Genomic DNA, 115,343 nt, shown 5'->3' with positions numbered 1-115,343 from the left:
GTTCTTGCCTAGTGTGCAGAATAGTTTTTCCTGCAGCGGGCTAATCTTGCCTTTTGGATAAAGGATAACAACATTAATGTCTTCCATGCCGTAAAACGCATGTGCAACCGCCGCACCCGTATCACCTGAAGTCGCAGTAAGGATGGTGATCTTGCCACCATCAGAGACTGCCGCCAAAGACTGAGCCATAAAGCGACCACCGAAGTCTTTAAACGCCAGCGTTGGACCATGGAAAAGCTCAAGCGCGTACACGCCATCTTTAACTTGATTGATAGGCGCTGGGAATTGGAATGCATTGTCGACCAACTCATTGACTTTTTCAGCTGGAAGCTCATCACCGATCAGCGCAGACAAAATCTTTGCGCTTCGCGTGACAAAGTCTTCAGCCAATAGTGCATCTACATCATCGAACTTTGGCAGCTCAGATGGAAAAAATAGACCTTGGTTGCGACCTAAGCCTTGGCGAACGGCTTGGCCAAACGAGACTTGCTCGTCGTTCTCTTTGATGTTGTACAGCTTCATAGCTTACTTCCTGTTACCTTCGAGCCTTGCTTGTCCAGACGACAAACATGGACGAATCCTTCGTTATTTTGTACGTAATTCTCTTCTAGCCAGCGAGCCACTCTGTCCGCAACATCTTTATCTTTACAGATGCTAAAGAGCGTCGGGCCGCTGCCTGAAATTCCTGTTGCTAGTGCACCCGCTGTCGCAGCGTATTCACGAGCTTTGCTAAACCCTGGTAATAGCTTAGCGCGATAAGGTTCGGCGATGACATCTTTGATCATCTTCGCAGCCAACTCAGGTTGATTAGAGTGGCAAGCGTGGATGAACCCAGCTAAGTGGCGACCATGAGCAATGATATCTTGTCTGCGATACTGAGATGGTAGGATCTCACGCGCTTCCGCAGTCGACACCTTGATGCCTGGATAAGCCATAACCCAGTACCATTCGTCGAAACATGGTACTTCTTGGCTGATGATACCTAGCTCTTCGAGCATCAACTGCACGCCACCTAGGTAGCAAGGTGCCACATTGTCATAATGGATGCCACCAGAAATTTGACCTTCCATCTCACCCATTAGCGCAAGAAGCTCAGTTTCATTAAGTGGATTACCGTGGAACTGATTCAAAGCATCGAGCGCAGCAACAATCGAGCAAGCGCTAGAACCCAGTCCAGAACCAATTGGCATATTCTTCTCAAGCGTCATGTAGACTGGCTTGAGTGCCACACCTTTTTTGTCTAGCTCACGAGCGTAAACCTTCCAGCAATCGTAAACGATGTTCTCTTTTGGATCGCTTGGCAGCTTATCAACAAAGCTGCCTTTGGTGGCAAGGTCGAACGGCTTATCGCCCAGTCTTACCTCAACACAATCGCCAAGCAGGGTACCATCAACAGGTGATACCGCTGCGCCCAACACATCAAAGCCAACGCTTACATTGCCAATCGAGGCAGGCGCATAAACGACAACGCTATCACTCATCTTATACTCCTAGTTTCCAGCCTAACGTACGCATCACGTCAGAGAAGACGCCCGCAGCCGTCACTTCTGTACCTGCGCCGTAGCCGCGAAGTACCAGTGGGATTGGCTGATAGTAACGGCTGTAGAAGGCCAGTGCGTTCTCGCCGTCTTTGATCTTAAACATCGGGTCGTTTTCATCGACAGCTGCAATACGAACGCGGCACTTGCCATCGGCGATTTCACCGACATAACGCAGTACTTTGCCCTCTTTCGCTGCGTTTTCTACCAACTCGCTAAAGTATGCGTCTGCTTCTGGCAGACGAGCCATAAACTCATCGATAGAACCAGAATCGTCAAAGCCAGGTGGTAGGGCTTGGTCAACCTCAACATCTTCAAGCTCCAGCGCCATGCCAGCTTCACGAGCGAGAATAAGTAGCTTACGCGCGACATCCATACCAGAGAGATCGTCACGTGGGTCCGGCTCAGTAAAGCCTTTATCTTTGGCTACATTGGTTGCTTGGCTCAGCGTCAGTCCTTCATCCAACTTACCGAAGATGAATGATAGAGAGCCAGACAGGATGCCGTTGAACTTCTCAAGTTCATCACCCGCAGCAATCAGGTTCTGCAAGTTTTCGATAACCGGTAGACCTGCGCCTACTGTTGTTTCATACATCAGCTTACGGCGTGAGCTGCGAGCCACGTCGCGAAGCTGATGATAGTAAGACATGCTTGCTGTATTCGCTTTCTTGTTTGGCGTCACTACGTGGAAGCCAGCTGCTAGGAATTCAGCGTATTGATTCGCGATGTCTTCGCTAGACGTACAATCAACCAACACTGGGTTAATGATGTGATTGCGCTGTACCAGTGCAGCAAGACCCGCAACAGTGAATCGCTCACTCACATCACCCATACGGTCACGCCATTGCTCTAACGGAAGACCATTACCATCAAGCAGTACACCTTTACTGTTTGCTAGGCCACATACGCGGATGACGATGCCTTTTTCAGCCAGTTTCGCTTGCTGTCTTTGGATCTGATCCACCAGCTCACCACCGACGCCGCCAACACCAACCACAAACACATCAAGGAAGTGCTTAGAGTTAAATAGGTTCTCATGACAGGCTTTGATGGCTTCAGAGATTTTATCTTCTGGGATAACGGCTGAAATCGCGCGCTCTGAAGAGCCCTGTGCAATCGCAACGATATTCACATTCACTTCTGCCAGTGATGAGAAGAATTGAGAGGCAACGCCGCGAGAAGTGCGCATACCATCACCGACTAGCGTTACGATAGCAACGTCGTCCATGAACTCTACAGGCTCTAGCAGACCATTTTTAAGCTCAAGTTCGAACGCTTCACTAAGCGCACGTTCAGCCTCTAGCTTGTCTTCTTCTTCGATACAGAAACTGATGCTGTACTCAGATGAAGATTGAGTAATGAGAACAATAGAGACACCTGCCGATGACATCGCGCCAAATACGCGGCTTGCCATACCAACCATGCCCTTCATACCCGGACCTGATACGTTAACCATGATGAGGTTAGAAAGCGTAGTGATACCTTTGATTGGCAGATTGTCTTCGCCTGTGTCCTGACCGATTAGCGTACCGGCACCCTGTGGGTTAAAGGAGTTCTTAATCAGACATGGGATATGGAACTGGGCTATAGGTGCAATGGTTTTCGGGTGAAGAACCGAAGCACCAAAGTAAGAAAGCTCCATCGCTTCTTGATAGCTTAGCGATTTCAGAAGGCGCGCATCATCAACCAATCGGGGGTCACAGTTATAAACACCATCAACGTCAGTCCAAATCTCACAACAATCTGCTCGCAAGCACGCAGCAAGTACAGCGGCAGAGTAGTCTGAACCATTACGACCTAATGTCACCAACTCCCCTTTCGCATTACCTGCTGTAAAGCCAGGCATGATGTGTACAACACCTTCAGCAAGCGGGTTAGCTTGGAAGTTTTGCGTCGAGACCTCAACATCCACCATAGCTTCTAGATGATCGCCGTTGGCAAATAGGTACTTCACAGGATCAATAAGATCAGCGGCTTGGCCTTTCGCGACAAGCACAGCCTTCATAAGCTGAATTGAGATGCGCTCACCTTTAGAGATGATGCGAGCGTTCACATGATCTGGGCATGTGCCCAACAGGCGAATACCATGGACAAACTGATGTAATTGGAACAGCGATGTTTTGACTTGGTTATCAAAATCCGTGCTGTCGATATTCGGGAGGACTTTCTTAATATCCGAGAACAACTCATTGAATGAGGTTTCTAGCTCAGAGATTTGCAGTTCAACTTCATTGTTTTTCAGTGCAGTTTCAATAACTGCCACTAACTTGTTGGTGGTTTTACCCGGTGCCGATAGCACCACAGCTAGATCTTCTTGCTGGGCATTATTAGCGATGATGTCCGCCGCTCTTAAGAAACGGTCTGCATCTGCTAACGATGAGCCTCCAAATTTTAGTACTCGCATCCTTTCCTCCCGAAATACTCAAAACAGGTAAAAAAAAGGCCCGTATCTTGGTGATACAGGCCTTGTTTTTGAATTTCTTTCGTCTACCAGCCTGCCCCAACGATAATGTCGGTAATAATAATGGTGGTGGTCATTACTACGTGCTGGCGATTAAACATAATAGGTTGTGCTTCAATTTCTCTTATGTGCTTACCCATACGTGTACCGCATTTGTTGGCGATTAGTCAATCAAAATTTGTACTTTTGTTGCTTATAGTGCGTTTTTTTCTCAAAAGCATAGAAACGAATAATGTCGCATTTATATGCAGTTAGGATCTTTATACATAACTAAATGCTATATAGTTTTACAACTTTTTGCTTAGATTCTGTGCTTTAATTAGAAATCAATAAACTATAAAAACAACAACCAAGGAGTGGTGCTATGAAAGCAGTGTCTTTATACGCTTTGCCGTTTCTGTTGTTTTGTGGTTCTTCTCTTGCGGTAGAGCTTCCAGCGCTCCCATCTCAACACAACCAATCGCCTCATAATTTCTTTATGTCTTCGGGTAGCAAGTCTAGCAGTGCAGACTCATTTGACGTTTGGAATATAGACAGTGGTTACTCGTATGCGGTATTTGACTCGCTCGACGTTTATATCGGTGCGCGCCTTAACAACTCAGAATTGTCCAATGACAGCGGTTTTTTGAGTGGTGTGAATTATCAGGTTTCAGATCGTATCTCGGTGAAAAGTACGCTGCGTGGTTATCAATATGAAGAGAATAATGAGACTCAAGGCGGCATGGCGGCTGAGATTTCAAGCCGAATGAGATTAACCGAAAACCTAGACGTTCACGCGACCTTTGATTTTGAAAAGGTACAACAGGGCGTAGAGGTCGGTCTAGGTTTCCGTTTTTAATCTAGTGTTACTGCAACACTAAAATTCCAGCTTTTCTTTGCTTACCAGCACACCATTCCAGTCAGAATAGATATAGTGACCAGGTTGAACAATCTGATTGTTCATCGTCAACGTGACATTCACCTGACCCGCGCCACGTTTTTCTGTCTTAAATGGGCAAGCTGCGAGCGCTTTTACGCCAAGATCCATTTCAGACATGGCCGCCACATCGCGAATAGCGCCATTCACGATTACGCCTTCCCAGCCATTTTCAATAGCCATGATCGCCAACTGATCTCCAAGCAGTGCTTTGGCGCAAGAACCATTGCCATCAACAAAGAGTACTTTCCCTTTTCCATCGTGTCCGAGCACTTCACGCACCATTGAGTTGTCGTGATAGCAACGAACCGTCACTATCTCTCCCCAAAAAGCGGCGCGTTGTCCAAAGTTTTGCAGTGGTAAGTTCAGCAGCATCACTTTGTCTTCGTGTTGGTCACAAATATCAGGTGTGATATCTCTCATGTTTCCTCCGTGATATAGCTCAGTAGCCACAAAAAAGTGCCTGTGTCTTTAAAGAGCATGTAAAGTAAAATCCGTTTGCCACCTGCCCAGTCAGGGTGCTAGTCGCACACATACTGACTCAACAAGCCTAAATTCTGTTGTGTTCGGTTCTCATCACAGGAGACCAAAAACAGTACACCATTTTCTACCCAATAGATGGCATTTTGCTCATATTTTTGCGCTAACTCACAGGCTTGCAATAAGGTGATATCAACCGAAAAGCTCGCTTCAACCCAGTCAAAGCTTGGGTCACCGACGTTAACACGCCCATAGTGAAACCCTTGTAAGTCTTGCTCTAGCATTCGGTTTTTTATGCAGTTAGCTTCGTCTGAAAGCTTTTGGCTTCTGGGGTTGCAAGCCGTAATGATGGCGTAACTGCTGCATTCCCACCTACTGAGAAAACGCATCGCAATGTTTGAATAGGCACGCCAGAGTCGTGCATCAATACTCATACTATCCAAATTTTAGCCTCTGCCCAATACTATTAATATTTGTTACAAAGCGGCTATTGATTTAAATCAACAAACTGCAAGGAATTAACATTTGACCATTGTTAGCATGCTGTTAACATTATAGAATTCGCCTCAATGACATAGCAGAATAATAAGAGATTAAAGGGATTTCTCGTTTTTTGGCAACATCATGGATGGCGACGTAACACGTAACTGTTTCGATGATGGTGAGTAAAACCTCCAAGAAACATTACCTATATGTTAACTTTTTGCCTAGAATTTATTCTACTAGCGACAGAATTATCACAAGTTTAATTTAGGTACCGCCGATGCAAAGCCCGCAGATTCTTATTGTTGAAGATGAGCAAGTAACCCGTAACACCCTAAAAAGCATTTTTGAAGCAGAAGGATATGCTGTTTTCGAGGCCAGCGACGGTCAAGAAATGCACCAGGTGCTATCAGAAAACTCTGTAAACCTAGTTATCATGGATATCAACCTTCCTGGTAAGAATGGTCTACTTCTAGCGCGTGAACTACGTGAGCAAGCAAACGTTGCTCTAATGTTCCTAACAGGTCGTGACAACGAAGTAGATAAAATTCTTGGTCTAGAGATTGGTGCTGATGACTACATCACTAAACCATTCAACCCACGCGAACTGACTATCCGCGCTCGCAACCTGCTAACTCGCTCAATGAGCAACAATGCAGCGACTGAAGAGAAGCGTAGCGTAGAGAAGTACGAGTTCAACGGTTGGGTTCTAGACATCAACAGTCGTTCTCTAGTGAGCCCTAGCGGCGACAGCTACAAGCTGCCACGCTCTGAGTTCCGTGCTCTACTGCACTTCTGTGAGAACCCAGGCAAGATCCAAACTCGTGCGGATCTTCTTAAGAAGATGACTGGTCGTGAGCTCAAGCCACATGACCGTACCGTAGACGTAACTATCCGTCGTATTCGTAAGCACTTTGAATCAGTGTCTGGTACGCCAGAAATCATTGCAACGATTCACGGTGAAGGTTACCGCTTCTGTGGTGATCTAGAAGAGTAATTCACTCTTTCTTAGCCAATCAAAAACGGGACGCATCACGCGTCCCTTTTTTCATCTGCGGTGAGACAAATCAGTAAACCGTGTCGATGTTCACCTGTTTGCTCACCAACCAAGTTTTGTTTTCACCATCGATCAGCTGCACGGCCACATCGACAGGTTTGGTGATGTTCACCTCTAGCTGCCAGTTAAAGGCGACTTCCCATTGACTCTCTGAATGGTTACGAAGCTCAAAGTCACTGCCTTCGAATTCCCATGTCATATCGCCTTGCTTAAGCACAACCATAGACACATCCATATCAGCCGGAAGTTGGTTATCCGTACTCAGGTTCAAGGCTCCATAAAGGTTTTGCTCTTTCACCAACGCCGATGTCTCACCAATTTTTGGCATCATATCAATCCATAGGTTCGAATTGAGGCTAACAGTTTGCTGCTCGACCATCGCTGTATTGCTCGACGCCCACATAGCTGAGTCGGTTGCAGGAGATGATGCACAGCCCGCTAACGCAATAGAGAGTGCAAGTGCGGTAACAACTTTTTTCATTATGATTCCTTACTTTCCAACCACGATTTTAGTATCTGAATATCATTTTGATATTCGTTTTTAATCTCTTCAACCCAATCTTCGATATTTTCCCACCATGCAGGCAGTTCTGGGGATTGAGCTTTTTGTGCAATAGACTGAATGCGCTTCAAACCGATAGACCCAGCTGCACCTTTGATCTTGTGCGCCTCAGAGGCAATACCCGGCTGGTCTTTAGCGGTCATGTTTGAGTCTAGGATCTCAATATAGCCTGGCATCATATCTTCGAACATAGTGATGCTATCAAGCACGGGTTTACTGCCAACAATATCGACATACGACTCCAGCATGTCTAAATCTAACAAACGAGTAAATACTTCATTATTGATGTTTGATTCCACTGCAACCTCCTGCGGTGTTTCCTCTGTTTGCTCTTCCTCACCGTGAAACTTATTGATGACTTCCGTCAGTGCTTTCACACTAAGCGGCTTGCTAATGGCATCATCCATTCCCTTAGTAAGATATTCTTGTTTGTCCTTAAGAACATTCGCAGTTAACGCGACTAATGGCGGTAGGGTTTGATAGCGCTCTCTGAAACCTTGGGCAACATCAAATCCTGTCATATCCGGCAGTTGTATATCGAGTAGCGCAAGATCGTAATCACCCGGTTTGAAGTTAGCTAACGCCTCCTCGCCACTCATCGCCACTTCTACCGTATGCCCCAAACTCTCAAGTAGAGAGCGAGCAACGGTAATGTTGAGCTCGATGTCCTCGAGTAAGAAAATACGCAGACTGCCTTGGCGTTTCACTTCAACCGGTGCTAATTGCACCTCGTCCGCGCAAGGCACGTTGATCGTGACGGTAAAGGTGCTCCCAAAGCCTTCTTCACTGTCGACGGTGATATCGCCGTCCATCATTTTGATAAGCTGCTTGGATACCGCGAGGCCGATACCGGTCCCCACGGCGTGTAAGTTGTCTTTGCCCGATTTCACTTGGTAGTACATAGCAAAAATCTTATCGAGCTCTTTTTGCGGGATACCAATACCAGTATCTTCAATCTCTATGGTGATATGGGCGCGATTGTCTTCAACATCTGCGCTGATCGTCATGACTACACCGCCCTGCTTGGTGAACTTCATCGCATTGCTCACCAGGTTCCAGATAACCTGACGCAGTCGAGTAGCATCGACGACTACCCCTTCAGGTAGATCCGTGAGTCGTTCCAGATCAAAGCGCAGCCCTTTTTGCTCGGCCATCAACCCAGAGATACTCTCGAGCTCGGCGACGAAATCTTCGAAGTTTAGTGGTTCGGGGAAGAGCTCAAGCTTGCGCCTATCAAACTTATCCATATCGATAATGTCGTTAAAGATGTGACCAAGGGTAATCGCACTGACATTGATGGTTTGTAGCTGCTTACGCTGCTCGTGGTTAAGCTGTCCATCCAACAGCATACGACTCAAGCCAACAATGCCGTTAAGTGGCGTTCGCAGTTCGTGGCTAATGGTAGAGATAAAGGTTGTCTTATCTCGACTCGCTTTCTCCAGCGACTCTGCGTGACGCTTACGCTCGGTAATGTCACGACCAAAGCCAACCAAGCCTAAGTGGCGGCCATCTTTACTGTAAAACGGCACCTTACGAAGCTCGTAGAAGCATTTTTTACCGTCTGGATACTCAAGCCACTGCTCATAGGTGAGGGCTTGGTTATCACCCATTACCTTATGATCAGTCTCCACGACTTGTTTGGCGATCTCTTCTGAATAGACATCCCAAGGCGTAAGACCAACCAAGTCTTGCTCTTTACGCCCCGTGAGCACTTCCATTGCTTTGTTACAGCCAGAGAACACCCCTTCAGCATTACGATAGTAAATAAGGTCTGGAGAGGCATCGATAAACGAGCGCAGCAAAGCCGTACGCTCTGCAAGCTCAAGTTGAGTACGTTCGCGCTGAAAGACTTCGTTTTCAAGATCTTTCATCGCTTCTTCACGAGCTTCCTCGGCTTTTTGCCTCTCTTCGATCTCTTGGTTGAGCTTGCGGATGTTTTGCTGAAGCTTGTGGTTAAGATCTTGGTCGCGTGAGCGCATTTCTTTGAGTTTGGAAACCATCTTAGCAAGGCGCTGACGAGACTCTTCGAGTTGGTCGACCACTACAGAGAGAAAATACACTGCCCAAGGGGTAATCAATAAACCAAAAAACACTGAACGAACAATGTCGATATCATCGACGCGTCCATTCAAAACAAGGGTGATACCAACCTGAACGACAACGGCCAGTGCGACCAGCGCCAACGCCAATATAATAGAGAAGCGAACAATACCGAGTCTCACCAACAGGTCGACATAGTATTGCGCGAGATTTTTGATGGGTTTCATTCAGCACTCCGTGCGTTACAACTGGGCTAAGTCTATCACTAAGCCCAAGTTTGCACACGGAAGGCGAATTATTTGAGAACAGGTTTGTGATAAATAAACGGATTCTCAGTCAACGCGCCCTGAGCACCTTGTGCCGTCAGAGTTCGACCCAGTTCTGTCATCGCCAGCCAGCGGTTTTCACACCACAATGGAGACAACAAAGTTGGACGTCGCGCAGATGATGAAACTCGGTGATACACAATCTCAGCAGGCGTTCTACGAATCATTTCACTGGCGACATCGAGATAAAACTCCAATGTTGGTGCTTCCAAACGCCCCGCTCGCCACGCCTTCGCCATGGTGCTCCCTTCAACGATATGAAGACCATGCAGCTTGATACCATCGGTACCTGTCGCAAGTACCTTCTCTAAGGTCTCAAGGTTGTCTTGTTTGGTTTCATTCGGAAGGCCGACAATTAAGTGCGTGCATACCTTAATGCCAAGTGCGCGAGCGCGTTTGGTGATCTCGTCGTAAACGGCAAAGTCATGACCACGATTGATGCGCTTAAGTGTTTGATCGTTAGCAGTTTGCAGGCCAAGTTCGAGCCAGATTTCATAGCCCTGCTCTACATAACCCGCTAACAATTCAAGAACGGAATCAGGCACACAGTCAGGGCGCGTGCCCACACACAGACCGACGATGTCGGCGTACTTGAGCGCTTCTTCGTACATGTTCTTCAGTACTTGCACTTCGGCATAGGTGCTGGTGTAAGCCTGAAAATACGCCAGATATTTCTTGGCACGTTTGACCTCACCCGCTCGGTCAGTTAATTGCTCGTGGATAGACTGGATCTGGGTCTCTTCGCTTGCGAAAGAGGCCACATTGCAGAATGTGCATCCGCCACGGCCAATCGTGCCATCGCGGTTTGGGCAGCTAAAGCCGCCGTGCAGGGTTAGTTTGTGAACCTTCTCTCCATATCGACGCTGAAGATCTTGTCCAATGGTGTTCACCAACTCATGTAATTGCATTGCTCAAAAAACCTACTAATAAGAATGAATCTCACTCTAATTCGTGAAACTTAATTACATCCCTGCAAAAGAAAACCATGAATAGTAGCAACGAGCCTGTGAACAGCGCTTAACCAAAATCAATAAATATGCATAAAAACAAGCAAAAAACCGCAAATGTTGCGGTTATGTTATGAAATATATTCAAAACAAGATAAAAAAAATGTGTAACAGACGTAAGTTTCGTTGGAATTACACAGAACAAAATTGTAGCATACTTACACAATTCTGCTGTATTTGCCGTTTTTATTACAGCATGAATTAGTAGATAAAAGGTCGATATTCTACTCCCACCAACAGATTCCACTAGATTGTGGAACGTAGACATTGAATATCACCACGGAATGTTTTTCTCGCAACACATTTCCTGCGAGATGCAGAATGGACTCGAACACTGCCCCCTCTGGCAGTCAAGAATCAAAATTACAAAGGACAAGACGCAATCGCACACTCTAGTTGCGTCTAGATTTAACTGGAAGGAAGTATCTATGGTAGATAGAGAGCAGAATACACAGGGTCTGTATACTCCAGAATTGGAGCATGACGCTTGTGGTATCGGTTTTGTTGCTCACCTAAAAAACCGTAAATCTCACGAAGTAGTGACTCAAGCCCTGGATATGCTAGCGCGTATGGAACACCGTGGCGGTCAAGGTTGTGACCCATGCAGCGGTGATGGTGCAGGTATCCTACTTCAAAAGCCACACGAGTTTTTGTTAGAAGAGAGCGTGAAGCTTGGCATTAAACTGCCATCTTTCGAGAAGTACGGTGTTGGTGTGGTGCTATTCCCTAAAGACGAGCACAAACGCGCGCAATGTCGTGACATCCTAGAGCGCAATGCTAAGCGTCTAGACCTAGAAGTCATTGGCTACCGTGTACTGCCAACCGACAACTCAATGATCGGTGCAGACCCACTCAGCACTGAGCCACAATTTGAGCACGTTTTTGTAACTGGCGGCCCTGGTTGTACGCCAGAAGAGCTTGAGCGCAAACTGTACGTTCTTCGTAACTACACAGTTCGTGTATGTCTAGAAAGCGTGTCAAATATTGGCGATGACTTCTACATCAACTCCATGTCTTACAAGACACTTGTCTACAAGGGTCAGCTAACGACAGAGCAAGTACCTCAGTACTTCTTAGATCTACAAAATCCAACGATGGTGACGGCTCTGGCTCTCGTTCACTCTCGTTTCTCTACCAATACTTTCCCGAAATGGCGCTTAGCGCAGCCTTTCCGTTACATTGCCCACAACGGTGAAATCAACACAGTTCGCGGTAACTTGAACTGGATGAAGGCACGTGAAGCGATCATCGAATCTGACTTGTTCACTCAAGCAGAAATCGACATGCTGCTCCCTATCTGTCAAGAAGGCAGCTCGGATTCATCAAACTTCGATATGGCACTTGAGCTCCTAGTTCTTTCTGGTCGCAGCCTGCCACATGCACTGATGATGATGATCCCTGAAGCATGGCAAGAAAACAAAAACATGGATCCAACACGTCGTGCGTTCTACCAGTACCACGCGAACGTTATGGAACCATGGGATGGCCCAGCATCGGTGTGTTTCACTGACGGTGTTCAGGTAGGTGCAACGCTTGACCGTAACGGTCTGCGCCCATCTCGTTATACTGTGACTAAAGATGACTTCCTAGTGATGGCATCGGAATCGGGTGTTGTCGACATAGAACCAGAGAACGTAGAGTTCCGTGGTCGTCTACAGCCAGGCCGTATCTTCGTTGCTGACCTAGAACAAGGCCGCATCATCTCTGATGAAGAAGTAAAAGATGGCATCGCAAGTGCTCAGCCATACCAGAAATGGGTGGAAGAGAACCTGCTTAGCCTGAAGAAACTTCCAGATGCGAGCAATGAATTCAGCCAACCTTCTCCAGAGAAGCTACTGCACAAACAGCAAGCGTTTGGTGTTAGCTCAGAAGAAGTGAACGAAATCATCGTACCTATGGCAAAAGATGGCAAAGAGCCACTCTCTGCAATGGGTGCTGACTGGCCACTCGCGATCCTTTCGCACCAGTCACAACATCTGTCTAACTACTTTAAGCAGCTGTTTGCTCAGGTTACCAACCCACCAATCGACCCGATTCGTGAGCGTATGGTAATGTCTCTGAACACTTACCTAGGTAAGGATCAGAACCTACTGACTGAATCGCCAGAGCACTGTCAAAAAGTTGAGCTTGAGTCTCCAGTTCTATCTAACTCTGAACTTGAGAAGCTGCGTGCTATCGATAATGAGCACCTACAAGCGAAGACACTGGATATCGTATTCCAAGCAAGCGAAGACGAAGGCAAACTAGAGCGTGCACTGAAACGTATCTGCCAATACGCAGAAGACGCGGTTATCGATGGTTACTCAATCATCTTGCTAACTGACCGTGCTATCAACTCTAACCACGCAGCTATCCCAGCAATGTTGGCGGTCGGAGCCGTTCACCACCACCTAATCCGCAAGGGCTTGCGTGCTAAGTGTGACATCGTGGTAGAAACGGGTGACGCACGTGAAACACACCACTTTGCAACGCTAGTGGGCTACGGCGCGAACGCAGTGAACCCATACCTAGTTATCGAAACTATGGTTGAGCTGCAGCGCACTAAGAAGCTAGACCCTGAAACCAGTATCTCTGAGCTATTTGAGAACTACCGTAAGTCTATCAACGGCGGTCTTCTGAAGATCTTCTCGAAGATGGGTATCTCAACGCTGCAGTCATACCACGGTGCACAGATCTTTGAAGCACTTGGTATCAGCAAATCAGTCGTAGAGAAATACTTCACAGGTACGGTTTCTCGTATCCAAGGTCTAACCATTGACGACATCGCTAAAGAAGTACTGATCCGTCACCGTGTTGGCTTCCCAACGCGTGAGATCCCAGTACAAGTTCTTGATGTTGGTGGTGTTTACCAATGGAAACAGCGTGGTGAGAAGCACCTGTTCAACCCAGAAACTATCTCGCTACTGCAACAGTCAACTCGCAACAAAGACTACGCTCAGTTTAAGCAATACGCGAAAGCGGTTGATGACCAAGGCGACAACGCAGCAACACTGCGCAGCCAGCTAGACTTTGTTAAGAACCCAGCAGGTTCGATTCCTTTAGAAGACGTTGAGCCAATTGAAAGCATCCTTAAGCGTTTCGCAACAGGTGCGATGTCGTTCGGTTCTATCTCATACGAAGCTCACTCTACTCTAGCTGTCGCGATGAACCGCATTGGCGCGAAGTCGAACTCAGGTGAAGGTGGTGAAGACCCAGCTCGTTTCGAACGTAAAGAAAACGGCGATTGGGAACGCTCTGCTATCAAGCAGGTTGCATCAGGTCGCTTTGGTGTGACTTCTTACTACCTAACCAACTCTGAAGAAATTCAGATCAAGATGGCGCAGGGTGCGAAGCCAGGCGAAGGTGGTCAGCTACCAGGTGATAAAGTCGATGACTGGATCGGTGCGACTCGTCACTCCACTCCGGGCGTCGGTCTGATTTCTCCACCGCCACACCATGATATCTACTCAATCGAAGATTTGGCTCAGCTGATCTACGACTTGAAGAATGCGAACCGTGCTGGTCGTGTGAACGTGAAACTGGTATCGGAAGCGGGCGTTGGTACTATCGCCTCAGGTGTAGCGAAAGCGAAAGCGGACGTTGTTCTTATCGCTGGTTTTGATGGTGGTACAGGTGCATCACCAATGTCCTCAATCCGCCACACTGGTCTTCCTTGGGAGCTAGGTTTGGCAGAAACACACCAAACGCTTCTGAAGAACGGTCTACGTAACCGTATCGTGGTTCAATCTGATGGTCAGATGAAAACACCACGTGACCTTGCAGTGGCGACTCTGCTAGGTGCTGAGGAATGGGGTGTGGCAACAGCCGCTCTGGTTGTTGAAGGCTGTATCATGATGCGTAAGTGTCACAAGAACACCTGTCCTGTTGGTATCGCAACGCAAAACAAGACGCTACGTGAGCGCTTTGATGGCCGCGTAGAAGACGTTGTGACCTTCTTCCAATACATGGCTGAAGGCCTACGTGAAGTAATGGCAGAGCTTGGCTTCCGCACTATCGATGAGATGGTGGGTCAGTCTCAGAAACTGAAAATCCGCGACGACATCGCTCACTGGAAATACAAGAACCTCGACCTATCGCCAGTTCTACACATCGAACAAGCGCGTGAAGAAGACGGTGTTTACAACCAGACCGAGCAAAACCATAACCTGGAAGAGGTTCTGGACCGTAAGTTGATTCAAGCGGCTATCCCAGCACTTGAGAAGGGTGAAGCGGTCAACGCTGAGTTCCCAATCATCAACACGGATCGCTCTGCAGGTACCATGCTGTCGAACGAAATATCTAAAGTGTACAAAGACCAAGGTCTACCACAGCCAATGAACGTTAAGTTTAACGGCAGCGCTGGTCAGTCATTCGGTGCTTTCCTTGCTAAGGGCGTGAAGTTCGAAGTGGAAGGTGATGCGAACGATTACTGGGGTAAAGGTCTCTCTGGCGGTACGCTAGTACTGTACCCCGATGCGAAATCAAGCATCGTTGCAGAAGACAACATCGTTGTTGGTAACGTTTGTTTCTATGGTGCAACGTCGGGTGAATCTTACATCCGCGGTATGGCCGGTGAGCGCTTCTGTGTTCGTAACTCTGGCGCGAAAGTTGTGGTTGAAGGCGTGGGTGACCACGGTTGTGAATACATGACTGGCGGTGTGGCGGTTATCCTTGGTTCAACAGGTCGTAACTTTGCTGCTGGTATGAGTGGTGGTGTGGCTTATGTTTGGGATAAAGCCGGTGACTTTGAAACCAAGCTAAACCCAGAATTGGTCGACCTAGATCCAATCGAACAAGAAGATCGCGAACTACTACTAGACATGCTAACTAAGCATGTGGAGTTCACAGGAAGTGAAGTCGCTCAGTCGTTCTTAGACAACTTTGAAGCAAGCATTGCATCGCTGGTTAAAGTCATGCCACGCGACTACAAAGCAGTGCTACTAAAGCGCAAAGCAGAAGCTGAGCAAGCTCAAACGGAAGAAGTGGAGGCAGTATAATGGGTAAGCCTACTGGATTTTTAGAACATGGTCGCGAGCTTCCAGGGAAGCTCGACCCAGCGGTTCGTATTGAAGACAACAAAGAGTTCGTTCTTAACGAAGAGTTTGGCGATAAGATCAACACTCAGGCTTCTCGTTGTATGGATTGTGGCGTACCTTTCTGCCACAACGGTTGCCCAATCGGCAACATCATCCCTGAGTTTAACGATGCTGTGTATCGTGACAGCTGGGAAGAAGCTTGGCGCATCCTAAGCACAACAAACAACTTCCCAGAGTTTACAGGTCGTGTGTGTCCTGCTCCGTGTGAAAGTGCCTGTGTACTTGGTATTAACCAAGACCCAATCACCATCTGTAACATTGAGAAGACCATTGTTGAAACGGCTTACCGTGAAGGCTACGCGAAACCTAAAACGCCGCGCTCTCGCACCGGTAAAACTGTCGCTATCATCGGCTCAGGTCCTGCAGGTCTATCTGCAGCTGAGCAGCTGAACAGCGCAGGTCACTCGGTAACCGTATTCGAGCGTGACGAGAAAGTGGGTGGTCTACTACGCTTTGGTATCCCTGACTTTAAACTGGGCATGGATATCATTGACCGTAAAATCAATCTAATGGCAGAAGCGGGTATTGAGTTCAAAGTAAACCAGCACATTGGTGTTGATGTTAACGCTGCTCAGCTTCGTCAAGAGTTTGATGTTGTACTACTAACAGGTGGCTCTACCGTTCCTCGTGACCTACCTGTTCCTGGACGTGAGCTAAACGGCGTTCACTTTGCAATGGAATTCCTAGCGCAAAACAACCGCCGTGCTAACGACATGGATCTTAAAGGTGAAGAGATTCACGCTAAAGATAAGCATGTTGTGGTTATTGGTGGTGGTGACACAGGCTCTGACTGTGTGGGCACCTCGAACCGTCATAAAGCCGCAAGCGTTACTCAGGTAGAAATCATGCCGATTCCACCAGAAAAACGTCCTGCTAACATGCCATGGCCGCAATACCCGATGATCATGAAGACCACAACTTCTCACGAAGAAGGCTGTGACCGTCATTGGAACATCTTGACCAAAGAGTTTATCGGTAACGATGAGGGTCGAGTAACGGGTCTTCGTATTGCAGATATCGTTTGGAAAGACGCAGCTCCAGGTGAGCGCCCTAGCTTTGAAGAAGTTGCCGGCTCTGAGCGCGTAATCCCATGTGATATGGCGTTCCTAGCAATGGGCTTCCTACATCCAGAACCAACGGGTGTCCTAGCTCAGCTTGATATCAAACTGGATGAGCGTGGTAATGTTGCTGCGGAAAACTTCCAGACTAACCAACAAGGTGTATTTGCTGCAGGTGACATGCGCACAGGCCAATCTCTGGTCGTACGCTGTATCAACGAAGGTCGCGAGTGTGCGCGTGCCATCGATGAGTACCTAATGGGCAACACAAACCTTGAAGCGAAAGCAGATTCATTAATGCTTTCAGCTTAAAGGCAGACTGTCTAGTTACACGGATAAGTAACTAACAGCATTCCTTCCGAATTTGGCCAGCTTATGCTGGCCTTTTTTATATCCGACAAAACCCCTTTATGTAGCGCAAAAGTCTGGTGCTACTGGCGATATCCCTCCTCAAATTTGTTAACTTTCTCACTTTTTTCGAGGCAAGCCTTTGTTCTTCAAGCAGATAATTCGTTTGATTTTCCGCAACATACACAACAAATTCCTGAAAACTTGACCTTTATTGCCATAACCTATACGTTGTGAAGTTCGTGAAAATAAAATAAATGCAAATTGTTAACGATTAACGACTAAAAATTTGACTCAAATAACAACAAAAAGTCATTAAAAAGCATTAATTTACTGTCAGGATGACAGCAAGCTCAAAGGGAGAAAGGCAATGGCTCTTTACGATCCAAGTCTTGTAAAAGACAACTGTGGATTTGGTCTTATTGCGCATATGCAAGGTCAACCAAGCCACAAACTGGTTCGCACCGCAATCTCAGCACTGGACCGCATGACTCACCGCGGCGGCATCAACTCAGATGGGAAAACAGGCGATGGTTGTGGTTTATTACTTCAAAAACCCGATTCTTATTTCCGACTTATTGCAGAAGAAAATGAGTGGAACCTAGGTAAACAATATGCCGTCGGCATGATGTTCCTATCTAAAGACCCGGTAAAAGCCCAATCTGCAAAAGACATCATCAACCAAGAATTGTCTCAAGAAACTCTGACGATAGCTGGCTGGCGCGATGTACCAACCAATGAAGACGTACTCGGTCCTATCGCACTCAGTTCGCTACCAAATATCGTCCAAGTTTTCATCTCTGCACCAGCAGGTTGGCGCGAACAAGATGTAGAAAGACGCCTTTACATCGCCAAGCGCCGTATTGAAAAACGCGTCACTGAAGACGAAGATTTCTACATCTGTAGTTTGTCGACTCAGGTGATCGTCTACAAAGGTCTGTGTATGCCGGCCGATCTGCCGCGATTTTACCTCGATCTTGCTGATCTTCGCATGGAATCATCGATCTGTTTGTTCCACCAGCGCTTTTCTACCAACACGCAACCACGTTGGCCATTAGCACAGCCATTCCGCTACTTAGCGCACAATGGTGAGATTAATACCATCGAAGGCAACCGCCAATGGGCGAAAGCTCGCGCCTACAAATTTGCATCACCGCTGCTCCCTGATCTTCAAACGGCAGCTCCGTTTGTTAACGAGACCGGCTCAGACTCTTCGAGCCTAGATAATATGCTCGACCTATTCCTATCTGGTGGTATGGATATCTTCCGAGCGATGCGAATGCTGGTTCCACCAGCATGGCAAAACCACCCTGACATGGATCCAGACCTTCGTGCCTTCTACGACTTTAACTCCAAACACATGGAGCCTTGGGATGGTCCGGCTGGTATCGTACTCTCAGACGGTCGCTATGCCGCCTGTAACCTTGACCGCAATGGCCTGCGCCCAGCACGTTATGTGATTACCAAAGACAACCTTATTACGCTTGCATCTGAGGTTGGTATCTGGGATTACGCCCCAGATGAAGTGGCAGAGAAAGGGCGCGTCGGCCCAGGTGAGCTGCTCGTCGTCGATACTCAAGAAGGCGAGCTGTGGCACTCCGATGACATCGATAATGATCTCAAAAGCCGCCACCCATATCGTGAGTGGATGGAAAACAACGTACATAAGCTCACGCCATTTAGTGCGCTGACTGACGATCAGGTCGGTGAACGCAGCTTCGATGAGACTCTGCTCAAGACCTACCAAAAACAATTCGCCATGACCAACGAAGAAACCGACCAGGTGCTTCGTGTGCTCGGCGATATGGGCCAAGAAGCCGTTGGCTCTATGGGTGACGATACACCGATGGCGGTACTGTCCTCAAAAGAGCGTTTGGTGACGGACTACTTCCGCCAGAAATTTGCGCAGGTAACGAACCCGCCTATCGACCCACTGCGTGAAAAACACGTGATGTCGCTAGCGACCAGTGTCGGTCAGGAAATGAACGTATTCTGTGAGACCGACGGACACGCCTATCGTGTGACCTTCGATTCACCTGTGCTGCTTTATTCTGACATGCAGCAGTTACTCGAACTGAGCGACAAACACTATCGCAATACGATCCTCGATATTAACTACGATCCAAACGAGAAAGATCTCAAGCAAGCCTTACTCGATCTCTGCGATCAAGCGGAATCCGTCGTTAAAGAAGGGACGGTTCTAGTGGTACTTTCGGATCGCGCGCTTGTGAAAGGCAAGCTGCCTATTCCTGCTGCGATGGCGGTTGGCGCTGTGCAAACACGATTGATTGATGCCAACCTTCGCTGTGATGCCAATATCATTGTCGAGACCGCAACCGCGCGTGACCCACACCAGTTTGCTGTACTAATGGGCTTTGGTGCGACGGCTGTCTACCCTTACCTAGCGTATGAGGCGCTGGGTAAACTGGTCGATGACGGGGCAATTGATAAAAGCTATCGCGACGTGATGCAAAACTATCAATACGGTATCAACAAGGGTCTTTATAAGATCATGTCGAAGATGGGTATCTCGACCATCGCTTCCTATCGATGCTCACAACTGTTTGAAGCCGTTGGTCTACACTCCGACGTGGTCGACTTATGCTTTAAAGGCGTCACCACACGCATCCAGGGCGCAAGCTTTGACGATTTCCAACAAGACTTGTTTAACCTCTCTCGCAAGGCGTGGGCAAAACGTAAAGCCGTTGAACACGGCGGTCTACTCAAATACGTTCATGATGGTGAGTACCATGCGTACAACCCTGATGTGGTGGGTACACTGCAGCAAGCCGTAAAATCCGGTGATGCTGCCGACTATAAATCCTACGCCAAGCAAGTGAACGACCGTCCTACTGCGATGCTGCGTGACTTGATGAAGCTGAAAAAAGCGGACCAAGCACTACAGCTCGAACAGATTGAGCCCAACACTGAGCTATTTAAACGCTTTGACTCAGCGGCGATGTCCATTGGGGCATTGAGCCCAGAAGCGCATGAAGCGCTCGCCATGGCAATGAACAAGCTTGGTGGCTACTCCAACTCTGGTGAAGGTGGTGAAGATCCACGTCGCTTTGGTACCAACCGTAACTCTCGCATTAAGCAGATAGCGTCAGGTCGTTTTGGGGTGACACCACATTACCTCACCAATGCCGACGTCCTGCAAATCAAGGTCGCTCAAGGCGCAAAACCAGGTGAAGGCGGACAGCTTCCTGGGCATAAGGTGACAGCCGAAATTGCTAAGCTGCGTCACTCGGTACAAGGGGTTACACTCATCTCCCCTCCTCCGCATCACGATATCTACTCCATTGAAGATTTAGCTCAGCTTATCTTCGATTTGAAGCAGGTTAACCCAGATGCACTGGTATCGGTAAAACTGGTTTCCGAGCCAGGTGTTGGCACGATTGCTACCGGTGTTGCCAAAGCTTATGCCGACCTCATTACCATCTCTGGTTACGATGGCGGCACGGCGGCAAGCCCACTGACATCGGTCAAGTACGCAGGTTGTCCTTGGGAACTCGGTCTTGCCGAAACCCAGCAGGCACTGGTTGCCAATAACCTTCGTCATAAGATCCGACTCCAAGTCGATGGCGGTCTAAAAACCGGATTAGACGTTGTGAAAGCAGCCATTCTTGGCGCTGAGAGCTTCGGCTTCGGTACTGCGCCTATGGTCGCCATGGGCTGTAAGTTCCTGCGAATCTGTCACCTCAATAACTGCGCAACAGGCGTTGCAACGCAAGACGAAACGCTGCGTAAAGAGTACTTCAAGGGCTTACCTGAAATGGTGGTCAACTACTTCACTGGGCTTGCCGATGAAGTACGCGAACTGCTCGCTGAGTTAAGGGTAGAAAAGCTAACCGACCTAATCGGTCGAACGGATTTATTGGAAGCCGTAGAAGGCTTGACGGCGAAGCAATCCAAGCTTGATCTGTCGAGTATCCTCGAAACGCCAGTATCGCCGCTATCTCATCCACTGTATTGGACTGAGCCCAATCAGCCGTTTGACAAAGCGGAGCTTAACCAAAAGATTATCGAAGAAACCGAAGCTACAGTAGAAAGCAGAGCCGGTGGTAGCTTCTACTTCGATGTAAGAAACACCGACCGCTCTGTGGGTGCAAGACTCTCTGGTAGCGTTGCTAAGCGCTATGGCAACCAAGGTATGGCAACGAGTCCAATCAAGCTGTATCTCGATGGTACTGCAGGCCAATCACTCGGCGTTTGGAATGCTGGCGGCGTAGAAATATACCTAACGGGCGACGCTAATGACTATGTCGGCAAAGGCATGGCAGGCGGTAAGCTGGTTATCAAGCCTCACGTGGGTACCACCTTCGCTTGCAATGACGCCACCATCGTTGGTAACACCTGCCTCTATGGCGCGACAGGCGGTAAGCTCTTTGCTGCAGGTACCGCTGGTGAACGCTTTGGAGTGCGCAACTCCGGCACCATTGCTGTGATTGAAGGGGCTGGTGACAATGCCTGTGAGTATATGACAGGGGGTATCGTCGCGATTCTTGGTGCGACTGGCGTTAACTTTGGCGCAGGTATGACAGGCGGTTTTGCTTACGTTATGGATAGCAACGATGACTTTGAAGGTCGCGTCAACACGGAATCGGTAGAAGCGATTTCGCTGTCTGATTTGTATATCCATCAAGAGCATTTGCGCGGACTTATCGCTGAGCACCTAGAAGAGACAGGCTCAGTGCACGCCGAAAACATTCTGGCGAACTTCGATGAATGGATTCCGAAGTTCTATCTCGTCAAGCCAAAGGCTGCGGATCTTCGCACCTTACTTGGTCACCAAAGCCGAAGCGCTGCAGAGCTGCGCGTTCAAGCACAGTAGTTGGAAGGAGCCAGAATAATGAGCCAAAACGTATACCAATTTATTGATGTGAACCGCGTCGACCCAGCTAAAAAGCCGATTAAGGTTCGCAAAATCGAGTTCGTGGAAATCTACGAACCCTTTACCAAACAGCAAGCGACAGCTCAGGCCGATCGCTGCCTCGACTGCGGTAACCCATACTGTGAATGGAAATGCCCAGTTCACAACTACATCCCACAATGGCTAAAGCTAGCCAATGAGGGACGCATCATAGAAGCCGCTGAACTCTCACATCAAACCAACAGCTTGCCAGAAGTCTGTGGTCGCGTATGTCCGCAAGATCGCTTGTGTGAGGGGTCATGTACGCTAAACGACGACTTCGGTGCGGTCACTATCGGCAATATCGAAAAGTACATCACCGACAAAGCGTTTGAGATGGGCTGGAAGCCAGATATGTCTCACGTGGAATGGACGGATAAGAAAGTCGCCATTATTGGTGCTGGGCCAGCAGGTCTTGCCGCTGCCGATATTCTGGCACGTAATGGTGTTAAGCCCGTCGTCTTTGATCGTTATCCCGAGATTGGAGGTCTACTCACCTTTGGTATTCCCTCTTTCAAACTAGAGAAAGACGTCATGATAAACCGTCGCCGCATCTTTACTGAGATGGGGGTTGAATTCCAGCTCAACACAGAGGTAGGCAAAGACGTTGAGATGGCGACGTTAATTGAAGAGTATGACGCCGTTTTCCTTGGTGTAGGGACCTACAAAAATATGCGAGCGGGCCTCGAGAACGAGAACGCACCCGGCGTCTTTGATGCCCTACCGTTTCTTATCTCAAACACCTACAAGGTCATGGAGCTTGATGGTGAGCAACCGTTCATTGATATGAAAGGTAAGAAGGTCGTAGTACTCGGTGGTGGCGATACGGCGATGGACTGTGTTCGCACCTCTATTCGTCAAAGTGCGAGTAGTGTAGTTTGTGCCTATCGCCGAGACGAAGCCAACATGCCAGGCTCCAGACGTGAGGTGAAAAATGCCCGTGAAGAAGGGGTTAACTTTATGTTTAACCTTCAGCCACTGGGCATTGAGGTTGATGCCAATGGTAATGCCTGCGGCGTTAAAGTTGTAAAAACCGCTCTAGGTGAACCCGATGAAGCCGGTCGCCGCCGTCCAGAACCCGTAGAAGGCAGCGAACATGTACTGGAAGCCGACGCGGTGATCATGGCATTCGGATTCCAGCCACATCAGATGTCTTGGCTAGAACCTTATGGCGTTGACCTTGACCAATGGGGTCGCATTAAAGCGCCTGTATCTCAAGAGTTTATGTATCAAACCACCAATGAGAAGATCTTCGCCGGAGGCGACGCGGTACGTGGCTCTGATTTGGTTGTTACCGCCATTGACGAGGGACGCAAAGCGGCAGAAGGCATACTAGACTTCTTAGATGTATAGAGTGAAAACAACAATACGTTAAGCCCAGCTCTGCTGGGCTTTTGTTTAAGGGAACATCATGACCAAAGCCAAGCTATTAACGCTTTCCTCCATCGTTTTTCTTACGGCCTGCGGAGCTGGCTACAAAACCACAACGGACCGCACTGACGAGCCATGTGGAGACAGTCCTCGCTGCGTCTCTACCCAAGATAGCCGTGAAGAATTTAATCTCGCCCCTTTCAAACTCGCCCCCAATACCAACATCAACCAAATAGAAACCGTCGCTTTAAGCTTCGATAATGCAGAGGTTGCCGCCATTGATGACAACTACCTACGGGTTGAATACACCTCCAGCGTGTTCCGTTATGTTGATGATATGGAGGTAAAAATCCAAGATGGGGAACTGAGAGTTCGCTCTGAGGCACGCATCGGCTACTACGATTTTGATGTCAATCGGAAGCGGGTTGAAGCCTTTCGCGCTAAGCTCATCGAAACTGGATTGATCATCGCAAATCCCTAATTGCTCAATCTCGCAAAGGTTGGGAAGCGAGGCGACTGTTGCTATACTGCACGCCAAAATACGTTTTCCAACTTGAGAGAATCTCTATGAAAATCGGCGTAATCGGCGCAATGGAACAAGAAGTTTCCATCCTAAAAGCAGCACTTACTAACCTAGAAGAAACCAAAAAAGGCGGTTGTACCTTCTTTACGGGTCAACTTCATAATGTTGATATCGTGCTACTTCAATCAGGTATCGGCAAAGTAGCCGCTGCAGTGGGCACGACGATTCTTCTTAGCGATTACCAACCAGATGTTGTGATTAACACAGGCTCAGCAGGTGGCTTTGAGTCTTCTCTGAACCTAGGTGATGTGGTTATCTCGACTGAAGTTCGTCACCATGATGCTGACGTGACTGCATTTGGCTACGAGATTGGTCAGATGGCAGGCCAACCTGCAGCATTCACTGCTGACCAAAAGCTAATGGATGTGGCAGAGCAAGCACTCGCACAAATGGAAGACAAGCATGCGGTACGCGGTTTGATCTGTACTGGTGACGAGTTCGTTTGCCGCCCCGAGCGTCAAGCATTCATCCGTGAGAACTTCCCTGGTGTTATCGCTGTAGAAATGGAGGCGTCTGCTATTGCGCAAACATGTCACCAATTCAACACGCCGTTTGTTGTGGTTCGTGCCATTTCTGATGTTGCCGATAAAGAATCACCAATGAGCTTTGAAGAGTTCCTACCATTAGCGGCGCAAAGCTCGTCTGAAATGGTAGTTAAAATGGTTGAACTGCTTAAATAAGCAGACGTTCTTGCCAAGAACTTAACGTACAAGGACGACGTCAATGAGCTCTTTTTTCGAGAGTTTATATGCCAATGGTGCACTCCTGACTTTATGGGGTGCACTCTTATTTCATCTACTCATTCCTATCCCACCAGCGGCGCACCCAGTGCGATTTTGGCAACTATTGCTCACCAATATCGCCCAAAAAGTGAATCAGCCTAACGCCTCGAGTCAGCAGCAAAGGCTCTCTGGCTCACTTGCTCTGCTTTTATTGCTCTTGCCCACACTCGCTGTACTCATAGCACTGCAATCTTTAGTGTGGAAAGCGGAGTTTTATCAACTGGCGCTTTTGCTGCTTGCCGTTGAGTGGCGTGGTAACGAGTTATTTGCTCGACGCTTTATTGATGCACTCGCCAAGGAAGACAAACACACTGCCCGGCATTTGCTTGCTTCTCGAGTCAATCGAGACACCGCCTCTTTGTCATTGCTAGGACTTGGCAAAGCGGGCGCTGAAAGCGTCATCATGGGATACGCGAGAAACGTCATTGGCGTCCTATTTTGGTACGGAGTCGCAGGGGGTATTGGCGCACTGATATATCGACTATGTGCGGAGATTGCACGCAATTGGAGTCCGCATAAACCCGGCTATGCCAACTTTGGCAAGCCCGCAGCTTGGTTGTTTATGATGGTCGATTACGTGCCGCAAAAGCTGTTCTCTCTCACCGTACTGCTTGGTATGCCAACTAAGGCAGTCCAACAAACACTTAGCCAAGCCAAAGCATGGGCCAACTCAGCGACGAGCTGGCTTATTTGTGGCTATGCTAATCGTTTTGAACTAGCGCTGGGCGGTCCCGCTATTTATGGTGATGAGAAATTACAACGAGCACGCATTGGTGGAAAAATCGCACCTGCGGCCATTCATATCGCTCAAATTCAAAAACACATAGCATGGCGGATCTATGTTTGGCTGATGCTGCAAAGCGCAACGATGTTCATCATCTATCAAGGGTTGTAACTCATGAATAACACGTATGTTGGGCTACTCGCTCTGCTTGCTAGCGGCTCATCGCTCGCCTCACCAATGGCGAGCGCCGACATCGAGCGCATTGTGAGCCTTGCGCCACATACCACCGAGCTTGCCTACGCCGCAGGACTTGGTGATAAGTTGGTGGCGGTAAGCGAATACAGCGACTATCCAGAAGCGGCTCAAAAGCTTGAGCGTGTCGCAAACTATCAAGGCATTAAGCTGGAGCGAATCGTGGCCTTGGAGCCCGATCTTATCTTGGCTTGGCCAACAGGAAACCCTGCCAGAGAGTTAGAGAAACTTGAGCAGCTTGGCTTCAACCTTTATTACTCTAAAGCAAAATCACTCGATGGCATTGCCAATAGTCTCGAGGCGCTTAGCCAATATGCGGATAATTCCAACGTAGGTCTAGTTGCCGCAAAGCAGTTTCGTGAAGAGCTTGACAAACTCAAACAGAAATACGACACCAAGCAGAAAGTTCGCTATTTCTACCAGCTCAGTGAGAAGCCGATTATTACGCTTTCTGATGGTAACTGGCCAAGTGAGGTATTTGAGTTTTGTGGTGGAGAAAACATCTTTGCCAGCAGCAAGGCTCCCTATCCTCAAGTCAGTCCCGAACAGGTGATCGTGCGCCAACCTGAAGCTATCTTCACCTCAGAGCACGCCATGGCAAACGGCAATATGTGGCAAAAATGGCAACAAGAATTACCTGCAGTACAAAACAAACATGTATGGGCTTTAACCTCAGATTGGCTGAATCGCCCCACACCAAGAACTCTACTGGCGGTCACTCAAGTATGTGAACATCTTGATTGGGTACGAACCCAAAAATAATGAGAGCTCGATCACATTCAGGTAAGATTCGCTATCCGCAAACGTTAAATCCCGTAAAATTAGCGCACTTTCCTATTACTTTTCTTCAGTGAGAATATAGCTGTGGATTCCATGCTCTATTTGGTCGACCTATTTGGTACGGCAGTGTTTGCAATATCGGGAGTGATACTTGCAGGAAGACTTAGGATGGATCCTTTTGGTGTCATGGTACTTGGCAGTGTTACCGCCATCGGTGGTGGAACCATTCGCGATATGGCGCTAGGTGCAACACCTGTTTTTTGGATAACGGATACCACCTATATCTGGGTGATTATCGTGACCTGTATTGCCACTATGATGCTGGTCAGGCATCCAAGGCGACTGCCTTGGTATGTATTGCCAGTAAGTGATGCGATAGGTCTCGCGGTATTTGTCGGCATTGGTGTTGAAAAAGCTCTGATGTTCCAGGATTCGTATTTGATCGCCGTTATCATGGGCGTATTAACGGGTTGTGGCGGTGGCATTATTCGTGACGTTCTTGCCCGAGAAGTTCCGATGGTATTAAGACGTGAAGTGTACGCAACCGCTTGTATTATTGGCGGTACCTTTCATGTCGGGGCTCTAATGATGGGCGCATCAACGGGCAGCGCCTTCTTGTGCTGTGTCGTCGCTACGTTGGTGATTCGACTGGGTGCAATTCGCTGGCATCTTTCGCTACCCACCTTTGCACTCGACAAATAGATTCAAGATTTGATGACTGGGGAATGTCATTTCTCCCGTCATCCTCTTCATTTTTCCCTGTTGCTTTAGTATGTTGGTTAAAACCTACTCGCTTATGCATTCGGACAGGGAAACGTCTATGGATATTACATTTGATCATGTCTCATTAAATCACCCACTTTCATTGTCGATTCCAGATTGGACAATCCGTTCTGGTGAGCATTGGGCTGTGTTCGAAACCCATGGCAATGTCGGCAGTTTGCTTGGCGATCTACTGTGTAATGAACTCACTCCTGACTCTGGCACCGTTTGCCAACCGCACACTCGAATCGCACAGGTTTCTCTTGCCGAGCAACAAAGGCTGCTTGAGCTCGAAAACGCTAATGACGACACCGACTTCCTTGACCGTATCGATTATGGTCGCACCGTCTACCAACTAGTCTCTGAGTTTTCAGATAACCCTGAGGTAATTGAACAGCTTATTCAAGAGCTCGACCTACTTCACTTAAAAGATAGAGGCTTCAAACAACTCTCCACTGGCGAGACGCGGCGCGTAATGCTTGCCAGAGCACTTGCTTGTGCACCAAAGGTACTTATCCTTGATGAACCATTTGTCGGTCTTGATAAGTTGCATCGTAAAATGCTCGCCGATTATCTGCGTGATCTGTCACTTCACGTTCAATTGGTGGTCATCACCTCACGTGAAGATGAAGTGCCAACGTGGATGTCTCATGTAGCCATGTTCGAGAATGGCAAACTCAAAGAACAGCTCAGTTACAACCAATGGCGTGAGCACCCAATCATTTCGCAGTTACTTGCACAGTCTTCACAGCAAAGCGAGCAGTGGTTAGCCTTAATTCGCAAGCATCAACACAGTGCAAAATTTGCTGATCCTCTAGTGAAGATCACAGACGGTAAAGTTGAGTATGTCGACCAAAAAATCTTCTCTGGTGTCAACTGGCAAATCAACAATGGCGAGCACTGGCAAGTCCGTGGTCCAAATGGCTGCGGCAAAAGCACCTTGCTTGGGATGATTTTTGGTGATCACCCTCAGTGCTACAGCAATGACATCGAGATTTATGGAATCAAACGAGGCAGCGGAGAAACTATCTGGGATATCAAGCAGCACACAGGCATGGTCTCTTCGTCGCTACATTTACAGTATCGAGTCAACTGCAGTGCTCGTGATGTCTTATTGTCTGGATTCTTTGACTCTATCGGTCTCTATGACAAGCCCAGTCAGAAACAAATTGAGGCAGCAAATGAATGGCTGACGCTACTGCATATGTCCGAGCTGCGAGACACCTCCTTTAAGTCTCTAGAGTATAGCCAGCAGAGGCTGTTGCTTATCGCGCGCGCCATCATCAAGCAGCCAACGATACTTATCTTAGATGAGCCATACCAGGGTTTAGATTTCCTTGGTCGTAAACTGGTGATGAACGCCCTTGAGCTGATTGCCAAAGAAAACCTGAGCCAGCTTCTATACGTCTCACACTACGTCGAAGATGAGCTAAGCAGCATTCAACATTTTGTCGACTTTGTCCCTGCAGAGGGACAAGAAGAGGGTTACAAGGTGGCTATTAGTACGCCTATTCAGCAAACGGCGAGCGATAACAAAACGAATGACAAAGCGGGTGCCGAAGACAATGTGAAAACGAAGTCTCTATGCCAAGAAGAATAGCGTAATGCCTGTCGGCATTTCGTTTGCAGCATGTTAGTCTTTAACTATTGATTCCATTCTTTCATCAAAAGACACATGCTTCTAGAGGGTATTGAAACACTGCTTGTGCTCGCGCAAGAAAAGACAATGGGTAGAGCTGGAAGCCGGCTTTATATCAGCCAGTCAGCGGTGAGCAAGCGTATCGCTAACCTAGAAAAGCGGTTAGGAAAGACCCTGATTGAACCTGAAGGTCGGCAGATTAAACTCACCGCAGAAGCTGAAGCCCTGATTGAACGCGTCGGTCCGAGTTTAAATGAGCTAAGGGGACTTATCGCCGAAGAGCAAAACGTTGAGAAGCAATCTATTTTGCGACTCGATTGCTCTGAGACGCTGGTTGCAGGCTACTTGAGTGAAGTGATGCCGCAACTGTTGGCGCAAGATAGCTTTCTGACCGTCACGACCAATCATACCCCCCGAATAGTCGAGCACGTCAAATCAGGAGAAGCGGCTGTCGGTTTATGTGCCGGACACCTGAACTCACGGCTTGGACTTATCGCCACGCACCTTTTTGACGAGCCCTTTAAGGTCGTCAGCAAGCAGCGGTTAATCCACCCTCCTACTAGTGTGATTACCAATGACTTGAATAATCCCGCTAACACTTATCAAGCAGGGTTATTACAGCAGGCTGGAATTTCACCCAGCATGCAGATGGACTCGTATACTGCCGCCGCTCAACTGGCGATTCGAGGAGTTTCACCAGCACTTGTACCACTGTCTATTATCAAAACACTGCACATCAGCGAGGCTTTATGTTTCGACTTTGAGTTTTTGACTGCACTGACGCGTCCAGTTCACGTTATTTATAGACCGAGTGCGCTTAAACAAGCTCGCCTTAAAACAGTGATTGAAACCATTGAGGATGCTGTTCCCAAAGTAGCTTTAATGCCATCACCATCGACATAATCACCACCAATGGGCGGATGAACTTCTTACCTTTAGAGACCACGACCTTAGCGCCCATCCTTGCCCCTAAGAAGCCACCAGCGGCCATCACCAATCCAATCTCCCATACAGGCAGACCAGCGATAACAAAGAAGATCAAGGCAGCCAGGTTCGAGGTAAAGTTAAGCACCTTGGTACGCGCGGTCGCGTGAACAATCGATAATTGAGCAATAGCCACAAAGCAGATAGTAAAGATAGAGCCCGTACCTGGACCGAAGAAACCATCGTAAAAGCCGACACCGGTGCCAACAGAAAACGCAAACAAGGTTTCTGACATCTTCGGCTTGCCTCCGCCTTCTCCAGCTTGCGGCGCCAATAAGAAATAGAGCGAGATGCCAAGTAGCAGCACAGGAATCAAGCTCGTCAGCACCCCAGCATCAATATACTGAACCAACTCGGCTCCGATAGCCGAGCCCACAAAAGTACAGGCTATCGCGAGACGCATATCTTTAAGATCGACAATACCATTACGAACGAAATACCAAGTCGCAGAGAAACTGCCGAACGAGCTCTGCAGCTTATTCGTCGCGAGTGCCTGTGTCGGTGGCACGCCAGCGGAGAGTAGCGCAGGTAGCGTCAACAGCCCTCCTCCTCCAGCCATAGCATCAATAAAACCAGCCAAGCCAGCGACAAAAAACAGTAAAACAAGAATGTCGTAAGTTACGTCCATGTGGGAAGCTCAAAAGAAGTTTTGTGAAATTGTATCCACCAGCGCCACTAAAACTAGCGAAACCACCGATACAAACCTATTCCAAATTGGAATCGTTTATTGGACAGGTAAAAAAAGTCCGCTCAAATGAGCGGGCAATGAGGTTGTCTAGGAGGTGATAACTCACCTCTCTATTCTTATTGTGTTACGCGATTAAGCGTTTTTGATCTGCTCGTGCAGCTCTTGTACTGACGTTACTGATACTTTCGCATCAGCAGTGTGAGCCATACACGTTGCAAACGCTGCGTTTAGCGTTGTTGTGTAGTTCACTTTCTCAGCCAGAGCGCCGCGACGTAGAACTTTTGAGTCTTCAATCGATTGACGACCTGCAGTCGTGTTCACGATGTAGGTGTACTCGTTGTTCTTGATGCGGTCTAGGATATGTGGACGGCCTTCGTGTACCTTGTTCACAAGACGAGGGTTGATGCCCGCTTCACCTAGGATTACCGCTGTACCGTGTGTTGCATCTAGCTGGTAACCAAGCTTAGTTAGCTTAGAGGCTAGGTCAACAACACGTTGCTTGTCGCCTTCGCGAACAGACAGTAGTGCGCGGCCGCCTTCTGGGTAAACATTGCCACAACCTAGTTCTGCTTTCGAGTAAGCTTCTGCGAACGTTGCGCCAACACCCATAACTTCACCAGTAGAACGCATTTCTGGGCCTAGTAGTGGGTCAACACCAGGGAACTTGTTGAACGGCAATACCACTTCTTTCACAGAGTAGTATGGTGGGATGATCTCTTTGGTAAAGCCTTGAGACTCTAGAGATTGACCTGCCATTACGCGCGCTGCGATTTTCGCAAGCGGTGCACCTGTTGCTTTAGAAACAAACGGTACAGTACGAGCTGCACGTGGGTTTACTTCGATTAGGTAAACCTTGTTGTTCTTAACCGCAAACTGAGTGTTCATCAGACCGCGTACACCCAACTCGAACGCTAGCTTCTCAACTTGCTCACGCATCACATCTTGGATTTCTGCGCTTAGTGTGTAAGCCGGAAGTGAACATGCTGAGTCACCTGAGTGAACACCTGCTTGCTCGATGTGCTCCATGATACCGCCGATAACCACACGCTCGCCGTCACAGATAGCGTCGATATCCACTTCTACTGCATCGTCAAGGAAGCTATCTAGAAGTACTGGCGATTCGTTAGACACGCTTACTGCTTCGTTGAAGTAGCGACGTAGGTCTTGCTCGTCGTATACGATTTCCATCGCACGACCACCGAGTACGTATGAAGGACGTACAACCAGTGGGAAGCCGATTTCACGAGACTTATCAACCGCTTGCTCAAGCGTAGTTACTGTTGCGTTTTCTGGTTGTAGTAGGCCTAGACGGTCTACAGCAACTTGGAAGCGCTCACGGTCTTCTGCACGGTCGATAGCATCTGGGCTAGTACCAATGATTGGCACGCCTGCTGCTTCAAGAGCACGTGCTAGTTTCAGAGGCGTTTGACCACCGTACTGAACGATAACGCCTTTTGGCTTCTCAACGCGTACGATTGATAGTACATCTTCAAGCGTTACAGGTTCGAAGTACAGACGGTCTGACGTGTCGTAGTCCGTTGATACTGTCTCTGGGTTACAGTTAACCATGATGGTTTCGTAACCGTCTTCGCGCAGTGCAAGAGATGCGTGTACACAACAGTAGTCAAATTCGATGCCTTGACCGATACGGTTAGGACCACCGCCCAGAACCATGATCTTGTCTTTGTCTGTTGGCTGCGCTTCACACTCTTCATCGTAAGATGAGTACATGTAAGCCGTGTCAGATGAGAATTCAGCAGCACACGTATCAACACGCTTGTAAACAGGGTGAATGTCGTACTGGTCGCGTAGACGACGGATTTCGCTTTCCGATACACCTAGAATCGAAGACAGACGAGCATCGGCGAAGCCTTTGCGCTTCATCTTGCGAAGTACGTCTTCAGTAAGACCGGCAAAACCGCCTGCTTTAACTTCGTTCTCTAGTTTCACAAGCTCTTCGATTTGAACTAGGAACCAACGGTCAATTTGCGTTAGGTTGAATACACCGTCTACAGACAAACCTGCACGGAATGCGTCTGCGATGTACCAGATACGCTCCGCACCCGCTTCTTTCAGCTCGTGACGGATTTTAGATAGTGCGTCTGGAGAGTCTAGGTCAACCATCTCGTCAAAGCCGTTCGCGCCAACTTCTAGGCCACGAAGTGCTTTTTGTAGAGATTCTTGTTGGTTACGACCAATCGCCATTACCTCACCAACTGACTTCATCTGAGTCGTTAGACGGTCGTTAGCGCCCGCGAACTTCTCGAAGTTAAAGCGAGGGATCTTAGTCACAACGTAGTCGATTGTTGGTTCGAACGATGCTGGTGTTGCGCCGCCCGTGATGTCGTTCATTAGCTCGTCTAGAGTAAAGCCAACTGCTAGCTTCGCAGCAATCTTCGCGATTGGGAAACCTGTTGCTTTAGACGCTAGAGCAGAAGAGCGAGATACACGTGGGTTCATCTCGATGATAACCATACGGCCATCTTTCGGGTTGATACCAAACTGAACGTTTGAACCACCTGTTTCTACACCGATTTCACGCAGTACCGCTAGAGAAGCGTTACGCATTAACTGGTATTCTTTGTCCGTCAGCGTTTGCGCTGGCGCCACTGTGATTGAGTCACCAGTGTGAATGCCCATTGGGTCGAAGTTTTCAATCGCACAAACGATGATACAGTTGTCCGCTTTGTCACGAACCACTTCCATCTCGTACTCTTTCCAACCGATTAGCGACTCATCGATAAGAAGCTCATTGGTTGGAGACAGGTCTAGACCGCGGCGACAAATCTCTTCGAACTCTTCTTTGTTGTACGCAATACCACCACCGGTACCACCCATAGTGAAAGAAGGACGAATGATACAAGGGAAGCCAACCATATCAAGAACCGCGTACGCTTCTTCCATAGTCTTAGCCGTGTCTGCACGTGGACACTCTAGGCCAATTGACTTCATCGCTTTATCGAATCGAGAACGGTCTTCTGCTTTATCGATAGCGTCAGCCGTTGCACCGATCATCTCTACACCAAACTCAGCTAGTACGCCGTGTTTTTCTAGGTCTAGAGCACAGTTAAGTGCAGTCTGACCACCCATAGTAGGCAGTACTGCATCTGGACGCTCTTTCTCGATGATGTTACGAACCACTTCCCATTGGATAGGCTCGATGTAAGTTGCATCTGCCATGTCAGGGTCAGTCATGATAGTTGCAGGGTTCGAGTTCACAAGGATAACTCGGTAACCTTCTTCGCGCAGTGCTTTACACGCTTGAGCACCTGAGTAGTCAAACTCACAAGCCTGACCGATAACGATTGGGCCAGCACCAAGAATTAGAATACTTTTTAAGTCAGTACGTTTTGGCATTCTCAACTACTCCGAATTACGCTTTGTGTTCTTTAATTAGGTCGATGAAGTGGTCAAACAATGGCGCTGCATCGTGTGGACCTGGGCTCGCTTCAGGGTGACCCTGGAAGCTGAACGCTGGCTTATCTGTACGGTGGATACCTTGAAGTGTTCCGTCGAACAGAGATTTGTGCGTTGCACGTAGGTTCTCTGGAAGCGTCTCTTCATCCGCAGCAAAGCCGTGGTTCTGTGAAGTAATCATTACTACATCACGGTCTAGGTCTTTAACTGGGTGGTTCGCACCGTGGTGGCCAAACTTCATCTTCACTGTTTGCGCACCAGACGCTAGAGCCAAGATTTGGTGACCAAGGCAGATACCAAAGATTGGTAGGCCTTTGTCTAGGAATACTTTTGTTGCCTCGATCGCGTAAGTACATGGCGCCGGGTCACCAGGGCCGTTTGATAGGAATACGCCATCTGGGTTAAGTGCAAGCACGTCTTCAGCAGAAGTTTGCGCTGGAACCACTGTTAGGCGGCAGCCGCGGTCTACAAGCATGCGTAGGATGTTGCGTTTTGCACCGAAGTCGTAAGCAACAACGTGATATGGCAGCTCGCTGTCGTCTTTCGCTTCAGGAAGGCCACCCTCGAGTGTCCACGAACCCTGTTTCCATTGATACGTTTCTTGCGTTGTTACTTCTTTCGCAAGGTCCATACCTTTCAAGCCAGGGAACTCTTTCGCTTTCGCCAGTGCTAGCGCTTCGTCTAGGTTATCACCAGCAACGATACAACCGTTCTGAGCGCCTTTCTCACGTAGAAGACGAGTCAGCTTACGCGTATCGATATCTGCGATACCAACGATGTTTTGAGACTTAAGGTAGTCTGAAAGCGACTGTTCATTACGGAAGTTAGAAGCGATAAGAGGAAGATCGCGGATCACAAGGCCTTGTGCGTGGATTGCTGAAGACTCTTCGTCTTCTTTATTAGTACCAGTATTGCCAATATGAGGATAAGTAAGAGTGACAATCTGTTGAGAATAGGAAGGATCAGTGAGGATTTCTTGGTACCCCGTCATCGAGGTATTAAAAACAACTTCACCAACGGATAAACCATCTGCTCCAATGGAAACACCGCGGAACACTGTCCCATCTTCTAGGACTAACAGTGCTGATTTACTCAAGACAACCTCCAGAATAAAAATGCATAAATTTTAAATTAAATTGCAGATTTGCCTTCCTCTTCGCTATAAATAAGCGGTTTTAGGTAGTTCAGACAAATTGGCGGTATTCTAATGATGCCGACGTTTTGTGTCAACAAGCACGGAAAAATAAATCCAAACTTTATAGTCACTAACGAATTTTTCGTTTTAAACCGCCAAAAACAGACATTTAATGAGAAAAATTCAATCAGTTAACGGCAAGCATAGTTTTTCGACGCAGAAACTCACCGTCATACTTCAAAATTTGCAACAACTATTTGCGCAAACGATCGCCAAACAGACAAAACATATAAAAATAGAGCTTTAAGTTAAAAAACCACAAAAAGGCTTCATAAAAACAGGCAAAAAACCCAATAACTGCACACTTTGCATCCATTTGTGAAATTTAGGACACGCAGTGTTTGTACTCACTCAGACTATCGTTACCAGAATATTTATGTAGTTGCTGTCTTTAGTACTCACACCGAATTGGGATATAAAAAAAGCGCCATACTGGCGCTTTTTTTAAATGCTGTCTAAACCGAGCACTTCGGTCATGGTATAGAAACCGGCAGGCTTATCATTGAGCCACACAGCAGCTTTGACTGCACCATTAGCAAAGGTCATACGATCGGTCGCTTTGTGAGTGATCTCAACACGCTCGCCGATATCCGCAAACATCGCCGTGTGCTCACCGATAATGTCACCGGCGCGTATTGTCGCAAAGCCAATTTCATCACGAGTTCGCTCACCAGTAATGCCTTCACGAGCGTAGACTGCCACATCATTAAGCTCATTACCCATCGCGCCCGCGATCGCCTCACCCATACCAATTGCTGTGCCAGAAGGCGCATCAACTTTATGGCGGTGGTGTGCTTCTACGATTTCGATATCACAGTAATCACCCATGACCTTCGCTGCTTTCTCTAGCAGTTTAAATACTAGGTTTACACCAACGCTGTAGTTTGGTGCCATGACAACCGGAACCACCTTAGCCGCTTCATCGATGAGCTCTTTCTCTTCTTCGCTGAAACCTGTGGTACCAATGACCATTTTTTTACCATGCTGTTTGCACAGCTCTAGATTCGCAAGGGTACTTTTCGGTGCAGTAAAGTCGATAATCACATCAAAGTCGGCAATTGACTTCGCCAAATCATCAACCAGCGCGACATCAAAGCGCCCTTCACCACATAGCTCACCAACATCAACGCCAACGAGTGAAGACTCAGGACGCTCAGAGCCCGCTCCCACGGTCGCTTGTTTGTTGTGAAATGTTGCTTTTACTAGGTTGCGACCCATGCGGCCCGCTGCTCCTGCAATCGCAATTCTTACCATTGCGCTATTCTCCGTTGTTTTGTGTTGCTACCAATGTAACGTAAAGCAATTAGGGCTGCTAGCACAGTTACCAATTTTAACGGTATTTTTCGATGACTTTGTTCAAGATAGGCACGTTGGCTTCAGGGAAGCGGTAGTCTGCCAATTCACTGATACTGACCCAGCGTCCTTCCTGCCCTTCTTTACCAAAAGGCACACCTTCAAAACCTGTTACTGAGATGAAATCGAACTCCAACGACTTCTCAGGGTAATCATGCAGAAGATGTTCGAAAAGCACCTGCTCGGTCACTTTAATATCAATCTCTTCATACAGTTCACGAGCAATGGCTTGTTGAATCGTTTCACCTGCTTCAACCTTGCCACCAGGGAACTCCCAGAAGCCGCCTTTGTGTAGGTTATCGGGTCTCTTGGTAATGTAGATTTGAGACTTATCTTGGTTAAAGATAATGGCGGCGACAATATGAACTCGCTTCACTTCCTTTCCTCACTGTTATTGTTGTTTTCACTATTCTAATCAAGCTCACGCTATCTGCGCGGACTTATAACGTTAGCATAAAAAAAGAGCCGCTTAATGCGACTCTTTTCTTCAATACCTTGGTTTAGTTGATTTTACCGTGGCATTGCTTGTACTTCTTACCGCTACCACATGGGCAAGGCTCGTTACGACCAACCTTACGCTCTTCGCGTACCATAGGTTGTGCTGAACCTTCTTGCTCTTGTTCAGAGTTATCCGCCAACTGGTTCTCTGCATTCGCGTGTTGAGCCTGCGCTTTTGCTGCTGCAGCTTCAGCTTGTGCTTGACGCTGAGCTTCCATACGCTCCACTTCTTCTTGCTGCTGTACGCGTACTTTAGAAAGAATGGTGATGACATCAATCTTCAAAGAATCTAGCAATTGCTCGAACAGCTCAAACGACTCACGCTTGTACTCTTGTTTCGGGTTCTTCTGTGCGTAGCCACGAAGGTGGATACCTTGACGTAGGTGATCCATCGCCGCTAGGTGCTCTTTCCAAAGCGTATCTAGCGTTTGTAGCATCACTGATTTTTCGAAGTTACGCAGTACTTGAGCACCAACGGTCTCTTCTTTCTCTTTGTAGATAGTGACAGCAGTATCAAGGATCTTCTCGCGAAGTGCTTCTTCATAAAGCTTGTCGTCTTCTTCCAACCAAGATTTGATCGCCAGATCAAGGTCAAAGTCATTCTTAAGACGCTCTTGAAGACCTTCGATGTCCCACATATCTTCAAGCGACTGTGGCGGGATGTATTCATCGATAACAGAAGTAAAGACGTCAGCGCGGTTTTGCTCTAGCATCTCACTAATGTCATCAGCGGTCATTAGTTCATCACGCAGCTCGTAGACCACCTTACGCTGATCGTTCGCCACGTCATCGAACTCAAGAAGCTGTTTACGGATGTCGAAGTTGCGACCTTCCACTTTACGCTGTGCTTTCTCGATTGAGCGAGACAGCATCTTACTCTCAATCGCTTCGCCTTCTTCCATACCGCTCTGGATAAGACTCGCCATACGATCAGAAGTAAAGATACGAAGTAGTTGGTCTTCCATTGATAGGTAGAAGCGAGAAGAACCCGCGTCACCCTGACGACCAGAACGACCACGAAGCTGGTTATCGATACGACGAGATTCATGACGCTCAGTACCGATGATGTGTAGACCACCGGCTTCTAGCACTTGATCATGAATCACTTTCCACTCAGCTTTGATTGAGTCAATCTGCTCTTGTGAAGGGTTGTCGAGTTGCTCAACCTTTGCTTGCCAGCTACCACCCAACACGATATCGGTACCACGACCTGCCATGTTAGTTGCGATGGTCACCGCGCCTGGCGTACCCGCTTCAGCAACGATTTCCGCCTCACGCTCGTGGAATTTCGCGTTAAGTACGTTGTGTTTGATCTTCGCTTGCTTCAGAGCGTTTGATAGCAGCTCTGATTTCTCAATCGATACCGTACCAACCAGAATAGGCTGACCATTTGCCGCGCGCTCTTTGATATCTTCGATGATGGCGTTGAATTTCTCCATCTCTGTGCGATAAACCACATCCGGCATATCGTTACGAACCATAGGTTTGTTGGTTGGGATAACCACTGTCTCTAGACCGTAGATAGATTGGAATTCGAATGCTTCTGTATCAGCAGTACCGGTCATGCCCGACAGTTTGTCGTATAGACGGAAGTAATTCTGGAAGGTAATCGATGCCAGCGTCTGGTTTTCATTCTGGATCTTAACGCCTTCTTTAGCTTCAACCGCTTGGTGAAGACCTTCAGACCAACGACGACCAGGCATAGTACGACCGGTGTGCTCATCAACGATAACCACTTCGCCTTGCTCGTTAACAATGTAGTCAACGTTCTTCTCAAACAACACGTGAGCACGCAATGCAGCGTTAACGTGGTGCAATAGGCTAATGTTAGTTGGTGAGTACAATGTATCGCCTTCTTCCATCAGACCGTTTTTGATTAGCAATTCTTCAACGTACTCTTGACCGGTCTCTGTTAGGTGAACCTGCTTAGATTTCTCATCAACCGTATAGTGACCATCACCGCGGTACTCTTCCGAATCTTCTTGCTCTTGCTGTTCAAGATTCGGGATTAGGGTGTTGATGCGAGTGTAAAGATCAGAGCTGTCTTCTGCTGGACCAGAGATAATGAGCGGGGTACGTGCTTCATCGATAAGGATGGAGTCAACTTCATCGACAACAGCGAAGAAGCGTTCACGCTGAACTCGGTCTTCAACACGAAAGGCCATGTTGTCACGAAGATAGTCGAAGCCGAACTCGTTGTTCGTACCGTATAGGATATCCGCTTGATAAGCTTCTTTCTTCTCTTGAGGGTGCATGTTTGGTACGTTGATACCCACCGTCATGCCTAGGAATTCGAATAGCGCGCGGTTAGTTTCCGCATCACGCTTAGCAAGATAGTCGTTCACCGTTACGATATGAACACCTTTGCCTGGTAGAGCGTTCAAGTAGGCTGGAAGTGTTGCAGTCAGCGTTTTACCTTCACCGGTACGCATCTCTGCAATTTGGCCTGAGTTAAGAACCATACCACCGATAAGCTGAACATCGAAGTGACGCATGCCGAACACACGCTTAGATGCTTCACGAACAGTTGCAAACGCTTCTGGTAGGATTTGGTCTAGATTTTCACCTTTGTCCAAACGCTCACGAAACTCAACCGTCTTTGCTTTTAGTTCTTCATCAGACAACGCTTCGAACTGCGGCTCGTAGTTATTGATCTGTTTTACGATTTTTCTTAGTCGACGCAGTGTTCTGTCGTTGCGACTACCAATGACCTTTGTCAGTAGGTTAGTAATCATTGTGTTTTTGTTCTCTCTACCATTAGATCATTTCGACCTATTAAAATTGCCTTCCGTCTCTACTAAGGCCAAGCGACCTAACTGAGATAAAATCTATACCAACTGATATTGAGTTCAAGCGGCTAGAATTCAAGGCAGACATGCTAATTAATGGCACATAGTTTAAGGAATTTTTGACCCAACAACCAAGCATCTATCGAAACTAACCGCAATTAGTTTGATGTGTTTGGAAGTTTTGGGGTATTGAAGGGATGAAAGTACACCATTCTTGCTAAAAAGTATGACAGCAATACGAGATAAGAGGGCTAAAAGTGAAAACTTATACTCCACGAAACAAGGGCTGTGGTGGTATTAGGGAAAACAGAAAGCAAAAAGGATCGAAAAGATCGGCAGATGATCGTCCACTCAAGAAATAAGATCTTTTTTGAGTTGGCAACTTTTTGCCACCGTGCCAGTGATGCTGAAAACGACAGAAACAAAAAAGTCAGGCATGAAGCCTGACTTTTTCTAAATTCTGTATTGACGTTATTACGCCATTACCATGCTTGGGTCTGCAAACGCGACTGGAGAACCTGCTTGCTCTTCAAACGTTGCCCATTCCCACGCTTCTTGGTCTGCCAGTACCGCGCGAAGCAGTTGGTTGTTTAGACCATGACCTGACTTATAAGCTGCAAACTCACCAATAATGGCATGACCGGCCATATACAAGTCACCGATTGCATCCAATACTTTGTGTGTTACAAATTCATTTTCGAATCGTAGACCTTCTTCGTTAAGGATACGGTAATCATCCAAAACGATAGCGTTGTCGAAGCTACCACCCAAAACTAGGTTTTGTGATTGTAAGTATTCGATATCGCGCATGAAGCCGAAAGTACGAGCTCGAGAGATTTCTTTTACAAAACCTTGTGATGAGAAATCAAACAGAAGACGCTGTTCGTCAGCATCGATGGCTGGGTGATTAAACTCAATCTCGAAGTCCATTCTGAAACCATTGTAAGGGCGAAGTTCAGCCCACTTATCGCCATCTTCGAAGCGAACAGGTTTCTTGATGCGAATGAATCGTTTTGGTGCATTCTGAGTTTCAATGCCCGCTTGTTGTAGCAGGTATACGAATGGGCTTGCGCTACCATCCATGATTGGAATCTCAGGTGCATCAACCTCTACGATGATGTTATCGATGCCCATGCCAGCTAGTGCAGCATTAAGGTGCTCAACCGTAGAAATACGGATGCCTTCATCGTTAACAAGCGCAGTACAAAGCATAGTGTCACGTACAGAAAGAGGATCCGCAGGAAAATCCACAGGCGGATTCACGTCAGTACGACGGTATACAACACCAGTATTCGCAGCCGCAGGACGCAAAGTTAGTGTTACTTTACGACCAGAGTGAAGGCCCACTCCTACAGTAGTCACTATTTCTTTAAGCGTACGTTGTCTGATCATCTACAAACCTCTTAATCTACGCTACATATCACGGTTGATTATGTAACCAACCGCGAATCCTACCAGAAATTTGAGCTATGTCAAATTCACACAGATTATCAATCTGCTTGACGACGCAAAAATGCTGGAATGTCTAAGTAGCCACTTTCCTTCTCAGGCTTAGGTGCAGCGCTGGTATTGCCGCTCGACACAGGTGCAGAGCTTGCAGTATTCGGCGTATTTACCTCAACCTTTTCCTGATTATTTACAGGCAAAGATTGTGCCACTTTGTCCTCTACTTTCGCAGCTGGCGCTTGAGTTGGCTGTTGAGGCTGACTTGCAGTCACTGGCGTTTTGCCACCTGCGACTAGCGTAATATCTGGCTTACGCTCATTACCGATACCCGTTGCAACCACAGTCACACGAATTTCGTCGCTCATGTCTGGGTCTAGAGATGTACCAATAACAACCGTTGCATTGTCAGAAGCAAAAGCTTTTACTGTGTTACCCACGGTCTCGAATTCGTCTAGACGCATATCAAGACCCGCAGTGATGTTAACAAGTACACCACGCGCACCGGCAAGATCGATGTCTTCTAGAAGTGGACTAGAGATTGCCATCTCTGCCGCTTCTTCTGCACGATCTTCACCTTTAGCAACACCGCTACCCATCATTGCATGCCCCATCTCCGACATCACGGTACGAACGTCTGCAAAGTCGACGTTAATCATGCCAGGGCGAGTAATCAGCTCTGCGATACCTTGAACCGCATTCTTAAGTACGTCATTTGCGCTTGCAAACGCTTCTAGAAGCGTTACACCACGACCAAGTACTTTAAGAAGCTTTTCATTTGGAATCGTGATCAAAGAGTCAACATGCTTTGAAAGCTCTTCGATACCTTGCTCAGCGAACAACAGGCGCTTCTTACCTTCAAAGCTAAATGGCTTAGTCACCACCGCTACAGTAAGAATACCAAGCTCTTTCGCTACTTCAGCAATGACTGGAGCTGCACCGGTTCCGGTACCGCCGCCCATACCAGCTGCGATAAACACCATATCGGCACCAGTAATGCTTTCTTTAATTCTTTCTTTGTCTTCAAGAGCTGCATCACGTCCAACTTGAGGGTTTGCACCTGCACCCAAGCCTTTTGTGATATCGCCGCCAATTTGAATAACGTGGTTGATGCTCGTTTTGCGCAATGCTTGAGCATCGGTGTTAACACTAATGAAATCAACCCCTTCGATTGATTCACGAACCATGTGTTCTACAGCGTTACCACCGCCACCGCCTACGCCTACTACTTTAATGACAGCTTCGTCAGACATTTCCATCATCGGTTCAAACATTTGTTATCTCCGTTTTCCTGCAACTCAGGTTAAAACTCTTTTTGTATCCAATTACGCAACTTTCCAAAGATTGTCGACACCGATTGACGCTTTGGTTCGTTATAATCATTGTCGTCATTAATCTGACTGTCTCTTGCGTAATGAAGTAATCCAACGGCCGTAGAATGATACGGCTCTTTTACATAGTCCGTTAGGCCACTCACCTCTAAAGGCTTACCTACCCGAACCTGATTGCGGAATACGCGCTCTGCACACTCCACAACCCCTTCAATTTGTGCTGCACCGCCGGTTAAGACAACGCCTGCTGCGAGATGGTGTTTTACACCGCTCTCTCTTAGTTTAGCTTGAACATTATCAATGGTTTGATTTACAAGTCCCATTAATTCTGTATAGCGCGGTTCTATTACTTCTGCCAGTGTTTGACGCTGAAGACTGCGCGATGGACGACCACCAACGCTCGGCACATTGACCGTATCGTCTTTGCTTACTAGTTCGCTTAACGCACAACCATACTTTACTTTTATCTCTTCTGCATCACTTAGTGGTGTGCCAAATGCAAATGCGATATCGCTCGTCACAGCATTACCTGCATAAGAGAAGACTTCAGTATGTCTCAGTGCGCCACCAGTCCAAATGGAGATATCCATCGTGCCTGCACCAATATCGACCACACAGACACCAAGCTCACGCTCGTCTTCTGTAATAACCGCATTGCTTGAGGCAAGACCAGAGAACACTAGCTGTTCCACTTTCAAGCCGCAGCGCTCTACCGCTTTAATGATGTTTCTTGCCATATCATTGTGACAAGAGATCAAGTGGACACTGACTTCCATACGAACCCCAGACAGACCAAGCGGGTTTTTTATCCCTTCTTGATAGTCTATGGTAAATTCCTGAGGAATCACATGCAGTATGCGCTGTTCATCACCGATTTTTATGGATTTCGCGGTATGAATCGCCCGATCCATATCATCCTGTGACACTTCCTCTTCAGAAATGGTTCCCATGCCTTTTTCAATTCGGCTTGCAATATGCTTACCAGAAAGAGAGATAAAGACGTTGCTGATTTGGCATTCCGCCATGAGCTCAGCTTGATCGACAGCACGTTGCACGGACTTGACCACTGACTCAAGGTCGTTAACGCCACCTTTGTCCATTCCGCGAGAAGGACTAGAACCTGCACCAATGATATTTACCTGCCCGTCTGGTAATACTTCACCGACTAAAGCAGATACGGTCGCAGTGCCAATATCAAGACCGACAATAATATTGTCATCCGTGGTCTTCGTCATCTGTACTCTCTTATGTTTCGCTATCTCAATTCCCAGAGAACAACTCGCTTGGGTTGTCCAATTCCTAACTGAACTTAAGTATCGATACGCAAGGCTTATCGATACATAAAACCAGTCACCCTGTTGTATTCGCTTTTGAAGCTTCGCTGCTAGGTGCTTCTTCGACTGGGAACCAGCCAACCGCTGCCCCGGTGTCATAGCGCAAATCAATGTAGCTAATCTGCGATACTTTCTCGCCTAGTTCGCGATACAGAGACATAAATCGCTGTAAACGTTCGTCTAAGGCGTCTTTACCCAGCTCCAAGCGGATTCCATTATCAAGAATCACTTGCCAAGCACGGCGCTCGTTCAATACCAGAGAAGAGATCGCCAATCCTAGCTCAGCCAATTTCGCGTTACTATCGCGGTAGGTATCAAGAACGTAACGCTCGGTCCCTTCAGGGCCATAGAGTTTTACTTTCTGTTCTTCGATAACCGACACATCGCCACTAAACACAACGCCATGAATATCTAGCATATCAATGCCATTCCAGATAGCACTTGCCTGATATTCAGTAAGAAATACCTTCACGGTATCCGGCCACTGTTTACGAACCGATGCTTGCGATACCCATGGGATTTGCTCAACACTTTGTTGGAGCACATCAATGTCCTGCGACATGAATGTGCCAATATGCTCAAGACCCGCAAACGCGTGCTGAACATCTTTGGCTGTCACATGGGTTAGATCACCCTGAAGCACTATTTTCGATAAGGGAAGGCGCTGGTCGTCCCACATCCAGCTAATGGTGGAATAAAGTGTTGAACCGATGACTGCGATCACTGCAAATAAAAAAATCGCCCCGATCCCGTGTTTTGAAAACAAGGAAGCTCGACGCGTTAGCTCTACACTGCTGTCTGAAGTTTCAGTCAAACTCTTTGGTCCCTTATTAACTTCTCTTCGCCTTTCCTTAAGATAGTGGAATAAGAGTCTAATCTAATGGTGTTAACCTTAGGATTATACTAATCAATATCAAACTATCAAACACTCAACCCAAGAAAACTGGGCTTTTGCGCACTGAAACAACAAAAAAGTTCGAATGGGCGATCAATTCTCTATATCGCTCAATCGAACTCATAAATTATCAGTCAATCTCGAAAATCGACGTATCAGCTATTTTTCATCATTTGGATGTTCAGTTTCATCTGCTCCAGCTGCTTGGCCACTTTACCAATATCACCCGCCCCTTGCGTCAAGACAAGGTCGCCGTCTTGCAAGAGATTGGATAAAACTGATGGTAAACCACTCATTTCTGGAACAAAAACTGGATCTAGCTTACCACGAGTACGAATAGTACGACACAGTGAGCGTCCATCTGCACCCGCTATTGGGGCTTCGCCTGCGGAGTAAACATCCAGCATCACTAACACATCAACCTGCTCAAGCACATTCGCAAAGTCATCATACAGGTCACGGGTGCGGCTATAACGGTGCGGCTGGAATACCATCACTAAGCGCTTATCTGACCAACCATTACGTGCTGCTTTGATTGTGACATCGACTTCGGTTGGGTGATGACCATAATCATCGACCAACATGACGTTACCATTACCAGTTTCAAACTCACCGAGGTGCTCGAAGCGACGTCCAGTACCCTCAGTACCGAGCATGGCTTTCACAATCGCTTCATCACTGATGTTGTCTTCTGTCGCCACCGCTATCGCAGCGGATGCATTCAGCGCATTGTGTTTACCCGGAATATTCAGGGTAATCTCAAGGTTTTCTCGGCCTTTTCTGACAACGGTAAACTTACCTTGCTGTCCTTCTTGGCGATAATTCTCGATGCGAACGTCCGCATCATCGGAGAAACCGTAGGTGATAACTTGACGACTCACACTTGGAATCAGCTCACGTACCACAGGATCATCAACACACATTACCGCCTGACCGTAGAATGGTAGGTTATGTAAGAAGTCGATAAAGGTCTGCTTAAGCGTATCGAAATCACCGCCATAGGTATCCATATGATCGGCTTCGATATTGGTGACAATGCTGACCATTGGCTGAAGATGCAAGAATGATGCATCACTTTCATCAGCCTCGGCGATGAGAATACGGCTTGAACCTAGACGCGCATTGGTACCTGCGCTTTTCACTAGACCACCATTCACGAACGTCGGATCCATGCCCGCTTCTGAGTAAATTTGTGTCACTAGAGCTGTGGTTGTGGTTTTGCCATGTGTACCTGCAACGGCAATACCATGTCTAAAACGCATCAGCTCAGCAAGCATCTCAGCACGACGAACCACTGGAATGCGTGATTCTTTTGCAGCTACTAACTCTGGGTTTTCAGGGTCAATTGCCGTAGAGACAACAACAACGCTCGCCAGATCAATGTTACTTGCAGCGTGGCCAATGAAAATCGTTGCGCCTTTTTGCTGCAGGCGTGCAGTCACAGCGTTTTCAGCCAGATCGGAACCTGTGATCTGGTAGCCTTCATTAAGAAGTACTTCAGCAATACCGCTCATGCCGGCGCCACCGATACCAACAAAGTGAATGCACTTGACTCGTCTCATCTCTGGTATCAAGGCACGGATCTGCGCTAAATCTGGAGTTTGTTGCTGTGTCATGGGTTCGTCTCGTTAATCTATTTCGTTAATTCAATAATTTCATTTGCGACGCGCGTATCGGCGTCTAACTTGGCTGCACCTCGTGCATTGATTGCCAAGTCTTTTAGCTGAGCTCTGTCTAATGTGCGTATCTGCTCGGTCAGTTTTTCTACCGTGAGCTCTGGCTGTTCAATCATGTAGGCGGCATTGCAATCGACAAGGTGGTCACCATTGAGTGCTTGCTGACGATCTTTGTGCATAAATGGAATAAAAATCGCGCCCACTCCCACCGCAGCTAATTCAGAAACGGTAAGCGCTCCTGAACGACAGACAACCAGGTCTGCCCACTGATATGCCTCAGACACGTCATCGATAAACTCCGTTACCTCAGCGCTATCGACCTGATGTTGCTGATAGAGCGCTGAGACCTCTTGCTGACTTCCTTTACCCGCCTGATGGCGAATGGTGTAGCCACTTCCTAGCGCTGCCATCACAGGTGGTAATGTGTGATTAAGGATGCGAGCCCCTTGGCTGCCCCCCATGACAAGGATTCGAATATCGCCTTCGCGACCATCGAGTCTTGTATCTGGCGACTCAATATCCACCAAGTCTTGGCGTACTGGGTTTCCGACCACCTCTGCATTAGGAAAAGCGCCTGGGAAGGCTTGGAATACCTTTTTGGCAATCTTAGATAGCCACTGATTGGTCAGCCCCGCGACCCCGTTTTGCTCATGAAGTACAACAGGAATACCCATTGTCCAAGCTGCCACGCCACCTGGGCCACTGACGTACCCTCCCATGCCCAATACCGCATCGGGTTTCCAGCGTTTTAGGTGCTGACGAGCCTGCAAGATAGCACTGAAGATCTGAAATGGTGCCTTGATAAGCTTAGCAATGCCTTGGCCTCTAAGGCCCTTTACCTTGATGAAATCAATCTCTATGCCGTGTTTAGGCACTAGATCGGCTTCCATTCGGTCTGCCGTGCCAAGCCAGCGGATTTCCCACCCTTGCTCTTGTAAGCGTTTTGCTACGGCAAGACCTGGAAAAACGTGACCGCCAGTACCACCAGCCATCACCATTAAACGTTTATTCTTTGTCATTTTGAGTCTGTTTTTTATCTGTTTCGGGCTTACTTTTCTGAGGTGGCTCTGGAGCAACGTCAGGAAGCAAACGGCATTCATGATCGACACGCAGCAATATAGAAACGGCGACCGACATAATAATCAAACTGGAGCCACCGTAACTGATCAATGGCAGGGTCAAACCCTTGGTTGGCACCATACCCGCTGCAGCACCAACGTTAACTAAGGTTTGAAACGCAAACCAGATACCGATAGCGAAGCATAAATAGCCGCCAAAGAACTGCTGCTTTTCAAACGCTCGCTTACCGATGTAGAGTGCCTTTATCACCAGAGCAAATACCAGCATTAGCACCAAGACAACGCCAATAAACCCGAGCTCTTCCGCCAATACCGCGAATACAAAGTCAGTATGCGCCTCAGGGAGGTACTCAAGTTTTTGAACTGAGTTACCAAGCCCTTGCCCCATCCAGTTACCACGCCCGAACGCCATCAAGGATTGAGTCAACTGATAGCCACTGCCGAACGGGTCTTCCCAAGGGTCGAGAAACGAGGTTACACGCCTAACACGATAGGGCTCAACCAGAATCAAAGCAATCACCGCGCTGACACCAGCGACAAAGAGAGCGATGAACTGGGATAGCTTAGCTCCTGCGATGAACAGCAGTCCAAACAGGGTGACCAGCATAACCACAACCGTACCTAGATCGGGTTGTCCAAGCAGCAGAATTGCAAACGTGGTAAACACCATAATAGGTTTAATAAAGCCGCCAAAAAACGACTGACGCACCTCATCTTGCTTTCTGACCAAATAGCCGGACATAAAGATAAACAGCGATAGCTTAGCGACTTCGGCGGGCTGCAGGTTAAACAACCCTAGAGGGATCCAGCGAGAGGCACCATTCACCGATTTACCGACGACGAGCACGACAATCAATAGGAAAATGGATAGTGCGAGCAGATAACTGCTGTATTTAAACCATTTGGCGATCGGAACTTGCAGCACCACTGAAGAAGTTCCAAGCGCGAGAACTAAAAAGATCGCATGACGGAACATAAAATGGAATGGTTGGTCGGTGAGTCTCGAACTGATCGGAAACGATGCCGATGTCACCATCACAAGCCCTGTCACCATCAACGCAAACGCCAGCCAAACCAATTGACGGTCATAGAGCGCTTCAGGTGCGCTGTGGGTCATCCAACCCACGGTGCGTTGTCGAAGTTGATGAAACATAGTGACAGGTCCGTGTTAACTAACTTGTGTCGAGTATTGCTGAGCTAATTGAGTGAAATGATCGCCACGAGCCATAAAATTGGCAAACTGATCGAAGCTAGCACAAGCCGGCGATAGCATGACCATATCACCCTGCTGTAACTGTGGCGTGATCTCAGCCAAGATATCGTCTATCGAGGCATATTGCACCGCGCTATCGTGAAGTGGCCCAAACTCATGCCCATCGCGACCAAAACAGCACAGCTTCACGTTGAGTGCTGCTAACGGTGCCGCTAACTCAGAAAAATCGGCCCCTTTACCGACGCCACCGACCAACAGGTATAGAGTGCCGTCCAGTGAGAGCCCTGACAACGCAGCGAGCGTGCTTGCTACATTGGTCGCTTTTGAGTCATTCACCCATTTCACGCCACTATTGTCAGCAACAACCTGACAGCGATGGCTCAAGCCACGGTACGCTTTTAAGCACTCTAACGCTTGTTGATAGTCTACGCCCGCGAGCTTAAGTAATCCGCACGCCACCAATGCATTAGACCAGTTATGCTTGCCCACAATGCTAAGCTCGTCAGTAGCAATGATGAGCTCACCGTTATCAACAAGCCATGTGCGCCCGTCAACCTCTTGCATGCCAAATTGCGTCGAGTCAAAGCCGAACGTCGTTACAGTAGTATTAGACTGTAGAGGGTAGGTGTCCGGTTCATCTCGGTTGACTAATGCATTATCAGCATGCATGAAGATCCTGCGCTTAGCCTCCGCGTAATCGTCCATCCCCTCGTATCTATCCATATGGTCTTCAGACAGATTCAAGAAGGTTGATACTGTAGTATTGAGCGACGAGGTCGTTTCCAACTGAAAGCTCGAAAGCTCAAGGACGTAAAGGTCCGCATCTAGCTCTAACAAATCGAGAGCAGGAACACCAATGTTGCCGCCGACACCAACGCTTAAGCCAGCCGCCTTAGCCATCTCACCGGTGAGGTCAGTAACCGTACTTTTGCCGTTAGACCCTGTTATGGCGATAACGGGTTTGGAATTCGCCCACGCAAACAGCTCGATATCCCCAACGACACGTACACCACCTTGCAGTGCTTGATCAATTTCTGGCGTCGCCAGCGCAATGCCTGGATTGCATACCACTAAATCAGCGCTCAATAGCCACTCAGATTCAAAGCTTCCAGTATGCAAGGCTACGTCAGTCGGCAGCTGCTCCGCTCCAGGTGGATTATCGCGACTATCCATCACTTTGATAGCGATGTTTGAGTGATGTTTTCGAATGTGATTAACGACTGAGAGCCCGGTAATACCGAGCCCTACTACGACGACATTGTTAATATCTTGCCAGCGTTCCATCAACGGGGTCCCTATCTGAGATTAACGTACTTTCAGTGTGGCTAGACCAATCAGAACCAGCACAATAGAGATAATCCAGAAGCGAACGATAACACGCGGCTCTGGCCAACCTTTGAGTTCATAGTGGTGATGGATAGGAGCCATACGGAAGATGCGCTGACCACGAAGTTTGTATGAACCAACCTGAAGGATTACCGACAGTGTTTCCATCACGAACACGCCGCCCATGATGACCAACACAAACTCTTGACGCACAAGAACCGCGATCACACCCAGTGCACCACCAAGCGCCAATGAGCCCACATCACCCATAAACACTTGTGCTGGGTAGGTGTTAAACCATAGGAAACCTAGACCTGCACCAACCATTGCTGTACAAACCACAACTAGCTCAGAGGTGTACGGGATATACGGAATATGCAGATAGTTGGCAAAGTTCACGTTACCGGTTGCCCAAGCAATGACAGCGAAACCTGCCGCAACCAATACAGTTGGCATGATCGCTAGACCATCGAGACCATCGGTGAGGTTTACCGCATTACTGGTACCTACGATAACGAAATAGGTAAAGACAATGTAAAACAGTCCCATTTGTGGCATGACGTCTTTAAAGAATGGCACCACAAGTTGTGTCGCTGCTGTATCTTGGCCGTGAGCGTAAAGTGCAAAGGCAACAACCAAAGCAATCAAAGACTGCCAGAAGTACTTCCAACGAGCGATCAGACCATCGGTGTTCTTGCGCACTACTTTGCGATAATCATCAACAAAGCCGACGGCACCATAACCTAGCAGTACCGCTAGAACGGCCCAAACATATGGGTTACTCAGATCAGACCAAAGCAGCACGGTGACAGAAATCGCAAATAGGATCATCACACCACCCATGGTTGGCGTGCCACGTTTACTAAAGTGCGACTCTGGACCTTCGTTACGAACAACTTGTCCAATTTGCAGCATTTGCAGACGGGCAATCATTTTTGGTCCCATCCACAAAGAAATTCCAAGAGCAGTTAATACACTGACAATGGCTCTGAATGACAAATATTCAAACAGACGAAAAAAAGAAAAGTATGGCTGTAGTAACTCTGCAAGCCAAATGATCATGTGTATTTCTCCTTCAGTGCATTGGCGATATTGAACATGCCTGCACTTAGCGCCCCTTTAACTAACAAAGTATGAGGGGTCTGGTTTAACTGTACTAATGTTCGCTCGATATATTCGAGCATGCTGTCGTGACTTTCAAAATGCTGTCCACTGCATAAGTCACTAATCACTTTTGCATCCTCACCATAGGTCAAAACGTGCTCAAAAGCGAAAGGAGCAGCATGTTCACCGACTTCTTTGTGAAGTGCAAGGCTTTCATGCCCTAATTCGGCCATGTTACCCAAAATCAACCAACGCTGCGTTTGGGTAAACTGCCCGAGAAGATCGACGGCGGCTTTCATCGCAGGCACGCTGGCATTGTAGCTGTCGTCAATCAAGGTAATGGAGTCGTTAAGTTTTTCAACGTCAACGCGACGTTTCACTTTACTCAGTGATTGCAAACCGCTCTGGATCTGCTCATGCGTAGCGCCAACTTGCGTTGCTAACGCGGCTGCGGCAACCGCATTAGCCACGTTATGCTCACCAATCATGGTTAACTCTACTGAAACCGAACCCGTTGGTGTATGAAGTGTAAACAGCGGACTTCCGAGCGATGACATGGTGATGTCAGAGGCATAATAGTCTGCGTTAACATTCTGTTTGGAAAAAGTAACCACACGTTTGTCAGCAAGCACCTCATTCCAATAGTCACCACCATTACTGTCAAGGTTGACCAAGGCAATACCACCCTTAGAAAGTCCTTGATAGATTTCACCTTTGGCTTGCTTTACGCCATCAATAGAACCAAAGCCTTCAAGGTGTGCCTCGGCAACATTATTGACAATAGCGACATCCGGTTGAGTCAGCGCCGTCGTGTAAGCAATTTCACCGATGTGGTTTGCACCGAGCTCGATAACCGAGAACTCATCTTGAGGTGTATTGCGAAGTAAGGTGAGTGGCACTCCGATGTCGTTGTTAAAGTTACCTGCCGTGTAGAGCACCTGCCCTTTACTCGACAAGATGCTGGCAATCATTTCTTTGACCGTGGTTTTGCCACAACTTCCCGTAATGGCAAGGGTCTTGGTTTGGCAACGCTTGTGAACTTCTGCGCCAAGCTGCCCTAATGCTCGCTTACTGTCGGTGACCACGATTTGCGCCACCGAGACATCGAGCTCTCTTTCAACTATCAGTGCCGCCGCACCTTTATCCACGGCTTGCTCAGCAAAATCATGAGCATCAAAGCGTTCACCAACCAGCGCGATGAATAGCGCGCCGGCTTCGATCGCTCGCGTGTCTGTGGTGACATCCGTGATATGGACAGATTCACCGACTAGCTGACCATCGACGATGGCTGCAATATCCGTTAACGAAAGTTCAATCATAATGTGAGTCCTAGTAACTGCGCTGCGGTTTCTCTGTCTGAGTAGTGAACGGAATCAGTGCCAATCACCTGATAGTCTTCGTGACCTTTACCAGCAAGCAGAATAATGTCTGAGGCGGTCGCATTTCGCACCGCCAACTGCGCGGCCTCAAAACGAGAATGTTCAACGTAAGCACGACTTGGTTCACGCATTCCGGCCAGCATGTCCTCAACAATCGCTTTAGGATCTTCGCTGCGGGGATTGTCATCACTTAAAATCACTTTATCCGCTAATTGCTCTGCGATAGACGCCATCATGGGGCGTTTACCTTTATCTCGGTCACCGCCACATCCAGCGATCACCCAAAGCTGTCCTTCACAATGCACTCTTAGCGCCTGCAATGCCTTTTCGAGTGCATCTGGTGTATGCGCATAATCCACTACAATTTTGGGCTTATCTAACGCTTGGAAAAGCTCCATGCGACCCAAAACAGGCTGAAGTTTACAGGCAGTTTCGGTAAGCGCTTGTTTATCAAAGCCAAGGACCAGGAGCGCTGCGAACGCCAGTAACACATTACTAGCATTAAACTGACCAATAAGCGGCGCATCAAGTTTACCGCTGCCAAAGTAGCCATCAAATTCTATCGAGATGCCGCCATCACTGTAATGCACCGATGTCGCCCATAACCCTTTTTCGCTGAGCTGATGACCTTCGACAGAAACGGCAATCGCATCACTGCGATCAGAAAGCCAGCGACGGCCAACCTCATCATCGACGTTCAGCACGGCGTGCTCGCAATGATGCCCCGTAAACAGTAGCTTTTTCGCCTCTTCATAGCCTTGCATCGTGCCATGGTAATCCAGATGGTCGCGACTAAGGTTAGTAAAAATACCCAGAGAGAAAGGAACCGCCGCTACGCGCCCTTGAACCAAACCATGGGACGAGACCTCCATTGCCGTGTATTGCGCACCTTGGCTATCCAACTGGGATAGAGTGCGCTGGACGTCAATCGCGCTGCCAGTGGTATTTTTCGCTTCTTGCAGATCGCTTAAGAAACCATTGCCCGTGGTGCCCATGATGGCGGCTTTCTCGCCAAGCAGTTCAATCCACTGCGCAATAAGCTGAGTGATCGTCGTCTTACCATTGGTGCCCGTAACACCAATGACTCGCTGCTGGTACTGATAAAGACGCGCTGCGATCACCGATAGCAAAGTGTCGAGCTGATAGATATGAACAACAGGTACATCGTGAACGTAACTGATTTCGCCATGTTTGTGCTCAGCATCTGCCTGCGCAATAACAGACTTAGCGCCAGATTGAACTGCACGCTCGATAAACAAACGACCATCGACAGTGTGACCGATAATCGCCACAAAGGTGTCACCTTGTTCAATCGCACGACTATCAAGTTCCAAGTTAGACACCTTGATTGTGCCCAGAGAACTATCTGTCATCAGCTTATTGCTGTCATCAAGCCATGGTTTAAATAGCTTTGCCAATGTCAAAGAGGTCAACATTGCTTCTCACCTATTGCTGAAATTGGTTTTCGTCGGGAGCGACATTCAGTATCTGTAGCGCTCCTTTCATGATTTCGGAAAATACCGGCCCCGCTACGGCACCGCCATAATATTGGTCACCTTGTGGTTCATTGATGACCACAACCAAGGCAATGCGTGGGTCGCTCACTGGGGCAACACCTGAGGTGATCGCTACATACTCATCGCTATAGCCACCCGCAGCCGCCTTTCTTGATGTACCGGTTTTTGCAGCAACTCGATAGCCAGGCACGGCTGCTCTCGTTGCCGTACCTCCCGGCTGCGTTACCGCTTCGAGCATATGCAAAACCGACATCGCGTAGTCGTGATCAATGACCTGCTTTGACAGGTCTTGCTGGTTATTTTCAATAATATGTACAGGCTGGTATAAGCCACCATTGCCCAGCGTCGCATAAGCATGAGCGAGCTGAAGAGGCGTAATGGAGATGCCGTAGCCAAACGCTAGAGTCGCGATTTCAAACTGCGACCAGCGGCGTCGATTCGGGAAGATACCAGTGGTTTCACCGACGAGGTTAAGACCAGAGAGTTGACCGTAGCCGATAGAGCTATACATGCCGAGTAGCGCCTCTAGTGGCATGTCTAACGCCAGTTTAGCGACACCGATGTTACTCGACTTTTGCAGAATCTTAGCGAGGTTCGCTTTGCCAACCTTTGAGGTATCGCGTACGCGACTGCCACCAATTTGCATGATGCCATTGCCGGTATCGATAATGGTATTTTCATCGGCAATCCCAGCTTCTAAAGCCGCTAGCACCACAAACGGCTTAACAGTAGAACCTGGCTCCATAGCGTCGGTGATCACTCGGTTACGCATGGTAAATGATTGGCGAGAAGAGCGGTTATTCGGGTTGTACGATGGGGCATTGACCATGGCTAGCACGCCACCCGTTTTCACGTCTATGATGACGGCGCTGCCAGACGTCGCACGATAATCTGCTACCGCTTGCTTAACAGCACGATAAGCGATCGCCTGAAGTCTTTGGTCGACAGTCAGTTCGAGCGGCTTGCCTTCCTCTCTATTTTCCAGAGATATATTTTCTACCACACGCCCGTAACGGTCTTTACGAATAATGCGCTTGCCAGCTTCACCCGTCAGCCACTTGTCGTAACTTCGCTCCACCCCTTCAAGGCCATGCCCATCAATACCTGTTACGCCGACTAAGTGAGCACTAACCTCACCCGCTGGGTAGTAACGTCTTGATTCGGCTTTCAGTCCAACACCTGAGAGTTTTAGCTCTTTAATGTACTTTGCCATTGCAGGGCTTACTTGGCGTTGCAGGTAGATAAATCGGCGGGATTTGTTTTTATTGATTTTAGCGATCAAGTCATCTCGGTCGAGACCGAGAACATCAGCAAGGGCATGCCAGCGGTCAAGCTGTTTTAGACCATCGTCTTTGAAAATGGTAGCGGGATCGGCCCACACGGCCTGCACAGGTACACTCACCGCCAGTGGCTCACCGTTTCTGTCTGAGATGATACCGCGCGCAGACGGCAGCGCTTTAACACGCACAGAGCGTAAATCGCCCTGCTTAATCAGGTTGTCAGGCTCGATAACTTGGATGTAGCCGATACGCACGATAAGCGCAGCAAAGATAAGAAGCACGCCACCCATAATAAGGCGAAAACGCCAGGCAATGAGCTCTGGCTGGGTAGCTGCTTGCTGAGATTGTTTCTTGTTGGAAGACTTAACGACTTTTTTGCCTTTCATTTCAGGGAAACCACTACTTCCTTGTCTGCGTCTGGGCGCGTCATATCTAACTCTTGTTTCGCCATAGCCTGCACTCGGCTATGTTCTGAAAGCGCATTTTCTTCAAGTAAGAGGTTGCGCCACTCGTTATCAAGCCGCTCACGCTCCTGAAGCGCAAGATCTTTTTCATTAATGGCTTCACGCGTGTGATGGGTTGCAAATACCACCCCCATCGCTGTTGCGAATATCATCAAGAAGACCATGAGCGGTATACGCCCTACCGTGATGATATCTGAGGCAATCAGTTTCGCGAGATTATGAGTCGGCTGGTTAGACATCCCGTCATCCGTTACAGTTTTTCCGCCACACGAAGTACAGAACTGCGTGAGCGAGTGTTCATTTCCACTTCTTGATCAGAAGGCTTGAGCGCCTTACCGATTGTTTTAAGGTTAGCGCTGCCAAGAGCACGAATTTGGTCTTCCGTCATTGGGATACCATGTGGCACCTGTGGGCCCTTACTCTCTTTGCGCATAAAGTGCTTAACCATGCGATCTTCTAGCGAGTGAAAGCTGATCACTGACAGTCGCCCCTGTGGAGCAAGAATGCTTGCCGCCCCTTTAAGCGCGGTGTCGATCTCTTCAAGTTCGCTATTGATATAAATGCGAAATGCTTGGAATGCACGCGTTGCCGGATGCTTCTTCTCTTTGAAGCTCTTTGGCGCAGCTTCTGAAATCAACTTCGCTAGCTGACTCGTGCGCGTCAGCGGCTCTTTCTCTTCGTCTTCACGATGAGCAACAATCGCTTTTGCGATGCGGCGAGCGTGCTTGTCTTCACCAAACTCACGAATCACCCAAGTAATGTCATCAAGGTCAGCTTGCGCCAACCATTCAGAAACGGGTATGCCGGACGTTGGATCCATACGCATATCCAATGGGCCATCTTTCATAAAGCTAAAGCCGCGCTCTGCGTCATCAAGCTGAGGAGAAGAGACGCCAAGGTCGAGCAACACACCATCGACTTTCCCTACTAGGTCATAGCGCTCTGCGTATTCAGCCATGCCTGAGAACGGACCATGGATAATGGTAAAGCGAGGATCGTCGATCTTTTTTGCTTCTTCGATAGCCGTCGGATCGCGGTCAATACTGAATAGGCGACCGTTGTCACCCAATTGTGAAAGAATCTGACGACTGTGACCACCGCGACCAAACGTTCCATCAATGTAAGTTCCATCCGGTTTGATCGCTAGACCATCAATGGATTCGTGAAGTAGTACCGAAATGTGTTGAAAGGATTCGCTCATGGGTGATCTCGAGAGTTGCTTGGGCAAAGATGACAAGTTTACTGATTTACTGCAGTAACGTCATCTGGTTAAGTTCAGCCTATCGTAAAGATAGGTGATAAAAAAGCAAAAAACCCATCACAAAATCAATTTGTAATGGGTTTTTCTATAATAGGTGAAGTTGACCTGTAAGCCGGGTTCTGTATCCGCCGAAGCGGTGATAGCCATTCGTCTAGGCCAGCAATCGCTCACTGGCTCGAGCAACCTACCCGCCCCCTTACGCGAGCCACGCAATGTGGGGGCCTATTTGGTCTTGCTCCGGGTGGAGTTTACCTTGCAACGAACTATTGCTAGTCGCCCGGTGCGCTCTTACCGCACCCTTTCACCCTTACCTGTGCTCCTTCCGAAGAAATGGAGCCATCGGCGGTCTTCTCTCTGCTGCACTTGTCGTAGGCTTTCGCCCCCCAGGCGTTACCTGGCACCCTGCTCTGTGGAGCCCGGACTTTCCTCCCCTCCGTCAGTCTCCCCCAAGACAAGCTCAAGGGGACGTCAACGAAGCAGCGACTATCCGGTCAACTTCAGGGCGCGGATTGTAGCGAAGCGAGCAAGATTACTCAATGTTTTTCTAGGATAAGTTTTCCAAACCCCATTTATAGAGGGCGTTCTTCTTGAGGTTATAGATCTCAGCCGTCGCAGCAGCGGCTTTCTTTAACGGCAGTTCTTTGACCAAAATTGCCAAGGTACGCGTCGCGTCATCAGGCAGTTCTTCGTTCACTGGCTCTCTGTGTCCATGAATCAGCAGCACCATCTCGCCGCGCTTACGGTTTTCATCTTCTTCAATCCATTCAATCAGCTCACCTAATGGCAAACCTTGAATCGTTTCGTAAGTTTTTGTGAGTTCTCTAGCCAGTACTACCTCGCGCTCAGGACCGAGCACGTCCAACATATCAGCGAGGGACTCGGTGATTCGGTGCGGTGATTCATAGAAGATGCAAGTACGCTCAGCCTTGGCGATCTCCATAAATTTATCTTTGCGCCCCTTGCTCTTCGCTGGCAAAAAGCCTTCAAAACTAAAGCGATCAGATGGCAGACCAGAGGCACTCAACGCCGTGATCACCGCACATGCACCAGGTAATGGCACAACTTTAACGCCTGCTTGACGACATTGAGAGACCAAATGATACCCTGGGTCACTAATTAGCGGAGTCCCTGCATCAGAAACCAATGCAATAGATTCCCCCGCTAGAAGTTTATCGACTAAAACTTGCGCTTTTTGCTGCTCATTGTGATCATGCAGCGCAAATGTTCTAGTTTGAATATTGAAGTGAGACAGAAGCTTGCCTGTGTGGCGCGTATCTTCAGCAGCAATAATGTCGACGCTATTAAGCACATCTAGCGCTCTTTGTGTGATATCACCGAGATTTCCGATCGGTGTCGGTACAATAAAGAGCGTTGGTTGCTCAATATAAGTAGTTTTGTTGCTTGTCATTTGTTTACCAGCACTTCAACGATTAATATAATGATTTTACACGAATAGTGATTAAAGAGCTCATGGCAATGATGAACCCAAAGAGAAATAGTGTAACACGCCTACTGACTCCAATTGCATTGGCTTTGACCATTGCCGCTTGTTCTTCCCAGCCAAGCGCCCCTGCGAGCGTAGACATCACCCTTGCACCGACAGCCTCATCAGAGACTTATCTGATGCGCGCGGACGCCGATCAAGGTGGATTTGCCAATGAGTGGTTAATTTTAGCGCTTAAGGCTTCTATCCAAGAAGGTAACTACGAGCAAGCTCAAAGGCTCTCTAATCGCTTAGCGAAACAAAATCTAACAACGATTCAGCAAGCTGAATGGCAACTTGCTCGAGCTGAGCTAAACCTTGCTCAAGGTAAAGCGCAAGATGCTTACCTACAGCTTAACTTCCCTGTTGAGTGGCCACTGGCCCAGCAACAGTGGCAGCGCTACTACCAACTTCGCGCGCAAAGCCTAGCGGCGATGGGCGACTACTTCGAGGCAAGCCGTGAGCTGATCGCGATGTCAGGCTTCGCTCCACGTGACCAGCAAGAAGCCATTAATGCCGCTATCTGGAACAACCTAAACCAGTACTCTGCTCAAGACCTTTCAACATTGGTTGCTGAGCCGAAAGAAGAAGTGCTTGATGGGTGGCTACAATTAGCGACCTACATGAAAGCAATGGGCGGCTCTCTGCCTCAGCTTCAAAACACCTTGCAGAACTGGCTGACGGAAAACCCAACCCACCCAGCAGCTGTCTACACACCGCAAAGCATCTACGACATACTAAACCTCGAGATTTCTTCACCGCACAGTACTGCGCTTCTGTTGCCACTATCTGGCAAGTACGCAAAACAAGCTGCGCTGGTTCGTGATGGATTTATGATGGCGATGATGGACGACGAAGTGCGCGATCCCGAAGCCATCTTCACTGTCATCGATACTAACGAAGCAACACCGAGTGATATCAAAGCGAAACTTGTCGCCAATGGCGTCGATTTCATCGTTGGCCCACTTGTAAAAGAGAATGTTGAAAAGCTTCAGCAGGCTCAACAGAACTCAGAAACACCGATTCCGGCACTTGCGCTCAATATCCCAAACGATATCGAACCATCGCAAATGATGTGTTACCTAACACTGTCACCCGAGCAAGAAGTTGCACAGGCAGCACAACATTTAGCAAAGAATGACTATTCATTCCCGCTAATCATTGCGCCTCAAGGCAATCTAGGTAACCGGGTCGCGAAAGCATTTGAGGAAGAATGGTCCAAAGTGAGTGACAACAAGGTTGCGGTCGCACAATATGCGAACCGTGCTCAGCTCCAGAAAACCATTAACAATGTGTTTGGTCTTCAAGAGAGTCAGCAGCGTATCGCACAGATGGAAGCGCTAACAGGGATGAAGCTTGAGAATCAACCGCGTAGCCGCCGTGATGTCGATTCAGTCTACATTGTCGCGAATAACGCCGATCTTACTTTGATCAAACCGTTTATCGAAGTGGCGATTAACCCAGATGCACCACAGCCTAAGCTGTTTGCAGACTCTCACAGCCACAGCGAGAAGCGCCAATACGAAGACCTCACTGGTGTGGTATACAGTGATATTCCGCTGCTCGTTAATGAAGATTCTGAGCTTGATGCTCAAATGAACAAGTTCTGGCCTAAGAGCTCAAATGCAGAGAAGCGCCTCCAAGCACTTGGCATGGACGCGTACACGCTAACGAAAGAGCTACCGCAACTAAAAGCGGTTGAGGGCTACTCAGTAGATGGTCAAACTGGCGTGCTTACGCTTGACCAAAGCTGTATCGTACAGCGCCAAATTTCATGGGGCGTATACGGCGAAACCAAACCAGCTGCTGAGCAAGAAGCGACAGCAGAACCCGCTCAGGATGAGAGTACCGATGACATTGCTGCCCTGGAACAAACCGTCAGCGAGTAAGCGTGCCGTCGGCAAAAACTATGAGGAACTCGCCAAAGACTACCTTGGTCGACAAGGTTTAGTTCCTCTTACTGACAACTTCACGGTAAAATGTGGCGAAGTCGACCTCATCATGCGCGACAAGTCGAGCATTGTCTTCATTGAAGTTAAGTATCGACGCAATCAAAACTATGGCACGGCCCAAGAGATGGTGACACGTGCCAAAGCCAAAAAGATTGAGAAAGCAGCGACGCTGTGGCTACTCAAAAATGGCTTATCACCCTATGACACCGAATTTCGATTTGATGTGGTTGCCATCCACGAACAAGGCAATGATATCAACTGGATAAAAAACGCGATCACTCAAGGATAACCATGCGCGATAGCATCAAAGAAAGTTTTACTGAAAGTATTCAAATTCAAATAGCAGCGGCAGAAGCCCTGCCAGACGTCATCACTCACGCAGCCCAGGCCATGGTTGCAACTCTGCTGAATGGCAACAAGATCCTATGCTGCGGCAATGGCGGGTCGGCCTCCAACGCTCAGCAGTTCGTATCATGCCTACTTAACCGCTTCGAAACAGAGCGTCCGAGCCTACCAGCAATGACACTGACGGCAGACAACACCACCATGACAGCGGTTGCCAACGACTATAACTTTGAGGATATCTTTGCTAAGCAAGTGCGCGCATTTGGACAGACTGACGATATCCTGCTTGCTATCTCTACCAGTGGAAACAGCAAGAATGTCATCAAAGCGATGGAAGCGGCGGTTACGCGTGGGATGACCATCATCGCCTTCACAGGTAAAGATGGCGGCGAAATGGCAGGTCTGCTCGGCGAGAACGATGTGGAAATTCGAATTCCTTCACACCGCACGGCGCGCATTCATGAGGTTCACATGGTGACTTTGCACTGCTTGTGTGACCTTATTGACCAAGTTCTATTCCCGTCTCACGAAGAGTAATAGCATGAAGATGTATAAAGCGATCACGCTCCTAATGGTGAGTGTCATGATGTCAGGCTGTGCTGGATTATTTGTCGCTGGCGCAGCAACAACGGTTAACCTAGTCACCGACACACGCAGCGCAAAAGAGATCTGGAATGACAGCGCCCTTGAGTCCGAAGTGGCTGGCATGGGCAATAAAGCCCCTTACGTGGGCAATGTTCGAGTCGTTGCTAGCTCACAGCGCGGCACGGTTGTGCTAATGGGTCAGGCGAACACCGAGGCTCTGAGCAGTCAACTTGAGAGCCAAGTGAAGGGATTGAGCGGTGTCAAACGTGTCTACAACCAGATTCGCATCAAACAACCACTGAGCTTCACCCAAATCAGCAATGACAGCTGGCTAACGACCAAGGTCAAGTCGGCACTGCTTACTGATCAAAGACTTAACGGCGTAAAAGTCAAAGTCATTACCGAAGACAGCGAAGTTTTCTTGCTAGGCTATGTATCTAAAGAGCACGCCGATATTGCTACTGAACTTGCTCGCAACGTATCGGGTGTAAAGCAGGTTATTCGAGCATTCCAATTCAGTGAGCAACAAGAGAAGCTCAATACAGAAGCGGAGGCTGAGCCGGCACAAGTTGAAGAAGCGCCTCAACCTCAAGAAGAGGAAGAAGAGATGCGACCAATCATCGAAGAGCCAGCGCCATTTGTTGAGATTGAAGGCTAATCGATAACCCCCGAGCTAGATAACAAGTTAGATAACAAAAAAGCCAGTCCTGAGACTGGCTTTTTTCATGCTTCTAGAAGCGTTATGGCTTCAGCGCTCGTTCACCGCGAGCAATACCGACAATACCGCTTCGAGCCACCTCAACCACGTCAGTGACCTCAGACAAAGCTGAAACAAACGCATCGAGTTTTTCCGCCGTACCAGCAAGCTGCACCGTGTACTGAGATGCCGTAACATCAACGATCTGACCACGGAAGATGTCTGCTGTGCGTTTCACTTCTGCACGAGCAAAGCCACTTGCTTTAACCTTCACCATCATCAGTTCACGCTCGATGTGGTCAAACTCCGTCACTTCTTGCACTTTCAAAACATCAATAAGCTTATGAAGCTGCTTCTGGATCTGCTCAAGCTCCATTTCATCCGACTCAGTGGTGATATTGAGTCGCGATAGTGTCTCGTCATCGGTCGGCGACACGTTCAAAGATTCGATGTTGTAACCACGCTGAGAGAATAAGCCAACAACGCGAGACAGTGCGCCAGGTTGGTTTTCCATTAGTAGCGAAATGATATGTCTCATATTAGGTTCTCTCCGTCTTGCTTAGCCACATCTTGTGCATGCCTTCCCCTTTGATTTGCATAGGGTAAACGTGCTCGGTCTCGTCAACATTGATATCAACGAAGACTAGGCGGTCTTTCATTTCTAATGCTTTTTTCAGACCTGATTCCAGTTCACTTGGGTTCGAGATTCGAATACCAACGTGACCATACGCTTCTGCAATCGCAGCGAAATCAGGAACAGAGTCCATATATGAGTTAGAGTGACGCCCTTGATAAATAATATCTTGCCACTGTTTCACCATCCCTAAGAAACGGTTGTTCAGGTTGATGATCTTAACTGGAACGTCGTATTGCATTGCCGTAGATAGCTCTTGAATATTCATCTGAATACTGCCATCACCTGTCACGCACACGACCTCTTCATCTGGGTAGGCAAATTTAACCCCCATGGCCGCAGGGAAGCCAAAGCCCATCGTGCCCAGACCACCAGAATTAATCCAGCGACGTGGCTTGTTAAACGGATAGTAGAGCGCTGCAAACATCTGGTGTTGACCGACATCGGAAGCAACAAACGCGTCTCCACCCGTCAGCTTGTGAAGCACTTCAATAACTTGTTGTGGCTTGATGCGCTCTTCTGAGGTTTCATAGCCAAGACAGTTTCGCTCTTTCCATCCCGCAATATCATCCCACCACGAGTTGAGTGCCGCTTCATCGTTCGTGCCACCCTGCTCGACAAGCAGTTTGAGCATGGTCTCTAGTACCACATCTGCAGAGCCTACGATAGGTAAGTCTGCGCGCACGTTTTTCGAGATAGACGATGGGTCGATATCAATGTGAACAACCTTAGCGTCAGGGCAGTACTTATCTAGATTGTTGGTGGTTCGGTCATCAAAACGAACCCCCACGCCGAAGATAAGGTCGGCATTATGCATTGCTAGGTTTGCTTCGTATGTACCGTGCATACCTAGCATGCCTAAAGAATTCTTATGTGTACCAGGGAAGGCGCCCAGCCCCATCAAAGTACTCACTACTGGCAGGTTCAAGGTTTCTGCCAGCTTGACGATATGTTGGTCCGCTTCAGACATAATGGCACCGCCACCCACGTAAAGAACCGGCTTTTTCGCCTCTAAGATCGCCTTAAGTGCTTTTTTGATCTGCCCTTTATGCCCAGATAGTGTCGGGTTATAAGAGCGCATCTTAATGGCTTCTGGATACTCGTAAGGGAACTTAATCTGCGGATTCATTACATCCTTTGGAATATCCACAACAACCGGTCCTGGACGACCTGTTGAGGCGATATAAAAGGCTTTTTTCAGTGTCTCTGGAATATCTTCCGCACGCTGCAATAGGAAGCTGTGCTTAACCACAGGGCGTGATACACCAACCATGTCACACTCTTGGAACGCATCGTTACCAATAAGGTTGTTTGGTACGTTACCAGATAGCACAACCATAGGGATCGAGTCCATATAGGCGGTTGCGATACCTGTGATGGTATTGGTCGCTCCTGGGCCTGAACAAACCAGTACTACACCTGGTTTACCTGTGGCGCGCGCATAGCCATCGGCCATATGTGTTGCAGCTTGTTCATGACGTACGAGAACGTGTTGGATGTTTTCGCGCTTTTCGTGCAGCGCATCGTAGATATCGAGAACGGAACCACCTGGGTAGCCAAAGATCTGTTGTACACCCTCGTCAATCAAAGATTGCACGATCATCTCTGCGCCAGATAGCATTTCTGGGGTTGAATCTGCCATATTGTCTCCTTACCAGTTACCTCAACAATTAGGTCCTTGCTGAGCTGGCATTACATAGTTAGGTCTTATTCGTAGCCTAAATCGAAATTACTCACTTTCGGCTATGTCACATAGCTTGTCATAACAAGCAGTATGTTTACGCAACAACTTTAACGCTTTATTTGCATCAGGTCTAACCCGACAAACATCGCAAAAAACACACTTCCCTCTGAAATAGCCTAATCGCCAACATTTGTTACAGAGCGAAGCCAAGACACAACCAAACCATCGACATAACCTCGTAAATTCAGAGTAAAATTCTAGATAACAAATCAAAATATGGCACAAACCTATCAGCTGTCCTGATTATTTACTTGAAACGACTCTTGCAAGCCAATAAAAAAGCCCCATCTCAAAAATCGAAAATGGGGCTTTGGAAGCTTAGGCAGCCTTAACGGGCTTTTTTTCAGGTTTTGACCTCAACTTTCGCAGTGTTCGCCTGAGTATTGAGGGCTTCTTTTCCTGCTGCTCTGTTCGACCTAGCATCAGCAAACACGGCGTCAGAACCAGTGTCAGTACTGTCGCAAATGCCAATCCACCAGCAACCGCCGTTGCAAGCTGAGACCACCACTGGGTGCTCGGTGCGCCAAACTCTATCTTTTGATTGATCAAGTCAACGTTCATCTCTAGAACCATAGGCATCAAACCGAGTATGGTGGTCACAGTGGTCAAAAGCACCGGACGCAAACGCTGCACCCCTGTACGTAGAATCGCATCGCGCTTCTCAAGACCACGCTTAATAAGCTGGTTATAGGTATCAATCAAAACAATGTTGTTGTTGACCACAATCCCCGCCAGAGCGATCACACCAATACCAGACATGATGATGCCAAATGGACGCTGGAACACCAACAGGCCTGCAAACACCCCGACCGTTGAGAAGATAACCGCACTCAAAATAAGCAAGGCTTGGTAGAAGCTGTTGAACTGAGTTATCAAGATAAGCGCCATCACAGCTAACGCGACCATAAAGGCACTTTGCAAAAACTCAGAAGAATTCTTCTGCTCTTCATTTTGCCCTTTGATCTTGAACTCAACACCGCTTGGTAGCGCAATACCATTAAGCTGTTCAATAAACCCTGGCAGCTCAACCGCAAGGTTATAGCCTTCTGCCATATCCGCTTGAACACTAATGATACGAATACCATCGAGACGATTAATCGTATCTTGTTTCGGCTCTGACGTGATCTGGGCGAAGTTGGTAATAGGTACCAATCCAGCTGGTGTTTTCACTCTCAGCTCATCAAACCGCCCTATGTCTCGATGCTCTTCTGGGAAGCGCACCAAGATATCCACTTCTTCTGTGGAGTCATCAGGAAGGTAATCGCCAATCTTTAGACCATTAGTCACAAACTGAACCGTGTTACCCACCAAGGTAGCATCGGCTGCAAAGCGCGCAGCATCATCGCGGCTTATGTCTATCTGCCAATCAATCCCCGGTTTATTAGAGGTATCGCTGATATTGGTCAGCTTGTCATTACCATCAGCCCAGCGGCGAACGGTTTTAGCGGCTTCATCTAGACCTTCTGGGAATCGAGCGGACAGCTCAATCACCAGATCATGTTCAACCGGAGGACCCGCGTCAGGGAACTTATATTCAATCTCGACCCCAGCAAATTGATCGGTGGTCTGTTTGAGCTCCTCAATAATGGCATTCACTTTACGGCGATATTGCCAATCCACTGGCGTTATCTGAATGACACCAATCTCATCCTTGCCGCCTGTTTTGGTATAGACACTTTCAAACTCATCATGCCCAAGCATCACCTTCTCAACCACACGCATCACTTCGTCTTTCTCATTGATAGACAAATCACCGTGTGAGCGCACTTTAACGTTAAAGTACGGAGGGTCCACTTCTGGGAAGAACTCTGCCCCTAGACCCGCCTTGTTGTAGGCAAAGCCCACGCCAATCGCCATGGCAATTGCCAACAACAGGATTTTTAATGGATGACCCAGAGCGATATTCAGTGTGTGGTAATAGAGTTTGGTGATCCCGGTAGCTTTATCAAACTGTCCCTCATGCAGTGCCACCATCTTGGTTTGCTGAGCTTTAGAGACATATTGAGGCTTACCAATAAGACCGCCCAGCACTGGCACAAACAGCAGCGCCATAACAAGGGATGCCGTTAGCGTGGCAATCAAGGTCATTGGTAGGTACTTCATGAACTCGCCGGTAATATCAGGCCAGAATAGCAATGGGGCAAACGCTGCCAACGTCGTTGCTGTCGAGGCGGTGATCGGCCACGCCATTCGCTTAGCCGCATCTCGATATGCCTCTTTTCGTGGTGTGCCCTCTTGCATTCGCCTATCGGCAAACTCGGTAACCACGATCGCGCCGTCCACCAACATACCAACAGCCATAATAAGAGAGAACAGCACTATGATGTTGACGGTGAGCCCAAATACCGAGAGCACTAATAGGCCTGTTAAGAAGGAACCCGGAATCGAGATCCCAACCAATAGAGCAGTTCGAACGCCAAGGATCGCGATAATCACGATAACAACGAGGATAATGGCGGAAAGGATGTTGTTTTGCAGATCATTGAGCATGATCTTTACATCTTTTGATTCATCTTTGGTGAACTTCACCTGCAGGTTATTCGGCCACTCATCTCTCAGTTGAGCCTGTCTCAACACCTCTTTGACCAAAGTCACCGTTTCGATGATGTTCTCGCCCGCTCGCTTTTTCACATCCAGTACAACAGCTGAGCGGCCATCAAGACGGGCAAAGCTGTCTGGGTCACGAAAGGCTCTACGCACAGTTGCCACGTCACCAAAGGTAATAACCTGCTTGCCATCAACCTTAACAGGCAGCTCCAACACATCTTTTAAGCTATTGAAGACTGAGGGAACTTTCACTGAGAAGCGCCCATAACCAGTATCAACAAAGCCCGCTGCTACAACACGGTTGTTTAGCGCAATCAGGTTATAAATATCACCTTGATCGAGCCCGTAGCTCTCTATCAACAGCGGATCGACCACGATCTCAACGATGTCTTCACGATCACCGGCAATATCGACCTCAAGGACTTGTCTGTAGCTTTCTAATTTGTCACGAAGCTGTCTCGCTAACTGCACTATGGTCCTCTCGGGAACCGTGCCGTATAGCACGACAGACAGCACTGGCTGTTGAGAGGCAAAGGTCACTTCGTTAACCGTTGGCTCGTCGCTGTCTTCTGGTAGCTTAGGTTTGGCCAAATCAACCGCATCTCTGACGTCAGCCATAGCCTTGGTAAGATCAACACCAACGTTGAACTCTAGAGTGACAGAGCCATGCCCCTCAGATGCCACCGCCGTCATCTCCTTTACGCCTTCAATAGAACGAAGCTCTTTTTCTAGCGGCCTGACAAGAAGTCGCTCAGCATCATCAGGCGATATTCCTTGATGCCCTACAGAGACGTAGATGATCGGTATCGTAATATCCGGACTCGACTCTTTAGGAATCGTGTTATAGGTCACCACACCGGCAATCAGGATCATGACCAAGAGTGTAAGCATAGTTCGGGCGCGAGACAGCGCCGCATCAATCAATGAATACATGCTGCCCCCTACTGCTGCTCAGCGATTTGATTCGCCTCGTCCACACTAATGGCATCCACTTCATCACCGTGCCTAACAAATCCCTGCCCGAGAACGATGATATCGCTGCTATCGCCAAGACCGGTGAGCCAAACACCATCTTGCTCAGCTTTAACGAGCTGGATTGGCACAAAATCAACGCGATTGTTCTTGAGGGTTTTCACGCCCAAATTGCCCGTCTCATCAAGCGCAAGCATGGCTGGGGTGATCTTGATCGCCATTTGCTGGTCAAGTGCCAGTTCCACCTCAGCACTCACCCCAGCAGGGATACGTTGATTTGGATTCGGCACAGCGATTTCGATAGGGAAGGTATTGGTCGAGACGGAAGAAACACGCGATATGTAGCGCAAAGTACCCGTCACCTCTTCACCGCCGATAAATCGGATCTTAGAGCTTTGATTAGTACTTAACTTTTGAATGTGACGTTCGCTCACATCCGCTTCAATGACCAAGGTTTCCAAATCAATGAGTGTCGCAACCGGATCGCCGATGCCGACGAAATCTCCGAGCTCAATCGATAAGTGATCAACGATACCGGTAAACGGCGCGGTCACCGTGGTGTTTCTTAATGCTAATCGAGCGGCACTGACCATTGCTTTTGCTTCGGTCAGATTTGCTGCTGCGGTTGAGTAGGCAACCTCTCCTTGAAGGCCTCGGCTCTTTAGCGATTTAGACGCGTTAAACTCTTGTTGTCTAACGTTTAGCATCGCTTGAGCACGCTCAAGCTGAATGTTCAAATCACCCTTGTCTATTTGGGCAATGGCTTGTCCCGCTTTTACACTATCGCCTTTTTTCACATTAAGCTTGATGATTTTTCCCGCAATTTCAGCACCCAGTTTAGCGGTGCGATCGGGAGCCGTTCGACCGTACAAATCGATCTTCTTTTCTATGTTTTCAGCAGTAAATTCTTGATAGACCACACGGGCTAGCGGAATGGTTTGTTCTTTTTTCTGAGGAGGTGCTTCTTCCGCCTTTAGCACACCAAGGCCAAGCCAAATAGACAAAGCGATCACGCAGACCAAAGAGATTAGCCAAGGACGTCTTGATAAAAAGCTGCCACTTTGAGTGGTTGCCATAGTAATTTCCTTATTATTGTATTCCGACACTAACGTTGTTTAGTTAAATCAGTGACTTTGTACGTATAAAGGTCACTGTTGGTTCTAAAAAACAATTAGCAATCAATCGTTAAACGATACCCTACTGTTTAACGCGCTAAGCTGACTACTGTCGCAATTTTAACAAAACGAGAAGCGGCAGTTGCAGACAGTTTTGCTACGAGTCTCGCATTTTTTATCCGATTGACGATTTGTAGAGACAAAAAAAGGCGAACCTAAAGTTCGCCTTTCTAACCACACTAATTAGACACTGAAGGATGCACCGCATCCACACGTCGTTGTGGCATTTGGGTTATTCACGAAGAAACGTGACCCCTCAAGACCTTCTGTATAGTCCACAGTGCCACCAACAAGGTATTGTAGACTCATTGGGTCAACGACTAGCGTTACACCACATTTTTCGATGGTAGTATCACCATCGTTAACGCTTTCATCAAACGTGAAACCGTATTGAAAACCACTACAGCCACCACCGGTGATGTAAACACGAAGCTTAAGCTCTGGGTTTTCTTCTTCTGCGATCAGCGCTTGTACGCGCGTTGCCGCGGCATCAGAAAAATTTAATGGAATAGCTACATCACTCACGGGAACCTCTCTTGCTACTCAATCGCAACAGCCCTTCACTTATAGTGATCTAAAACGAACACTACTGGCAAACCAGCCTTGCGACGACTCAACAGCACTCGATACTTAGTCGAGCATCATTGTCTTTTGTAAAGTTATTGGTTTCGATTATCTAATACCTGAGTGCTTCGTTCAAGTATTAGACAAACTCAAATTAATAGAGATGTACCCAAAACTCGTATCAATATAAGAAAATGTGCTCAAAACACTTCTCGATTCCGCTTGGAGATGTACAATGCTGCACACTTGGTCCGAACAAGCAAAGAGGAACTTTCCATGACCAAATCAGCTGAGCTGTATGAAAAAGCGCAACAGACCATCCCTGGTGGTGTTAACTCTCCGGTTCGTGCCTTTAACGGCGTAGGTGGTTCACCTATCTTCGTTGAACGTGCCGATGGTCCATTGATTTTTGATGCTGATGGTAAAGCGTATATCGACTACGTAGGTTCATGGGGTCCAATGATCCTTGGTCACAACCATGCTGTGATTCGCGATGCGGTTATTGATGCAGCTCAACGTGGCCTTAGCTTCGGTGCCCCAACTGAAATGGAAATCAATATGGCGGAGCTCGTTCGCAAGCTAGTACCTTCAATGGAACAGCTTCGTATGGTGAGCTCGGGTACAGAAGCAACAATGAGTGCTATCCGCCTAGCTCGTGGCTACACAGGTCGCGACAAAATCATGAAGTTTGAAGGTTGTTATCATGGCCACGCAGATAGCTTGTTGGTAAAAGCGGGCTCTGGTGCGTTAACACTTGGTCAACCTAGCTCTCCAGGTGTGCCTGCCGATTTTGCAAAATACACCCTGACAGCTCGCTTCAACGATCTTGAATCAGTAAAAGCACTGTTTGAAGCAAACAAGGGCGAGATTGCCTGCATCATCGTTGAACCAGTTGCGGGCAACATGAACTGCATCCCACCAGTTGAAGGCTTCCACGAAGGCCTGCGTCAGATCTGTGACGAAGAAGGCGCACTGCTTATCTTTGATGAGGTAATGACAGGCTTCCGAGTTGCTCAAGGCGGCGCTCAAGCTTACTACAACATCAAACCGGATCTAACGACGCTTGGCAAAGTAATCGGCGGTGGTATGCCGGTAGGTGCGTTTGGTGGTCGTAAAGAAGTAATGCAACACATTGCGCCAACGGGCCCTGTTTACCAAGCGGGTACGCTATCTGGCAACCCAATCGCTATGGCGGCGGGTTACGCTTGTTTGACGCTATTGTCTGAAGAAGGCAACGAAAAGCGTCTGGCTCAAAAGACCAAACAACTTGCTGACGGTTTCAAATCACTGGCAGACAAACACGGTATCCCGTTGGTCGTAAACCAGGTGGGCGGCATGTTTGGCTTCTTCTTTACTGAGCAAGAGACTATTACTTGCTACGAAGATGTCGCGAAATGCGATATCGAACGCTTCAAGCGCTTCTTCCACCTAATGTTGGACCATGGTGTTTATCTAGCACCTTCAGCGTTTGAAGCCAGCTTCACCTCATTAGCTCATGGTTCAAAAGAGATCGATGCAACGCTGGAAGCCGCTGACCGCTGCTTCGCTATGCTGGCGCAAGAAGCATAATCTCAAGCTGGACGCTAATTGATTAATGGAAAGGGCTGAACAATTCAGCCCTTTTTTATCCCTGCCAGTTGAGAACCGCCAATAATACCAACAGCCCAATTGTGATTGTAAACCATGGTAAAGGGCGTCTTTTTTTCTTACTCTGTTCACAGTTTTTTTCACCGCTACAACAGCCCATAACCCACTCCTTTCTCGTCAATTCTGACACTATTTTAAATTGATCACTCAAAGATTTACGTCCATTATATGACCAACACTGCGTATGTCTGTCGGCTTTTGTCGAACGCAGAACGACATAACGCTAAACACGTCCAGTGAAAAGGAAACTCTGTGAACAACAAAATGAACGTGACCGCCAGCCACTGGGTGCTCGTCGTAGCCCTGCTATTTGCCGCGTTTGCCTGCTATCTTTTGGTGGAGCCTTACATCAACTCCATTGTCATGGCCTTTATCTTGTCACTGTTGATGTTTCCAATCCATGAGTGGATCGAGCGTAAGCTGCCGAAACACAAAAACATCGTTGCCTTGCTCTCCTGTATCGTATTGACCTTTATTATCGTCATGCCGCTCATGCTGGTATTTAGCGCTATCGTTCAACAAGGCTCCGTGTTCTCCCAGAACATGTATCAATGGGTGACTGGCGGGGGTATTCAGGAGGTCATCGCCCACCCTTGGGTTGTGACTGGTCTTGATTTTGTTAACGAGTACCTGCCTTTTGATGCTATCAATCCGCAAGATATTGCTCAGAAAGCCGCTGAGTTTGCGACTTCACTAGGCTCAAATTTAGTCGCGATGAGCGCCAAGATCTTAGGGGACGCAACCAACTTCCTGATGAACTTCTTCTTGATGTTGTTTGTTTTGTTCTTCCTTTTGCGCGATCACGACAAGATCATCGCCGCGATTCGTCATATTTTGCCATTTTCTCGCAGTCAAGAAGATCGCCTACTCAACGAGATCGAAAAAGTGTCAAAGTCTGCGGTTATGGGCTCATTCTTAACCGCAATTGCTCAAGGTGCGGCTGGCGGATTTGGTATGTGGATGGCCGGTTTCCCAGGTCTGTTCTGGGGCACTATGATGGGCTTTGCATCATTCATTCCGGTCGTAGGTACCGCGCTTATCTGGATCCCGGCGACGGCGTATTTGCTGATTACCGGTGAAACTGGTTGGGGGCTATTCTTAGCTATCTGGAGTATCGCCGTTGTTGGCTCTATCGATAATGTGCTGCGCCCACTGCTCATGCAAGGCAGTGCTGGCATGAACACCCTAATGATTTTCTTCTCACTGCTGGGTGGTATCCATTTATTTGGTCTTATCGGTCTGATATACGGACCGCTTATCTTTGCGATTACCATGGTACTGTTCAACATGTACGAAGAGGAGTTTAAAGAATTCCTCGACGGGCAAGATAGAAGCTAGAGTCTTTTTTCAGGGAGGGGTTTGTGAGAGAATCGCCTCCCTTTTTATTTCGAGAGAAACATCGCCATGGCAAGCTACATCGCACCCAGTCAAATCGCAGAACGACAACTAGAGTATTTTGCAGACAAACGTGTATTGGTCATTGGCGAGATTGAGGACAGCTTTCCAATTGAACTGAGTCGCCACTGCAACAAGGTGACGGTTTTTACCAGCAACTACATTACCTATCGCTCCCTACAATCATCATCGAAGATTCGCACTCTATTCGGTGCATCACTTCCTGATGATATTGATGCAGATATGATCTTGCTGTACTGGCCAAAAGCAAAAGCTGAGGCACAAATGCTGCTGCACATGTCGCTGGCTGCGCTCGGCAAAGAGACAGAGATCGTCGTCGTTGGTGAAAATCGCTCAGGGGTAAAAAGCATTGAAAAGATGTTTGCCTCTTATGGCCCTATCAACAAGTACGACTCTGCAAGACGCTGCTCCTTCTATTGGGGTGTATGCCACGAAACGCCAGAAGCGTTTGATCTAAATAGCCAAATTAAGACTTATGATGTGGAACTTAACGGTGTTGAGATAAAGGTCAAAAGCCTACCCGGTGTATTTAGCCATGGTGAATTTGATCACGGTACCCAGTTACTGCTCAATAACCTACCAGAGCTAAAGGGTAAGGTGCTCGACTTTGGTTGCGGTGCGGGCATTATCGGTGCTTACATGGGAATTAAAAACCCAGACATCAAGCTAAACCTATGTGATATCAATGCCTTTGCTATTGAATCAAGCAAACAAACCTTAGAGGCGAATGGCTTGTCTGGCGAGGTGTTCGCCTCTGACGTCTACTCCGACACAGGCAAGGGCTATGACTTCATCGTCAGTAACCCACCTTTTCATGCGGGCCTAGACACCAGCTACTCAGCTACCGAAACCCTCTTGGCTGACGCACCTAACCAGCTAAATAATCAAGGCCAGCTTTGGATTGTTGCCAACAGTTTCCTAAAGTATCCACCTATCATTGAGCAGCATTTTGGCAACTGTGAAACCGTCGACAAAAATCGCAAGTTCGCCATTTATCACGCAGCAAAATAAGCACTTTACAGCATATTGTCTTCTACCACTTGGTGACATCTTTTGGATCCAAGTGGTGCATTAAATACGCGTTTCATCACCACAAACCTCCATTTTTCCTACAACCTTAACCACCCATACACATTTTTGTGTGCCTCAACACGCTTTGCCCGTCACTTACTTGCCAACAAAAATTAAGTCGATAAATTGGTTAGGTTAAGAGTATCTTATTGATAATGTGAGAGTGCATAGCCCCTATGTTGAAGTTGCGTCGCAAACAGAAGTTCAAACGGTTGCAAAATACCTTGATGATGGCGTTTTTGGTGTTAAGTATTACGCCGCTGACGATCATCGCTTTGTTCTTTCTAAACGCACACAGCCAAGATCTCCGCGATCAAAGCACCTCTCATCTCGTTTCACTGCGCGACACCAAACAACAACAGCTACTCAACTATTTCCAAGCGCAAGAATCTGAAGCCATGGGGTTTGTTCGCTCTGAGCTTGCCTACGCAAGTGGTGGACGCTTCTATGGCCTGGTCAATGCATTTCAACGTCTTGGTGACGATGTAGAGCAAGCGAGAAAGCATGCCCAGGAGCGCTATATTCAAGGCTCTGGTGATAAGATCAAAACCGCGATTCTCCCTGATTCCAGCAGTTTTGTTGGCAGTGAGCGCTACCGACTATTGCACAAACGTTATCATCGAGCTTTTATGGAGCACCTAAAGCGCTCCGATTTTGACGACATCATTTTAGTGGATCTATCGGGTAACGTGACCTACTCGGTATACAAATACGACTACTTTGGTACCAATCTAGAAACCGGTGATTTTTCGACGCAGGTATTAGGCGAAACCTTTAAGCGCCTCAAGTCAGAGGTCAGCAGCAAACGCAAAGAAAATGAAGAGTACACGCCTGTCATTGTCTCGGATTTTGCTCGCTACAATGACAAACAGTACGCTTGGATCGGCGCACCCATCATACAGCAAGGCTATCTTCACAGTTATGCCATGTTCCGCTTGCCGATAAGTGGCATCACCAAACTTGTCACTGACGGCACACCAGCAGACATTGATATTCTTTTAGTTGGTAGCGATCACTCGGCGAAATTACTCGGACTCACGCCAGAAACTATCGCCAACAGTGACAAAGTCATCGCCATGGCGCTATCAGGTATCTCGGATGTCAGCAGCTATCAAAGTGCCCTAGGTAAAGATTACTTTGCCGCGTTCACTCCTATTGCGCTAGGCACGACACACTGGGCGTTAGTTGTCGAAACGCCAGAAGCCATCGCGTTTGCTAGCGTAGAACAGCTTGAAACCTTATTTGTGATCGCCATGCTCACCGCCATCGTTGTGGTAGTTGCTGCCTCGCATTACCTGTCTAACTTCATTACCTCACCACTTCTCAAGCTAACATGGGCAGCGGAGCGTGCCTCTGGTGGCGATCTCGAACCTTCCATTATTAGCCTAGAGCGCGGTGACGAAATTGGTCGCTTGGCATTGAGCTTTGAGAGAATGAGACGCTCAATTAAAGACAAGATTGAGCTGATTAAGAGTCAAAACCAAGAGCTCGAACAGAGCCTTGCCATCATCAAGAAACAAAATGAGGAGTTGCAGGTTGCTGACAAACTCAAAGATGAGTTCCTAGCCACCACCTCTCATGAACTTCGAACCCCACTGCACGGCATGATAGGCATCGCTGAGGCAATGATCTCTGGTGCGAATGGACCTATCGGGGCGAATCACAAGTACCAGCTAGACATTATCGTCAACAGTGGACAGCGCCTCGCAAGCTTAGTCGACGACCTTCTCGATTATCACAAAATGCGTTATGGCAGCCTGGATATAGAACGCTCTGCACTTAGCTTAACCAGCACCACGCAACTGGTCATCGAGCTTTCTAATCACCTGATCGGTGATAAAAAAATTCGCATAATCAATCAGGTACTTGAGCCTCTTCCTTATGTATCGGCAGATCCGCAACGTTTGGAACAGGTACTGTATAACCTACTCGGCAATGCCATTAAATACACCAACGAGGGTAAGATCGTTCTCTCTGCCACGGCCATGAACGACCACATTCGCGTTCAGGTCGTCGATACAGGTCAAGGCATTCCTGCCCAGCAACTTGAACACATTTTTGAGCCACTCGTTCAAGCTGGGCACGATTCAGGTCACTATCGTCAAGGCGCAGGCCTAGGGCTCTCTATCAGTCGTCAATTAATTGAACTGATGGGCGGCTCACTCTACGTCAGTAGTCAACCGCATGTTGGCACGACTTTTAGCTTCACGCTTCCTCTTGCGACCCAAGAAGAAATTGAAAAACAATCTCAAACCAACAGCGTCAGTCACTTTCAGATCGCGGAATCCACAGAGTTGCAGCTCGAAGAGGAAGAAGTACTGCCAGAGAACCCTGATGGTCCTGTGCTGTTGATCGCCGATGATGAGCCGGTTAACCTTCGAATCCTCGAGAGCTTCTTAAGACTTGAAGGTTATCAAGTCAGGCTTGCAAAAGACGGCATAGAGGCCTTAGAGCAGATTGAAAAAGAGAAACCAGAGCTACTGCTTCTCGATATTATGATGCCAGGAATGAGTGGCTTTGAAGTGTGTGAAGCCGTGCGAGAGAAATATGATCATGCCGCCCTGCCCGTTATTATGCTGACCGCACTTAACCAACCAGAGGATAGAGTGCGCGGTTTCGAGCTCGGCGCCAATGACTATTTAGCGAAACCGTTCAGCAAGCCAGAGCTCGCAGCCCGTATCGCGGCGCATCTGCAAGCCAGTAAAGCCGAGGAGCGTCGCGCCGAAAACCAAACCCTTAAGTACGAACTCAAACAGCGAGCATTAGTGGAGGCAAGTCTACTCGAGACACAAGGCCGTTTAATAGAACAGCTTGATAATGCGCCTGAAGCCATCTTGTGTATTCGCGAAGATTTAAAGGTACAGTTTGCTAACCAAAGCGCGGCTCGATTATTCAAGCGTACCATCGAGCAACTGAAACGAGCCAGCATCGAAGAGTTGATTGCACCTAAGTTTATCCACCTCAATCAAGAACATTACTTTGGCGAAATCGACGCCTTCGTCGACGATGTACGTCAGCATATCAATGCCGATGTTCTTACTCTACCGCAAGGTTCAGGTCTGAAAAGTATCTATATCTTCGAGCAGGGACAATCCCTTGATGCAAGCAGAGTGAAGAACCTAGAGACCGCCATCGATGCACTTTCTACTTACGCTATTGAGGGCGATAAAGCCAAACTCAGAGAGCTCAAAGAGCTTGGTGGCGAGTTTACTCGCTTGGCAGATAAGGCTGAAGGCGAAGAAAAATCTCGACCAGAAATCATGCGTGAAGTCCTCGTTGAGACTATGACAAGCTCACTAAGTTACTGGGAAGAGGTGACTGGACAGTCCAAGTTTGCTTTTGCAGAGCAAAGTGGTCTTTGGCGCGTCTATCTTGATAGAAGCACACTGCAAACCAGAACACTCGACAAGTATTTAAGGCTAGAAACCTTGCCGAAGACACCGAGGTGGCGCACGGTACTCAGCTCGGTAGAGTACATTCTAGAGCACTGCCACAAGCAAGGGCCTGAGCGAGATTACATCATTAGCCTACGAGATAAGCTGCAGCGATTACTCACCAGCTAGTGAAACTCCCCAATTGCCATAAGGCAGACAATAAAAAACCACGGTTAGTACCGTGGTTTTTTGTGCCTAAACAAGGCTCACTGAAGAGCCTTATTGGCCGTTATGCAGGCTCTTGGAAAATCACAGTGTCTGCTTTTTCCGTGTACTCAGCCATACGGTGGAAGTTTAGGTAACGGTAAGTATCCGCTGCCGTCGGGTCAATCTGCTTCATGTACTCTAGGTATTCTTCCTTCGTTGGGATCTTACCAAGAATCGCACCCACTGAAGAAAGCTCAGCCGACGCTAGATAGACATTGGCACCAGTACCCAAACGGTTCGGGAAGTTACGTGTCGAAGTCGACATTACCGTCGCTTCGTCCGCTACGCGAGCCTGGTTACCCATACATAGTGAACAGCCCGGAGTTTCAATACGAACCCCAGCACGGCCAAAGATACCGTAGTAGCCTTCTGCTGTGAGCTGGTCACGGTCCATCTTAGTTGGTGGCGCAACCCATAGGCGCGTATCAAGCTGACCGTTGTACTTCTCTAGAAGCTTACCAGCGGCACGGAAGTGACCTATGTTCGTCATACATGAACCAATGAATACTTCACTGATTTCAGTACCTTGAACTTCAGATAGTAGACGAGCGTCATCTGGGTCGTTTGGCGCACACAGAATTGGTTCTGTCACGTCAGCCAAGTCTATTTCAATCACGTGAGCGTATTCTGCATCGCCATCAGCTGTCATTAGCTCTGGGTTTGCTAGCCACTCTTCCATGCCAGTGATACGACGCTCAATCGTACGGCGGTCGCCATAGCCTTCAGCAATCATCCACTTAAGCATAGTGATGTTCGAGTTCAGGTACTCAGAGATAGAGTCTTGAGATAGCTTAACGGTACAACCCGCGGCACTACGCTCAGCTGATGCGTCAGAAAGCTCAAATGCTTGCTCAACAGTTAGGTGCTCAACACCTTCAATCTCTAGAATACGACCAGAGAATTCGTTGATCTTACCCGCCTTCTCAACCGTCAACAGGCCTTGCTTGATGCCGTAGTAAGGGATGGCATGAACAAGGTCACGTAGCGTGATACCCGGCTGCATCTCACCTTTAAAGCGAACCAAGATAGACTCAGGCATATCCAGTGGCATAACGCCTGTCGCCGCAGCAAACGCAACTAGGCCAGAGCCTGCAGGGAAAGAGATACCTAGAGGGAAACGCGTATGAGAGTCACCACCTGTACCTACTGTATCTGGCAGTAGCATGCGGTTTAGCCATGAGTGGATAACACCATCACCTGGACGAAGCGATACACCCGCACGGTTCATAATGAAATCAGGCAACGTATGGTGCGTGTTCACATCAACCGGTTTTGGATACGCAGACGTGTGACAGAATGACTGCATGACAAGGTCAGCTGAGAAGCCAAGACACGCAAGGTCTTTAAGCTCATCTCGCGTCATTGGGCCGGTTGTGTCTTGAGAGCCAACCGTTGTCATCTTAGGCTCACAGTATGTGCCCGGACGAATGCCTTCAACGCCACATGCTTTACCCACCATCTTCTGAGCAAGCGTATAGCCTTTACCTGTATCTTCAGCAGCCACAGGAAGACGGAACACCTCAGAAGGAGCAAGGCCTAGAGATTGACGCGCTTTGTCTGTTAGACCGCGGCCGATGATAAGTGGAATACGACCACCAGCACGGACTTCATCAATCAGTACGTCTGTTTTTAGACCGAACTCAGCCAGTGTTTCACCAGTTGCGTGGTCGCAAACTTTGCCTTCGTATGGGTAAACATCAATCACATCACCCATGTTCAGTTTCGTCACGTCAACTTCGATAGGTAGCGCGCCTGCGTCTTCCATTGTGTTGAAGAAGATAGGTGCAATCTTACCGCCAAGTACGTAACCGCCAGCGCGTTTGTTTGGTACGTTAGGGATATCATCACCCATGAACCAAAGCACAGAGTTGGTCGCTGATTTACGAGATGAGCCGGTACCCACAACGTCACCGACATAAACTAGCTGGTGACCTTTCTCTTTCAGCGCTTCGATCTGTTTGATTGGACCAATTGAGCCTGGTTGATCCGGTTCAATACCATCACGAGCGTTCTTAAGCATTGCTAACGCGTGCACAGGGATATCTGGGCGCGACCAAGCATCTGGTGCTGGAGATAGGTCATCGGTGTTTGTCTCACCCGTTACCTTGAAAACAGTGAGCGTGATCTTTTCTTGAAGCTCAGGTTTCGATAGGAACCATTCCGCTTCAGCCCAAGACGTTAGCACCTGCTTCGCATAAGCATTGCCAGCTTTTGCTTTCTCTTCGACATCGTAGAAGGCATCAAACATGAGCAGTGTGTGTGATAGGGCTTTAACCGCGATAGGGGCGAGCTCTGCATCATCAAGCAATGACACAAGAGATTCGATATTATAACCGCCTTGCATTGTACCCAGCAGTTCAGCTGCTTTTTCACGGCTCACGAGAGGTGATTCCACTTCACCTTTGGTAATGGCCGTCAGAAAGCCGGCTTTAACGTAAGCAGCTTCATCAACACCTGGTGGGATACGATTCTCTAGGAGGTCGAGGATAAACTCTTCTTCACCTTGAGGCGGGTTCTTTAGTAATTCAACAAGTCCTGCAACTTGTTCAGCGTCTAAGGGTCTAGGAACAACTCCTTCGGCAGCACGCTCTTCGACGTGTTTACGGTAGGCTTCAAGCACGACTTTTTTCCTCTCATTGCGGTCCCTCCTTATAATTAGAATTCGGAGTGGACATCCTTGGAAACTTGGCTCTCCCTTGCCATTGGTCGTCTTCAACTAATTGAATCAACAGCGCCAGAGAGGCCAAACTGTGGGGCGAAGGATATCAAATTTAACGTTAAATTAAAATCTTCCCATTTTGACCAACATTGCAAGTTTGAGTAAAAATCAACGATTTCTGACTAAACTAGCAGCGAGTTAGCGTCAAGATGACCCTTCATTTTTAGCATTTATATTCAAAATAATCCTGAGTGATGACGAACTCTAGAATCATAAAAATTAGTAAGCAGCACCAATAATCAAGTAGAAGGAGCGCAGTCCTGTCTCAACCTGTCCATAAGAGAGCATGATTGGACCAACAGGTGAGTCAATCCCTGCAAACAGTGAACCAGCCAAGTACAATGGCGCATTAGATAGGTTTCTATCGCCATCCCACACCCCGCCATATTCCGCTGATGCACCCAAATATACCGGTGATTGGAACATGCCAAAGTCGTTATCAAACCAACGATATCGATAGACGACACTGCCAAACACCTTGTTTTGACCAATCAAGCTGTTGCGTGGAATACCCGACATGTTCAAGAAGCCGCCTAACTCTCGAGGACTCACCGGTAACGAGTCATTCTCCGTTTCAATCATACCCGCGTCAAACGAGCCAACAAAGGTATTACGCCCTGTGGTATGAGCATATTTCGTTTGGATGCTAATTTCTTGAGCGTGGTCTGAAAACTCTGATATTCCAGCATTTATGTTTTGTTCGCCACTATCGCGAGAGTGCAGATACTCAAGGTCTACATACCAACCTTTTGTCGGCAAACTAAAGTCATCAAGCGTATCAAGGCGGTAGTTTACAAATAAGCCACGACGGTCAAAATCAAACTTGCCAGCCGATGGTAATGGAGAAACAAAAGACTCCCCTTTAGTGAACCGCGCACCAACCTTAAACTCTTGCCACAAAGTAGGTTGATAGCCGGCGGCTACCTCTCCTTGCCACTCTCGATAAGTAACAGGAATGAAATCTGCACTGCCTTCTAGCGCCGGAGTCACGCACTCCTCTTCCGTTTCATTCACCTGACAAAGCACGCTTCGCTTATCACTGTTGTACTTAACACCTGCTAACCAAAAGAAATCTTGATTGAGCATAAACGGAGAATAAAGCTCTGCTTCAACGCGTTTATCGGTGCCGAAGTCGGCATTGACGCGCAACTCTGCGCCACGATCATTCAGGTCGGTAAAGTTGGTAGACACACCGATAGAGTAGAAACTGTTGGCGTTAAAGTCCTCTTCTAGGTAGAAACGGAAGTCCATGTAGTTTGGTCCCCAAGACTTCTCTTTGACGTTAACGATTAGGTTGGTTTCCCCTTCCACCTCTTTGTACTGATAGGTAATGAGTTCAAAACGATCCAGCGCATAGAGGTCTTCGATTCGTTGTTCAATTTCGTCGGTTTCCAACTGCTCGCCAGCGGCAAGCCCCAAGCGCGTGGTAATGAGCTCGTCGCTATAATGGCTTTGGTTATTTATCACTATCTTGTCGACGACGTTCTCGTCACCGTAAACCAGCTCTCTTCGTGCCGCTTGCTTGTCATCAATATAACGTTGATAGTTAGCACCATTGACAGACAAAGCTCTGAGTTGCTGTTCATTTTGATAAGCAGCTTGATAACCCAGCTCATAAGCGTCTGGCATTGAAGAGAAGTCCGTTGTGGCAATCTGACCCACCGTTGGGTGTAGATAGATATCTCCCTCCTCCAGAGCCTGCATCTGCTCTTCAGTACTTCGACGCACTAAATAGTTCGATAGCTGCTCACCTACAGTAAAGAAACTGCTGAAGTCTTCTCGCGTTTTGTAGTCACTGCTGATATCGACGGCAATGATAATATCGGCGCCCATCTCTTTAGCGAGTTCGACCGGCATGTTATTGGTCACGCCGCCATCGACCAAGAGATAATCACCAAGTTCATAGGGTGGTAACGCGCCAGGGACGGACATACTCGCCATCATGGCATCGACAAGGTAACCATCGCCCAACACAACAGGCTCTAGTTTTAGAATATCCGTCGCGACGGAACGGTAAGGAATAGCCAGCTCATCAAAGGATTCAAATGCAGGAAGGTTGCCGGTGGTCTTACGCAAGATACGCAGCATATTTTGGCCTTGCACCACGCCTTTCGGTGCTTCGATAGAGCCAAAGTGTAACCCTAAATCGGTGCGGATTTGGTATCGGTCTTCCGCTTCTTTATCACGAACCCGACGCTGGCTTCGACTCACTCGATCTCGATAGCCATTGTTCCAATCGACAGTGTAAATAAAGCTCTCGATCTCTTCAGCACTCATCCCTGTGGCGTAGAGTCCGCCTACATAAGCACCCATGCTGGTACCCGTGAGGATATCGACAGGGATTTGCATCTCTTCAAGCGCTTTTAAGACGCCAATATGTGCCGCGCCTTTGGCACCTCCGCCAGCGAGCACGACACCTATCTTAGGTCTATCCTGAGAGTTCAATGCAGACTCTGTTGAGTCTTGAGCTGCGACCATTCCACTGCAAGAAAAGGCCACGACGGCTACCAGCCAATGAGTTAGGCGTTTCACATTCATCCCTAAAAGCGCTTTGTTATTATGGTTAATATATCAATATATTAGCCGTTCTCAGAATAATTAACACTAGTCCAATTTACCAATCAAATAGATTTTTGATCCACTGTTTGGGCTGATTATCACAAGAGGCCTTGAGCTGTCCGCCTTCATCCCATACAGGCAATTGGTATTCATTGTGACAATCGAGCTGCAAAGCCCCATCACTCTGCTTAGCGAAGCCGATCATGCTAATATCCTTGGGCCAAGGCAGGACCAGCTTTTCTGGAATACGCGCAGCAAGATAATCGGAGTACACTCGTAGCGCGCCACTCGAACCGGTAAGCTTGGTCGACTTGTTATCGTCGCGCCCAACCCAGATCGTCGTCACTTCACGCCCATCGACACCCACAAACCAGCTATCACGCGTGTCATTACTGGTGCCCGTTTTACCTGCAAGGGCAGCCCATGCAAACTGGCTATTAAGGTAGCGGCCAGTCCCTTCTGCAACCCCTTTTTTCATCGCAAAAGTAGTCAGCCAAGCCGCTTGCTGAGGCACCTTCTGTTGCGCCTTTGGTAGCGAGCGATAGATGACATCACCCTCAACCGAAACAACAGAACGTAAGGTGGATAGCTCAGCCTGTCGACCCGAGTTAGACAGCGTTTGGAACATCTGCGCTACTTGGTAAGGCGTCAGCGATAGGGACCCTAAGAACATTGAAGGAACAGGGCGAATTTCATTCGCATCGACACCCAAGCGAACAAGGGTGTCCGATACATTTTTGATGCCCAGCGCCATACCTAAGCGCACCGTCGGCACGTTGAGTGATTTTGCTAACGCTTCGTAAAGCGGTACATCGCCTCGGAACTTACGGTCGTAGTTTCTTGGCTGCCAAACGTTGCCTTTGCTTCCTTTTAGGGTGATTGGCGTGTCCTGAAGGGTACTCGCGAGATCATAGGCCTCTGGCTGCTCTAGAGCTGTGAGATAAACAGCGGGTTTGACTAGGGAACCAATCGGCCTGCTGGCATTAAGCGCTCGGTTAAATCCGCTGTAACCCGTACGTTTACCGCCCACCATAGCTCGGATTTCACCTGTGTTACGATCAACCGCAACCGCCGCCGCTTCGAGCCCTTTGCCCGATGTCTTTTCAAGCTGCGGGATACGTTTAGCGATGGCTTTTTCAAGTTTGTCTTGCGATACGGGATCAAGTGACGTGTATATACGAACGCCTTTCGACGACGTCATCTTGTCACCCACTTTACTACGCAGTTCACGCTTTAGCTGTTGGAAGTACGCAGGCTGACGACTGGCAATTTGTGGGTTCTTTTGCAAATCAAGATCGCGCGAGGCGGCCATTTCAAACTCACGCCCCGTAAGCATGCCTTGGTCCATCATCAGTCGTAGCACTAGGTCACGACGCTGTTTGGCACGCTCTGGGTGACGAATTGGGTTGTAATAAGATGGTCCTTTGACCATACCCACCAGCATAGCAAGCTGGTCAATACGTAGGTCTTGCAATGGCTGACCAAAATAGAGACGCGAGGCGAGACCAAAACCATGAATCGCTTCACCGCGACTTTGACCAAGGTACACCTCATTGAGATAGGCTTCTAAGATCCGGTCTTTGCTGTAGCGGTAGTCCAAAATCAGCGCAATCAGCACCTCACGGACCTTACGCCATAATGTACGCTCACTGGTCAAAAATAAGTTCTTGGCTAACTGCTGGGTTAGCGTACTGCCACCTTGAACGGTTCTGCCTGCACGAATATTGGCAAAGAAAGCACGGGCGATTGCCGTCGGTGAAACACCATCGTGCTGATAAAAGTCTCTATCTTCGGTGGCAATTAATGCATCGATCATGACCTCAGGAAACTGATCTCGTCTCAAGAAAAGTCGCTGCTCATCCGCTTGTTTCTCGAGCATGCCCAGCATCTTAGGTTCGATACGCAGAAAGCCAAGATCACCCTTTTTCTCTAGTGATTGGATGCGCGTCAGCGTGCCATCATTAAAGTAAAGCATGACATGGCGATCAGGCTCAGGGCCATCAGCAAACTCAAAGGGGCGACGAATGAGTTCGACTTTACTGGAAGACGACGAGTACTCTCCGGGATGACGCGGCTGAGACACTTTTCGATAACTGAGGACATCCAACTCATTACGCAGTTGTTGGACTGTGATCTCATCACCCACCGATAGATTGAGCACTCGGGCATAGACTACCGTTGGCAGCTCGAACAGCTCACCCTCGAAGCGCTCTTTCACCACTTGGTCCAGATAGTAAAGCACCGCCCCCATAGCGACGACACCGACTAACGCAAGCTTCCAGCCGATAGAGAACAGACGCTTACCCCAGCCGACCTTACGTTTGCCACGCGTCGATTTACGCTTGGGACGTCGTGTGCTCGTTTTACGTTTGGTCGCTGGCTTAGCCGCGCTCTTTTTAGGCGCTGGTTTCTTTCCCGCTGCTGCTAACTTATTTCTTGTTATCATGAATCTAATTGTCTTTTGGTTTTACTGGTGGCTTGATGATTCATTGGGTCATCTGGCCATGGGTGCTTGGGATAGCGCCCCTTCATTTCTTTCTGTACTTGCTTATAAGCACCTTGCCAAAACGCGGCAAGATCTCGAGTAATTTGCAGTGGTCTTTGTGCTGGAGAAAGCAGCTCCAATACAATGGCTTGCGTCCCTTTTGCTATCGTTGGTGACACTTTTTCACCAAACATCTCTTGAAGCTTCACGGACAACGTTGGCGCCTCACCAACCCGATAGCGGATCTTCTTACGATTTCCGGACGCCACAGTTAGATGTGTCGGTAACCATTCATCGAGTTGCTTCGCTTTCTCCCAGCCGAGTAAGGCTTCTAAGGCGGCGACAACATCCACTTTTTTTAGCTGCTTGGCATTTGTTACGCCATGCATAAAGGGCAGTAACCATTCATCCAGATTCGCCAACAAATCTTTTGAAGACATGGCTGGCCATTCGTCATTCTCTAGCCATAGTGCGGCGCATTGCACACGTTGAGTTAGCTCCTCGGCTTTGTCAGTCCAACTCAACACACCTAACCCTTTACGTTGAACGTAACCAAGCAATGCCTGTGAAATATCCGCATCTTCAGGAACTGTGGTTTCTCTACTTTCCACCACGAGAGCCCCGATGCGACGCTGCTCACTGGCGACAACGCGTCCTTTGTTATCGTCCCAATCCACTAGGGTTGCCTCATCGACCATCTCAGGCAACAGAGTATTGATCTGCTCAAAAGTGACCGGAGCCGCTTTGAAGATGGCGCTACTGCCCTGCCCTGTTCTCATCAAATCCACTGCCACCAGCATAGTTTCATCCGACAAACGATGCTGTTGATCCACAGAAGCACCATGACCATTGGCAAGCACGTAGAAGCCTGACTGCTTACGAGCTAAGGCTATTCTATCTGGGAATGCCAACGCTGCGACAACGCCAAGTAAAGATTCGTCAACTTCATTAACATTAAAGCGACAAGAAAAGCGTGATGATAAGGTTTTCGCTCGCTGTTTCAGAGCGTTGTTTCGTGGGTGTCTCGCTTGTTGCCAGCGGTGCAAAGATTGACGAAGGTCGACTTCATTACGCTCTGGCTCTTCAATCAAAGCGCATAATGCAACCGCACTCTTCAAGGCTTGCTCACCAATGAGGTTCGCTTGTAGCAGCATACTTGCCATTCGAGGCTCAACGCCTAACTGATAGGCTTCATTGCCAAGCGCTGTGGCTTTCCCCGTGTCATCGATAAGCTTTAGCGCAATCAGTAGCGACTTTGCTTGCTCAAGATGAGTAAATTTAGGTTCATCGATCCACGCGAGATCACTTGCCTCATGACAACCCCAGCGGATCAGTTCGAGCTGAAGCGAAGCGAGATCACTTCGCAATATCTCTGGCGTGCTCTGTTCAGGCTGTGCCTGAAACTGGCTCTCACTGTAAAGACGGACACACAAACCTGGCTCAGTCCTTCCCGCACGACCCGCTCGCTGAATAGCGGACGATTGTGCGATACGTCCTTGCTCTAGCTTTGATATTCCGGTCTTTAGATCGAACCAAGCCTGATTTTCTAAACCAGAGTCCACCACAAGGCGGATACCTTCAATGGTCAACGAGGTCTCGGCGATATTGGTCGCGAGTACGACTTTGCGCTCTCCTGCCTTGGCTGGCTGTATCGCAGCCTGCTGCGTTGCAAAGTCTAACTGACCGTAAAGTGGGCAAACTGTGGCATCTAGGTTGGCAATTTGCAGCAGTTCTTGTACGCGCTTTATTGCCCCGACTCCGGGAAGAAACGCCAGCAAGGATCCAGACTCACGAATAAGTAGCCTCTCTATCTGCTTGGCCATAAAATCGGGCAGATAATCATTTTGCGACATGGGCTGATAATCTATGTCGACCGGATACGTGCGCCCCTCTGATTGAATAAACTGAGCGGTTGGTAACACCCGAATAAGGTCATCTGGATCCAGCGTGGCTGACATGACGACGATCTTAAGATCTTCTCGCAGTGCCTCTTGGCTCTCTAGAGCAAAGGCTAACGCGGTATCAGCATGTAAACTGCGCTCATGAAACTCATCAAAAATGATCATATCGATGCCAGTCAGCTCAGGATCATCTTGCAGCATTCGCGTCAATATGCCTTCGGTGACCACTTCAAGCTTGGTGCTTTCACTCACTTTAGACTCACCACGGACTCGATAACCCACCTGCTTACCGACGGGCTCTCCCAGTTGGGCTGCGACATACATTGCGATGTTTCGCGCCGCTATCCGACGAGGCTCAAGCATAACGATCTTACCCGGGATAATACCCGACTGAACCAGCTTGAGGGGAAAGTGTGTCGACTTACCCGCACCTGTGGCCGCTTTTAAGATGATTTGATCCGATGTGCGAATAGCTTCAAAGAGCTCTGGCAGCACGTGTTCGATGGGCAATTGTGACAACGCAATGACCTTATGATGTAATGAGGCTCATCATTCTAATAAAAAACGGCCTCAAAATGCACTTCGAACCACCTTTAGAATCGGGGAAGTTAGTTCAGCGCTATAAACGCTTCCTCGCGGACATTACTTTAGCTGATAACAAAGAAATCACGATTCACTGTGCCAATACAGGCGCGATGACAGGCTGTGCGGAGCCTGACTCAACCGTCTGGTACTCCACCTCAGATAACCCCAAACGAAAATATCCCAACAGTTGGGAGCTTACCGAGACCAAAGCTGGGCACACCATTTGTGTGAATACCGCCCGCGCCAACACATTAGTTGTCGAAGCAATACAAAAAAACGTTGTAAAAGAGCTAATTGGTTACCAAACTTTACGAACAGAGGTGAAATACGGTCAAGAAAACAGCAGAGTCGATATTTTATTGCAAGATAGTGATCGCGCAGATTGCTACATCGAAGTAAAAAGTGTCACACTGCTGGACGAAGGCAATACGGGACAAGGGTATTTTCCAGATGCTAAGACCACTCGCGGTCAAAAGCACTTGAGAGAGCTCACAGAAATGGTTCAATCAGGACATCGAGCCGTATTATTTTTCGCTGTTTTGCATTCAGGGATTGAAAAAGTGTCGGCGGCACACCATATAGATGCGAAATATTCACAATTACTTGAGCAAGCAAGACAAGCTGGGGTTGAAGTGATTTGTTATAAGGCGGCTTTTTCTGACAATGAAATGGCGCTGACATCGGCGTTGGATTTCATTCAAAAGTGATGTCACTTCACATAGAGAAGAACTTTAACAAACTTCGTTTGCCACCAGCATTTGTTTTTGCTATAGATACCCGCCTTAAAATTAACTGTTCGCACAGTTGACTAGGTGTAAGTAGGAGATGCTGCATGCCAGAAACTAAGAAAAAAGCGCTAGGCATCCTAGCCATTGCAGGTGTTGATCCATACCAAGAAAAAGCTGGTGAAGAATACATGTCACAAGCTCAGTTGGATCACTTTACAAAAATTTTGAGCGCTTGGCGCAACCAACTTAGGGAAGAAGTTGATCGAACTGTGCACCACATGCAAGACGAAGCAGCTAACTTTCCTGATCCAGTTGATAGAGCTTCTCAAGAAGAAGAATTCAGCTTAGAGCTACGCAACCGTGACCGTGAGCGTCGTTTGATCAAGAAGATTGAAAAGACGCTAAACAAGATTGAAGAAGACGATTTTGGTTTCTGTGAATCTTGTGGTATCGAAATCGGTATCCGTCGCTTAGAAGCCCGTCCTACTGCCGATTTATGTATCGACTGTAAGACACTTGCAGAAATCAAAGAAAGACAGATGCAAGGCTAACAAGCGAGAAAAAGGGAGCAAACGCTCCCTTTTTTGATCCACCCTTCAGACACGAAAAGCACTATGTATATTGGTCGATTCGCGCCCTCTCCTTCGGGTCCCCTACACTTTGGTTCCTTAATTGCCGCACTGGGTAGCTATTTTCAAGCTCGATCTCAGAATGGTCGATGGCTGGTCAGAATTGAAGATATCGATCCGCCGCGAGAAGTGAAAGGTGCAGCAGAGCTGATCCTAAAAACACTGCAAGCCTATCAGCTGAATTGGGATGGTGAGGTGCTATACCAAAGTCAGCGCTTGAATGCCTACCAAGAACAAATCGATCATTGGCTAGCCAGTGGACAAGCTTATTTGTGTGAGTGTACGAGAAAACAGATCAAAGCAGCGGGCGGCTTTTATCAAGGAACATGTCGTGATAAGCAGCTAAACGCCTCCGACAGTTGTGCCGTTCGCCTTACCATGGACTACCCTGTATCCTCTTTTATCGATGAGAAGCATGGTCAGCTGGATATCCCAGAGCAGCTTGCTCAAGAAGATTTCATTATCAAACGTCGAGATGGCTTATTTGCGTACAATCTCGCAGTGGTATTAGATGACATCTACCAAGGGGTCACAGAGGTCGTTCGCGGCGCAGACCTTATTGAGCCAACAGGGCGTCAAATCAGCCTATACAAAACCCTAGGTGTGGAGCCTGTGACCTATCTTCATCTACCGCTCGCGATCGATGACAACGGTAATAAGCTATCAAAACAGAACCACGCAACGGCTATCGATTTGGATAACCCCAAACCGACACTTCTCAATGCGATGCGCTTTCTTGGTTTCGATGTGGAGACTGAAATAGCCACGAAAGAAATCGCCGATATCATCCAATGGGGCGTGGAAAATTGGCGACTATCTCAGCTTCCTAAGCAGCTCAAAATCAAACCGCCATTCTCAAATGACGCTCTCTAGGCTAGAATAAGCGGCAAATTTCATGCGTCAGGCACGAAACAGGGCTAAAAAGCACTCTATTTCGCGAACCTTAATTGCGTTAAAACTATGAATAAAAAAGAAAATTCTCAAAAAGCTCATCATGTATATAGTGACATCTCATTACACGTCCATACACGTGATGAACACAACATCTCGCGCAAGCAGATCAGCGATAATGCGTTAAAAGTCCTATACCGCTTAAACGGTGCAGGCTATGACGCATATTTAGTTGGCGGTGGCGTGCGCGATCTACTGCTTGGAGAACAACCTAAAGATTTCGATATAGCCACTAACGCGACGCCAGAGCAAATTAAAAAACTGTTCAGAAACTGTCGACTGATTGGTCGCCGTTTTCGACTCGCTCACATCATGTTTGGGCGTGATATTATCGAGGTTGCTACCTTCCGAGGTCACCACCAAGAGCAAGAAAAGAACGTTTCTCAGCAGAGCAAAGAAGGCATGCTGCTGCGCGACAATGTCTATGGCAGCATTGATGAAGACGCAGAACGTCGTGACTTCACCATCAACGCTATGTACTACAACATCGGTGACTACTCGATCCACGATTACGCAGGTGGTGTCGAAGATCTCAATGACCGACTTGTTCGCCTCATTGGCGACCCAGATGTGCGCTATCGCGAAGACCCAGTCCGTATGCTTCGTGCAATTCGTTTCGCCGCTAAGCTGGATTTCGACATTGAAGAAGATACCGCAGCGCCAATCGAAGATTTGGCGCCGCTGCTGCGCGATATTCCTTCTGCGCGCTTGTACGAAGAAGCACTTAAACTGCTGCAATCGGGTTATGGTCTAGAAACCTACCACCTAATGCGCGAGTACAACCTGTTCCAGCAGTTGTTCCCTCTTATCGCTCCTCACTTCACAGAAGACTACTCGTCACAAACCGAGCAAGTTCTTGATCTCGTGTTGGATGCAACCGACGAGCGTATCGAAGAAGGCAAACGCGTTAATCCAGCCTTCATGTTTGCCGCCATGCTGTGGTATCCAATGATGGAAAGTGCCAAAGAGCTAATGTCGCGCGGCCTATCAGAGTACGACGCAATGATGGAAGCGAGCAATATCATACTGGATGAACAGGTGAAATCGACTGCCATTCCGCGCCGCCACACCGCGACTATTCGCGAAATCTGGCAGCTACAGCTGCGTCTTCCACGTCGCTCAGGCAAACGCGCTTACCGATTGATGGAGCTAAACAAGTTCCGTGCTGGCTTCGATTTCCTTGAAATGCGCGGAGAAATTGAAGGTGGCGAAGTGGCACTGCTGGCAAAATGGTGGGGCACATTCCAATCTGCGGGACGTAATATGCGTCAAGCGATGGTGAATGATATCGGTGGCTCTAGCTCACGCTCCGGTTCGCGTCGCAGACGCACGCCAAAGGCGAAAAACGCCAAGAGTGCTGAATAATGACCATCTGCTACATCGCTATCGGCAGTAATCTGTCCGACCCAGTCTCACAAGCCAAAGTGGCGATTGAGGCACTTAAAACACTTCCTAAGAGCGAGCTTCTGGCTTGCTCTTCACTTTACAGCAGCACTCCGATGGGGCCGCAAGACCAGCCTGATTACATCAATGCTGTTGCAAAGATTTCAACCGAATTAACGCCACTGGAACTGCTTGATTGCACCCAAACGATCGAACTGGAACAGGGGCGTGTCCGTAAAGATGAAAGATGGGGCCCAAGAACCCTAGATCTCGACATCATTCTTTATGGCAATGAGGTGATCGATTCCGAGCGCTTAACCGTTCCTCATTACGGGATGAAACAACGCGAGTTTGTTCTCTATCCGCTTATGGAAATCGCACCAAATTTACAACTCCCTGATGGGACTGAGCTCACTACCCTCATCGATAGTGTTGACCGTAATGGACTCAGAGTTTGGCAATCCTAGCCAATCCCCTAATAAGGATTAAAAATGAAAAAAATCAACATTAACGACCTCGTTAAGTGGAAAAGCGAAGGTCGCAAATTTGCAACTTCAACGGCATACGATGCCAGTTTTGCAGCTTTGTTTGAAAGCCAAGAAATGCCTGTAATTTTGGTCGGCGATTCACTCGGCATGGTACTGCAAGGTCACAACGACACCTTGCCTGTTACTGTCGATGATATCGCTTACCACACGCGCGCTGTACGCGCAGGCAGCCCGAATTGCCTATTGATGGCTGACATGCCATTCATGAGCTATGCGACACCACAGCAAGCGTGTGAAAGCGCTGCAGCGCTGATGCGCGCAGGTGCGAACATGGTGAAGCTAGAGGGTGGTGACTGGCTAGTTGATACGGTAAAAATGTTGACTGAACGCGCAGTACCCGTCTGTGCTCACCTGGGTCTTACGCCTCAGAGCGTCAATATCTTTGGTGGCTATAAGGTACAAGGTCGCGATCAGAAAAATGCGGATAAGATGGTTCGTGACGCACTCGCTCTACAAGAAGCGGGTGCACAAATTATCCTTCTTGAATGCGTACCGGCTGAGCTAGCGGCGCGCATCACTGAAGTACTAGATGTTCCAGTCATCGGTATTGGTGCTGGTAATGGTACCGATGGTCAAATCCTTGTGATGCACGACATGTTTGGCATTTCGGCTAATTACATGCCTAAATTCTCAAAGAACTTTTTGGCAGAAACAGGCGATATGCGCAGCGCCGTTGCTAAATATATCGCGGATGTGGAGAGCGGCGCTTTCCCAGACGACGCTCATACGATTGCCTAGGGGGAATCATGCAAACTTTCGCTGATATTGCTGAACTTAGAGAGCAGATTGCACAGCTAAAACGTGAACAACGCCGTATCGCGTTTGTTCCGACCATGGGTAACCTTCATGAAGGTCACTTAACGCTGATGCGCAAAGCTCGAGAGAACGCAGATGTGGTTGTGGCGAGTATTTTTGTTAACCCAATGCAGTTTGAACGCGCAGATGACCTCAACAACTATCCGCGCACGCTGGAAGATGACCTGAGTAAGCTGACCGCTGAAGGGGTTGATTTGGTATTCACGCCAACACCAGAAATCATGTACCCGAACGGTCTTGATAAGCAAACCTTCGTTGAGGTACCTGGCATCTCGCACATGCTTGAAGGGGCATCTCGCCCAGGACACTTTAGAGGCGTTGCCACTATCGTCACTAAGCTGTTCAATATTGTGCAGCCAGATGTCGCGTGTTTTGGTGAAAAAGACTACCAGCAGCTCGCACTGATTCGTCAGATGGTGAACGACCTCGCCATGAATATCGAGATCATTGGCGTACCAACAGTACGCGAAATGGATGGTCTTGCTATGAGCTCTCGCAATGGCTACCTCACAATGGATGAGCGTCAACGTGCACCAGTGCTTGCGAGAACCATGCGTTGGATGAACAGTGCCATTCGTGGTGGTCGTGACGACTATGCATCCATCATCGAAGATGCCAGTGACCAGCTTCGCGCCGCGGGTTTGCAACCCGATGAGATCTTCATCCGTGATGCACACACCCTTCAGGCTATCAGCGACAGTTCTACCCACGCGGTCATTTTGATGTCTGCTTTCTTGGGTAAAGCTCGCCTTATTGACAATCAAGTACTCGAACTGGCTCAAACGCAGGTTGAACCAGAGACGAGTAGCGAAGAGAATCAATAAACACTCAGCTAAAAAAAGCGGCTCACTTATACCAAGTGAGCCGCTTTTATATTGAAGCGTCTACAGAAATCTAACGTCGTTTAAACGTTGAAAGACTGGATCTTGCTATCAAGCTCAGCCGCGTTGTTTTGCATCATCTCAGACGTTTCCAGTAGCTCAGTGACCACCACAACCGATGCCTCTACCAACTCACGTACGTTAGTTAGGTTTTGGTTCATCTCTTCGGCAACACTGCTCTGCTGACCCGCTGCAGTCGCGATTTGGAAATTCATATCATTAATCTGGTTAACCTGGCTTACGATGCCATCAAGCTCTGTGCCCGCATTCGTCACAAGCTCTACGCCATCCGCGGCTTCAACCACACTCTTCTCCATCAGCTCTACCGCAGAGTTAGCACTCGATTGTAGCTGAGAGATCATCTCTTGAATTTCGACTGTTGCTTGCTGGGTACGCTGTGCAAGGTTACGTACCTCATCCGCTACCACAGCAAAACCACGTCCAGCTTCACCTGCTCGAGCGGCCTCAATCGCTGCATTCAGTGCAAGCAAGTTGGTCTGCTCTGAAATGCCTTGAATGGTGCCAACTACGCTTCCAATCGACTCCACGCGCTCTTCAACCTGATTCACCGCTGCTGCAGAAGCTGAGATGTCGTTCGATAGCTCGCTCATCTTAGTTACAGTGCCCTGTACAAAGCGCTGACCCGTCTCTGCTTGACCCGAAGCCTGCTCGGTTAATTGCGAAGCGTTATTCGCGTGGTCGGCAACGGTTTGAACCGTAGAGCTCATTTCGCTCATTGCAGTAGCCAGCTGATCGATCTCTTGGAACTCTTCTTGCGATGACTCTTTGGTCTCAGACATGCTCAGCGTCATTACTTCAGTGAGTGTCGCTAGCTCTTGAGAGGTAGCTACTTGAGTTTTGATGATGTCTTGAAGCTGTGCACGCGTTCGTTCTAACTCACGAGCCACATCGCCGTACTCATCTTTACAGTCCATAATAATCGGAACAGTGAGATCTTTATCTGCCATTCGCTTGATGGCGTCACTTAGGTAGTTAGTCTGCTTAAGCATGGTTTTTGCTGCAAACATCAGCAGTGCCACAAACAGAACAATCATCAAGGCAGTTTGCCATACGACCTGAACTAGATAAGCTTCGTAGTGCTGCTGGGCAATCGCTTCGTTCTGGGTTGCGGCAAGAAGAGAGTCGTAAAATGTGCTTGCATCCCACAACTGCTTACCAACAAGCAGTACGGTACTAAAAATCATCAACATCAACATCTTAGGAACTAAGCGAACATCGGTGATGAGTCGCTCCCAAGGTTTAAATGCCAGTGTGGTCATTATCCGTTCTCCATTAATTATTATATAGTTAGGGAATCTTTCTCTAACTGAATGCCATTTTCACTTGCCTGCATGCCAAAAGCCGTAGGGGGGAATGTGAATCATGAGACCAAGTTATTTATTTCGAGCCTCGTATGAAAGCAAATGATACCAAAACTGAAACTAAGCCTCTGAGCTTATTGTCACTGTTCCTCTCTTTTATGGCGCTATTTGTGATCTCAGCCTTATTGTTTGCTCCCATCAACGAGGATGAGCGTACTGTTCTTATCGGCCTCGACTTTATAATCTGTAGCTTATTTATTCTGCAACTTGTTGTGGATCTGATCCGCTCCACAGATCGAGTGCAATTTTTGAAAACCCACTGGATCGACTTTCTAGCCAGCCTGCCGATGATCGAGCCACTAAGATATGCCCGCGTCTTTCATATTTTCCGTGTGGTACTGGTGATTCGCTCTGGTGAGGCCTTATTAAGACAACTCGCTCGTAATAAACATGAAACGACGATCGCATCGATCCTTTTGCTACTCGTGCTGCTCATTACCGTTGGGGCTGGGCTGATTATGTGGGCTGAGAGCGGCGATCCCGATGCCAACATTCAACATATTGGCGACGCCGTTTGGTGGGCTTTTGTCACGGTATCAACGGTTGGTTATGGCGACCATTACCCGGTTACAATCGTAGGTAAGTTCTTGGCAGGTATCATTATTATCTGTGGTGTGGGTATGTTTGGTATGACGTCGGGCTTGATTACCTCACTGCTCTCTTCACCCAGTTCTATGGATGAGAGACGCTCCAAACACAAAGAGGTCATGCTACAGAAGGTGCTTAACCAACAAGAAGTGATTTTGCATAAGCTTGAGAAGATGGAGCAAAAAATCGAATCACTCGAGCAAGATAAAAAATAGAGAGGCGTACTGCCTCCCTACTCTGAACCGAATTAATTTTGCCAGTATGGCTCAGCCTCAATACTGATCTGCCTGGTTTGCTCCATAGCGTGTAAGATTGAGCTCTCTTGACGACGCAACCAGCGCTCTAGCTGCTCGCGCTCTTCGCCCTCAAGTTTATCAACAAGCTTCTCTAACAATTCCAGCATCTGTAAATCATCGATACCCTGCAGCAAATCTGCCCACGGCAAACGGAAATTATTGCGCTCTTCCATGCTGTACAGGCTTGCAAAACCAACGCCGGTATATAAGTTGCGCATTAAACGATACTGCTGGTCGATGTACTCTTGACGAGACAGTAGCTTCTCTGGTGGAAACGCTTCAATGAGCTCAGCCCAAGTACGAGCGAGCTGTTTCACTGAGAATGGCTTAATGTCTTGAGACATTTTTTCACGCGCCTTGTCATCCAAGAATGGCTGCCAGCCTCTCGAAAGGATCCAGCGGCTAAGATCGAGCAACAAGCCTGCGTAACGCCCTGAGTGAATGAGCTTTAGCATCTCTTCACGCTCAGGCAACTCTTGCTCCATCTCTTTAAGCTCAGCAACAAGAAACTTTCTTGCGTCTAGCTTTCTCAAAATGTGGCCTTTGTCTTCCAGCAAGGTCTCAAAGTGATCGTAGCTTTTTAGCCACTGCAACTCTTGCTCTAGCCATTTCAATTCTTGTCTCAAAATGGCGCTTGCGCGTCGCGGTACAATTCCACCGTAAACAGTCAGGACCTGGCGAATAAAGCTGAGCGCATGGCTGATCTCTTGCAAGGCCTCAATCGACTCATGCTCAACATAAATCTGCTCGTGATAATGCCAATGTGCCAGCGCATGCTCTAAGGAGTGAACAAAGCAGCTTTCAACACTATCTGTCGCCACAGTATCCACTAAATCCATGGTCTTGACTGGGTCGCCATCATAGTTAGCTGCGAGTCTATAACCGCGGGCTGCTTTGCTTAGGTTACCGAGTCGAATGCCACCACTTTCACACAGTTCACGAGCCAGAGTGAACAAGGCATCCGTTTGCCCAGATTTTAGCTCGAGCTCGACTTCACAAATTGGGTACGTTCTATCACCCGAAGAGACAACACCCTGATCAAATGCAACCTCAACCTGACTGCCATCAGTCATACCGATTAACCACTGTTCACGAGTGAAGTCAGTAGCAAATATTGGTAACAATTCTGATTGTAGCGTCGCGACATCTTTCCCTTCTGGGTAGATATCGGTAGGGTGAAGCGTTAAGTCTGGGATGTTAGAGCTGTGTTCAGCGTTATATTCTGGACGTTGGTGCAGACCAGCCACAACGCGTCCTGCTGTCTTTACAGTCTGTACAAAAACATCGTCAAAGCGACGAATTCTGAGACCAATATCGTGTTGGCGCAGCCAGTTATCTGGCGTGTCGAAGTAAGTGTTTCCTAACTCACGACAACTGTGCTGAAGTACTTTTGTTTCAGCAATCTTGCTAAGCAAAGTTTCTGAAAATTCTGGAGAAACAAAAAACTTCAGTTCTATCTCGGTTTCCATAGTTTTACCTTTCGGGGGTACTGACAACAGGATATGAGCAATCGTACTAATCAGCAAGTGACAAATATCACCCAAATGATGATCTAAAACAGTTTAAATCGGCGTTTTAATGGGTTACCATGCGCGCCTTTATAGCCATCGCTCAACATTTCACCATGATATTGGTGTATGTTTATTTCAGGTTATATTAATTAGGTTGAACAACCATGCCAGTAAATACAATTATGGGGTTATTTGCAAAGTCCCCTATTAAGCCTTTGCAGCGCCACGTTGTGTGCGTAACAGAATGTTGCTCTCACCTTATCAACTTCTTTGAGACAAGCTCAAAGGGTGATTGGGAAAAAGCAGCTGAGATCCGTGCGCAGATTTCTCACTTAGAGAAAGAAGCCGACGTTTTGAAGCGTGAGATCCGTCTTAAACTACCACGCGGCCTGTTCTTGCCAGTAGACCGTAGCGATATGCTAGAGCTACTGACACAGCAAGATAAGCTTGCCAACCTTGCCAAAGACATTGCCGGTCGTGTTTACGGTCGCCAACTTGTCATTCCTGCGCCACTTCAAGAAAACTTCATCGCTTACGTGAAGCGTTGTCTTGATGCAGCCAACCAAGCTCAGAACGTTATCAATGAGCTGGATGAACTGCTAGAGACAGGCTTTAAAGGCCGTGAGGTGACTCTGGTTGCAGAGATGATTCACCAACTCGATGTCATCGAAGATGATACCGATGCCATGCAAATCCAGCTTCGTCAGCAACTGATGGCGATTGAGCAAGACATGAACCCTATCGACGTTATGTTCTTGTACAAAATTCTTGAATGGGTCGGCGGTATTGCAGATCAAGCTCAGCGCGTAGGCGCTCGTCTTGAACTCATGCTGTCTAGGTCTTAAACACACGTTAACTAAGTAACAAAGAGCGAAGAAGTATTAGGCGTTGAGCACAGACAATGCTTAAGAGATTGCCCTGCGCCCGACTTTTGCTCCGCTTGTTATGAAACAAAACTAGGTTATTACAATGGATATTCTTGCAAACTACGGCACTATCCTGATTCTTGTTGCGGCGATGTTCGGTTTCCTTATGGCGATCGGTATCGGTGCAAACGATGTTGCCAATGCAATGGGTACTTCTGTTGGCTCTAAAGCTCTAACAGTTAAGCAAGCTATCATCATCGCGATGATCTTCGAATTCGCCGGCGCATACCTTGCTGGCGGTGAGGTAACAGACACTATCCGTAAGGGTGTGATTGAGACCTCTCTGTTTGCTCACCAGCCAGACGTTCTTGTGTTCGGTATGATGTCGTCACTATTGGCGGCAGGCACATGGCTATTGCTCGCGTCATACATGGGCTGGCCGGTATCTACGACTCACTCTATCATCGGTGCGATCATCGGTTTCGCTTGTGTGTCTGTCGGTACTGAAGCCGTAGACTGGGGTTCAGTAAAAGGCATCGTGGGTAGCTGGGTTATCACGCCTGTGATTTCTGGTTTCTTCGCTTACGTTATCTTCGTCAGTGCACAGCGACTGATTTTCGATACTGAGAAGCCACTGTTTAATGCTAAGCGCTTTGTGCCAGTGTACATGTTCATCACAACCATGGTGATTGCGCTGGTCACTATCAAGAAAGGTCTAAAGCACGTTGGCTTGCACCTTGAAGGTATGGAAGCATGGGCGTGGGCTGCAGGCGTTTCGGCTCTAGTTATGATTGGCGGTTACATCTACATTCAGCGTAAGTTTGCTGACCGTGAAGAAGACCATGGCTTTAGCGGTGTAGAAGGTATCTTCAGCGTACTTATGGTTATCACAGCTTGTGCGATGGCATTTGCACATGGTTCAAACGATGTGGCGAACGCGATTGGTCCACTGTCTGCTGTTGTTTCAACGGTTGAGCACATGGGTGAAATCACAGCGAAGAGCACCATCGCATGGTGGATTCTACCTCTAGGTGGTATCGGTATTGTTGTGGGTCTTGCGACTATGGGTCACAAAGTAATGGCTACTGTAGGTACCGGCATCACTGAGCTAACTCCAAGCCGCGGTTTCGCAGCACAGCTCGCAACAGCGTGTACTGTAGTATTAGCCTCTGGTACTGGTCTGCCAATCTCTACAACACAAACTCTAGTTGGTGCGGTATTGGGTGTTGGTTTCGCTCGTGGTATCGCAGCACTTAACCTAGGCGTTGTACGTAACATCGTGGCTTCGTGGGTCGTGACTCTGCCTGCTGGTGCACTGCTAGCAGTCGTATTCTACTACATGATGCAAGCGGTATTTGGCGCATAAGCCAAAGCAAAACAAAAGTCAGGGAGATGTGAAGCTCACGTCATATTTGACTCAAATTCAAATAAAGGGAGGCTAAGCCTCCCTTCTTTGTTGCACCCACTTAAGAAACTTCATACTATTTGGGCATTCTTAAAAGTTTACAATTTGAGAGTGCGTAACAGCCCTGCTGCTAGCGCTACTTTCTTCATCATTCCCCATTGATACACTTAAGGGACTTACTGTGAAAAAACTGATCTGCATGATCATGGTGTCGTTGCTCGCTGCTCCTGCGGCGTTGGCTCAAGATCGTTATATTGCCGACAAGCTATTTACCTACCTACATTCTGGACCAAGCGCTCAGTACCGTATTATTGGTAGCATCAACGCAGGTGACAAGGTTCAGCTGCTATCGTCTAACCGTGAGACAGGTTACTCACAGGTTCAAGACAGCCGTGGCCGTAAAGGCTGGGTAGAATCTAAATTTGTGACGACTCAAGAAAGTATGGCGGTTAGACTGCCTCGTCTTGAGAAAGAACTGACGCAAGTGAAATCTCAGCTATCGAGTGCACGCGAAACAGCAGACAGTGAGAAAGGCGGCCTAGTCAGCTCGCTAGAAGCACGCAACAAGCAGATCGCTGAGCTTGAGCAAAACTACTCAGATATCAGTGAACAGCTGACTTCTTCTCAAACAGAAATCCGTGAGCTACGCGCTAAGCTAGACACACAAAAAGAAGACTTACTGCTTCGCTACTTCATGTACGGCGGCGGTGTAGCCGGTGCTGGTCTTCTATTCGGTCTGATTCTTCCGCATCTGATTCCGCGTCGTAAGAAAAGCCCGAATGGCTGGGCGTAATACGCTAACGCCATCAACACATAAAAAAACCGCCTTATAGGCGGTTTTTTTATGTCGTTTGAATCGATTCTAATCGTCATCGAAGTTGAACAGCGACTCCATATTCAACCCCTGTTTCACTAGGATGTCGCGCAACCTGCGAAGCCCTTCAACTTGGATCTGACGAACACGTTCACGAGTGAGGTTAATCTCTCTGCCGACCTCTTCAAGTGTCGATGGCTCGTAACCAAGAAGACCAAACCTTCGAGCCAGCACCTCTTTTTGTTTCGGGTTCAGCTCATCTAACCAATGAATAAGTGATGACTTGATGTCATCGTCTTGTGTTGATACTTCTGGATCAGAATGGGTTGAATCAGGAATGATATCCAGTAGCGCCTTTTCACCATCTCCACCAATTGGCGTATCGACTGAGCTGATGCGTTCATTAAGGCGAAGCATTTTAGATACATCGCTGACCGGCTTATCCAGTTTCTGCGCAATCTCTTCAGCCGTCGGCTCATGGTCAAGCTTTTGCGACAGCTCACGAGCCGTACGAAGGTAAATATTCAGCTCTTTGACGACGTGAATTGGCAAACGAATGGTGCGCGTCTGATTCATCAAAGCACGTTCAATAGTTTGGCGGATCCACCAGGTCGCATAGGTTGAGAATCGGAAACCACGTTCAGGGTCAAACTTCTCTACAGCACGGATCAAACCTAGGTTGCCCTCTTCGATTAAATCAAGGAGTGCAAGGCCACGGTTGCTGTAGCGTCGAGAGATTTTCACAACGAGACGAAGGTTACTTTCGATCATACGTTTACGTGCAGCTTCATCTCCTTTGAGTGCACGTCTTGCATAAAGAACTTCTTCTTCAGCGGTAAGTAGTGGTGAGAAGCCAATTTCCCCTAGATAGAGCTGGGTCGCATCCAAGCTTTTGGCCGAGGCATCGTACAGGTCTTTCTCTTCGGCTTCTGAGTTGGAATCATCATTGGTCAATGTTGACTGCACAACATCAACGGATTCGTTTTCAATGTCGAAGTTTTCGTTCTTGGTTACTGCATTGCTGATACTCATAGCGCCTCCCCCTGGCGAGCTAGCAAGACATGACAACTCAACTATGTCGCTAACTTTCTCTGATTACGTCAATCAAATTGCAAGTAGCTTTTCGTACGTTGTAAACGTTATACGGCAGTTACGGCAAGTAGCGTTTAGGGTTTACCGATTTGCCTTGATATCGAATTTCAAAGTGCAGTCTTACGCTGTTGGTTCCGGAGCTTCCCATCGTAGCGATTTTTTGTCCGGCTTTGACACTTTGTCCTTCAGAGACCAATAGCCTATCGTTGTGTGCATATGCGCTTAAGTAGCTGTCGTTATGTTTGACGATAACGAGGTTTCCATAACCACGAAGTGCATTGCCCGAGTAAACCACAGTTCCTTTTGCAGTGGCGACAATGTCTTGGCCACGCTGGCCAGCAATGTCTATCCCTTTGTTTCCTTGGTCCCCTGCAGAAAAGTTCTTTATTACACGTCCCTTTGTTGGCCAAACCCAGCTGGAGACTTTCGCATTGGAGCTAGGCGGAGGTGTCGGCTTAGCTTTTGCTGTCTGCTGTGGCTTTGCTTGCGGCTTAGCGGTCTGTTTTGCCGTATTGGGTTTCGTGTTATTAACATTTTGTTTACCTTTAGACTCACCATACTCCTTTGTTTTGCTTTGATCAACCTTCTTTGCAGCCGTTTTTTGACTATTTTGTGTTGATGAGCTACTCGCTTTTGGAGCCGGGGTTGAGGCTGCTTTTGTGCTGCTTGAACTCGCTGCAGCCGTTGCTGCAGAAGCGGTCGCGACCTCGCCAGCCCCCGAACCACCAAATGCAGGTGGCGCATAGGCTTGACGCCACAAGTTGAGGCGTTGCCCCGGATGAATAGTATAAGGTGATTGAAGATTATTGAGTCTAATCAGGTCTTTAACATCTTTATCGGTAACGTAGGAGATAAAATAGAGGGTGTCACCTTTCTGGACTTCGTAGTAGCTACCTCGATAGCTGCCACGGGAGACATTATCGTACTTGCCTCCCAAATTTGAGACAGGCGCAGGCGAATGCCCAGCACACCCAATGAGTGCACTAGACAGAAAAACAACGGAAACCACTGCTTTCATTCGGCTTTGCATTTACGCCAATTCACCTGCTACGAGAGGAACAAACCTCACCAATTCAACAACTTCGGTACTAAAACTATCACCTTTACGGGTGATTTTTAATAATTGTTGCTCATTATCGCCGACTGGGATCACTAAACGTCCACCATCATTGAGCTGCGACAACAAGGCTTGGGGAACTTCGGAAGCAGCCGCGGTAACGATAATGGCATCGAATGGACCTTTTGCTTGCCAGCCCTGCCAACCATCACCATGCTTGGTGGAAACATTGTATATATCAAGGCGCTTCAATCGGCGTTTGGCTTCCCATTGCAGCGCTTTAATTCTTTCCACCGAGTAAACATGATCCACAAGCTGTGCGAGTACAGCAGTCTGATAGCCAGATCCCGTGCCGATTTCGAGTACGCGTGTCTCTCTTTCAAGATCCAGTAGTTCTGTCATCTTAGCAACAATATAAGGCTGCGAAATCGTCTGACCGGCACCGATAGGTAAGGCATTATTGTCGTAAGCTTGGTGAAGCATAGCCTGAGAAACGAACTGTTCTCTAGGTACAGCTAAAATGGCATCGAGCACCGATACGCTGTTCACGCCATGAGATCGGATAAACTCCACTAATTTTGCTGCTTGTGGGTTCATTAGTTACTCTCTCCCTGATACCCAACGTTCCATTGCGCCAATTGACTCATGGGCAGTTAAATCGACCTGTAAAGGTGTGATTGAGATATGCCCCTGTTCAATTGCATAAAAGTCAGTGCCTACTCCAGCGTCTTGCTCCTTGCCAGGAGGTCCCAACCAATAGATATCATGACCACGCGGGTCTTGTTGTTTGATCATGCTCTCTGCATGATGTCGAGCGCCCAATCGTGTCACAGACACCTCACCAAGATCTGCAAGGGCACGATCTGGGATATTAATGTTCAGTAGTCGATTAGTAGGAACGCGCGTCGCTAAATGCCTTTCGACAAATTGTCGAGCGATGATCGCTGCCGCTTTAAAATGCTGCTTACCAACCAAACTGAATGCGATGGATTGTACACCTAAAAAGTGACCTTCCATTGCTGCAGCAACAGTTCCAGAGTAGAGCACATCATCACCTAGGTTCGCACCATGGTTGATCCCAGATAACACCAAGTCAGGCATATCATCTTTCATCAACTCATTAAGGGCAAAGTGCACACAATCTGTCGGTGTGCCCTGCACTGAGTAGACTTTGGGCTCGATCTGATTAACACGCAGAGGCTGCTCAAGAGTCAAAGAGTTTGAGGCGCCGGAACGATTACGATCTGGCGCTACAATAGTGACATCAGCGATCTGAGCCAGTTCCGCTGCTAAGGTGCGAATACCCTCTGCATGCACACCATCATCATTACTGATGAGAACTTTTATTCTTTTACTATCCATGAAACCTAGAATTGCCTTTCTACTTCTTCTACGTTTGCCAACTCTCTCAAGATTGATGTCGCAAAGCTTCCTGAATCAAGGAAGAAAGAGAGCGTTACGGCTTGTCCATCTGAGTCACTGTTTAGTGCCTCTGGTTTGAGCACAATCGCTCGTCGGTCGTGACGCATGCGATTACCGCGGATCAGAGCCATCAGATCGGGTTCGCCGTCAACAATGCTTTGCTCAAGCGCCATCGCCGCATCTTGTGTTGGTAGCGCATTATCGCCTGCCAACGCTGCTGTGATCAGCCCGGTTTCATCCAGAATGTCACCAGGTAACTCTGAGTTAAAACAGCCTTGCTCAAGTCGCATAGAAACGATTTGGTTAAAGATCCAAGAACGAGCGGCTGACAGATACAAGCTACGCTTGTTCTGATTACGGGTGCGAACATTCTCACGCCCCCAGCGCTTTGCTTCCGTAACGTTGTTGCCATCGCGACCAAAACGCTGTTGACCAAAATAGTTTGGCACGCCTGCCTCAGACACTTTGGCGACTCTTTCCATTAAGCCTTCAACGTCAGACACTTCTGTAAGGCGAATTTCAAACTCGTTGCCAGCAAGGTCACCAGGGCGCAGCTTTTTGTTGTGCCAATCTGTTGCCACTATTTCAATACTAGGATATTGAGCAAGGAACGCTGTAAAGTCAGGAACATTCTTCTTAGGCAAATGGACACTGAGCCACTGCTCGGTAATCGCATGACGATCTTTTAAACCTGCCCAGCCGATATCTTTAGACTTAACGCCACATACCTTAGCAAGTTCATTGGCGACAAAGCTGGTGTTTTCACCATTTTTGCGTACGCGAAGCATTAAGTGTTCACCTTCGCCAGCGAACTCAAAACCAAGTACTTCTTTAACAATAAAGTCTTCGTTGCTGGCTTTGAATTTAGCGCTAATCGCTGGTTTCCCGTGTAGATAGTTCAGTTCGTTGAGAACATCCGTCATGATATCTGCCTTTTAAGACGTTACTTTGTTAATCAGTACCACAGCTTCTGTGGCAATACCTTCTTTACGTCCTGTAAAACCAAGTCTTTCCGTAGTGGTCGCCTTAACATTGACGTTACCAATATCTGTATCTAGATCTTGAGCGATGACCTGACACATGGATTCAATATGTGGTGCCATTTTCGGCGCTTGTGCCATGATGGTGATGTCCGCATTGACTAACTCGTAGCCTTTCGCTTTCACCTTACTGTAAACATCACGCAGCAGCGCGCGACTGTCCGCGCCTTTCCACTCTTCATCAGTATCTGGAAAGTGACGACCAATATCACCCGCAGCGATAGCGCCCAGCAAGGCATCACACAATGCGTGTAATGCCACATCGCCATCTGAGTGAGCAATCAAGCCTTGCTCATAAGGAATCGAAACACCACCAATGATGACAGGTCCTTCACCACCAAACTTATGTACATCAAAGCCATGACCTATTCTCATTGTTCTGGTTCCTTATTTTTAAGATAGAACTCCGCCAGAGCGAGATCCTCTGGTCGAGTAATTTTAATGTTGTCACTGCGACCTTCCACCAGCAATGGCGCTAACCCTGTCCACTCAACAGCAGACGCTTCATCGGTAATGGTGACCCCTTCCGATAGTGCATCACTCAGTGCACTGTGCAGCAGTTCCACTTTAAACATCTGTGGCGTAAGTGCATGCCAAAGACCCGCTCTATCCACCGTATGATCAATGCCTTTGGCACCGTTTGCGCGTTTCATCGTGTCTTTCACTGGCGCAGCAAGAATTCCCCCAACTGGGTGAGTGCTCACTTCATAAATGAGTTTGCTGATATCTTCGTGAGTGATACAAGGTCTCGCCGCATCGTGCACAAGACACCAAGCATTAGGCACACGCTGCTTCACATAGTCTATTGCAGATAAAACTGAATCAGCACGCTCACCACCGCCCGGCACTCTGATGACGGGTTTCTCTGAGATAAACGACAGTCCTTCAAAGTAAGGGTCATTATCACTGATTGCGACAATCACACTCTCGATACTTTGATGCGACAATAGGCGCTCAATAGTATGCTCAAGAATGGTCTGCTCGTGGATTTTTAGATATTGCTTGGGAATATCCGCTTGCATTCGACTACCAACACCTGCTGCAGGCACGATAGCAATGATTGGATGATGCTCAGGGATCATTGGTTGTCCTCACCTATGATTCGGTAGAAAGTCTCTCCTTGCTGAATCATTCCGAGTTCATGCCTAGCGCGCTCTTCGATAGCATCCAGTCCCTGTCTGAGATCGTCTATTTCAGCAAACATCTCGTCGTTGCGGGTTTGAAGGTTACCATTTACTTGCTGCTGGACATGAATTTCTGCGTCTACTTGGTTAAAGTCAACGATGCCATTTTTTCCAAACCAAAGAGTGTACTGAAGCCAAGAAAACACCACAAACAACACAAGTGTAAAGATACGCATAAGTCGGAACATTCCATTGAGAAATTCTGCTCTTTATATAGCACAGTTTACACTTTGAAATAAGCGAAGAAAAAGCATTGTTGTTATGTAGAAGTCAAAGTAAGCACACACTCGCTTTTTAACTCACATTCAATGACAACTCCGCGAGTGTGGTTTTTAAGCGATTAGACATTAAGACTTGTTGATTGAACTGAATGCCAAGTAGCGTGCCTTTGCCTTGCTTCTTCACCGTAACCACCTCAAAGCTTATTCCAGCCGGTAGGAACTGGTTTAATGGACACTCGACTTTGAGAGCTAATCCTTTACAGAAATCATGTGGCCCTTCGATATACACACCACAACCTGCCAATGAGAAATCAACCATTTTGCCCTCTACAGCAGACTGCCCAAAAGAGAGATTACATGGCACGGACAACCTGTAGCGAGAGTGCTCCCTGATGGGCTTAGAAACAAAATCAGAAGGCGCCGCCAAGAACAGATGCTGACACGGTTCATCCGCTCGCGAAATAAAGCGTGAACGAAAAGCGATAACATGACCAAAGCTTGAGTCTGAGAGTCCCCGAATGACAAGATCGCCGTCAGTCAGCTCTCCGAGAGCCTCTGAACCAACCTGAGTGACATCAACAATTAGAAAGGCGGAAGGTTTGAAGCCGATAAGGGTTGCGGCGATCCCTTTAATCTGCTGATTATCTGCGGATGAAAGACTCAATTTCATCCCTGGTTTCAAGAAACGGTAACACTTATTTTGTTCTTCTAGTCCCCACTCCATTGATAGAACTCCTTTCACTAACAACAAGTTAATTACACTCCATTTACCATTGTTATGCAATCACTCCCTTGTATAAACAGGCGATACAATTGCTTACAATTATATTTATTGCAAATGATAATAAATAGCATTAGCATTCATCTCGCCATTTCAACTAATGGCATAACTCTCTAATAATAAAACCGTTTGTCTCGGATACTCGAGCAAGGAAAGCCCAGAATGAAATTCAAAGTGACCACACTTTGTAGTGCAGTGGTACTCGCACTCCATACCGCCCCAACCTTCGCTGATGACGCACCTAATACAGTAGATGAAACGCTTGTTGTTCACGCTCAAGCCTTCGATGACTACAAAGTGGATAGTGCAACCGGCGCGATGCGAACCGACACCACTATGTTGGAAACGCCTCAATCCGTTAACGTTATTCCTGAGATAGTGCTTGATGAGCAGCTTGCAACCACGCTAGGTGAAGCACTACAGAATGATGCAAGCGTCAATGCAGGTTCTCAGAAGTGGAATCGCGAAGAGTTCTATATTCGTGGCTTTGAGCTTTCATCAACCAACGGCTACCTTCGAAACGGGCATTCATTGTTTACACACTACATGCTGCCTATCGAGACACTGGATCGCATCGAAGTGATCAAAGGACCATCAAGTCTACTTTATGGTAACTCAGCACCTGGCGGCATGATCAACATGGTTTCAAAGAAACCGACGGCGAAGCCTATGGTGAATGTAGGAACAGACTTCGATCACCTAGGTAGTACTCGCTATCACATTGATGCATCGGGCAAGTTAAATGAATCTGGTACGTTGCGTGGGCGAACCGTTCTTGTAAAGCAAGATGCAGTGGAGACGCGTCGCTATTCCAATGGCGAGCAAAGAGAGCGCGATCGCTTCTTGGGATACGGCGTGATTGAGGCCGATCTTGCGGATTGGGGCTTGCTGTCTGTTAACTATGAAAAGACTAACGACCGTGCACCTATCGACTCTGGATCATGGTTAGATATGCAAGGCAATCGCCTTGGTGATCGTGACATGATCCGTGATGCACACTGGTCATTTATCGATAATGATGTGGAGAACTGGGGCGCGGACTTAGACCTATACATCAACTCTCAATGGCGCGCTAATCTGAGCTATAACTCACAGCACATGAAGCGCCACCGCTACGATTCTCTGCCAACGCCGACTGCGGATACCATCGTTGACGGCAGTTACATACTAAAACCGTTTGATCGTCACGATACATGGAAAACTCAAGCATTCCACGCAGACCTTCACGGTGAGTTCACAGCATTAAGTGTCGATCACCAAGTGCTTCTTGGCGTTAATGGTCAGTTTTATGATTACGCCCAGCTTCGAGTATCAGGCGAGGCTATCGACGTGAATCCTGGTGATATCCCGAGCAACCCAGGGTTGGATTACAACAACGACAAAACGGTCTATGAGAGCAGCAACCATTTCTATGGTTTCTATGCTCAAGATTTAATTACCTTTAACGACCAGTGGCAGGCACTTGTTGGTGGACGTTATGATCAATATTTTGCTGATGGCACCAACCCAGCAACCGGTGACATTGTCAAAGGCGCCAATGATAGCCAAGCGTTTTCGCCAAAAGTCGGCGTTATCTATCACCCAAGTTACTCAGGCAGTATCTATGCAAACTACTCTGAGAGCTTCAACCCGGTGAGCAACGTTGTAAATGACGATGGTTCGGTCACCGAACGTACCCCGGAAAAGAGCCGACAGTATGAATTAGGCACAAAGTGGGAACTGATGGATAACCGCTTGCTTCTAACGGGCGCTGTATTCGATATAGAAAAACGAAACATCAGCATCGAAGAAAACGGCATTACTACCCAAAATGGTAATCAACTTCATCGCGGCGCAGAAGCTGGAGCGCAAGGTCAACTGTCGGAGCAATGGTTTGTAATGGCGTCAGGTATGTATCTAGATGCGAAATACAACAATCACGACTTGTACCAAGACAAAACGCCAGCCAACGTTCCTGAATGGTCAGGTTCAGTATGGACGCGTTATGCATGGACTGAAGCGACCGCATTCAATATTGGTCTTTTCTACCAAGGTGAACGCTGGGCTGACAATGCGAATACCGTTCAATTAGATGGTTATGCTCGTGTTGATACCGGCGCATCACATAAGATCGCCAGCGATTACGTCACTTGGGACTTCCGCTTTAATATCGAAAACTTGTTCGACACTGAATACGTGTCTGGCACCGGCGGCAGCACCAGCAACAATGTTGTCACAGATGTGCACTACGGCAACGAGCGTCGCTTCAAGTTATCGGTTAATGCAACCTTCTAGCCCGCATTAACCTCAACACCTCTAAGAGCGCTTCGGCGCTCTTTTTTATTGCCAGCTGTCTATTTCGTCACCAATCTGACATCAATACGTCATCCATCCTCCATCTCTCTTACGCAATTTTGACACATGGGCGTCATACCCTTTTAACGACAATAAATGGAATTCGCCCAGAGGATGTTATGGAAACCACCAGCCCTTTTCGCTTGCCAAGAAAGACCCCTTTAGGAATTGCAGAGAACGTTGCCGAGTGGGCCACTGGTCTATCGGTGCTTGACCAATTATATGCTCAGCGCCCTGTAGGTTGTGATACCGAGTCCTTCTTGCGATTTTCATTAGAGATTTTGGGGATCGACTACCACGTTGTGTCGGGCAGTCGTGGCAACATTCCACATACAGGCTCAACCCTTATCGTCGCAAATCACCCGCTCGGCTGCGTTGAAGGCGTCATACTCGCGGAGTTACTGCTACAAATTCGCAAAGACGTAAAAATACTGGCGAACGAGTTTCTCAAACTCGTCCCGGAACTCGAGCCATTATTTATTGGTGTCGATGTCTTTGATGGTGCTAACGCTCACCGCTCCAACACCCGTGCGCTAAGACAAGCTAACCAACACCTTGAACAGGGCGGAGCCTTGCTGGTCTTTCCCGCTGGAGAGGTGTCTCAACTGGTTGATAGCAAAGCACTTCGCTTAGAAGATAAAGAGTGGAGTCGTTCTGTCAGTACCCTGATAAAGAAAAACAAGGCGCTCACCGTACCTGTTCATATAGGCGGGCTGAACTCAAAGCGTTTCTATCTAGCAGGAAAGGTACATCCTATGCTGCGCACTGCCATGTTGGGTCGAGAGTTGCTAAACAAAAAAAATCGCCCTATTGGTATCTCTATTGGTGAAGCCATCAAATACAAAGAGGTAAACACCCTCGATAACCGACAGTTAGTTAACTACCTGAGACTCAATACCTACCTATTGGGCAGGGATCAGACCGAGCGAAACGTCTCTGATTCAGACACCTCCAACTACCAAGCCATCGCTCTTGCTGTTCATGTCAGTGATCTACTCGAAGATATAGAGCAGCTGCCAGCGGAGCATCATTTACTGTCCAGTGGTGAGTTTGAGGTTTACTGTACGACCATCGACTATATCCCATCGGTGATGCACGAGATTGGACGCATGCGCGAGAGCAATTTCCGCCAAGTCGGGGAAGGTACTGGGCTGTCACTCGATATCGACCAGTTTGATAAAGACTATCATCACCTGTTTGTGTGGGATAGAGAGAAGCACAAACTCGTGGGCGCCTACCGACTTGGTTTGGTAGATAAGCTGCTCGAACAACACGGAATCCAAGGCTTGTATTCAAGAACCTTGTTCCAATACGACCAACCTTTTCTTGATACCATGGGCAAGTCTATTGAGATGGGTCGAAGCGTCATTGCCTTTGAATATCAAAAGAGCATGAGCGCACTGCTATTGCTTTGGAAAGGCATTGCTGAGTTCGTACATCGACATTCGGAATACACTCACCTGTTTGGTCCGGTCAGTATCAGCAGTGACTACAGTGAGGTAGCAAGACAGCTTCTAGCGGATACCATGACACTGCATCACTACGACAGCGAGAGTGCAAAACATGTCATTGCTCCAAATCCTCCAAAATTAGAAGATGCACCAAGTTGGAATACCCACCTGCTTTCTGCCCTGGCTGACATGCAACTTCTATCGCGCGTAATTTCTCGACTGGATGAAGGCAAAGGGGTGCCCGTGCTGCTAAGGCAATATCTAAGCCTTAATGGCAAGCTCGTCAGTTTTAACGTCGACCCTGATTTCAACAATGCGCTCGATGGACTTATTGTGGTGGATCTAAGACGCGTGCCTCTCAAGTCTTTGTCTCGTTATATGGGTAGTGAACATGCCAAACAGTATCTCGCACTTCACAATAACTAATAGGTAAGTAATTGATAAGTTAACTATTTAAAAAGCAGCTTCGGCTGCTTTTTGTGGTTTCACTTGTCTCACACCTGAGAAAAAAGGCAAACACTGTCAGCAAAATCCTACAAATTGATATGCATCACAGTCCTTATGCATGACGCGTGATAGAAACAGCAAAAATGATAACTACCTCAACCACTTCCATTCGTAAGCCACGATTTGGTCTTGTGGGCTATAGTGGGATTTTTGCAGTGACAGATTTGACGTATCAGCAAGCGACGGCGCTTTTTCGCCATTTCCCTGGTTTTCTTTCTATCAGGAATGAGCAACATCAATATGTGTATATCAATGATAAGTTCACTGTTTGGCTACGCCAGTACTCTGATGTTGACCCAATTGGTCTTAACGCTGAGCAGCTTTCTGAACGGGTCCCGAGTAATGTTGGAGAGATGCTCAGAGAGTGTCACGACGCCAGTTTGGAATATCTAGGAGCAGGACAATGTGCACCCAAGATCATCAAGTTCACCAGTTTAGATAAGGTGTCTTACTTCAACGTCCTAAAATTTAAGGTCCTCATTGATGGTGAGCCTTATATCTACACCACTAGCTTCGATGTCACCGATTTGCATCACGAAGCCAAGTTCTTCGAGAAAAAAGCCTATACCGACCCCTTAACCAAGCTCCACAATCTCGCTTATCTGAGCTCAGTGCATTGGCAATTCGGTTACTGCGTGGTGATAGATCTAGATAACTTCAAGCAGGTAAACGACTCCTCTGGCCATAGCGAGGGGGATATTGTACTGATGCGCTTTGCGCGCTGCCTGAAACAGGCTTTTGCCGCTCAGGACATCTTGGTGCGCTATGGTGGCGATGAATTTGTAGTACTAACCCACCATCAAGACGAAGTCATATTGCACTTAGCGCTTGAGAAGTTATCTGCCTTGTTTGAAAAGAACTTCGTAAACTATCCGATGCTATGCCACAGTGTGGGCTATACCCCTTTTCGAACCAGCTTGCGAGGAACCCTCAAGAAAGCGGATCTCGCCATGTACAAAGCAAAACACAACAAACGAAGTACGCTTGAACAGTCATAAAAAACGGAGCCACTTGGCTCCGTTTTCAGTTGTATCGCTCTGTCGTCAGGTTCTGTACAGGACACTAAGAAGAGTAGCGCGCTTTCATCTTTAAGGTGAAGTTGACCAAGGCTATCAATACCGGCACTTCAATCAGAGGCCCAATAACCCCCGCAAACGCCTCTGGCGAGTTCAAACCAAATACGGCAATAGCAACGGCGATGGCTAACTCAAAGTTATTACCTGTTGCGGTGTACGCAATTGAAGCATTCTTATCAAATGGCACGCCCATCTTTTTCGCAACAAAGAAGCTCACGAAGAACATCAAGAAGAAATAAATAGTCAAAGGTATGGCCACACGAACCACCTGCATTGGCAGCTCAACAATCATCTCACCTTTTAAGCTAAACATAAGTACAATCGTCGCCAGCAACGCAATCAAAGTGATAGGCGAAACCGCCGGGATAAACGTCTCGTTGTACCACTGCTCACCTTTCTTAGCGACTAAGATCTTGCGGCTCAAGAATCCTGCCAAAAACGGAATACCAAGATAAATCATGACACTCTCAGCGATCTCTCCCATTGAGATATCAACAACTTGACCTTGAAAGCCAAACTTAGGTGGCAGGACAGTAATGAATAGCCATGCCAAGAAGCTGTACGTCACGATTTGAAATACACTGTTGAGCGCGACAAGCGCTGCCCCGTACTCTTTGTTACCACCGCCGATATCATTCCACACTAATACCATAGCGATACAACGCGCGAGACCAATCAGAATAACGCCAGTCATCAAGCTAGGCTCATCACCCAAGAAAGTCAGTGCCAGCACAAACATCAAGATTGGGCCCACTAACCAGTTCATGACCAAAGAGAGAGTAACGGCCTGCTTATCTTGCAGCACTTTGCCCATCAAACCATAGTTGACCTTGGCAAGAGGTGGATACATCATCAAAATCAGGCCAATCGCTAGAGGAACATTGGTGCTACCCACTGTCATTGACTCATTCAAGCCTTCGATTTGGCTTGGAAACGCGACACCCAATAGAACACCAACGCCCATGGCTAAAAAGATCCACAGGGTCAGAAATCTATCTAAAAAGCCCAGTTTTTTCGGTTGCTCAATCGCTAACTCAGACATGTTAACTCTCCAATATCGTTAATCGTCGAATAACGATAAATAAGTGGTAATAAAAGCCGGCATCGCCGACTTAATGATAATCAGGGTTCTTAGCCAGCTTAATCAAATGTGGATAAGCTCAGCGAAGAAAACTCATTTAATGCTTCGCGCTGTATGCGATAGCAGACTTTAGGTGGCGTTGATTCTGCACTAATAAATCCTGCGACCTTCAAAATACGCAAGTGTTCAGAGACCGTTGACTGAGCAAGACCTAACTGCGACACAAGATCGCTATTCAAACACCCACCAGCGCGCTCCAAGTCAGACAGAATACGTAAAATCCGAATACGTGCAGGGTGTGACAACGCTTTTGCTTGTGTAGCTAACCTCTTTTCTTGAGATAACTGCTGCTCAGAGGCGACAAACATTTCAGGATTTTCAACGCTACAACTGGTCACACTCTTTCCCCATCGTCTTTTGACGATAAATGTACGCCTGAAACAAAAAAGAGTCAATCGTCTTTTAACGATTGACTCTTTTTAATGAATATTCACTTTATCCTGCGACGGCTTTTGGCGCACCAGGCAAACGAATTGAGATGATGGTCGTTAGCACTAAGAACGCAAACGACACCCACATACAAGCTGCGAGACCCGCCACTTGGAACACCCAACCAGACAACACAGTACCGATCAAACGCCCCATCGCGTTAGCCATGTAATAGAAGCCAACGTCCATCGACACGCCATCGCCTTTTGCATAGCTCACAATCAGATAGCTGTGCAGAGATGAGTTTACCGCAAAGATAGCGCCAAAAATCAACAGCCCGACAACAATGACCGCTTGTGGGTACCATTGCATCTGAACACAGTAAGCGATGATGCCTGTCACCACGGCTAATGCCAGTGCCCACCACATGGCAGCACTACCATCTGGTACTTTACCCTGCGCTTTACCGGTAATTTTTGGAGCTATGCCTTGAACGAAGCCATAAGCGATGACCCATAGCGCTAGGAATCCCCCAACCAAGGTATGATCCCAACCAAAAATAGAGCCAAGATAAATTGGTAAGGCAACCACGAACCAAACATCTCGCGCACCAAATAGGAACATACGCGCAGCCGACAAGATATTGATACTCTCTGACTTCGAGAAAATCTGCTTAAACTTAGGCTTAGCTTTTGCTTTACCCATATCGCTTTCTAAGCTGATAACGCTACCAATAAACACCAGTGTCAGCACCGCCGCCATTGCT

87 protein-coding genes and 1 other RNA gene (2 of these 88 only partly in view) are annotated in these 115,343 nt (G+C 47.9%); 35 read left to right on the top strand and 53 right to left on the bottom strand.

Annotation, left to right across the window (positions count from 1 at the left end; all coding sequences use genetic code 11):
* The 3 genes in view from thrC to thrA are tightly spaced (at most 1 nt apart) and all read right to left on the bottom strand, a layout consistent with a single transcriptional unit that may run on beyond the window.
* Nucleotides 1–522 carry the 5' portion of a threonine synthase gene (gene thrC, locus J4N45_RS02825; protein ID WP_252013522.1) on the bottom strand. Its footprint begins 759 nt before the window's first position, so 522 of the gene's 1,281 nt are visible here — the first part of the coding sequence; it begins with the start codon at nucleotides 520–522; its stop codon lies off the left edge, out of view.
* Nucleotides 519–1,481: a homoserine kinase gene (gene thrB / locus J4N45_RS02820; RefSeq protein ID WP_112459843.1), complete on the bottom strand. Its 963-nt coding sequence runs from the start codon at nucleotides 1,479–1,481 to the stop codon at nucleotides 519–521. Before thrB ends, thrC begins: the two co-directional genes overlap by 4 nt.
* Nucleotide 1,482: 1 nt before the next feature.
* Entirely contained in the window at nucleotides 1,483–3,942 is a 2,460-nt protein-coding gene (gene thrA, locus J4N45_RS02815; protein ID WP_234494486.1) for a bifunctional aspartate kinase/homoserine dehydrogenase I, read from the bottom strand.
* A 421-nt stretch (nucleotides 3,943–4,363) separates the two neighbouring features.
* On the opposite strand from thrA, the gene J4N45_RS02810 reads away from it, so the two are divergent.
* Nucleotides 4,364–4,837 (top strand): ribonuclease regulator, encoded by a 474-nt coding sequence (locus J4N45_RS02810; protein WP_252013521.1) that lies wholly within the window; start codon nucleotides 4,364–4,366, stop codon nucleotides 4,835–4,837.
* A gap of 18 nt (nucleotides 4,838–4,855) precedes the next feature.
* On the opposite strand, the gene J4N45_RS02805 is transcribed toward J4N45_RS02810, so the two are convergent.
* Complete coding sequence (locus J4N45_RS02805) at nucleotides 4,856–5,338, bottom strand: putative 4-hydroxy-4-methyl-2-oxoglutarate aldolase (protein WP_128647987.1); 483 nt, start codon at nucleotides 5,336–5,338, stop codon at nucleotides 4,856–4,858.
* A 98-nt stretch (nucleotides 5,339–5,436) separates the two neighbouring features.
* Nucleotides 5,437–5,829, bottom strand: coding sequence for a DUF3293 domain-containing protein (locus J4N45_RS02800; RefSeq protein ID WP_252013520.1), 393 nt, complete (start codon nucleotides 5,827–5,829; stop codon nucleotides 5,437–5,439).
* A 329-nt stretch (nucleotides 5,830–6,158) separates the two neighbouring features.
* Here J4N45_RS02800 and arcA point away from each other — a divergent pair, with 329 nt between their 5' ends.
* Nucleotides 6,159–6,875 carry a two-component system response regulator ArcA gene (arcA, locus tag J4N45_RS02795; RefSeq protein WP_234494490.1) on the top strand — a complete coding sequence of 239 codons (717 nt, stop codon included), beginning with the start codon at nucleotides 6,159–6,161 and terminating at the stop codon, nucleotides 6,873–6,875.
* Between the two features lie 70 nt (nucleotides 6,876–6,945).
* On the opposite strand, the gene J4N45_RS02790 is transcribed toward arcA, so the two are convergent.
* The 3 genes from J4N45_RS02790 to mnmL form a co-directional block, all read right to left on the bottom strand.
* The gene (locus tag J4N45_RS02790) at nucleotides 6,946–7,416 is read right to left on the bottom strand and encodes a hypothetical protein (RefSeq protein ID WP_234494491.1); all 471 of its coding nucleotides are present in this window, start codon (nucleotides 7,414–7,416) and stop codon (nucleotides 6,946–6,948) included.
* The gene (arcB, locus tag J4N45_RS02785) at nucleotides 7,416–9,764 is read right to left on the bottom strand and encodes an aerobic respiration two-component sensor histidine kinase ArcB (protein WP_252013519.1); all 2,349 of its coding nucleotides are present in this window, start codon (nucleotides 9,762–9,764) and stop codon (nucleotides 7,416–7,418) included. Before arcB ends, J4N45_RS02790 begins: the two co-directional genes overlap by 1 nt.
* A 68-nt stretch (nucleotides 9,765–9,832) precedes the next feature.
* Nucleotides 9,833–10,771 (bottom strand): tRNA modification radical SAM protein MnmL/YtqA, encoded by a 939-nt coding sequence (gene mnmL / locus J4N45_RS02780; RefSeq protein ID WP_252013518.1) that lies wholly within the window; start codon nucleotides 10,769–10,771, stop codon nucleotides 9,833–9,835.
* Nucleotides 10,772–11,298: 527 nt separating this feature from the next.
* On the opposite strand from mnmL, the gene gltB (J4N45_RS02775) reads away from it, so the two are divergent.
* The 11 genes from gltB (J4N45_RS02775) to J4N45_RS02725 all read left to right on the top strand — a co-directional run bounded on the left by gltB (J4N45_RS02775) (nucleotide 11,299) and on the right by J4N45_RS02725 (nucleotide 30,059).
* Nucleotides 11,299–15,846: a glutamate synthase large subunit gene (gene gltB, locus J4N45_RS02775; protein WP_252013516.1), complete on the top strand. Its 4,548-nt coding sequence runs from the start codon at nucleotides 11,299–11,301 to the stop codon at nucleotides 15,844–15,846.
* Nucleotides 15,846–17,315, top strand: a complete 1,470-nt coding sequence (locus J4N45_RS02770) for a glutamate synthase subunit beta (protein WP_252013514.1) — start codon at nucleotides 15,846–15,848, stop codon at nucleotides 17,313–17,315. The genes gltB (J4N45_RS02775) and J4N45_RS02770 overlap by 1 nt, the downstream gene beginning before the upstream one ends.
* 406 nt (nucleotides 17,316–17,721) lie before the next feature.
* Nucleotides 17,722–22,185 carry a glutamate synthase large subunit gene (gene gltB, locus J4N45_RS02765; protein WP_252013512.1) on the top strand — a complete coding sequence of 1,488 codons (4,464 nt, stop codon included), beginning with the start codon at nucleotides 17,722–17,724 and terminating at the stop codon, nucleotides 22,183–22,185.
* A gap of 18 nt (nucleotides 22,186–22,203) precedes the next feature.
* Nucleotides 22,204–23,616 carry a glutamate synthase small subunit GltD family protein gene (locus J4N45_RS02760; protein ID WP_234494496.1) on the top strand — a complete coding sequence of 471 codons (1,413 nt, stop codon included), beginning with the start codon at nucleotides 22,204–22,206 and terminating at the stop codon, nucleotides 23,614–23,616.
* 58 nt (nucleotides 23,617–23,674) lie between these two features.
* Complete coding sequence (locus J4N45_RS02755) at nucleotides 23,675–24,115, top strand: DUF1499 domain-containing protein (RefSeq protein WP_234496121.1); 441 nt, start codon at nucleotides 23,675–23,677, stop codon at nucleotides 24,113–24,115.
* An 86-nt stretch (nucleotides 24,116–24,201) separates the two neighbouring features.
* On the top strand, nucleotides 24,202–24,897 hold the full coding sequence (gene mtnN, locus J4N45_RS02750; protein WP_252013489.1) for a 5'-methylthioadenosine/S-adenosylhomocysteine nucleosidase: 696 nt from the start codon (nucleotides 24,202–24,204) through the stop codon (nucleotides 24,895–24,897).
* A gap of 43 nt (nucleotides 24,898–24,940) precedes the next feature.
* On the top strand, nucleotides 24,941–25,894 hold the full coding sequence (locus J4N45_RS02745) for a cobalamin biosynthesis family protein (RefSeq protein WP_252013487.1): 954 nt from the start codon (nucleotides 24,941–24,943) through the stop codon (nucleotides 25,892–25,894).
* A gap of 3 nt (nucleotides 25,895–25,897) precedes the next feature.
* On the top strand, nucleotides 25,898–26,737 hold the full coding sequence (gene btuF, locus J4N45_RS02740) for a vitamin B12 ABC transporter substrate-binding protein BtuF (RefSeq protein WP_503055690.1): 840 nt from the start codon (nucleotides 25,898–25,900) through the stop codon (nucleotides 26,735–26,737).
* A 102-nt stretch (nucleotides 26,738–26,839) separates the two neighbouring features.
* Nucleotides 26,840–27,457 (top strand): TRIC cation channel family protein, encoded by a 618-nt coding sequence (locus J4N45_RS02735; RefSeq protein WP_252013485.1) that lies wholly within the window; start codon nucleotides 26,840–26,842, stop codon nucleotides 27,455–27,457.
* A gap of 118 nt (nucleotides 27,458–27,575) precedes the next feature.
* Nucleotides 27,576–29,117 (top strand): molybdate ABC transporter ATP-binding protein ModF, encoded by a 1,542-nt coding sequence (modF, locus tag J4N45_RS02730; protein ID WP_252013483.1) that lies wholly within the window; start codon nucleotides 27,576–27,578, stop codon nucleotides 29,115–29,117.
* A 75-nt stretch (nucleotides 29,118–29,192) separates the two neighbouring features.
* A complete protein-coding gene (locus J4N45_RS02725) occupies nucleotides 29,193–30,059 on the top strand; it encodes a LysR family transcriptional regulator (RefSeq protein ID WP_252013481.1) in 867 nt (288 codons plus the stop codon).
* On the opposite strand, the gene J4N45_RS02720 is transcribed toward J4N45_RS02725, so the two are convergent.
* From J4N45_RS02720 to rsmI, 22 genes are all read right to left on the bottom strand, one after another.
* Nucleotides 29,989–30,768, bottom strand: coding sequence for a TSUP family transporter (locus J4N45_RS02720; protein WP_252013479.1), 780 nt, complete (start codon nucleotides 30,766–30,768; stop codon nucleotides 29,989–29,991). The genes J4N45_RS02725 and J4N45_RS02720 overlap by 71 nt on opposite strands.
* Before the next feature lie 192 nt (nucleotides 30,769–30,960).
* A complete protein-coding gene (gene carB, locus J4N45_RS02715; protein WP_252013476.1) occupies nucleotides 30,961–34,185 on the bottom strand; it encodes a carbamoyl-phosphate synthase large subunit in 3,225 nt (1,074 codons plus the stop codon).
* A gap of 16 nt (nucleotides 34,186–34,201) precedes the next feature.
* Nucleotides 34,202–35,341 (bottom strand): glutamine-hydrolyzing carbamoyl-phosphate synthase small subunit, encoded by a 1,140-nt coding sequence (carA, locus tag J4N45_RS02710; RefSeq protein ID WP_112459856.1) that lies wholly within the window; start codon nucleotides 35,339–35,341, stop codon nucleotides 34,202–34,204.
* 543 nt (nucleotides 35,342–35,884) lie between these two features.
* The gene (gene dapB / locus J4N45_RS02705) at nucleotides 35,885–36,694 is read right to left on the bottom strand and encodes a 4-hydroxy-tetrahydrodipicolinate reductase (protein ID WP_252013465.1); all 810 of its coding nucleotides are present in this window, start codon (nucleotides 36,692–36,694) and stop codon (nucleotides 35,885–35,887) included.
* Nucleotides 36,695–36,770: 76 nt separating this feature from the next.
* Nucleotides 36,771–37,169, bottom strand: a complete 399-nt coding sequence (gene mutT, locus J4N45_RS02700; protein ID WP_042476027.1) for an 8-oxo-dGTP diphosphatase MutT — start codon at nucleotides 37,167–37,169, stop codon at nucleotides 36,771–36,773.
* Nucleotides 37,170–37,293: 124 nt separating this feature from the next.
* Complete coding sequence (gene secA, locus J4N45_RS02695; protein WP_252013463.1) at nucleotides 37,294–40,026, bottom strand: preprotein translocase subunit SecA; 2,733 nt, start codon at nucleotides 40,024–40,026, stop codon at nucleotides 37,294–37,296.
* A gap of 528 nt (nucleotides 40,027–40,554) precedes the next feature.
* Nucleotides 40,555–41,472, bottom strand: a complete 918-nt coding sequence (gene lpxC, locus J4N45_RS02690; RefSeq protein WP_042476021.1) for a UDP-3-O-acyl-N-acetylglucosamine deacetylase — start codon at nucleotides 41,470–41,472, stop codon at nucleotides 40,555–40,557.
* Nucleotides 41,473–41,570: 98 nt separating this feature from the next.
* Complete coding sequence (gene ftsZ, locus J4N45_RS02685; RefSeq protein WP_042476019.1) at nucleotides 41,571–42,797, bottom strand: cell division protein FtsZ; 1,227 nt, start codon at nucleotides 42,795–42,797, stop codon at nucleotides 41,571–41,573.
* A gap of 29 nt (nucleotides 42,798–42,826) precedes the next feature.
* Nucleotides 42,827–44,089, bottom strand: a complete 1,263-nt coding sequence (ftsA, locus tag J4N45_RS02680; RefSeq protein ID WP_042476016.1) for a cell division protein FtsA — start codon at nucleotides 44,087–44,089, stop codon at nucleotides 42,827–42,829.
* A 115-nt stretch (nucleotides 44,090–44,204) separates the two neighbouring features.
* Nucleotides 44,205–44,954 (bottom strand): cell division protein FtsQ/DivIB, encoded by a 750-nt coding sequence (locus J4N45_RS02675; protein ID WP_234496123.1) that lies wholly within the window; start codon nucleotides 44,952–44,954, stop codon nucleotides 44,205–44,207.
* 284 nt (nucleotides 44,955–45,238) lie between these two features.
* The gene (gene murC, locus J4N45_RS02670; RefSeq protein WP_252013461.1) at nucleotides 45,239–46,699 is read right to left on the bottom strand and encodes a UDP-N-acetylmuramate--L-alanine ligase; all 1,461 of its coding nucleotides are present in this window, start codon (nucleotides 46,697–46,699) and stop codon (nucleotides 45,239–45,241) included.
* 17 nt (nucleotides 46,700–46,716) lie between these two features.
* Nucleotides 46,717–47,778, bottom strand: a complete 1,062-nt coding sequence (murG, locus tag J4N45_RS02665) for an undecaprenyldiphospho-muramoylpentapeptide beta-N-acetylglucosaminyltransferase (RefSeq protein WP_252013459.1) — start codon at nucleotides 47,776–47,778, stop codon at nucleotides 46,717–46,719.
* The gene (gene ftsW, locus J4N45_RS02660; protein ID WP_286036896.1) at nucleotides 47,765–48,991 is read right to left on the bottom strand and encodes a cell division protein FtsW; all 1,227 of its coding nucleotides are present in this window, start codon (nucleotides 48,989–48,991) and stop codon (nucleotides 47,765–47,767) included. Before ftsW ends, murG begins: the two co-directional genes overlap by 14 nt.
* A 15-nt stretch (nucleotides 48,992–49,006) precedes the next feature.
* Nucleotides 49,007–50,335: a UDP-N-acetylmuramoyl-L-alanine--D-glutamate ligase gene (murD, locus tag J4N45_RS02655; protein WP_252013457.1), complete on the bottom strand. Its 1,329-nt coding sequence runs from the start codon at nucleotides 50,333–50,335 to the stop codon at nucleotides 49,007–49,009.
* Nucleotides 50,336–50,356: 21 nt separating this feature from the next.
* Nucleotides 50,357–51,439, bottom strand: coding sequence for a phospho-N-acetylmuramoyl-pentapeptide-transferase (gene mraY / locus J4N45_RS02650; protein WP_128647974.1), 1,083 nt, complete (start codon nucleotides 51,437–51,439; stop codon nucleotides 50,357–50,359).
* Complete coding sequence (locus J4N45_RS02645) at nucleotides 51,436–52,800, bottom strand: UDP-N-acetylmuramoyl-tripeptide--D-alanyl-D-alanine ligase (protein ID WP_252013455.1); 1,365 nt, start codon at nucleotides 52,798–52,800, stop codon at nucleotides 51,436–51,438. Before J4N45_RS02645 ends, mraY begins: the two co-directional genes overlap by 4 nt.
* A complete protein-coding gene (gene murE, locus J4N45_RS02640) occupies nucleotides 52,797–54,296 on the bottom strand; it encodes a UDP-N-acetylmuramoyl-L-alanyl-D-glutamate--2,6-diaminopimelate ligase (protein WP_252013453.1) in 1,500 nt (499 codons plus the stop codon). Before murE ends, J4N45_RS02645 begins: the two co-directional genes overlap by 4 nt.
* A 10-nt stretch (nucleotides 54,297–54,306) precedes the next feature.
* Entirely contained in the window at nucleotides 54,307–56,043 is a 1,737-nt protein-coding gene (locus tag J4N45_RS02635) for a penicillin-binding transpeptidase domain-containing protein (protein WP_252013451.1), read from the bottom strand.
* Nucleotides 56,040–56,360: a cell division protein FtsL gene (gene ftsL / locus J4N45_RS02630; RefSeq protein ID WP_252013449.1), complete on the bottom strand. Its 321-nt coding sequence runs from the start codon at nucleotides 56,358–56,360 to the stop codon at nucleotides 56,040–56,042. The genes J4N45_RS02635 and ftsL overlap by 4 nt, the downstream gene beginning before the upstream one ends.
* 11 nt (nucleotides 56,361–56,371) lie before the next feature.
* Nucleotides 56,372–57,322, bottom strand: coding sequence for a 16S rRNA (cytosine(1402)-N(4))-methyltransferase RsmH (gene rsmH, locus J4N45_RS02625; RefSeq protein WP_252013447.1), 951 nt, complete (start codon nucleotides 57,320–57,322; stop codon nucleotides 56,372–56,374).
* Nucleotides 57,323–57,474: 152 nt separating this feature from the next.
* Nucleotides 57,475–57,881: RNase P RNA component class A (rnpB, locus tag J4N45_RS02620), an RNA gene on the bottom strand.
* A gap of 45 nt (nucleotides 57,882–57,926) precedes the next feature.
* Nucleotides 57,927–58,790, bottom strand: a complete 864-nt coding sequence (rsmI, locus tag J4N45_RS02615; RefSeq protein ID WP_252013444.1) for a 16S rRNA (cytidine(1402)-2'-O)-methyltransferase — start codon at nucleotides 58,788–58,790, stop codon at nucleotides 57,927–57,929.
* 62 nt (nucleotides 58,791–58,852) lie between these two features.
* Here rsmI and J4N45_RS02610 point away from each other — a divergent pair, with 62 nt between their 5' ends.
* Genes J4N45_RS02610 through J4N45_RS02595 form a run of 4 tightly spaced genes read left to right on the top strand, consistent with a single transcriptional unit; the run spans nucleotide 58,853 to nucleotide 62,405 of the window.
* Nucleotides 58,853–60,754: a penicillin-binding protein activator gene (locus tag J4N45_RS02610; RefSeq protein WP_252013442.1), complete on the top strand. Its 1,902-nt coding sequence runs from the start codon at nucleotides 58,853–58,855 to the stop codon at nucleotides 60,752–60,754.
* Entirely contained in the window at nucleotides 60,717–61,106 is a 390-nt protein-coding gene (locus J4N45_RS02605; protein WP_042475983.1) for a YraN family protein, read from the top strand. The genes J4N45_RS02610 and J4N45_RS02605 overlap by 38 nt, the downstream gene beginning before the upstream one ends.
* A 2-nt stretch (nucleotides 61,107–61,108) precedes the next feature.
* On the top strand, nucleotides 61,109–61,699 hold the full coding sequence (locus J4N45_RS02600) for a phosphoheptose isomerase (RefSeq protein ID WP_234494514.1): 591 nt from the start codon (nucleotides 61,109–61,111) through the stop codon (nucleotides 61,697–61,699).
* 10 nt (nucleotides 61,700–61,709) lie between these two features.
* Nucleotides 61,710–62,405, top strand: a complete 696-nt coding sequence (locus J4N45_RS02595; RefSeq protein ID WP_252014641.1) for a BON domain-containing protein — start codon at nucleotides 61,710–61,712, stop codon at nucleotides 62,403–62,405.
* 82 nt (nucleotides 62,406–62,487) lie between these two features.
* On the opposite strand, the gene ilvN is transcribed toward J4N45_RS02595, so the two are convergent.
* The 5 genes from ilvN to erpA all read right to left on the bottom strand — a co-directional run bounded on the left by ilvN (nucleotide 62,488) and on the right by erpA (nucleotide 70,041).
* Complete coding sequence (ilvN, locus tag J4N45_RS02590; RefSeq protein ID WP_006072691.1) at nucleotides 62,488–62,982, bottom strand: acetolactate synthase small subunit; 495 nt, start codon at nucleotides 62,980–62,982, stop codon at nucleotides 62,488–62,490.
* 1 nt (nucleotide 62,983) lies between these two features.
* Entirely contained in the window at nucleotides 62,984–64,720 is a 1,737-nt protein-coding gene (locus J4N45_RS02585) for an acetolactate synthase 3 large subunit (RefSeq protein WP_252013440.1), read from the bottom strand.
* 420 nt (nucleotides 64,721–65,140) lie between these two features.
* Nucleotides 65,141–68,302, bottom strand: coding sequence for an efflux RND transporter permease subunit (locus J4N45_RS02580; RefSeq protein ID WP_252013438.1), 3,162 nt, complete (start codon nucleotides 68,300–68,302; stop codon nucleotides 65,141–65,143).
* A gap of 8 nt (nucleotides 68,303–68,310) precedes the next feature.
* On the bottom strand, nucleotides 68,311–69,417 hold the full coding sequence (locus J4N45_RS02575) for an efflux RND transporter periplasmic adaptor subunit (protein ID WP_252013436.1): 1,107 nt from the start codon (nucleotides 69,415–69,417) through the stop codon (nucleotides 68,311–68,313).
* A gap of 282 nt (nucleotides 69,418–69,699) precedes the next feature.
* Nucleotides 69,700–70,041, bottom strand: a complete 342-nt coding sequence (gene erpA / locus J4N45_RS02570) for an iron-sulfur cluster insertion protein ErpA (RefSeq protein ID WP_042475971.1) — start codon at nucleotides 70,039–70,041, stop codon at nucleotides 69,700–69,702.
* A 315-nt stretch (nucleotides 70,042–70,356) separates the two neighbouring features.
* Between erpA and hemL the strand changes: the two genes are divergently transcribed.
* The 4 genes from hemL (at nucleotide 70,357) to J4N45_RS02550 (ending at nucleotide 77,777) form a co-directional block, all read left to right on the top strand.
* Entirely contained in the window at nucleotides 70,357–71,649 is a 1,293-nt protein-coding gene (hemL, locus tag J4N45_RS02565) for a glutamate-1-semialdehyde 2,1-aminomutase (RefSeq protein WP_128648001.1), read from the top strand.
* A 342-nt stretch (nucleotides 71,650–71,991) separates the two neighbouring features.
* Entirely contained in the window at nucleotides 71,992–73,065 is a 1,074-nt protein-coding gene (locus J4N45_RS02560) for an AI-2E family transporter (RefSeq protein ID WP_419153449.1), read from the top strand.
* A 66-nt stretch (nucleotides 73,066–73,131) separates the two neighbouring features.
* Nucleotides 73,132–74,154, top strand: coding sequence for a 16S rRNA (guanine(1207)-N(2))-methyltransferase RsmC (rsmC, locus tag J4N45_RS02555; protein ID WP_252013433.1), 1,023 nt, complete (start codon nucleotides 73,132–73,134; stop codon nucleotides 74,152–74,154).
* A gap of 236 nt (nucleotides 74,155–74,390) precedes the next feature.
* Nucleotides 74,391–77,777, top strand: a complete 3,387-nt coding sequence (locus J4N45_RS02550) for a hybrid sensor histidine kinase/response regulator (protein WP_252013431.1) — start codon at nucleotides 74,391–74,393, stop codon at nucleotides 77,775–77,777.
* Between the two features lie 100 nt (nucleotides 77,778–77,877).
* On the opposite strand, the gene acnB is transcribed toward J4N45_RS02550, so the two are convergent.
* The 4 genes from acnB to hrpB form a co-directional block, all read right to left on the bottom strand.
* Complete coding sequence (gene acnB / locus J4N45_RS02545; RefSeq protein WP_252013414.1) at nucleotides 77,878–80,475, bottom strand: bifunctional aconitate hydratase 2/2-methylisocitrate dehydratase; 2,598 nt, start codon at nucleotides 80,473–80,475, stop codon at nucleotides 77,878–77,880.
* Between the two features lie 318 nt (nucleotides 80,476–80,793).
* A complete protein-coding gene (locus J4N45_RS02540) occupies nucleotides 80,794–83,112 on the bottom strand; it encodes a patatin-like phospholipase family protein (protein WP_503055689.1) in 2,319 nt (772 codons plus the stop codon).
* Between the two features lie 76 nt (nucleotides 83,113–83,188).
* Nucleotides 83,189–85,579 carry a penicillin-binding protein 1B gene (mrcB, locus tag J4N45_RS02535; protein ID WP_252013413.1) on the bottom strand — a complete coding sequence of 797 codons (2,391 nt, stop codon included), beginning with the start codon at nucleotides 85,577–85,579 and terminating at the stop codon, nucleotides 83,189–83,191.
* A complete protein-coding gene (gene hrpB, locus J4N45_RS02530; RefSeq protein ID WP_252013412.1) occupies nucleotides 85,576–88,038 on the bottom strand; it encodes an ATP-dependent helicase HrpB in 2,463 nt (820 codons plus the stop codon). Before hrpB ends, mrcB begins: the two co-directional genes overlap by 4 nt.
* 56 nt (nucleotides 88,039–88,094) lie before the next feature.
* Between hrpB and sfsA the strand changes: the two genes are divergently transcribed.
* The 7 genes from sfsA (at nucleotide 88,095) to panC (ending at nucleotide 93,983) form a co-directional block, all read left to right on the top strand.
* A complete protein-coding gene (gene sfsA / locus J4N45_RS02525; protein WP_252014639.1) occupies nucleotides 88,095–88,811 on the top strand; it encodes a DNA/RNA nuclease SfsA in 717 nt (238 codons plus the stop codon).
* Between the two features lie 125 nt (nucleotides 88,812–88,936).
* Nucleotides 88,937–89,383 (top strand): RNA polymerase-binding protein DksA, encoded by a 447-nt coding sequence (gene dksA, locus J4N45_RS02520; RefSeq protein ID WP_042475961.1) that lies wholly within the window; start codon nucleotides 88,937–88,939, stop codon nucleotides 89,381–89,383.
* A 63-nt stretch (nucleotides 89,384–89,446) separates the two neighbouring features.
* Nucleotides 89,447–90,334, top strand: coding sequence for a tRNA glutamyl-Q(34) synthetase GluQRS (gene gluQRS, locus J4N45_RS02515; RefSeq protein WP_252013411.1), 888 nt, complete (start codon nucleotides 89,447–89,449; stop codon nucleotides 90,332–90,334).
* Between the two features lie 87 nt (nucleotides 90,335–90,421).
* Nucleotides 90,422–91,777, top strand: coding sequence for a polynucleotide adenylyltransferase PcnB (gene pcnB, locus J4N45_RS02510; protein WP_252013410.1), 1,356 nt, complete (start codon nucleotides 90,422–90,424; stop codon nucleotides 91,775–91,777).
* On the top strand, nucleotides 91,777–92,262 hold the full coding sequence (gene folK / locus J4N45_RS02505) for a 2-amino-4-hydroxy-6-hydroxymethyldihydropteridine diphosphokinase (RefSeq protein WP_042475955.1): 486 nt from the start codon (nucleotides 91,777–91,779) through the stop codon (nucleotides 92,260–92,262). The genes pcnB and folK overlap by 1 nt, the downstream gene beginning before the upstream one ends.
* A gap of 24 nt (nucleotides 92,263–92,286) precedes the next feature.
* Nucleotides 92,287–93,081 (top strand): 3-methyl-2-oxobutanoate hydroxymethyltransferase, encoded by a 795-nt coding sequence (gene panB, locus J4N45_RS02500; RefSeq protein WP_252013409.1) that lies wholly within the window; start codon nucleotides 92,287–92,289, stop codon nucleotides 93,079–93,081.
* A gap of 8 nt (nucleotides 93,082–93,089) precedes the next feature.
* Nucleotides 93,090–93,983 (top strand): pantoate--beta-alanine ligase, encoded by an 894-nt coding sequence (gene panC / locus J4N45_RS02495; protein WP_252013407.1) that lies wholly within the window; start codon nucleotides 93,090–93,092, stop codon nucleotides 93,981–93,983.
* Between the two features lie 80 nt (nucleotides 93,984–94,063).
* Here the strand turns inward: panC and J4N45_RS02490 are convergent, their stop codons facing one another.
* Nucleotides 94,064–95,320, bottom strand: a complete 1,257-nt coding sequence (locus tag J4N45_RS02490) for a methyl-accepting chemotaxis protein (protein ID WP_252013405.1) — start codon at nucleotides 95,318–95,320, stop codon at nucleotides 94,064–94,066.
* Between the two features lie 134 nt (nucleotides 95,321–95,454).
* Between J4N45_RS02490 and J4N45_RS02485 the strand changes: the two genes are divergently transcribed.
* Nucleotides 95,455–96,225 (top strand): potassium channel family protein, encoded by a 771-nt coding sequence (locus tag J4N45_RS02485; protein WP_234494529.1) that lies wholly within the window; start codon nucleotides 95,455–95,457, stop codon nucleotides 96,223–96,225.
* A gap of 32 nt (nucleotides 96,226–96,257) precedes the next feature.
* Here J4N45_RS02485 and J4N45_RS02480 read toward each other — a convergent pair whose 3' ends face one another.
* Nucleotides 96,258–97,775 carry a CYTH and CHAD domain-containing protein gene (locus tag J4N45_RS02480; protein ID WP_252013403.1) on the bottom strand — a complete coding sequence of 506 codons (1,518 nt, stop codon included), beginning with the start codon at nucleotides 97,773–97,775 and terminating at the stop codon, nucleotides 96,258–96,260.
* Between the two features lie 206 nt (nucleotides 97,776–97,981).
* On the opposite strand from J4N45_RS02480, the gene J4N45_RS02475 reads away from it, so the two are divergent.
* The 3 genes from J4N45_RS02475 to J4N45_RS02465 all read left to right on the top strand — a co-directional run bounded on the left by J4N45_RS02475 (nucleotide 97,982) and on the right by J4N45_RS02465 (nucleotide 100,881).
* A complete protein-coding gene (locus J4N45_RS02475; protein WP_042475951.1) occupies nucleotides 97,982–98,662 on the top strand; it encodes a TIGR00153 family protein in 681 nt (226 codons plus the stop codon).
* Between the two features lie 124 nt (nucleotides 98,663–98,786).
* Nucleotides 98,787–100,049 (top strand): inorganic phosphate transporter, encoded by a 1,263-nt coding sequence (locus tag J4N45_RS02470; RefSeq protein WP_252013401.1) that lies wholly within the window; start codon nucleotides 98,787–98,789, stop codon nucleotides 100,047–100,049.
* 220 nt (nucleotides 100,050–100,269) lie between these two features.
* Entirely contained in the window at nucleotides 100,270–100,881 is a 612-nt protein-coding gene (locus tag J4N45_RS02465) for a TIGR04211 family SH3 domain-containing protein (protein WP_042475948.1), read from the top strand.
* 69 nt (nucleotides 100,882–100,950) lie between these two features.
* On the opposite strand, the gene rpoS is transcribed toward J4N45_RS02465, so the two are convergent.
* From rpoS to J4N45_RS02420, 9 genes are all read right to left on the bottom strand, one after another.
* Entirely contained in the window at nucleotides 100,951–101,934 is a 984-nt protein-coding gene (gene rpoS / locus J4N45_RS02460; protein ID WP_042475947.1) for an RNA polymerase sigma factor RpoS, read from the bottom strand.
* 118 nt (nucleotides 101,935–102,052) lie between these two features.
* Entirely contained in the window at nucleotides 102,053–103,012 is a 960-nt protein-coding gene (gene nlpD / locus J4N45_RS02455; protein WP_503055688.1) for a murein hydrolase activator NlpD, read from the bottom strand.
* 12 nt (nucleotides 103,013–103,024) lie between these two features.
* Nucleotides 103,025–103,648, bottom strand: a complete 624-nt coding sequence (locus tag J4N45_RS02450; protein WP_128647967.1) for a protein-L-isoaspartate(D-aspartate) O-methyltransferase — start codon at nucleotides 103,646–103,648, stop codon at nucleotides 103,025–103,027.
* Nucleotides 103,649–103,651: 3 nt separating this feature from the next.
* Nucleotides 103,652–104,413, bottom strand: coding sequence for a 5'/3'-nucleotidase SurE (surE, locus tag J4N45_RS02445; protein ID WP_252013398.1), 762 nt, complete (start codon nucleotides 104,411–104,413; stop codon nucleotides 103,652–103,654).
* A 5-nt stretch (nucleotides 104,414–104,418) separates the two neighbouring features.
* The gene (truD, locus tag J4N45_RS02440; protein WP_252013395.1) at nucleotides 104,419–105,396 is read right to left on the bottom strand and encodes a tRNA pseudouridine(13) synthase TruD; all 978 of its coding nucleotides are present in this window, start codon (nucleotides 105,394–105,396) and stop codon (nucleotides 104,419–104,421) included.
* 12 nt (nucleotides 105,397–105,408) lie between these two features.
* A complete protein-coding gene (ispF, locus tag J4N45_RS02435; protein WP_128647964.1) occupies nucleotides 105,409–105,888 on the bottom strand; it encodes a 2-C-methyl-D-erythritol 2,4-cyclodiphosphate synthase in 480 nt (159 codons plus the stop codon).
* Nucleotides 105,885–106,595, bottom strand: a complete 711-nt coding sequence (ispD, locus tag J4N45_RS02430) for a 2-C-methyl-D-erythritol 4-phosphate cytidylyltransferase (protein ID WP_128647963.1) — start codon at nucleotides 106,593–106,595, stop codon at nucleotides 105,885–105,887. Before ispD ends, ispF begins: the two co-directional genes overlap by 4 nt.
* On the bottom strand, nucleotides 106,592–106,873 hold the full coding sequence (ftsB, locus tag J4N45_RS02425) for a cell division protein FtsB (RefSeq protein WP_128647962.1): 282 nt from the start codon (nucleotides 106,871–106,873) through the stop codon (nucleotides 106,592–106,594). The genes ispD and ftsB overlap by 4 nt, the downstream gene beginning before the upstream one ends.
* A 118-nt stretch (nucleotides 106,874–106,991) precedes the next feature.
* On the bottom strand, nucleotides 106,992–107,642 hold the full coding sequence (locus tag J4N45_RS02420) for a PilZ domain-containing protein (protein ID WP_252013393.1): 651 nt from the start codon (nucleotides 107,640–107,642) through the stop codon (nucleotides 106,992–106,994).
* 219 nt (nucleotides 107,643–107,861) lie between these two features.
* On the opposite strand from J4N45_RS02420, the gene J4N45_RS02415 reads away from it, so the two are divergent.
* From J4N45_RS02415 to J4N45_RS02405, 3 genes are all read left to right on the top strand, one after another.
* On the top strand, nucleotides 107,862–109,973 hold the full coding sequence (locus J4N45_RS02415) for a TonB-dependent siderophore receptor (RefSeq protein WP_252013391.1): 2,112 nt from the start codon (nucleotides 107,862–107,864) through the stop codon (nucleotides 109,971–109,973).
* A 179-nt stretch (nucleotides 109,974–110,152) separates the two neighbouring features.
* The gene (locus J4N45_RS02410) at nucleotides 110,153–111,910 is read left to right on the top strand and encodes a bifunctional lysophospholipid acyltransferase family protein/GNAT family N-acetyltransferase (protein WP_252013388.1); all 1,758 of its coding nucleotides are present in this window, start codon (nucleotides 110,153–110,155) and stop codon (nucleotides 111,908–111,910) included.
* A gap of 164 nt (nucleotides 111,911–112,074) precedes the next feature.
* Nucleotides 112,075–112,989 carry a GGDEF domain-containing protein gene (locus J4N45_RS02405; RefSeq protein ID WP_252013386.1) on the top strand — a complete coding sequence of 305 codons (915 nt, stop codon included), beginning with the start codon at nucleotides 112,075–112,077 and terminating at the stop codon, nucleotides 112,987–112,989.
* A 64-nt stretch (nucleotides 112,990–113,053) separates the two neighbouring features.
* Here the strand turns inward: J4N45_RS02405 and arsB are convergent, their stop codons facing one another.
* From arsB to arsJ, 3 genes are all read right to left on the bottom strand, one after another.
* The gene (gene arsB, locus J4N45_RS02400) at nucleotides 113,054–114,109 is read right to left on the bottom strand and encodes an ACR3 family arsenite efflux transporter (protein WP_252013384.1); all 1,056 of its coding nucleotides are present in this window, start codon (nucleotides 114,107–114,109) and stop codon (nucleotides 113,054–113,056) included.
* Nucleotides 114,110–114,207: 98 nt separating this feature from the next.
* Entirely contained in the window at nucleotides 114,208–114,516 is a 309-nt protein-coding gene (locus tag J4N45_RS02395; protein ID WP_252014638.1) for an ArsR/SmtB family transcription factor, read from the bottom strand.
* A gap of 127 nt (nucleotides 114,517–114,643) precedes the next feature.
* A protein-coding gene (gene arsJ, locus J4N45_RS02390; protein ID WP_252013382.1) for an organoarsenical effux MFS transporter ArsJ crosses the window boundary here: on the bottom strand, nucleotides 114,644–115,343 show its 3' portion. The gene runs 521 nt beyond the window's last position; only the last 700 of its 1,221 coding nucleotides appear in the window; its start codon lies off the right edge, out of view — the gene reads right to left on this strand; the stop codon is at nucleotides 114,644–114,646.

It is taken from the genome of Vibrio sp. SCSIO 43140 (assembly GCF_023716585.1).
GTDB classification, from domain to species: Bacteria; Pseudomonadota; Gammaproteobacteria; order Enterobacterales; family Vibrionaceae; genus Vibrio; species Vibrio maritimus_B.
Note: the sequence above shows the minus strand (reverse complement) of the source record. Positions and strands in the feature narration are given on the sequence as shown.

What these genes read in the sequence shown, in the direction of transcription:
- thrB (WP_112459843.1), bottom strand. Translation starts at nt 1,481, where the DNA reads ATGAGTGATAGCGTTGTCGTTTATGCGCCTGCCTCGATTGGCAATGTA.
- thrA (WP_234494486.1), bottom strand. Translation starts at nt 3,942, where the DNA reads ATGCGAGTACTAAAATTTGGAGGCTCATCGTTAGCAGATGCAGACCGT.
- J4N45_RS02810 (WP_252013521.1), top strand. Translation starts at nt 4,364, where the DNA reads ATGAAAGCAGTGTCTTTATACGCTTTGCCGTTTCTGTTGTTTTGTGGT.
- J4N45_RS02805 (WP_128647987.1), bottom strand. Translation starts at nt 5,338, where the DNA reads ATGAGAGATATCACACCTGATATTTGTGACCAACACGAAGACAAAGTG.
- J4N45_RS02800 (WP_252013520.1), bottom strand. Translation starts at nt 5,829, where the DNA reads ATGAGTATTGATGCACGACTCTGGCGTGCCTATTCAAACATTGCGATG.
- arcA (WP_234494490.1), top strand. Translation starts at nt 6,159, where the DNA reads ATGCAAAGCCCGCAGATTCTTATTGTTGAAGATGAGCAAGTAACCCGT.
- J4N45_RS02790 (WP_234494491.1), bottom strand. Translation starts at nt 7,416, where the DNA reads ATGAAAAAAGTTGTTACCGCACTTGCACTCTCTATTGCGTTAGCGGGC.
- arcB (WP_252013519.1), bottom strand. Translation starts at nt 9,764, where the DNA reads ATGAAACCCATCAAAAATCTCGCGCAATACTATGTCGACCTGTTGGTG.
- mnmL (WP_252013518.1), bottom strand. Translation starts at nt 10,771, where the DNA reads ATGCAATTACATGAGTTGGTGAACACCATTGGACAAGATCTTCAGCGT.
- gltB (WP_252013516.1), top strand. Translation starts at nt 11,299, where the DNA reads ATGGTAGATAGAGAGCAGAATACACAGGGTCTGTATACTCCAGAATTG.
- J4N45_RS02770 (WP_252013514.1), top strand. Translation starts at nt 15,846, where the DNA reads ATGGGTAAGCCTACTGGATTTTTAGAACATGGTCGCGAGCTTCCAGGG.
- gltB (WP_252013512.1), top strand. Translation starts at nt 17,722, where the DNA reads ATGGCTCTTTACGATCCAAGTCTTGTAAAAGACAACTGTGGATTTGGT.
- J4N45_RS02760 (WP_234494496.1), top strand. Translation starts at nt 22,204, where the DNA reads ATGAGCCAAAACGTATACCAATTTATTGATGTGAACCGCGTCGACCCA.
- J4N45_RS02755 (WP_234496121.1), top strand. Translation starts at nt 23,675, where the DNA reads ATGACCAAAGCCAAGCTATTAACGCTTTCCTCCATCGTTTTTCTTACG.
- mtnN (WP_252013489.1), top strand. Translation starts at nt 24,202, where the DNA reads ATGAAAATCGGCGTAATCGGCGCAATGGAACAAGAAGTTTCCATCCTA.
- J4N45_RS02745 (WP_252013487.1), top strand. Translation starts at nt 24,941, where the DNA reads ATGAGCTCTTTTTTCGAGAGTTTATATGCCAATGGTGCACTCCTGACT.
- btuF (WP_503055690.1), top strand. Translation starts at nt 25,898, where the DNA reads ATGAATAACACGTATGTTGGGCTACTCGCTCTGCTTGCTAGCGGCTCA.
- modF (WP_252013483.1), top strand. Translation starts at nt 27,576, where the DNA reads ATGGATATTACATTTGATCATGTCTCATTAAATCACCCACTTTCATTG.
- J4N45_RS02725 (WP_252013481.1), top strand. Translation starts at nt 29,193, where the DNA reads ATGCTTCTAGAGGGTATTGAAACACTGCTTGTGCTCGCGCAAGAAAAG.
- J4N45_RS02720 (WP_252013479.1), bottom strand. Translation starts at nt 30,768, where the DNA reads ATGGACGTAACTTACGACATTCTTGTTTTACTGTTTTTTGTCGCTGGC.
- carB (WP_252013476.1), bottom strand. Translation starts at nt 34,185, where the DNA reads ATGCCAAAACGTACTGACTTAAAAAGTATTCTAATTCTTGGTGCTGGC.
- dapB (WP_252013465.1), bottom strand. Translation starts at nt 36,694, where the DNA reads ATGGTAAGAATTGCGATTGCAGGAGCAGCGGGCCGCATGGGTCGCAAC.
- secA (WP_252013463.1), bottom strand. Translation starts at nt 40,026, where the DNA reads ATGATTACTAACCTACTGACAAAGGTCATTGGTAGTCGCAACGACAGA.
- lpxC (WP_042476021.1), bottom strand. Translation starts at nt 41,472, where the DNA reads ATGATCAGACAACGTACGCTTAAAGAAATAGTGACTACTGTAGGAGTG.
- ftsZ (WP_042476019.1), bottom strand. Translation starts at nt 42,797, where the DNA reads ATGTTTGAACCGATGATGGAAATGTCTGACGAAGCTGTCATTAAAGTA.
- ftsA (WP_042476016.1), bottom strand. Translation starts at nt 44,089, where the DNA reads ATGACGAAGACCACGGATGACAATATTATTGTCGGTCTTGATATTGGC.
- murC (WP_252013461.1), bottom strand. Translation starts at nt 46,699, where the DNA reads ATGACACAGCAACAAACTCCAGATTTAGCGCAGATCCGTGCCTTGATA.
- murG (WP_252013459.1), bottom strand. Translation starts at nt 47,778, where the DNA reads ATGACAAAGAATAAACGTTTAATGGTGATGGCTGGTGGTACTGGCGGT.
- ftsW (WP_286036896.1), bottom strand. Translation starts at nt 48,991, where the DNA reads ATGTTTCATCAACTTCGACAACGCACCGTGGGTTGGATGACCCACAGC.
- murD (WP_252013457.1), bottom strand. Translation starts at nt 50,335, where the DNA reads ATGGAACGCTGGCAAGATATTAACAATGTCGTCGTAGTAGGGCTCGGT.
- mraY (WP_128647974.1), bottom strand. Translation starts at nt 51,439, where the DNA reads ATGATCATTTGGCTTGCAGAGTTACTACAGCCATACTTTTCTTTTTTT.
- J4N45_RS02645 (WP_252013455.1), bottom strand. Translation starts at nt 52,800, where the DNA reads ATGATTGAACTTTCGTTAACGGATATTGCAGCCATCGTCGATGGTCAG.
- murE (WP_252013453.1), bottom strand. Translation starts at nt 54,296, where the DNA reads ATGTTGACCTCTTTGACATTGGCAAAGCTATTTAAACCATGGCTTGAT.
- J4N45_RS02635 (WP_252013451.1), bottom strand. Translation starts at nt 56,043, where the DNA reads ATGAAAGGCAAAAAAGTCGTTAAGTCTTCCAACAAGAAACAATCTCAG.
- ftsL (WP_252013449.1), bottom strand. Translation starts at nt 56,360, where the DNA reads ATGTCTAACCAGCCGACTCATAATCTCGCGAAACTGATTGCCTCAGAT.
- rsmH (WP_252013447.1), bottom strand. Translation starts at nt 57,322, where the DNA reads ATGAGCGAATCCTTTCAACACATTTCGGTACTACTTCACGAATCCATT.
- rsmI (WP_252013444.1), bottom strand. Translation starts at nt 58,790, where the DNA reads ATGACAAGCAACAAAACTACTTATATTGAGCAACCAACGCTCTTTATT.
- J4N45_RS02610 (WP_252013442.1), top strand. Translation starts at nt 58,853, where the DNA reads ATGGCAATGATGAACCCAAAGAGAAATAGTGTAACACGCCTACTGACT.
- J4N45_RS02605 (WP_042475983.1), top strand. Translation starts at nt 60,717, where the DNA reads ATGACATTGCTGCCCTGGAACAAACCGTCAGCGAGTAAGCGTGCCGTC.
- J4N45_RS02600 (WP_234494514.1), top strand. Translation starts at nt 61,109, where the DNA reads ATGCGCGATAGCATCAAAGAAAGTTTTACTGAAAGTATTCAAATTCAA.
- J4N45_RS02595 (WP_252014641.1), top strand. Translation starts at nt 61,710, where the DNA reads ATGTATAAAGCGATCACGCTCCTAATGGTGAGTGTCATGATGTCAGGC.
- ilvN (WP_006072691.1), bottom strand. Translation starts at nt 62,982, where the DNA reads ATGAGACATATCATTTCGCTACTAATGGAAAACCAACCTGGCGCACTG.
- J4N45_RS02585 (WP_252013440.1), bottom strand. Translation starts at nt 64,720, where the DNA reads ATGGCAGATTCAACCCCAGAAATGCTATCTGGCGCAGAGATGATCGTG.
- J4N45_RS02580 (WP_252013438.1), bottom strand. Translation starts at nt 68,302, where the DNA reads ATGTATTCATTGATTGATGCGGCGCTGTCTCGCGCCCGAACTATGCTT.
- J4N45_RS02575 (WP_252013436.1), bottom strand. Translation starts at nt 69,417, where the DNA reads ATGGCAACCACTCAAAGTGGCAGCTTTTTATCAAGACGTCCTTGGCTA.
- hemL (WP_128648001.1), top strand. Translation starts at nt 70,357, where the DNA reads ATGACCAAATCAGCTGAGCTGTATGAAAAAGCGCAACAGACCATCCCT.
- J4N45_RS02560 (WP_419153449.1), top strand. Translation starts at nt 71,992, where the DNA reads ATGAACGTGACCGCCAGCCACTGGGTGCTCGTCGTAGCCCTGCTATTT.
- rsmC (WP_252013433.1), top strand. Translation starts at nt 73,132, where the DNA reads ATGGCAAGCTACATCGCACCCAGTCAAATCGCAGAACGACAACTAGAG.
- J4N45_RS02550 (WP_252013431.1), top strand. Translation starts at nt 74,391, where the DNA reads ATGTTGAAGTTGCGTCGCAAACAGAAGTTCAAACGGTTGCAAAATACC.
- J4N45_RS02540 (WP_503055689.1), bottom strand. Translation starts at nt 83,112, where the DNA reads ATGAATGTGAAACGCCTAACTCATTGGCTGGTAGCCGTCGTGGCCTTT.
- mrcB (WP_252013413.1), bottom strand. Translation starts at nt 85,579, where the DNA reads ATGATAACAAGAAATAAGTTAGCAGCAGCGGGAAAGAAACCAGCGCCT.
- sfsA (WP_252014639.1), top strand. Translation starts at nt 88,095, where the DNA reads ATGCACTTCGAACCACCTTTAGAATCGGGGAAGTTAGTTCAGCGCTAT.
- dksA (WP_042475961.1), top strand. Translation starts at nt 88,937, where the DNA reads ATGCCAGAAACTAAGAAAAAAGCGCTAGGCATCCTAGCCATTGCAGGT.
- gluQRS (WP_252013411.1), top strand. Translation starts at nt 89,447, where the DNA reads ATGTATATTGGTCGATTCGCGCCCTCTCCTTCGGGTCCCCTACACTTT.
- pcnB (WP_252013410.1), top strand. Translation starts at nt 90,422, where the DNA reads ATGAATAAAAAAGAAAATTCTCAAAAAGCTCATCATGTATATAGTGAC.
- folK (WP_042475955.1), top strand. Translation starts at nt 91,777, where the DNA reads ATGACCATCTGCTACATCGCTATCGGCAGTAATCTGTCCGACCCAGTC.
- panB (WP_252013409.1), top strand. Translation starts at nt 92,287, where the DNA reads ATGAAAAAAATCAACATTAACGACCTCGTTAAGTGGAAAAGCGAAGGT.
- panC (WP_252013407.1), top strand. Translation starts at nt 93,090, where the DNA reads ATGCAAACTTTCGCTGATATTGCTGAACTTAGAGAGCAGATTGCACAG.
- J4N45_RS02490 (WP_252013405.1), bottom strand. Translation starts at nt 95,320, where the DNA reads ATGACCACACTGGCATTTAAACCTTGGGAGCGACTCATCACCGATGTT.
- J4N45_RS02485 (WP_234494529.1), top strand. Translation starts at nt 95,455, where the DNA reads ATGAAAGCAAATGATACCAAAACTGAAACTAAGCCTCTGAGCTTATTG.
- J4N45_RS02480 (WP_252013403.1), bottom strand. Translation starts at nt 97,775, where the DNA reads ATGGAAACCGAGATAGAACTGAAGTTTTTTGTTTCTCCAGAATTTTCA.
- J4N45_RS02475 (WP_042475951.1), top strand. Translation starts at nt 97,982, where the DNA reads ATGCCAGTAAATACAATTATGGGGTTATTTGCAAAGTCCCCTATTAAG.
- J4N45_RS02470 (WP_252013401.1), top strand. Translation starts at nt 98,787, where the DNA reads ATGGATATTCTTGCAAACTACGGCACTATCCTGATTCTTGTTGCGGCG.
- rpoS (WP_042475947.1), bottom strand. Translation starts at nt 101,934, where the DNA reads ATGAGTATCAGCAATGCAGTAACCAAGAACGAAAACTTCGACATTGAA.
- nlpD (WP_503055688.1), bottom strand. Translation starts at nt 103,012, where the DNA reads ATGAAAGCAGTGGTTTCCGTTGTTTTTCTGTCTAGTGCACTCATTGGG.
- J4N45_RS02450 (WP_128647967.1), bottom strand. Translation starts at nt 103,648, where the DNA reads ATGAACCCACAAGCAGCAAAATTAGTGGAGTTTATCCGATCTCATGGC.
- surE (WP_252013398.1), bottom strand. Translation starts at nt 104,413, where the DNA reads ATGGATAGTAAAAGAATAAAAGTTCTCATCAGTAATGATGATGGTGTG.
- truD (WP_252013395.1), bottom strand. Translation starts at nt 105,396, where the DNA reads ATGACGGATGTTCTCAACGAACTGAACTATCTACACGGGAAACCAGCG.
- ispF (WP_128647964.1), bottom strand. Translation starts at nt 105,888, where the DNA reads ATGAGAATAGGTCATGGCTTTGATGTACATAAGTTTGGTGGTGAAGGA.
- ispD (WP_128647963.1), bottom strand. Translation starts at nt 106,595, where the DNA reads ATGATCCCTGAGCATCATCCAATCATTGCTATCGTGCCTGCAGCAGGT.
- ftsB (WP_128647962.1), bottom strand. Translation starts at nt 106,873, where the DNA reads ATGCGTATCTTTACACTTGTGTTGTTTGTGGTGTTTTCTTGGCTTCAG.
- J4N45_RS02420 (WP_252013393.1), bottom strand. Translation starts at nt 107,642, where the DNA reads ATGGAGTGGGGACTAGAAGAACAAAATAAGTGTTACCGTTTCTTGAAA.
- J4N45_RS02415 (WP_252013391.1), top strand. Translation starts at nt 107,862, where the DNA reads ATGAAATTCAAAGTGACCACACTTTGTAGTGCAGTGGTACTCGCACTC.
- J4N45_RS02410 (WP_252013388.1), top strand. Translation starts at nt 110,153, where the DNA reads ATGGAAACCACCAGCCCTTTTCGCTTGCCAAGAAAGACCCCTTTAGGA.
- J4N45_RS02405 (WP_252013386.1), top strand. Translation starts at nt 112,075, where the DNA reads ATGATAACTACCTCAACCACTTCCATTCGTAAGCCACGATTTGGTCTT.
- arsB (WP_252013384.1), bottom strand. Translation starts at nt 114,109, where the DNA reads ATGTCTGAGTTAGCGATTGAGCAACCGAAAAAACTGGGCTTTTTAGAT.
- J4N45_RS02395 (WP_252014638.1), bottom strand. Translation starts at nt 114,516, where the DNA reads ATGTTTGTCGCCTCTGAGCAGCAGTTATCTCAAGAAAAGAGGTTAGCT.